The 110,414-nt window shown below is 46.3% G+C and carries 135 protein-coding genes and 1 tRNA gene (1 of these 136 running past the window's edge); 22 read left to right on the plus strand and 114 right to left on the minus strand.

Annotation, left to right across the window (positions count from 1 at the left end):
* Nucleotides 1–12 precede the first annotated feature (12 nt).
* A tRNA-Ala gene (locus tag AC3WQ3_RS21805) sits at nt 13–85 on the minus strand.
* Nucleotides 86–268: 183 nt separating this feature from the next.
* Nucleotides 269–736 carry a transcriptional regulator NrdR gene (gene nrdR, locus AC3WQ3_RS21810; protein ID WP_095288107.1) on the minus strand — a complete coding sequence of 156 codons (468 nt, stop codon included), beginning with the start codon at nt 734–736 and terminating at the stop codon, nt 269–271.
* A gap of 113 nt (nt 737–849) precedes the next feature.
* Here nrdR and AC3WQ3_RS21815 point away from each other — a divergent pair, with 113 nt between their 5' ends.
* On the plus strand, nt 850–1,074 hold the full coding sequence (locus AC3WQ3_RS21815) for an alpha/beta-type small acid-soluble spore protein (protein ID WP_095288108.1): 225 nt from the start codon (nt 850–852) through the stop codon (nt 1,072–1,074).
* Between the two features lie 156 nt (nt 1,075–1,230).
* On the opposite strand, the gene AC3WQ3_RS21820 is transcribed toward AC3WQ3_RS21815, so the two are convergent.
* The 12 genes from AC3WQ3_RS21820 to AC3WQ3_RS21875 all read right to left on the minus strand — a co-directional run bounded on the left by AC3WQ3_RS21820 (nt 1,231) and on the right by AC3WQ3_RS21875 (nt 14,415).
* Nucleotides 1,231–1,794 (minus strand): lytic transglycosylase domain-containing protein, encoded by a 564-nt coding sequence (locus AC3WQ3_RS21820; protein ID WP_095288109.1) that lies wholly within the window; start codon nt 1,792–1,794, stop codon nt 1,231–1,233.
* The gene (coaE, locus tag AC3WQ3_RS21825; protein ID WP_095288110.1) at nt 1,791–2,387 is read right to left on the minus strand and encodes a dephospho-CoA kinase; all 597 of its coding nucleotides are present in this window, start codon (nt 2,385–2,387) and stop codon (nt 1,791–1,793) included. Before coaE ends, AC3WQ3_RS21820 begins: the two co-directional genes overlap by 4 nt.
* 9 nt (nt 2,388–2,396) lie before the next feature.
* Nucleotides 2,397–3,152, minus strand: a complete 756-nt coding sequence (locus AC3WQ3_RS21830; RefSeq protein WP_095288111.1) for a manganese efflux pump — start codon at nt 3,150–3,152, stop codon at nt 2,397–2,399.
* A 193-nt stretch (nt 3,153–3,345) separates the two neighbouring features.
* Nucleotides 3,346–4,176: a DNA-formamidopyrimidine glycosylase gene (gene mutM, locus AC3WQ3_RS21835; protein WP_095288112.1), complete on the minus strand. Its 831-nt coding sequence runs from the start codon at nt 4,174–4,176 to the stop codon at nt 3,346–3,348.
* A 112-nt stretch (nt 4,177–4,288) separates the two neighbouring features.
* Nucleotides 4,289–6,943, minus strand: a complete 2,655-nt coding sequence (gene polA / locus AC3WQ3_RS21840) for a DNA polymerase I (protein WP_492473520.1) — start codon at nt 6,941–6,943, stop codon at nt 4,289–4,291.
* Nucleotides 6,944–7,165: 222 nt separating this feature from the next.
* Nucleotides 7,166–7,825 (minus strand): phosphate signaling complex protein PhoU, encoded by a 660-nt coding sequence (gene phoU / locus AC3WQ3_RS21845; protein ID WP_095288114.1) that lies wholly within the window; start codon nt 7,823–7,825, stop codon nt 7,166–7,168.
* A 64-nt stretch (nt 7,826–7,889) separates the two neighbouring features.
* On the minus strand, nt 7,890–8,645 hold the full coding sequence (gene pstB / locus AC3WQ3_RS21850) for a phosphate ABC transporter ATP-binding protein PstB (protein ID WP_095288115.1): 756 nt from the start codon (nt 8,643–8,645) through the stop codon (nt 7,890–7,892).
* 220 nt (nt 8,646–8,865) lie between these two features.
* Nucleotides 8,866–10,050, minus strand: coding sequence for a methyl-accepting chemotaxis protein (locus tag AC3WQ3_RS21855; protein ID WP_492473521.1), 1,185 nt, complete (start codon nt 10,048–10,050; stop codon nt 8,866–8,868).
* A 149-nt stretch (nt 10,051–10,199) separates the two neighbouring features.
* Nucleotides 10,200–10,931 (minus strand): response regulator transcription factor, encoded by a 732-nt coding sequence (locus AC3WQ3_RS21860; RefSeq protein ID WP_095288117.1) that lies wholly within the window; start codon nt 10,929–10,931, stop codon nt 10,200–10,202.
* Between the two features lie 117 nt (nt 10,932–11,048).
* Nucleotides 11,049–12,878: a two-component system histidine kinase PnpS gene (gene pnpS, locus AC3WQ3_RS21865; RefSeq protein ID WP_492473522.1), complete on the minus strand. Its 1,830-nt coding sequence runs from the start codon at nt 12,876–12,878 to the stop codon at nt 11,049–11,051.
* 28 nt (nt 12,879–12,906) lie between these two features.
* Nucleotides 12,907–13,254 carry a cupin domain-containing protein gene (locus AC3WQ3_RS21870; protein ID WP_492473523.1) on the minus strand — a complete coding sequence of 116 codons (348 nt, stop codon included), beginning with the start codon at nt 13,252–13,254 and terminating at the stop codon, nt 12,907–12,909.
* 291 nt (nt 13,255–13,545) lie between these two features.
* Complete coding sequence (locus AC3WQ3_RS21875; protein WP_186812088.1) at nt 13,546–14,415, minus strand: SDR family oxidoreductase; 870 nt, start codon at nt 14,413–14,415, stop codon at nt 13,546–13,548.
* Nucleotides 14,416–14,777: 362 nt separating this feature from the next.
* On the opposite strand from AC3WQ3_RS21875, the gene AC3WQ3_RS21880 reads away from it, so the two are divergent.
* Entirely contained in the window at nt 14,778–16,337 is a 1,560-nt protein-coding gene (locus AC3WQ3_RS21880) for a histidine kinase N-terminal 7TM domain-containing diguanylate cyclase (protein ID WP_492473524.1), read from the plus strand.
* Nucleotides 16,338–16,497: 160 nt separating this feature from the next.
* Here AC3WQ3_RS21880 and AC3WQ3_RS21885 read toward each other — a convergent pair whose 3' ends face one another.
* From AC3WQ3_RS21885 to AC3WQ3_RS21905, 5 genes are all read right to left on the minus strand, one after another.
* A complete protein-coding gene (locus AC3WQ3_RS21885) occupies nt 16,498–16,923 on the minus strand; it encodes a hypothetical protein (RefSeq protein ID WP_127536525.1) in 426 nt (141 codons plus the stop codon).
* A gap of 134 nt (nt 16,924–17,057) precedes the next feature.
* The gene (gene mdh / locus AC3WQ3_RS21890; protein WP_095288122.1) at nt 17,058–17,999 is read right to left on the minus strand and encodes a malate dehydrogenase; all 942 of its coding nucleotides are present in this window, start codon (nt 17,997–17,999) and stop codon (nt 17,058–17,060) included.
* Between the two features lie 15 nt (nt 18,000–18,014).
* Entirely contained in the window at nt 18,015–19,307 is a 1,293-nt protein-coding gene (icd, locus tag AC3WQ3_RS21895) for an NADP-dependent isocitrate dehydrogenase (RefSeq protein ID WP_095288123.1), read from the minus strand.
* A 150-nt stretch (nt 19,308–19,457) separates the two neighbouring features.
* A complete protein-coding gene (gene citZ / locus AC3WQ3_RS21900; RefSeq protein ID WP_127536526.1) occupies nt 19,458–20,570 on the minus strand; it encodes a citrate synthase in 1,113 nt (370 codons plus the stop codon).
* Between the two features lie 440 nt (nt 20,571–21,010).
* Nucleotides 21,011–21,232 carry a helix-turn-helix domain-containing protein gene (locus AC3WQ3_RS21905; RefSeq protein ID WP_492473525.1) on the minus strand — a complete coding sequence of 74 codons (222 nt, stop codon included), beginning with the start codon at nt 21,230–21,232 and terminating at the stop codon, nt 21,011–21,013.
* A gap of 181 nt (nt 21,233–21,413) precedes the next feature.
* On the opposite strand from AC3WQ3_RS21905, the gene AC3WQ3_RS21910 reads away from it, so the two are divergent.
* Nucleotides 21,414–21,620, plus strand: a complete 207-nt coding sequence (locus AC3WQ3_RS21910) for a helix-turn-helix domain-containing protein (RefSeq protein ID WP_492473526.1) — start codon at nt 21,414–21,416, stop codon at nt 21,618–21,620.
* 242 nt (nt 21,621–21,862) lie between these two features.
* Here the strand turns inward: AC3WQ3_RS21910 and AC3WQ3_RS21915 are convergent, their stop codons facing one another.
* The 66 genes from AC3WQ3_RS21915 to AC3WQ3_RS22240 form a co-directional block, all read right to left on the minus strand.
* Complete coding sequence (locus AC3WQ3_RS21915; RefSeq protein WP_492473527.1) at nt 21,863–22,279, minus strand: LytTR family transcriptional regulator DNA-binding domain-containing protein; 417 nt, start codon at nt 22,277–22,279, stop codon at nt 21,863–21,865.
* An 18-nt stretch (nt 22,280–22,297) separates the two neighbouring features.
* Nucleotides 22,298–22,423, minus strand: a complete 126-nt coding sequence (locus AC3WQ3_RS21920) for an AgrD family cyclic lactone autoinducer peptide (protein ID WP_079694709.1) — start codon at nt 22,421–22,423, stop codon at nt 22,298–22,300.
* The gene (locus tag AC3WQ3_RS21925; protein ID WP_492473528.1) at nt 22,420–22,944 is read right to left on the minus strand and encodes an accessory gene regulator ArgB-like protein; all 525 of its coding nucleotides are present in this window, start codon (nt 22,942–22,944) and stop codon (nt 22,420–22,422) included. The genes AC3WQ3_RS21920 and AC3WQ3_RS21925 overlap by 4 nt, the downstream gene beginning before the upstream one ends.
* Nucleotides 22,945–23,565, minus strand: coding sequence for a hypothetical protein (locus AC3WQ3_RS21930; RefSeq protein WP_492473529.1), 621 nt, complete (start codon nt 23,563–23,565; stop codon nt 22,945–22,947). It abuts the gene before it with no gap.
* Nucleotides 23,566–23,651: 86 nt separating this feature from the next.
* On the minus strand, nt 23,652–23,984 hold the full coding sequence (locus AC3WQ3_RS21935; RefSeq protein WP_492473530.1) for a YolD-like family protein: 333 nt from the start codon (nt 23,982–23,984) through the stop codon (nt 23,652–23,654).
* A gap of 13 nt (nt 23,985–23,997) precedes the next feature.
* Nucleotides 23,998–24,192 carry a hypothetical protein gene (locus AC3WQ3_RS21940; RefSeq protein WP_492473531.1) on the minus strand — a complete coding sequence of 65 codons (195 nt, stop codon included), beginning with the start codon at nt 24,190–24,192 and terminating at the stop codon, nt 23,998–24,000.
* 114 nt (nt 24,193–24,306) lie between these two features.
* Nucleotides 24,307–24,648 (minus strand): hypothetical protein, encoded by a 342-nt coding sequence (locus tag AC3WQ3_RS21945; protein WP_492473532.1) that lies wholly within the window; start codon nt 24,646–24,648, stop codon nt 24,307–24,309.
* Between the two features lie 119 nt (nt 24,649–24,767).
* Nucleotides 24,768–25,625 carry a peptidoglycan recognition protein family protein gene (locus AC3WQ3_RS21950; protein WP_492473533.1) on the minus strand — a complete coding sequence of 286 codons (858 nt, stop codon included), beginning with the start codon at nt 25,623–25,625 and terminating at the stop codon, nt 24,768–24,770.
* Entirely contained in the window at nt 25,609–25,995 is a 387-nt protein-coding gene (locus tag AC3WQ3_RS21955; protein WP_492473534.1) for a hypothetical protein, read from the minus strand. Before AC3WQ3_RS21955 ends, AC3WQ3_RS21950 begins: the two co-directional genes overlap by 17 nt.
* Nucleotides 25,982–26,185 (minus strand): hypothetical protein, encoded by a 204-nt coding sequence (locus AC3WQ3_RS21960; protein WP_492473535.1) that lies wholly within the window; start codon nt 26,183–26,185, stop codon nt 25,982–25,984. The genes AC3WQ3_RS21955 and AC3WQ3_RS21960 overlap by 14 nt, the downstream gene beginning before the upstream one ends.
* A gap of 5 nt (nt 26,186–26,190) precedes the next feature.
* Entirely contained in the window at nt 26,191–26,457 is a 267-nt protein-coding gene (locus AC3WQ3_RS21965; RefSeq protein WP_492473536.1) for a hypothetical protein, read from the minus strand.
* 125 nt (nt 26,458–26,582) lie between these two features.
* Nucleotides 26,583–26,759 carry a hypothetical protein gene (locus AC3WQ3_RS21970; RefSeq protein WP_492473537.1) on the minus strand — a complete coding sequence of 59 codons (177 nt, stop codon included), beginning with the start codon at nt 26,757–26,759 and terminating at the stop codon, nt 26,583–26,585.
* A 53-nt stretch (nt 26,760–26,812) separates the two neighbouring features.
* Nucleotides 26,813–27,355 carry a hypothetical protein gene (locus AC3WQ3_RS21975; protein WP_492473538.1) on the minus strand — a complete coding sequence of 181 codons (543 nt, stop codon included), beginning with the start codon at nt 27,353–27,355 and terminating at the stop codon, nt 26,813–26,815.
* 66 nt (nt 27,356–27,421) lie between these two features.
* On the minus strand, nt 27,422–28,939 hold the full coding sequence (locus tag AC3WQ3_RS21980; protein WP_492473540.1) for a phage tail spike protein: 1,518 nt from the start codon (nt 28,937–28,939) through the stop codon (nt 27,422–27,424).
* Nucleotides 28,940–28,951: 12 nt separating this feature from the next.
* A complete protein-coding gene (locus AC3WQ3_RS21985; RefSeq protein ID WP_492473541.1) occupies nt 28,952–31,309 on the minus strand; it encodes a sialidase family protein in 2,358 nt (785 codons plus the stop codon).
* Between the two features lie 14 nt (nt 31,310–31,323).
* Nucleotides 31,324–32,133 carry a distal tail protein Dit gene (locus tag AC3WQ3_RS21990; RefSeq protein WP_492473542.1) on the minus strand — a complete coding sequence of 270 codons (810 nt, stop codon included), beginning with the start codon at nt 32,131–32,133 and terminating at the stop codon, nt 31,324–31,326.
* Nucleotides 32,134–36,567, minus strand: coding sequence for a phage tail tape measure protein (locus tag AC3WQ3_RS21995; RefSeq protein ID WP_492473543.1), 4,434 nt, complete (start codon nt 36,565–36,567; stop codon nt 32,134–32,136).
* A 40-nt stretch (nt 36,568–36,607) separates the two neighbouring features.
* Nucleotides 36,608–36,751, minus strand: a complete 144-nt coding sequence (locus AC3WQ3_RS22000) for a Com family DNA-binding transcriptional regulator (RefSeq protein WP_095288177.1) — start codon at nt 36,749–36,751, stop codon at nt 36,608–36,610.
* Between the two features lie 28 nt (nt 36,752–36,779).
* Nucleotides 36,780–37,100, minus strand: a complete 321-nt coding sequence (locus tag AC3WQ3_RS22005) for a hypothetical protein (RefSeq protein WP_492473544.1) — start codon at nt 37,098–37,100, stop codon at nt 36,780–36,782.
* Between the two features lie 199 nt (nt 37,101–37,299).
* Entirely contained in the window at nt 37,300–37,758 is a 459-nt protein-coding gene (locus tag AC3WQ3_RS22010) for a hypothetical protein (RefSeq protein ID WP_492473545.1), read from the minus strand.
* Nucleotides 37,759–37,830: 72 nt separating this feature from the next.
* Nucleotides 37,831–38,415, minus strand: coding sequence for a major tail protein (locus tag AC3WQ3_RS22015; RefSeq protein ID WP_492473546.1), 585 nt, complete (start codon nt 38,413–38,415; stop codon nt 37,831–37,833).
* 5 nt (nt 38,416–38,420) lie between these two features.
* Nucleotides 38,421–38,744 carry a hypothetical protein gene (locus AC3WQ3_RS22020; protein ID WP_492473548.1) on the minus strand — a complete coding sequence of 108 codons (324 nt, stop codon included), beginning with the start codon at nt 38,742–38,744 and terminating at the stop codon, nt 38,421–38,423.
* A 3-nt stretch (nt 38,745–38,747) separates the two neighbouring features.
* Nucleotides 38,748–39,137, minus strand: coding sequence for an HK97 gp10 family phage protein (locus tag AC3WQ3_RS22025; RefSeq protein WP_492473549.1), 390 nt, complete (start codon nt 39,135–39,137; stop codon nt 38,748–38,750).
* A 1-nt stretch (nt 39,138) separates the two neighbouring features.
* On the minus strand, nt 39,139–39,519 hold the full coding sequence (locus AC3WQ3_RS22030; RefSeq protein WP_492473550.1) for a phage head closure protein: 381 nt from the start codon (nt 39,517–39,519) through the stop codon (nt 39,139–39,141).
* The gene (locus tag AC3WQ3_RS22035; protein WP_492473551.1) at nt 39,512–39,799 is read right to left on the minus strand and encodes a hypothetical protein; all 288 of its coding nucleotides are present in this window, start codon (nt 39,797–39,799) and stop codon (nt 39,512–39,514) included. The genes AC3WQ3_RS22030 and AC3WQ3_RS22035 overlap by 8 nt, the downstream gene beginning before the upstream one ends.
* Nucleotides 39,800–39,804: 5 nt before the next feature.
* Complete coding sequence (locus AC3WQ3_RS22040) at nt 39,805–40,167, minus strand: hypothetical protein (RefSeq protein ID WP_492473552.1); 363 nt, start codon at nt 40,165–40,167, stop codon at nt 39,805–39,807.
* Nucleotides 40,168–40,201: 34 nt separating this feature from the next.
* Nucleotides 40,202–41,362, minus strand: coding sequence for a phage major capsid family protein (locus AC3WQ3_RS22045; protein WP_492473553.1), 1,161 nt, complete (start codon nt 41,360–41,362; stop codon nt 40,202–40,204).
* A 27-nt stretch (nt 41,363–41,389) separates the two neighbouring features.
* Nucleotides 41,390–42,097, minus strand: a complete 708-nt coding sequence (locus AC3WQ3_RS22050) for a head maturation protease, ClpP-related (RefSeq protein WP_492473554.1) — start codon at nt 42,095–42,097, stop codon at nt 41,390–41,392.
* 2 nt (nt 42,098–42,099) lie between these two features.
* The gene (locus AC3WQ3_RS22055) at nt 42,100–43,242 is read right to left on the minus strand and encodes a phage portal protein (protein WP_492473555.1); all 1,143 of its coding nucleotides are present in this window, start codon (nt 43,240–43,242) and stop codon (nt 42,100–42,102) included.
* A 20-nt stretch (nt 43,243–43,262) separates the two neighbouring features.
* Complete coding sequence (locus tag AC3WQ3_RS22060; protein WP_492473556.1) at nt 43,263–44,939, minus strand: terminase TerL endonuclease subunit; 1,677 nt, start codon at nt 44,937–44,939, stop codon at nt 43,263–43,265.
* Nucleotides 44,936–45,220, minus strand: a complete 285-nt coding sequence (locus tag AC3WQ3_RS22065) for a hypothetical protein (RefSeq protein WP_492473628.1) — start codon at nt 45,218–45,220, stop codon at nt 44,936–44,938. Before AC3WQ3_RS22065 ends, AC3WQ3_RS22060 begins: the two co-directional genes overlap by 4 nt.
* A 186-nt stretch (nt 45,221–45,406) precedes the next feature.
* Entirely contained in the window at nt 45,407–45,703 is a 297-nt protein-coding gene (locus tag AC3WQ3_RS22070; RefSeq protein WP_492473557.1) for a hypothetical protein, read from the minus strand.
* A 33-nt stretch (nt 45,704–45,736) separates the two neighbouring features.
* Nucleotides 45,737–46,063, minus strand: coding sequence for a hypothetical protein (locus tag AC3WQ3_RS22075; protein ID WP_492473558.1), 327 nt, complete (start codon nt 46,061–46,063; stop codon nt 45,737–45,739).
* On the minus strand, nt 46,057–46,392 hold the full coding sequence (locus AC3WQ3_RS22080; protein WP_492473559.1) for an HNH endonuclease: 336 nt from the start codon (nt 46,390–46,392) through the stop codon (nt 46,057–46,059). Before AC3WQ3_RS22080 ends, AC3WQ3_RS22075 begins: the two co-directional genes overlap by 7 nt.
* Nucleotides 46,370–46,522, minus strand: coding sequence for a hypothetical protein (locus AC3WQ3_RS22085; RefSeq protein ID WP_492473560.1), 153 nt, complete (start codon nt 46,520–46,522; stop codon nt 46,370–46,372). The genes AC3WQ3_RS22080 and AC3WQ3_RS22085 overlap by 23 nt, the downstream gene beginning before the upstream one ends.
* Before the next feature lie 250 nt (nt 46,523–46,772).
* Nucleotides 46,773–47,315, minus strand: coding sequence for a site-specific integrase (locus tag AC3WQ3_RS22090; protein ID WP_492473561.1), 543 nt, complete (start codon nt 47,313–47,315; stop codon nt 46,773–46,775).
* A gap of 77 nt (nt 47,316–47,392) precedes the next feature.
* Complete coding sequence (locus AC3WQ3_RS22095; RefSeq protein ID WP_492473562.1) at nt 47,393–48,046, minus strand: hypothetical protein; 654 nt, start codon at nt 48,044–48,046, stop codon at nt 47,393–47,395.
* Nucleotides 48,043–48,558 (minus strand): hypothetical protein, encoded by a 516-nt coding sequence (locus tag AC3WQ3_RS22100; RefSeq protein ID WP_492473563.1) that lies wholly within the window; start codon nt 48,556–48,558, stop codon nt 48,043–48,045. Before AC3WQ3_RS22100 ends, AC3WQ3_RS22095 begins: the two co-directional genes overlap by 4 nt.
* Nucleotides 48,559–48,701: 143 nt before the next feature.
* Nucleotides 48,702–48,932 (minus strand): hypothetical protein, encoded by a 231-nt coding sequence (locus AC3WQ3_RS22105; RefSeq protein ID WP_492473564.1) that lies wholly within the window; start codon nt 48,930–48,932, stop codon nt 48,702–48,704.
* 373 nt (nt 48,933–49,305) lie between these two features.
* Nucleotides 49,306–49,707, minus strand: coding sequence for a hypothetical protein (locus AC3WQ3_RS22110; RefSeq protein ID WP_492473565.1), 402 nt, complete (start codon nt 49,705–49,707; stop codon nt 49,306–49,308).
* A gap of 14 nt (nt 49,708–49,721) precedes the next feature.
* Entirely contained in the window at nt 49,722–49,922 is a 201-nt protein-coding gene (locus AC3WQ3_RS22115; RefSeq protein WP_492473566.1) for a hypothetical protein, read from the minus strand.
* Complete coding sequence (locus AC3WQ3_RS22120) at nt 49,919–50,152, minus strand: hypothetical protein (protein ID WP_492473567.1); 234 nt, start codon at nt 50,150–50,152, stop codon at nt 49,919–49,921. Before AC3WQ3_RS22120 ends, AC3WQ3_RS22115 begins: the two co-directional genes overlap by 4 nt.
* Nucleotides 50,149–50,388 carry a hypothetical protein gene (locus AC3WQ3_RS22125; RefSeq protein WP_492473568.1) on the minus strand — a complete coding sequence of 80 codons (240 nt, stop codon included), beginning with the start codon at nt 50,386–50,388 and terminating at the stop codon, nt 50,149–50,151. The genes AC3WQ3_RS22120 and AC3WQ3_RS22125 overlap by 4 nt, the downstream gene beginning before the upstream one ends.
* Nucleotides 50,385–50,666, minus strand: coding sequence for a hypothetical protein (locus tag AC3WQ3_RS22130; protein ID WP_492473569.1), 282 nt, complete (start codon nt 50,664–50,666; stop codon nt 50,385–50,387). The genes AC3WQ3_RS22125 and AC3WQ3_RS22130 overlap by 4 nt, the downstream gene beginning before the upstream one ends.
* A 219-nt stretch (nt 50,667–50,885) precedes the next feature.
* A complete protein-coding gene (locus AC3WQ3_RS22135; protein WP_492473570.1) occupies nt 50,886–51,125 on the minus strand; it encodes a hypothetical protein in 240 nt (79 codons plus the stop codon).
* A complete protein-coding gene (locus AC3WQ3_RS22140; RefSeq protein ID WP_492473571.1) occupies nt 51,112–51,495 on the minus strand; it encodes a hypothetical protein in 384 nt (127 codons plus the stop codon). Before AC3WQ3_RS22140 ends, AC3WQ3_RS22135 begins: the two co-directional genes overlap by 14 nt.
* 115 nt (nt 51,496–51,610) lie before the next feature.
* Entirely contained in the window at nt 51,611–52,228 is a 618-nt protein-coding gene (locus tag AC3WQ3_RS22145; protein ID WP_492473572.1) for a phiTE_072 family protein, read from the minus strand.
* A gap of 42 nt (nt 52,229–52,270) precedes the next feature.
* Nucleotides 52,271–52,549 (minus strand): hypothetical protein, encoded by a 279-nt coding sequence (locus AC3WQ3_RS22150; protein WP_492473573.1) that lies wholly within the window; start codon nt 52,547–52,549, stop codon nt 52,271–52,273.
* Nucleotides 52,546–53,031 carry a hypothetical protein gene (locus AC3WQ3_RS22155; protein ID WP_492473574.1) on the minus strand — a complete coding sequence of 162 codons (486 nt, stop codon included), beginning with the start codon at nt 53,029–53,031 and terminating at the stop codon, nt 52,546–52,548. Before AC3WQ3_RS22155 ends, AC3WQ3_RS22150 begins: the two co-directional genes overlap by 4 nt.
* Nucleotides 53,028–53,441 (minus strand): hypothetical protein, encoded by a 414-nt coding sequence (locus AC3WQ3_RS22160; RefSeq protein WP_492473575.1) that lies wholly within the window; start codon nt 53,439–53,441, stop codon nt 53,028–53,030. The genes AC3WQ3_RS22155 and AC3WQ3_RS22160 overlap by 4 nt, the downstream gene beginning before the upstream one ends.
* Nucleotides 53,442–53,457: 16 nt before the next feature.
* The gene (locus AC3WQ3_RS22165) at nt 53,458–53,796 is read right to left on the minus strand and encodes a hypothetical protein (protein WP_492473576.1); all 339 of its coding nucleotides are present in this window, start codon (nt 53,794–53,796) and stop codon (nt 53,458–53,460) included.
* Nucleotides 53,797–53,956: 160 nt separating this feature from the next.
* Nucleotides 53,957–54,196 (minus strand): hypothetical protein, encoded by a 240-nt coding sequence (locus AC3WQ3_RS22170; protein WP_492473577.1) that lies wholly within the window; start codon nt 54,194–54,196, stop codon nt 53,957–53,959.
* Nucleotides 54,197–54,228: 32 nt separating this feature from the next.
* Entirely contained in the window at nt 54,229–54,969 is a 741-nt protein-coding gene (locus AC3WQ3_RS22175; protein WP_492473578.1) for a DNA-methyltransferase, read from the minus strand.
* 62 nt (nt 54,970–55,031) lie between these two features.
* Nucleotides 55,032–55,409: a nucleoside triphosphate pyrophosphohydrolase family protein gene (locus tag AC3WQ3_RS22180; RefSeq protein WP_492473579.1), complete on the minus strand. Its 378-nt coding sequence runs from the start codon at nt 55,407–55,409 to the stop codon at nt 55,032–55,034.
* A 41-nt stretch (nt 55,410–55,450) separates the two neighbouring features.
* Nucleotides 55,451–55,639: a zinc-finger domain-containing protein gene (locus AC3WQ3_RS22185; protein WP_492473580.1), complete on the minus strand. Its 189-nt coding sequence runs from the start codon at nt 55,637–55,639 to the stop codon at nt 55,451–55,453.
* A complete protein-coding gene (locus AC3WQ3_RS22190; RefSeq protein ID WP_492473581.1) occupies nt 55,636–56,046 on the minus strand; it encodes a hypothetical protein in 411 nt (136 codons plus the stop codon). Before AC3WQ3_RS22190 ends, AC3WQ3_RS22185 begins: the two co-directional genes overlap by 4 nt.
* Nucleotides 56,043–56,408 (minus strand): hypothetical protein, encoded by a 366-nt coding sequence (locus tag AC3WQ3_RS22195; RefSeq protein ID WP_492473582.1) that lies wholly within the window; start codon nt 56,406–56,408, stop codon nt 56,043–56,045. The genes AC3WQ3_RS22190 and AC3WQ3_RS22195 overlap by 4 nt, the downstream gene beginning before the upstream one ends.
* A 29-nt stretch (nt 56,409–56,437) precedes the next feature.
* On the minus strand, nt 56,438–56,965 hold the full coding sequence (locus tag AC3WQ3_RS22200) for a Holliday junction resolvase RecU (protein WP_492473583.1): 528 nt from the start codon (nt 56,963–56,965) through the stop codon (nt 56,438–56,440).
* On the minus strand, nt 56,962–57,894 hold the full coding sequence (locus AC3WQ3_RS22205; RefSeq protein ID WP_492473585.1) for a DnaD domain protein: 933 nt from the start codon (nt 57,892–57,894) through the stop codon (nt 56,962–56,964). The genes AC3WQ3_RS22200 and AC3WQ3_RS22205 overlap by 4 nt, the downstream gene beginning before the upstream one ends.
* A 95-nt stretch (nt 57,895–57,989) precedes the next feature.
* Nucleotides 57,990–58,310, minus strand: coding sequence for a hypothetical protein (locus tag AC3WQ3_RS22210; RefSeq protein WP_492473587.1), 321 nt, complete (start codon nt 58,308–58,310; stop codon nt 57,990–57,992).
* A 4-nt stretch (nt 58,311–58,314) separates the two neighbouring features.
* A complete protein-coding gene (locus AC3WQ3_RS22215) occupies nt 58,315–58,743 on the minus strand; it encodes a hypothetical protein (protein ID WP_492473589.1) in 429 nt (142 codons plus the stop codon).
* Complete coding sequence (locus AC3WQ3_RS22220) at nt 58,740–58,895, minus strand: hypothetical protein (RefSeq protein ID WP_492473590.1); 156 nt, start codon at nt 58,893–58,895, stop codon at nt 58,740–58,742. Before AC3WQ3_RS22220 ends, AC3WQ3_RS22215 begins: the two co-directional genes overlap by 4 nt.
* Nucleotides 58,892–59,149, minus strand: coding sequence for a hypothetical protein (locus AC3WQ3_RS22225; protein ID WP_492473591.1), 258 nt, complete (start codon nt 59,147–59,149; stop codon nt 58,892–58,894). The genes AC3WQ3_RS22220 and AC3WQ3_RS22225 overlap by 4 nt, the downstream gene beginning before the upstream one ends.
* Nucleotides 59,150–59,163: 14 nt before the next feature.
* Nucleotides 59,164–59,889, minus strand: a complete 726-nt coding sequence (locus AC3WQ3_RS22230) for an ORF6C domain-containing protein (protein WP_492473592.1) — start codon at nt 59,887–59,889, stop codon at nt 59,164–59,166.
* A 6-nt stretch (nt 59,890–59,895) separates the two neighbouring features.
* The gene (locus tag AC3WQ3_RS22235) at nt 59,896–60,054 is read right to left on the minus strand and encodes a helix-turn-helix domain-containing protein (RefSeq protein WP_492473593.1); all 159 of its coding nucleotides are present in this window, start codon (nt 60,052–60,054) and stop codon (nt 59,896–59,898) included.
* Nucleotides 60,055–60,097: 43 nt separating this feature from the next.
* Entirely contained in the window at nt 60,098–60,331 is a 234-nt protein-coding gene (locus tag AC3WQ3_RS22240) for a helix-turn-helix transcriptional regulator (RefSeq protein ID WP_492473594.1), read from the minus strand.
* A gap of 156 nt (nt 60,332–60,487) precedes the next feature.
* On the opposite strand from AC3WQ3_RS22240, the gene AC3WQ3_RS22245 reads away from it, so the two are divergent.
* The 3 genes from AC3WQ3_RS22245 to ytvI all read left to right on the plus strand — a co-directional run bounded on the left by AC3WQ3_RS22245 (nt 60,488) and on the right by ytvI (nt 63,482).
* A complete protein-coding gene (locus AC3WQ3_RS22245) occupies nt 60,488–60,838 on the plus strand; it encodes a helix-turn-helix domain-containing protein (protein WP_492473595.1) in 351 nt (116 codons plus the stop codon).
* 18 nt (nt 60,839–60,856) lie between these two features.
* Entirely contained in the window at nt 60,857–62,044 is a 1,188-nt protein-coding gene (locus tag AC3WQ3_RS22250) for a tyrosine-type recombinase/integrase (protein WP_492473596.1), read from the plus strand.
* 319 nt (nt 62,045–62,363) lie between these two features.
* Complete coding sequence (ytvI, locus tag AC3WQ3_RS22255) at nt 62,364–63,482, plus strand: sporulation integral membrane protein YtvI (RefSeq protein ID WP_336779421.1); 1,119 nt, start codon at nt 62,364–62,366, stop codon at nt 63,480–63,482.
* Between the two features lie 88 nt (nt 63,483–63,570).
* On the opposite strand, the gene AC3WQ3_RS22260 is transcribed toward ytvI, so the two are convergent.
* The 8 genes from AC3WQ3_RS22260 to AC3WQ3_RS22295 all read right to left on the minus strand — a co-directional run bounded on the left by AC3WQ3_RS22260 (nt 63,571) and on the right by AC3WQ3_RS22295 (nt 73,620).
* Nucleotides 63,571–63,972: an FxsA family protein gene (locus AC3WQ3_RS22260; protein ID WP_127536528.1), complete on the minus strand. Its 402-nt coding sequence runs from the start codon at nt 63,970–63,972 to the stop codon at nt 63,571–63,573.
* Nucleotides 63,973–64,479 carry an acyl-CoA thioesterase gene (locus AC3WQ3_RS22265; RefSeq protein ID WP_492473597.1) on the minus strand — a complete coding sequence of 169 codons (507 nt, stop codon included), beginning with the start codon at nt 64,477–64,479 and terminating at the stop codon, nt 63,973–63,975.
* A 135-nt stretch (nt 64,480–64,614) separates the two neighbouring features.
* Complete coding sequence (gene pyk, locus AC3WQ3_RS22270; RefSeq protein WP_095288128.1) at nt 64,615–66,042, minus strand: pyruvate kinase; 1,428 nt, start codon at nt 66,040–66,042, stop codon at nt 64,615–64,617.
* Between the two features lie 107 nt (nt 66,043–66,149).
* Entirely contained in the window at nt 66,150–67,190 is a 1,041-nt protein-coding gene (locus AC3WQ3_RS22275; protein WP_492473598.1) for an acetyl-CoA carboxylase carboxyltransferase subunit alpha, read from the minus strand.
* Nucleotides 67,191–68,084: an acetyl-CoA carboxylase, carboxyltransferase subunit beta gene (gene accD / locus AC3WQ3_RS22280; protein ID WP_336779419.1), complete on the minus strand. Its 894-nt coding sequence runs from the start codon at nt 68,082–68,084 to the stop codon at nt 67,191–67,193.
* Between the two features lie 408 nt (nt 68,085–68,492).
* Nucleotides 68,493–68,681 carry a hypothetical protein gene (locus AC3WQ3_RS22285; protein ID WP_017689496.1) on the minus strand — a complete coding sequence of 63 codons (189 nt, stop codon included), beginning with the start codon at nt 68,679–68,681 and terminating at the stop codon, nt 68,493–68,495.
* 251 nt (nt 68,682–68,932) lie between these two features.
* A complete protein-coding gene (locus AC3WQ3_RS22290) occupies nt 68,933–69,421 on the minus strand; it encodes a phosphatidylglycerophosphatase A family protein (protein WP_095288131.1) in 489 nt (162 codons plus the stop codon).
* A 224-nt stretch (nt 69,422–69,645) separates the two neighbouring features.
* Complete coding sequence (locus tag AC3WQ3_RS22295; protein ID WP_492473599.1) at nt 69,646–73,620, minus strand: DNA polymerase III subunit alpha; 3,975 nt, start codon at nt 73,618–73,620, stop codon at nt 69,646–69,648.
* Nucleotides 73,621–73,863: 243 nt separating this feature from the next.
* On the opposite strand from AC3WQ3_RS22295, the gene AC3WQ3_RS22300 reads away from it, so the two are divergent.
* The 3 genes from AC3WQ3_RS22300 (at nt 73,864) to AC3WQ3_RS22310 (ending at nt 75,140) form a co-directional block, all read left to right on the plus strand.
* The gene (locus AC3WQ3_RS22300; RefSeq protein ID WP_095288133.1) at nt 73,864–74,193 is read left to right on the plus strand and encodes a YtrH family sporulation protein; all 330 of its coding nucleotides are present in this window, start codon (nt 73,864–73,866) and stop codon (nt 74,191–74,193) included.
* Nucleotides 74,194–74,214: 21 nt separating this feature from the next.
* Complete coding sequence (locus AC3WQ3_RS22305) at nt 74,215–74,703, plus strand: sporulation membrane protein YtrI (protein WP_492473600.1); 489 nt, start codon at nt 74,215–74,217, stop codon at nt 74,701–74,703.
* A 95-nt stretch (nt 74,704–74,798) separates the two neighbouring features.
* Nucleotides 74,799–75,140 (plus strand): YtpI family protein, encoded by a 342-nt coding sequence (locus tag AC3WQ3_RS22310; protein WP_492473601.1) that lies wholly within the window; start codon nt 74,799–74,801, stop codon nt 75,138–75,140.
* A 143-nt stretch (nt 75,141–75,283) separates the two neighbouring features.
* Here the strand turns inward: AC3WQ3_RS22310 and AC3WQ3_RS22315 are convergent, their stop codons facing one another.
* From AC3WQ3_RS22315 to AC3WQ3_RS22325, 3 genes are all read right to left on the minus strand, one after another.
* Entirely contained in the window at nt 75,284–76,618 is a 1,335-nt protein-coding gene (locus AC3WQ3_RS22315) for a DRTGG domain-containing protein (RefSeq protein WP_127536532.1), read from the minus strand.
* A gap of 171 nt (nt 76,619–76,789) precedes the next feature.
* Nucleotides 76,790–77,077 carry a hypothetical protein gene (locus AC3WQ3_RS22320; RefSeq protein ID WP_076289792.1) on the minus strand — a complete coding sequence of 96 codons (288 nt, stop codon included), beginning with the start codon at nt 77,075–77,077 and terminating at the stop codon, nt 76,790–76,792.
* 96 nt (nt 77,078–77,173) lie between these two features.
* The gene (locus tag AC3WQ3_RS22325) at nt 77,174–77,521 is read right to left on the minus strand and encodes a YlbF/YmcA family competence regulator (RefSeq protein WP_095288137.1); all 348 of its coding nucleotides are present in this window, start codon (nt 77,519–77,521) and stop codon (nt 77,174–77,176) included.
* Between the two features lie 279 nt (nt 77,522–77,800).
* Here AC3WQ3_RS22325 and AC3WQ3_RS22330 point away from each other — a divergent pair, with 279 nt between their 5' ends.
* The 5 genes from AC3WQ3_RS22330 to AC3WQ3_RS22350 are packed head-to-tail and all read left to right on the plus strand — an operon-like array spanning nt 77,801 to nt 84,149.
* Complete coding sequence (locus tag AC3WQ3_RS22330; RefSeq protein ID WP_336779417.1) at nt 77,801–79,168, plus strand: YheC/YheD family endospore coat-associated protein; 1,368 nt, start codon at nt 77,801–77,803, stop codon at nt 79,166–79,168.
* Nucleotides 79,169–79,198: 30 nt separating this feature from the next.
* The gene (locus tag AC3WQ3_RS22335; RefSeq protein ID WP_492473602.1) at nt 79,199–80,389 is read left to right on the plus strand and encodes a YheC/YheD family endospore coat-associated protein; all 1,191 of its coding nucleotides are present in this window, start codon (nt 79,199–79,201) and stop codon (nt 80,387–80,389) included.
* 60 nt (nt 80,390–80,449) lie between these two features.
* Nucleotides 80,450–81,823, plus strand: coding sequence for a YheC/YheD family endospore coat-associated protein (locus AC3WQ3_RS22340; protein ID WP_095288141.1), 1,374 nt, complete (start codon nt 80,450–80,452; stop codon nt 81,821–81,823).
* Entirely contained in the window at nt 81,823–82,929 is a 1,107-nt protein-coding gene (locus AC3WQ3_RS22345) for a YheC/YheD family protein (RefSeq protein ID WP_154896045.1), read from the plus strand. The genes AC3WQ3_RS22340 and AC3WQ3_RS22345 overlap by 1 nt, the downstream gene beginning before the upstream one ends.
* A gap of 35 nt (nt 82,930–82,964) precedes the next feature.
* Nucleotides 82,965–84,149: a YheC/YheD family endospore coat-associated protein gene (locus AC3WQ3_RS22350; protein ID WP_336779415.1), complete on the plus strand. Its 1,185-nt coding sequence runs from the start codon at nt 82,965–82,967 to the stop codon at nt 84,147–84,149.
* 161 nt (nt 84,150–84,310) lie between these two features.
* Here the strand turns inward: AC3WQ3_RS22350 and AC3WQ3_RS22355 are convergent, their stop codons facing one another.
* Nucleotides 84,311–84,997, minus strand: a complete 687-nt coding sequence (locus tag AC3WQ3_RS22355; RefSeq protein WP_095359022.1) for an HAD hydrolase-like protein — start codon at nt 84,995–84,997, stop codon at nt 84,311–84,313.
* A gap of 293 nt (nt 84,998–85,290) precedes the next feature.
* Between AC3WQ3_RS22355 and AC3WQ3_RS22360 the strand changes: the two genes are divergently transcribed.
* Nucleotides 85,291–87,009, plus strand: coding sequence for a methyl-accepting chemotaxis protein (locus tag AC3WQ3_RS22360; protein WP_492473603.1), 1,719 nt, complete (start codon nt 85,291–85,293; stop codon nt 87,007–87,009).
* 145 nt (nt 87,010–87,154) lie between these two features.
* Here AC3WQ3_RS22360 and AC3WQ3_RS22365 read toward each other — a convergent pair whose 3' ends face one another.
* The gene (locus tag AC3WQ3_RS22365; protein ID WP_492473604.1) at nt 87,155–88,144 is read right to left on the minus strand and encodes a Gfo/Idh/MocA family protein; all 990 of its coding nucleotides are present in this window, start codon (nt 88,142–88,144) and stop codon (nt 87,155–87,157) included.
* Between the two features lie 415 nt (nt 88,145–88,559).
* Between AC3WQ3_RS22365 and AC3WQ3_RS22370 the strand changes: the two genes are divergently transcribed.
* From AC3WQ3_RS22370 to AC3WQ3_RS22385, 4 genes are all read left to right on the plus strand, one after another.
* Nucleotides 88,560–90,191 carry a thiamine pyrophosphate-binding protein gene (locus AC3WQ3_RS22370; protein ID WP_336779412.1) on the plus strand — a complete coding sequence of 544 codons (1,632 nt, stop codon included), beginning with the start codon at nt 88,560–88,562 and terminating at the stop codon, nt 90,189–90,191.
* Between the two features lie 11 nt (nt 90,192–90,202).
* On the plus strand, nt 90,203–90,571 hold the full coding sequence (locus AC3WQ3_RS22375) for a carboxymuconolactone decarboxylase family protein (RefSeq protein WP_492473605.1): 369 nt from the start codon (nt 90,203–90,205) through the stop codon (nt 90,569–90,571).
* A 183-nt stretch (nt 90,572–90,754) separates the two neighbouring features.
* A complete protein-coding gene (locus AC3WQ3_RS22380; RefSeq protein WP_095288149.1) occupies nt 90,755–91,105 on the plus strand; it encodes a hypothetical protein in 351 nt (116 codons plus the stop codon).
* Between the two features lie 54 nt (nt 91,106–91,159).
* The gene (locus AC3WQ3_RS22385; protein ID WP_390581773.1) at nt 91,160–92,152 is read left to right on the plus strand and encodes a 3-oxoacyl-[acyl-carrier-protein] synthase III C-terminal domain-containing protein; all 993 of its coding nucleotides are present in this window, start codon (nt 91,160–91,162) and stop codon (nt 92,150–92,152) included.
* 84 nt (nt 92,153–92,236) lie between these two features.
* Here the strand turns inward: AC3WQ3_RS22385 and AC3WQ3_RS22390 are convergent, their stop codons facing one another.
* The 7 genes from AC3WQ3_RS22390 to AC3WQ3_RS22420 all read right to left on the minus strand — a co-directional run bounded on the left by AC3WQ3_RS22390 (nt 92,237) and on the right by AC3WQ3_RS22420 (nt 99,101).
* On the minus strand, nt 92,237–92,806 hold the full coding sequence (locus AC3WQ3_RS22390; RefSeq protein WP_110821050.1) for a manganese catalase family protein: 570 nt from the start codon (nt 92,804–92,806) through the stop codon (nt 92,237–92,239).
* A 143-nt stretch (nt 92,807–92,949) separates the two neighbouring features.
* The gene (locus tag AC3WQ3_RS22395) at nt 92,950–93,225 is read right to left on the minus strand and encodes a spore coat protein CotJB (protein WP_127536541.1); all 276 of its coding nucleotides are present in this window, start codon (nt 93,223–93,225) and stop codon (nt 92,950–92,952) included.
* On the minus strand, nt 93,215–93,454 hold the full coding sequence (locus AC3WQ3_RS22400) for a spore coat associated protein CotJA (protein WP_095359029.1): 240 nt from the start codon (nt 93,452–93,454) through the stop codon (nt 93,215–93,217). The genes AC3WQ3_RS22395 and AC3WQ3_RS22400 overlap by 11 nt, the downstream gene beginning before the upstream one ends.
* 234 nt (nt 93,455–93,688) lie before the next feature.
* Complete coding sequence (locus tag AC3WQ3_RS22405) at nt 93,689–95,062, minus strand: hemolysin family protein (protein ID WP_492473606.1); 1,374 nt, start codon at nt 95,060–95,062, stop codon at nt 93,689–93,691.
* A 58-nt stretch (nt 95,063–95,120) separates the two neighbouring features.
* Nucleotides 95,121–96,257: a radical SAM/CxCxxxxC motif protein YfkAB gene (gene yfkAB / locus AC3WQ3_RS22410; protein ID WP_095359031.1), complete on the minus strand. Its 1,137-nt coding sequence runs from the start codon at nt 96,255–96,257 to the stop codon at nt 95,121–95,123.
* Nucleotides 96,258–96,479: 222 nt separating this feature from the next.
* Nucleotides 96,480–97,562, minus strand: a complete 1,083-nt coding sequence (locus AC3WQ3_RS22415; RefSeq protein ID WP_492473629.1) for an HD-GYP domain-containing protein — start codon at nt 97,560–97,562, stop codon at nt 96,480–96,482.
* Between the two features lie 105 nt (nt 97,563–97,667).
* Nucleotides 97,668–99,101, minus strand: coding sequence for a bifunctional metallophosphatase/5'-nucleotidase (locus AC3WQ3_RS22420; RefSeq protein ID WP_492473607.1), 1,434 nt, complete (start codon nt 99,099–99,101; stop codon nt 97,668–97,670).
* Between the two features lie 121 nt (nt 99,102–99,222).
* On the opposite strand from AC3WQ3_RS22420, the gene AC3WQ3_RS22425 reads away from it, so the two are divergent.
* Together AC3WQ3_RS22425 and AC3WQ3_RS22430 are read left to right on the plus strand one after the other, a co-directional pair.
* Complete coding sequence (locus tag AC3WQ3_RS22425) at nt 99,223–99,972, plus strand: molybdenum cofactor biosynthesis protein (protein WP_492473608.1); 750 nt, start codon at nt 99,223–99,225, stop codon at nt 99,970–99,972.
* 120 nt (nt 99,973–100,092) lie between these two features.
* Nucleotides 100,093–101,142, plus strand: a complete 1,050-nt coding sequence (locus tag AC3WQ3_RS22430; RefSeq protein WP_095359034.1) for an HD-GYP domain-containing protein — start codon at nt 100,093–100,095, stop codon at nt 101,140–101,142.
* Nucleotides 101,143–101,284: 142 nt separating this feature from the next.
* On the opposite strand, the gene AC3WQ3_RS22435 is transcribed toward AC3WQ3_RS22430, so the two are convergent.
* From AC3WQ3_RS22435 to AC3WQ3_RS22475, 9 genes are all read right to left on the minus strand, one after another.
* Nucleotides 101,285–101,416 (minus strand): YjcZ family sporulation protein, encoded by a 132-nt coding sequence (locus AC3WQ3_RS22435; protein ID WP_212676985.1) that lies wholly within the window; start codon nt 101,414–101,416, stop codon nt 101,285–101,287.
* Nucleotides 101,417–101,548: 132 nt separating this feature from the next.
* Nucleotides 101,549–102,271: a M23 family metallopeptidase gene (locus AC3WQ3_RS22440; protein ID WP_492473609.1), complete on the minus strand. Its 723-nt coding sequence runs from the start codon at nt 102,269–102,271 to the stop codon at nt 101,549–101,551.
* A 201-nt stretch (nt 102,272–102,472) separates the two neighbouring features.
* Nucleotides 102,473–103,870: a Fe-S cluster assembly protein SufB gene (gene sufB, locus AC3WQ3_RS22445; RefSeq protein WP_095288223.1), complete on the minus strand. Its 1,398-nt coding sequence runs from the start codon at nt 103,868–103,870 to the stop codon at nt 102,473–102,475.
* Between the two features lie 20 nt (nt 103,871–103,890).
* Nucleotides 103,891–104,322 (minus strand): Fe-S cluster assembly sulfur transfer protein SufU, encoded by a 432-nt coding sequence (sufU, locus tag AC3WQ3_RS22450; protein WP_127536547.1) that lies wholly within the window; start codon nt 104,320–104,322, stop codon nt 103,891–103,893.
* On the minus strand, nt 104,312–105,532 hold the full coding sequence (locus AC3WQ3_RS22455; RefSeq protein ID WP_336779404.1) for a cysteine desulfurase: 1,221 nt from the start codon (nt 105,530–105,532) through the stop codon (nt 104,312–104,314). Before AC3WQ3_RS22455 ends, sufU begins: the two co-directional genes overlap by 11 nt.
* Nucleotides 105,529–106,833, minus strand: coding sequence for a Fe-S cluster assembly protein SufD (sufD, locus tag AC3WQ3_RS22460; RefSeq protein ID WP_336779403.1), 1,305 nt, complete (start codon nt 106,831–106,833; stop codon nt 105,529–105,531). Before sufD ends, AC3WQ3_RS22455 begins: the two co-directional genes overlap by 4 nt.
* 24 nt (nt 106,834–106,857) lie before the next feature.
* Complete coding sequence (gene sufC, locus AC3WQ3_RS22465) at nt 106,858–107,640, minus strand: Fe-S cluster assembly ATPase SufC (protein ID WP_095288227.1); 783 nt, start codon at nt 107,638–107,640, stop codon at nt 106,858–106,860.
* 365 nt (nt 107,641–108,005) lie between these two features.
* On the minus strand, nt 108,006–108,581 hold the full coding sequence (locus AC3WQ3_RS22470; protein ID WP_127536549.1) for a DUF1802 family protein: 576 nt from the start codon (nt 108,579–108,581) through the stop codon (nt 108,006–108,008).
* A gap of 138 nt (nt 108,582–108,719) precedes the next feature.
* Nucleotides 108,720–109,181, minus strand: coding sequence for a Dps family protein (locus AC3WQ3_RS22475; protein ID WP_095288229.1), 462 nt, complete (start codon nt 109,179–109,181; stop codon nt 108,720–108,722).
* Between the two features lie 298 nt (nt 109,182–109,479).
* Here AC3WQ3_RS22475 and mtnK point away from each other — a divergent pair, with 298 nt between their 5' ends.
* Nucleotides 109,480–110,414: the 5' portion of an S-methyl-5-thioribose kinase gene (gene mtnK, locus AC3WQ3_RS22480; protein ID WP_492473611.1), read on the plus strand. The gene runs 283 nt beyond the window's last position; only the first 935 of its 1,218 coding nucleotides appear in the window; the start codon lies at nt 109,480–109,482; the stop codon falls past the right edge of the window.

Below are 110,414 nucleotides of genomic sequence, written 5' to 3' on the forward strand. Positions count from 1 at the left end.
GTTTTATTATTATGGAGCCTAGGGGGATCGAACCCCTGACCTCATCGCTGCCAGCGATGCGCTCTCCCAGCTGAGCTAAGGCCCCACATATATATGTACTTGTCCGCTTCAGCGAAGTTCCACAGGCGACTCCTATATCATATAAAATGCAGCTTTAGCTGTCAATAACTTTTTCAGACCGCAAAGTGTTTGGAGAAGAACAACCTCTGTACAGACAAGACACTCATAATTACAAGCCCAGACTGCTCTTCTCCCTTAATCCACTTCTTTAATCGTCGAGATCCTCTTTGGACAACAACGATTTCAGTTCTTTCATGAACATATTGATGTCTTTGAATTGGCGATACACCGATGCGAACCGCACATAGGCCACTTCATCAACGGGGAACAATTGCTCCATCAACAGCTCACCAATTTGGCGGCTTTCCACTTCAGCTTCAGCAGTGTTGCGCAGTGACTTCTCCACCTCGGAAACCATCATCTCCAGCGTTTCTACAGAGACAGGACGTTTCTCACAAGCCCGGATAAGGCCACGGAGAATTTTGTCGCGACTAAACTCTTCACGGCTGCCATCTTTCTTGATGACGATCAACGGGGTTTCTTCGACCATTTCAAACGTTGTAAAACGGCGACTGCACTGCTCGCACTCACGACGACGGCGGATGGATTTTGATTCATTAGCAGGCCTAGAATCCAGAACTTTTGTACCCAGATAGGCGCAATAAGGACATTTCAACTCAGATCACTTCCCATGTTTTTCTTTTACCATAAATTCCCTGTCACTTCTAGTTATGAAAATCGCATTGAAGACACATAATACTTTTACCAACCGCGAGGAGGTGAACAGCAATGGCCCAAAACAGCAACGGTAACTCCAACAACTTGGTAGTAACTCGCGCTTCCGCAGCACTGGAGCAATTGAAATATGAAGTTGCTCAAGAACTCGGAATCAGCATCCCACAAGACGGATACCAAGGTAACATGACTTCTTACGAGAACGGTTCGATCGGTGGATACATCACGAAACGTCTGGTAACAATTGCAGAACAGCAATTGGCAGGTCAATACCAATAATATCTGCATTGTAATACGTTTAGACAGAGGAGCATGGAGCGGCCGGTGAATAACCGGCCTGCTCTGTGCTTCTACTATTAAATAAGACATACGATATCAAAATTCAATTCAAACCGATTGTACTCTAGACTACCGCATAATCCAAGCAATCAGCTATTAGAACGTATGATAGATCTTTACATACTGATTATAATAATAAATGACTCGTTGTACATAGTGCCGGGTTTCTCCAAAAGGAATATCCTTGACTGTCTCGAATGAGCCGTCCCAGACACCATCTCTGATCCATCCACTTACTTTGCCTGGTCCGGCATTGTAAGCAGCAATCATGGCCGTCTCATTCCCGTCAAACTGTTCTGAGAGGTTACGCAGGTACCATGTCCCAAGCTGAATGTTCCTGCCCGGTTCATGCTTCAGCTCCTCTAACGAGGTCCCGGGAATTTTAGCCTGCTCCATGATCCAGTTGGCCGTATCCGGCATCAGCTGCATCAGCCCGATGGCACCTCTTCTGGATTCTTTGCTTGTCTTGAAATTGGTTTCCACCTTGATGATGGAAGCGATCAGGAAAGGGTCCACCTCATAGCTCTGAGACTGCGCACGAATCTCTTCCTTGTAATGAATTGGATAAAACCACGCCATCCAGTTTGTATTCAGGAACAGCACCAATACAAATGAAACAAACATCAACAGCAGTATCCGTTTCTTGCGCAGTAACCTCATATCAGACCCTTATGCTGCAAAAATGAAATAACCTGCTGCTCCGTCTCCGACCATAAGCCGCTGTTGTCAATGACCACGTCAGCACGCTGCTTCTTATGTTCAATATCCATCTGTGCATTAATACGGGCGTCAGCCTGTTCCTCTGTCATGCCATCCCGGCTCATCAGCCGCTCCCGCTGAACGGATCTTGGGACGTAAACAACGACAACCTCATCAAATCCTTTTTCCAGACCGGATTCAAACAATAAAGGAATATCCGATACCACAAGCTTGTCCGGATAGGCTTCTTCATATGCAGCAGCACGTTCCCGCATCTCCTGGCGAATAGCCGGATGTGTAATAGCCTCGAGGGCTTTACGCTCATCGGGATTTTGAAACACAATGCTGCCCAGCTTTTTCCGGTCCAGTGTCCCGTCTTCATTTAATATGGCTTGTCCAAACCGCTGAACAGCGGCAGCCAAAACAGGATGCCCGGGCATCATGACCTCCCGGGCAATCATATCTGCATCAATCAGCAGCGCTCCCTTACTGGCAAGAAGGGCGGAAACACTGCTCTTTCCCGTTGCGATCCCGCCGGTTAAGCCAATATTCATCGTTTCACCTCATAACAGCTTCATTATTCCCATAATCATCAGTAACAACGCAGGAAGTACGGACAGTCTTCTCATCCAGCGCAGCGCTGAAAAGCGCAATCCGACTTTCATGCCGATTAACAGAAATGCGCCACTGAACAGCGCGATGACAAGTGCAGTCCACAATGTGGGGAAACCGAGCAAAGCAGCTCCGAGCCCTGCACCGAAGGCATCCAGTGACAGAGCGATTCCAAGCCACATTGCCTCCTGGGCAGAAATGCTACCCGAATTGTCCATATCCGCTTTGGAAGGACTGCGTAATATTTGAATGACGACACCTAATTTCCGCAGTTCCAGTGTAAATACCATGCGTTCCAGCGATCCACCGGATGCAGATGGTTCAAGATCAAGTGCCAGCACTTGATTTCTGCCTTTGACCGGCGCTGAATTGATTGCTTGCTCTTTATCTCCGACTGCTTCCGTTCCCTCTTCCGATTCGAGGCGATCCTTCCCCTGCTTACGGATCAACTGAATTAATGACCACGCACCGATGGCAATCAGAATAACCGCACCAACGAACGAAGCCACATCAGGAGATACCACATGGGATAACAGTACTCCCACCTGCATGGACAACGCAATGACCAACCCCGAACAAATGGAGATAACAGCAATGGATAACAGCGGGATCTTCGTCCTGCGCAGCCCGTATGTAATCCCGACACCAAAACCATCTAAACTAAGCGCCAAAGCAAGCGCCAGCAATGAAATAAAATGATGCAGCACCCCGGATTCCTCCCCTGTGCGGGAACTCGTTTCCACCTACCGTTACAGGTAGGTATTCGCCCGCTTATTTCTGCCATATCAGTATATGGAGGGAGTAATCCATGGGTGCTACGTTTTAATCATTTCGTTCATTCCGGTACAAATTAAAACCGTTAGCGTGTAAACGACAATTTTAATTTGTATCTTCTTTGGGTTACTTTAGTGGTTGGCACTTCGGACAGTAATGCGTCCCCCGACCGCCAACAACGCTTTTCTCTATCAATGTACCACACGTTGTACAAGGCTCGGATTTGCGACCATAGATTTTCAGTTGATGCTGAAACATGCCCATCTCACCTTGTCCATTAACATACGATTTGATGGAGGATCCGCCTGCATTCACGGCATCCTGCAGGGTAGCTACAATAGCCTCGTGCAGCACCGTCAATTGGGCTTCTGTCAGCGTCTTGGCAATGGTTTCGGGATGAATGCCTGCGCGAAAAAGGGCTTCGTCCACATAAATATTCCCGATGCCAACGACGTATGCCTGATTTAACAATACAGCCTTGATTTTGGTTGTCCGTTTACCAACAGCTTCACGAAATGCAGCCACGGTAAATGCCGGATCCAGCGGCTCAAGGCCGAGCTTCAACAAAGGTTTGGATACGAGCTCTTCGCCCGCTGCAAACAAATGCATGGTTCCAAACTGACGTACGTCTTTGTATCTCAATTCCGTGCCATCTGTGAAGTGAAAGATAACATGGGTATGCTTCTCCACTTCTTCGTGCTGCTCATATACGCCGTATCGACCTTCCATCCGCAGATGGGAGACCAATACCAGCCCGTCCAACAAAATCCGTAAAAACTTCCCTCTACGCTCCACTCCGATGATGGTGTGTCCTGCGAGTTCCAGTGCAAATGCATCTATATCGTCCGGCCGCTGAATAATGCGCGGCAAGTTAACAGTTACGCGTTCAATAGTCTTACCTACAACAAGCTGATTCAATGTTCTTCTGACTGTTTCGACTTCCGGTAATTCCGGCATGATGTTCTCACCTCCCCTATATTATAACGGAAGTTGAGCTTCAGCGGGACCCCTTCTTATGTCGAATCCTTGTGAGGAAATGTTTGTAAAATAACGGAAATCAACCTATTGGTTATTTGGCTTCGTACCAGTTTTCCCCGAAACTGACTTCTGCCTTAAGCGGTACCGAGAGCTCCAATGCTTTTTCCATAACGGAAGGCACCAGTTCCTTCATTAGCTCCAGCTCATCCGCAGGTACTTCAAATACAAGTTCGTCATGTACCTGAAGCAGCATGCGGCTCTTCAATTGGCGTTCACGCAGCGCTTCATCCATCTGCACCATGGCAAGCTTGATAATATCTGCGGCTGTCCCCTGGATCGGGGTATTCATCGCTGTACGCTCAGCGAAGGAACGCAGATTAAAATTGCTTGCATTGATCTCCGGCAGGTAGCGGCGGCGTTCCAGCAGCGTTTTGACAAAGCCATCCTGGCGTGCTTCCTTCACAATCTCGTCCATGTATCGACGAACGCCCTGGAACACTTCAAAGTACTGATCGATAAACTGGGCTGCCTCTTTGCGGGTAATGTTCAGATTCTGGGACAGCCCGTAGTCGCTAATGCCATACACGATTCCGAAGTTAACAGCCTTGGCCGAACGACGCATGTCGCTGTCCACTTCTTCGGCTTTCACTCCGAATACATCAGAAGCTGTTTTGGTATGAATATCCATGTCATGAACAAAAGCTTCCTTGAGCCGTTCGTCATCCGAAATATGGGCCAGTACACGCAGTTCAATCTGGGAATAGTCTGCTGCCAGAATGGACCATCCTGGCTCGGAAGGAACAAATACCTTCCGGATTTTGCGTCCTTCTTCCATCCGAATCGGAATGTTCTGCAAGTTAGGGAATTGACTGCTAAGTCGTCCCGTTGCAGCAATGGTCTGACGATAATACGTATGCACCTTGCCATCCCGATCAGAAATCTCTTTAAGCAAGCCCTCCACATAAGTGGATTGCAGTTTGGCAAGCTGACGATATTGCAGAATATGCTTGACCACATCATGATAAGGAGCCAGCTTCTCCAGTACTTCTGCATCGGTGGAGTAACCTGTTTTGGTTTTCTTCACCACAGGAAGGCCGAGTTTATCGAATAAGATCTCACCTAATTGTCTTGGGGAATTCAGATTGAATTCTGTACCGGATAGTCGGTAAATCTCCGCCATCAGCCTGCTGATCTGTTCCTCGAACTCACGTCCCAAGGCCTGCAGATCTGCTGTATTCGCTTTAATCCCCTGTTTCTCCATGTCTGCCAGAATGCGTGATAACGGCATCTCCAATTCGTGAAAGAGCGCGTTCATCTCATCATTCTCAAGTGCCTGCTCCTGAAGAGGAATAATGGCAGCCACGGCAGCAGCCTTCCGGCACAGAAAATCGCCCAGTATTTCTACATCAGGTACCTTGTATTTTGCACCTTTACCCATAACCGTGTCGTCTTCAGCCAGGGAAGGCAAGCCATACTTCGAAGTCAAGCCGCTAATGGTCTGATTGGATTCCGTCGGGTCAAGCAAGTAGGCAGCAAGCTGCACATCGAAGGATGCTCCGGCGAATTCAAGACCATGCGCGTGCAGAGCCAGATCGACGCGGTGCAGATCATAACCACGTTTGGGCTTGTCCGGATTACCAAGCCATTCACGAACCGGGGTCGCTGCTTCAGCGTTTAATACTTCCGGTGACATGAAGATATACGTTTCACCAGATCCAATCGCTACCCCAATCAATTTCGCTTGATGTGGATTTTCACCATGGGTCTCCACGTGGAGAACATCAATGGATTCCAGGGAGCCAAACAGCTCACCAATCGTTTCTTCTGTAGCAACCGTGGATTCCACTTCGGCAGCCGGTACCGCTTCAGCTGCAGAGCCTGCACTCCCACTGAATGACAAGCGTTCAAGCAAGGATTTGAATTCAAGCTTGGCCAGTGCTGGCCCTGCCTGTTCTTCTTTTAACCCGGCGAACTGCATGTCATCCCAGGTTTGTTCCAGTGGCACTTCGCGGTGAATGGTCGCCAGCTGTTTGCTCATCCGGGCATCTTCGGCATGTGCCTCAATCTTCTCTTTCATTTTACCTTTCAATTCACCTGTGCCGTTCAATACTTCCTCGACAGAACCGAATTGATGCAGAAGTTTCAAGGCAGTCTTCTCTCCAACTCCCGGAATACCCGGAATATTATCCGACGCATCGCCCATTAGGCCTTTAAGATCGATGATTTGGAGTGGCGTCAGACCATACCGTTCCTTAATTTGAGCAGGGTCATACAGTTCAATTTCCGTTACCCCTTTGCGCGTGAGACCGATATGTACATGTTCGGAGGCAAGCTGCAGCATATCCTTGTCACCCGATACAACCAGTACCTGTCTTCCAGCCTCGTCTGCGCGTTTTGTTAACGTTCCGATGATATCATCCGCTTCAAACCCGGCCAGCTCAAACTGGGCAATACCCAATCCTTGCAGCAATTCTTTGAGTAATGGAAACTGTTCCGACAGCTCGGGTGGTGTTTTTTCGCGGCCACCCTTATACTCCTGATAACCCTCGTGACGGAAAGTGACCTTACCGGCATCAAATGCTACCATAACATGGGTCGGCTTATGCTCTTCCAGCAATCGGAGCAGCATGGTGGTGAAGCCATACACCGCATTGGTATGCAATCCTTTTGAATTCGTCAGAGGGGGCATTGCAAAAAACGCCCGGTAAATAATGCTATTTCCATCTATGAGAATAAACTTTTCCATTCCAGCACCTCACGTATCGTATGGTCAAACCCTCAAGTACATCTACTCTCATGATAACATACACACCTGTTACAACAAAAAAGATTGATCATCTTTTTACACATTCCATCCAGCAAAAAAAGAACTCTCTCCACAGACAGCCTGTCGCTTGCAGGCCGCCGGGAGAAAGTCCCTTGTTTTTGCAGCAAATCGTCCCCAATTCCAATGATTTGCCGTTACTGATTATTGGTTCAAATCCGGGCGCTTACCTGTTACCAGATAAACCGTGCTCTCCCCAATGTTGGTTGCATGATCGCCTATGCGTTCAATATACCGTCCTACCAACATGAGCAGCATGGCTTGAGAAGCCTGAGTTGGATGCGAGGTCATGAAACTGTATAGATCGCCAATCATATGACTGTACAGCTGATCAACCTGGTCATCCGTTTGTGCCATTTTGTAAGCCAGATCCGTATTTTCCTTCAGGAATGACTCGATGGATTCATCAATCATCTCTTTGACGATTTCCGCCATACGCGGGATATCCACAAGTGGCTTAATCAGCTCCTGGCCTTCCATACGAAGCGTAACTTTGGCAACGTCCAAGGCGAGATCGCCCATACGCTCGAGATCACTTGAGATTTTGAACGCCACAATAATACGGCGCAAATCCTTCGCGACTGGCTGCTGGGTAATAATCAGCTTGGAGCCCAGTTCCATGATTTTGTCTTCCAGCGCATTCAGATTCGCATCATTCTTGATGATGACCTGAGCTTTCTCGGCATCCAATGTCCGTAAACTCTCAATGGCACCATCCAATGCCGTTCCTACATGCTCACCCATTTGCCGAAGCAAAATGCGAAGCTCTTCAAGCTCCTGATCAAATTCTTTCCTGCGAATCATAGGTTTCCATGTCCCCCTTGTCCATCATCTCCGGATACGCCGGGTTCGTTCGAATTCAGCTTGCTTAACCGAACCGTCCGGATATATAATCCTCGGTTCGGGAATCCTGGGGCGTGGAGAACAGCGTTTCTGTATCAGCGGCCTCCACAACTTCACCATTCAGGAAAAATACAGTCTTACCCGATACGCGGGCAGCCTGATGCATGTTATGGGTTACCATGACGATGGTGTACTTGTTGTGCAGTTCCTTGACCAGTTCCTCGATCTTTAATGTCGAGATGGGGTCCAGGGCCGAAGTGGCTTCATCCATCAGCAGTACATCAGGCTGTACCGCGAGGGCTCGTGCAATACAGAGTCGCTGCTGTTGACCGCCGGACAGACTAAGCGCCGATTTTTTGAGTACATCCTTGACTTCATCCCACAATGCAGCGTGCACAAGACTTTGCTCAACCAACTGGTCCAGCTCCGCCTTCTGGGTAACACCGTGCAAACGTGGGCCGTATGCGACATTATCATAGATTGATTTTGGAAAAGGATTGGGCTGCTGAAACACCATGCCTACTCGTTTGCGCAGCGTTTCAACTTCGATTTCATTACTGTAGATATCCGATCCATCGAGCAGAACTTGTCCCTCGACACGTACTCCTGGAATCATGTCATTCATCCGGTTTAATGTACGGAGCAACGTGGATTTACCACAACCTGAGGGTCCAATGAATGCAGTTACGGTTCGTTCCGGCAGGTCCATTGATATATTTTTAAGCGCATGATGCGTATCATAGTACAAATTAAGTCCTTCAATGTGAATGAGTTCCTTCATGGATGTTCACTTCTCCTTCGCTGGAGGGACAAACCAAGCTCCCTTTACGTTGAGGCCGAGGTCAGATCAATATTTTCAGCATCTCGGTCATCCTTAATATCCTACCTTCTTATTGTAAAAAGAGTATCACTTTCATGTTAACGGAATGTAAAAAGACATCCTTCAACAAGCCATGACCTTCCCACTCCGATCATAGATGGTAAATGATGTCTATCTTTGTTTACAATTCTCCCCCAGAAATCATAGAATCCAGTTTTTTTCGGATATAATCCGCCACTTCTCCAGTCTGCTTGCCTTCCTCTGCGATGTTGGCAGAAATATGCAGCATACCTTCCACGGCGGAGTTTAAACGATTGAAAGCTGCACTTCCTTCAGTAACATGTACGGAGCTGTCGTCAATTTCAGCAGCACTGGCGCGAACCAGTTCAACGGTTTGTCTGGTTAATTCACCGATTCCTTCGAGTAATGAGGACATATCTCCCGCAACCTCACGAGTTTGTTTGGCTAAGGCCCGAATCTCGCTGGCAACAACCTGGAAGCCTCGCCCATACTCGCCAGCGTGAGCTGCCTCGATGGAAGCATTCATCGCAAGCAACGCACTCTGATCGGCCAGAGAACGAATGGAACGTGCCATGCCCGCTCCGGTTTCTATTGAGGTCAGCATATCATTCGCATGCTTGCGCTGTCCCCCCATATGCTGATGTACGCGGTTATACGAAGCCTCAACCTGCATGAGACTGCTTGCGCCCTGTTCAGACAATTGAATAATTTGCTTCGCATCTTCTCCCGCCTTTCCAGCGGATTGAACCAGTTTCGTAATCGACTCATGAATCCGGGATATTTCTTTCTGGCTCTCGGTAATGGTGTGAACACGTTCTTCTCCAGCCTGGTGCTGCATCCTTCTGGAAAGGGACATGAGATCCCGCATGGTTAATACACCAAGCAGCCTGTTCTCCTCCGTTACAATGATGCAATCATAGAAATGATCCTCACTTCGTGACAAGGCTACATCAATCACTTCTGGCGCATCAGCTAGTACATCCACGACTACCGGAGATGAATTAGCAACATGCGATATGGACTTGCGATAAAACAAGTCAGCGGCGAAACGCCCATTCAGTATTCGATACAAGGTTTCCCGCATCAATAACCCCAGCGGGCGATTCTGATCGTCACCCAATACAACACATGGATATTTCTGTTCCTGGCTCAGTATGCTGGCAGCCTCTCCACAGGTGGTATGCACCCCCACCATGGGAACCTGACGGCAGTATTCTCGGATGGACACCTGGTTGTTAAGGGTTAATTCTGTAAGATCATCCGGAGTTAAACGAATCGAATCATCCTCATGCTTATATGTATCTATTACGGATAGATCAGGCTTCTCTTCGAGCAACGTGGGCATAAATGCGCAATCTCCTTTACGTATGAGCTCCGTCCTGAGATGGGTTATGTAGGTCCTAAGAATCACTCGGACAAGTTCATGCTACTCCCTCTATGTAAAGGAAAATAAAGGTTTATGTAAATTGAACGTAAAATAAAACTCCCCGATCATTACGAACTTGAATGATGGGGAGTTTTTCTTTTTACAACCAGTTTATAACCTACACCTCGAATGGAATCAATGTGTACGGATTCCGGGTCCAGCTCCAGCTTTTTACGCAATGAACTTACATGAACGTCTACAGTGCGCTGGCCTCCAATATAGTCAAAGCCCCAGACAGCATTCATCAGGTCATCACGTGTAAGAACAACGCCTGGCTTCTTGGCCAAATAGAGCAGAACTTCAAATTCTTTGGGACGCAGACTTATGGATTGTCCACCCAGCGTCACTTCATACTTCAGTGGATAGATCTCAAGTTCGCCCAATACAATTCGTGAACCATCCTTGTCCTCTGGCTGCGGCAGGTCATCACCATTGGAATATCTTCTTAATACGGCGTCCACCCTGGCCAGCAGTTCCGACACGCCAAAGGGCTTCGTGATATAGTCGTCAGCTCCGGATTTCAGACCCTGTACCACCTCGGCTTCACCGTTCTTCGCCGTAAGGATGATGACGGGTGTAGTTACACCCTGAACTCTTAATTTGTTCAGAATATCAAGACCGTTCATTCCGGGCAGCATCAGATCCAGCAGAATCAAATCAAAGTCCTGCGAAACTGCACGGTCATATCCTGAAGATCCATGATCCTCAGCGGTAACGTCATAACCTTCCTGTGTCAGGTTGTACGTAAGCAATCTCGATAATGTAGGTTCATCTTCAATAACTAGCAAACGCTGTGCCATGATACCCCTTCTCTCCTTATAGGTTGTCTGTTGCCACAACACTTTTTATATCATAGCACTTATTTGTTAACGCTGTGTAAAGCAATTTATTCGATTTTACAATTCACTTCTTCAGGCCTAGATTTCTTCATCCTGTATCAGGGGAAGGATGACCTTGAACGTTGTACCCATGCCAAGTTCACTCTCAACCGATAACTTGCCGTGGTGCAGCTCAACCAGATGTTTTACAATGGACAATCCTAACCCGGTACCACCAGAGTTGCGTGATCTTCCTTTGTCTACCCGGTAGAAACGTTCAAAAATTCTCGGCAGGTCCTTCTTCGGAATACCAATTCCGGTGTCCGATACTGCAAATACCACCTGTTCCTCGGCTTCACCATGCTCGACCGACACCTGTAATTTGACACGTCCACCCTCAGGGGTGTAGTTAATCCCGTTCGAGAGCAGGTTAATGAAGATCTGTTTCATTTTATCCTCGTCGGCTTCGATATACAGCTCCTCAGGCACAAACATTTGCAGTCGAATCTGCTTCTTCTCTGCCACTTTGGATAGTGTACCCAGAACCATCTCGAAGAACGAATGCACATGTACAGGAGAACATTGCAGCGGTGCCCGCTTGGATTCGATCTTGGATAACTCCAGAATATCCCCGATTAACCGGTTCAATCGATCGCCTTCGTCATAGATGATCTGCAAGAATGACCGTTCCGTCTCTTTGTCCTGCACTCCCCCGCTGAGCAGCGTCTCAGCAAACCCTTTGACCGCGGCCACAGGAGTCTTCAATTCATGGGAAACATTCGCAACGAACTCACTGCGCATTGACTCCAGTCTGCGTATCGCCGTAACATCCTGCAAAAGGAACAGCATCCCGCGGTATCCGCCATCATCTTCGGTCATCGGAACACCGTCAATACGAATCAGGCGTTCCTCCGGGTTAAAAATACTTACCTCCTCATGCATCCGTCCCTGAACAGCTACACTTTCTTCTATCGTCCGCGTTAATTCATAATGTTTCTTCAATTCAATATAGGGTTTACCTGTCACGCGTTCCGATTGAATACCAAGCATACGCTCTGCTTCCCGGTTAACCAGTGCTATGGATTGGGACGCATCAATCATGACAATGCCGCCTGCCATGTTGGCGAGGACACTCTGGAGTAATGCCTCATTATCACGAATCGTTTTGAGCTGTGTCTGTAGGCTGTCAGCCATTCCATTAATCGCCAGCCCAAGCTGTCCAATTTCGTCTCTGCGTGTGACCTCTACCCTGGCATCATACTCCAGTTTGGTAATTCGGTGAGCTACCTTCGTGATGTGTTCAATCGGTGAGGTTAAACCCCGAGCAACCCGGTAACTGACCAGAGCCACAATCAGGAACAACAGTCCCAAGGCTACAAACATGATTAACCAGCCGCGCTGTAATCCCTGGTCCACAGCAGCCAAACTCATCGATAATCGGATGTAACCATCGAATTCTCCGCCTGGCACTTCGACCATGTCACTTTGATCCGAGTTCACGGGTAGAGCGACATATAACATATCTTCTCCCAGTGTCTCACTAAATCGGATGGACTGGCCATAACCATCGCCGACTGCACCCTTGATTTCTTCCCGGTCCAGGTGATTATCCATTGTAGCGGGATCACTCTCTGAATCTCCAATGACCGTTCCATCCCGATTAATAAACGTTACCCTTGAATCGGTGAGCTTTTCCAGCTCGCCTGCCCGATCCGAATAGTACTTTCTTGTTTCTGCCGAGGTTGGATCGGTCGCATCGTGGAAAGGAAACGTTGCTTTGAGCAAATTGATTTCGCGCACCATCGTTTGCTCCAGTGCGGTGGTGTGTGTTGTTTTAAATACTCTGCCCATCGTATATCCAGCCACAATGACGGATACACCAATCAATATCATCATGATGATGGAAAGGCGAACTCGAAACGGTCTCATTAATCTCTTCCTTTTTAGTTAATCTCAATTATAGGTTAGTTAACTCTATCCGATCGCCACGTGTACCTGGCAGTGAAACAACTAGAAACTCTACTTCATTTGCACTTGTATTTTGCATCTGATGAGGAACTCCCGGTGGAATCTCCAGTCCTTCGTGCGGCTCAAGTGTATACTCCACGCCATCAAGCTCCATGCACGCCACTCCACTAAGGATAAAAAAGAATTGGCGGCTTACGTTATGGTAATGTCGTATTTCAGCTGTTTCTGCAGGCATGCGCTCATGAATAATACTTAAACCCTCGTTCTGCACGAGATGCCATCCATCACATTGTGCACCCCATATGTAATGTGCTGCGTTTTGTTTGCTAATCTTCATGTTGTATCCTCCCGATAGGTATGTTCCGTCTATCATATCACAGTTGCCTAAGGGACAAATTGGTTTCTAATTGAAACAGATACGACATGAAGTACTTTTGCTGTACGAGGTCCAGGAGAACATGTATCAAGAATATCATGTAACTATCATTTCTGATCCTGACTTTTGTAAACATAGCACAGGAATTTGGGAACATTGTCAAAAAAACATAAAGACGTACCGCCCGCATTAGCTGAACGATACGTCCTTAGATATGTGAGTTGAAAGTATTAACTCGAACCGAGCATCATTTTATCCGTTAACGACTTCGCCACCGTTGATGTGAATGACTTGTCCACTCACATAGGATGAATCATCCGAAGCGAGATATACATATGCAGGAGCCAGCTCATCCGGTTGACCAGGACGTTTCATCGGCTGCGTAGCGCCGAACTCGCTCACCTTTTTCTCATCAAATGTCGATGGAATCAGTGGTGTCCAGATTGGGCCTGGAGCTACAGCATTTACACGAATGCCTTTTTCAACAACATTCATGGACAGGGAACGCGTGAACGACGTGATCGCTCCTTTGGTGGACGAATAGTCGAGCAGAGTTGGACTTCCTCGATAGGCTGTGATGGACGTCGTGTTGATGATTGTGCTGCCTTGCTTCAGATGTGGCATGGCTGCCTGCGTGATATAAAACATCCCGAAGATGTTGGTGCGGAACGTCCGCTCCAGCTGTTCAGGCGTAATATCCTCCAGCTGCTGCTGTGGGTGCTGCTCGGCTGCATTGTTAACCACAATATCCAGCTTGCCTAACTGCTCCACCGTCTGTTGAACAGCTTTCTTGGCAAATGAATCATCACCAATGTCTCCGGCAATCAGGATACACTTGCGTCCTTCCTGTTCCACTTGACGTTTGGTTTCTTCTGCATCCTGGTGCTCGCTCAGGTATACAATGGCTACATCCGCGCCCTCTTTGGCATACGTAACGGCAACGGCACGTCCGATTCCACTGTCACCTCCGGTAATAAGGGCCACTTTGTCCAATAATTTGTCAGCCGCCTTGTACTGCGGTTTTTCGAACTCCGGCTTAGGGTGCATCTCCGATTCAATTCCGGGACGCTGGTCCTGGTGTTGTGCTGGCATCGTTTTTTGCGATTGTGTATTGGTTGACATTTCACATTCTCCTCTCAAAATGAATGGCTGTAAACTTCTCATTCTGTAGGATGGCATGAACAGTGCAGATTATTCCTGCTGCAGCTGACATCATCCAAAACTCACTACGGCTGTCTCGATACTTACTTACCACTCTCTTTTGGAGGTCAAACAGAAAATAGGATGAATTATAGATTACACCAATTTCGATTAATTTTCGATAATGACCTGTTTCATGACACAAATTGTATTCCTATGCCGCTTGGGCTGATGTACAATGTACAGTATACAAATGTGATTTTAGTACCTTATACCCGGTATATATCCTGCGTTCGATCAAGCATCTCAAATAACAGATTCTCAATCTGACATGGAGCCAAACAATGGAATCGCACATTAACGCTTATATATCCCTTGTAACCACCTCAGCCGTCCTGAATGTTTTTTTGTGTGTATACACCTATTTTAGAAGAGCAGAAATTTCAAGAGCCAACGTATTTATGCTCTATACGGCTGCCTTATCCGTTTATACCTTTGGTTATGCCATCGAGCTCGCCAGCAATACACTGGAACAAATGAAATTCTGGACGGTATTGGAGTACATGGGCATGCCCTTCTCCGCCTCCCTCGGCTTGATCCTGATGATCCAGTACACGGGCAAGTCACTATCGAAAAAGGCAACTGCAGCGCTGTTCGTCATTCCGACGATTACGCTCTTTATGGTGGCAACCAATGACTATCACCATTTGTTCTATAAAAAAGTATGGCTTCGAACGGATAGTTCTGTTCCTCTGATGGATATTGCCGCTGGTCAATGGTATGTTGTTCACGGAGCATTTACGTTTTCATGTCTGTTATGTGCGTGTCTGATCCTCATTGCGCAATGGAAACACACCAAGAAAATGTATCGCCGTCAGCTGCTTACATTGATTACATCCCAACTGATACCGATGACGGGTGCCTTTCTTTATTTAATGGGACTGACGCCAGGAGGAATGGATCCTGTGCCGGTACTCATGTGTGTCACTTCATCCATGTACATCTGGGCAATCCTGTCTTCTCGTCTGTTGACCATCGTTCCTATAGCCAAAGACAGTATCTTTGAGAGCATGCGCGAGGGCGTTATTGTTCTGGATGGTTCGAATCGTCTGGTCGATTACAACAAAGCGCTGCGCGATATGCTTCCTGAACTGGAGACAAGCATGGTTGGACAGCCGCTGAATGATATCTGGCTTTCACTGGCCGGAGAGACTTTTCCCGTGGAATACGGAAGGGAAGGCCTGCAGACGGATCTCTATTGGCAGTTGCATGGGCAGACGGTCTGTTATCAGGTCAGAACATCTTATGTGTATAACAAAAACGGAGAGGCCGTTGGAAGCTTGATCATGCTAATCGATATTACGGAGCAGCGGTTTCTGCAAGAACAATTGAAGCAGCTCGCTTATTTCGACGGTTTGACTAAAATATATAATCGAACGCAGTTCCTGCATAAAGGCCGTGAAATACTGAACGAGGCACAGCTTAGCCATCAGCCTGCAACTTTTATTCTATTTGATATCGATCATTTCAAACGGATCAACGACACTTATGGACACGAAGTTGGAGATCAGGCCCTTGTTCATGTCGTCTCGGTATGTAATCGTTATTTGAACTCTGAAATGGTGTTCGCCCGGTATGGCGGAGAGGAATTTGTCATTGCCCTGCCGAATGCAGCTCTTCAGGATGGAAAGCAGCTAGCCGAGCAGTTACGTGTCGCTTTGCTGAATGACCCTCTTGATGTGGAGGGAAGTCTTGTTCCGATTACTTCAAGCTTTGGGGTTGCCCAGTATAGCAGTGAAACGGATTCACTTGAATCCTTGCTTCGGGATGCCGATAGTGCATTATACGAGTCCAAACGAAATGGACGCAATGCCGTATTTGCTCATTCAGTCAGCCTTACCTAATTCAAATATCTTAAGCAAATAAAAATAGACAGCCCCGTGGGTTGTCTATTTTTATTACTAACATGATTTACCCTGTCGGGCTTGTCTACCCGCATTTTATGCAAGCGTTTTAGATTCAGGTTAACAGACTGTATCGAACAACAATCTTGCAGATAACTAGTTAGATGATCGTCCGATCAACCATAAGATAAACCATAATGAGCAAGAGGACAGCCAGTATTGTACTGAACGTACGAATCTTGCCCTGCTCCGGGCTCACATCACGGTTGCTTTTCACACCTTCTGCTGCGAGACGCAGCGGTTTACCCATAATACCGCCAATGGCAGCAATGGCGAGCAATAAAACAACAACGACACCCATCCACAGGTAAGAATACTCACCCTTGGTCATCAGATATCCGCCTGTGAGAAGCTGGATAACCAATCCATACTGGGCGATACGGTTCAAGGAACGAACCGATGTGAATGCGCCTTCCTGTGCCGCAGCATTCAGCGTGCGGATCTTACCAACAACGAACGGCAAGATCAGATAGAACCCCATGGATAGCGCTCCAATGATATGGAGCAAATACATAATCATTGTCAAAATTTCCATCCTCCTCATTATTTTCAGTGTGCTATACATCACATCCCATTATACTGGGGAACTTATCCAAAGAAAAGAAAACCTCCGGGTTTCCGGAGGTTTTCTCACTTTTCATGTTCAAGAAGTTTTCAAACTTATATGGTCACGACTGAAATGACGTTGCGAACAGAATCCGCAGATTTGTCGAGTCCCGCCTTTTCTTCAGGTGTGAGCTCGAGTTCAAATACTTTCTCAATCCCGTTACCCCCCAGAATGGTTGGCACACCGAGGAATAAGTCGTTATAACCATACTCGCCTTCCAAGTAAGCAATCACTGGGATGATCCGTTTTTTGTCCTTCAAAATGGCTTCGGTCATCTGAACCAGTGAAGCGGCTGGGGCATAATAGGCACTGCCGTTACCCAGCAGATTGACAATTTCGCCGCCGCCAACACGTGTGCGTTGTACGATGGATTCAATGCGATCTGCCGGAATCAATGTGTCAATTGGAATACCACCAACGCTCGAATAACGAACAAGTGGTACCATGTCGTCCCCGTGGCCACCAAGAACGAAACCACGAACATCCTCAACGGATACATTTAGCTCTTGCGCAATGAATGTGCAATAACGCGCTGTATCCAGGACACCGGATTGGCCGATAACTCGGTTTTTAGGAAATCCTAGTGTTTTATATGCAGCATAAGTCATCGCATCTACCGGGTTACTCAGAATAATGACGATGGAATCAGGGCAATATTTTTTCACATTTTCACACACGGACTTCACGATTCCAGCGTTGGTATTGACCAGATCATCACGGCTCATTCCCGGCTTGCGGGCAATGCCTGCAGTAATAATCACAATGTCTGAACCTGCCGCATCTTCGTAGTTTGAAGTTCCGACGATATTGCTGTCAAAGCCTTGAACAGGGCTCGCTTCCAGCATATCGAGTGCTTTACCTTTAGTCGGGTTTTCCAATTGAGGAATATCAACCAGCACAACGTCTCCAAGCTCCTTTTGGGCAAGCATTAGAGCGGTTGTTGCTCCGGTAAATCCGGCACCGACTACTGTGATTTTTTTGCGCTGAATAGTCATGCCTCTCAACTCCCCTTACAGGTTTTTAATGATTTGATCAGCGAATTCAGAGCATTTAACTTCAGTAGCACCATCCATCAGACGTGCGAAGTCATACGTTACGGTTTTGTTGTTGATGGAAGTTTCCATACCTTTGTAGATCAGGTTTGCTGCTTCTTGCCATCCCAGGTGCTCAAGCAACATAACGCCAGACAGGATAACGGAACCCGGGTTCACGACGTCTTTGTCCGCATACTTAGGTGCAGTACCGTGTGTAGCTTCGAAGATCGCATGGCCTGTTACATAGTTGATGTTCGCTCCTGGAGCGATACCGATACCACCAACTTGTGCAGCAAGGGCGTCGGACAGGTAGTCACCGTTCAGGTTCAATGTAGCAATAACATCGAATTCGCCTGGACGAGTCAATACTTGTTGCAGAGCAATGTCGGCAATCGCATCTTTAACGATGATTTTACCTGCATCTTCAGCTGCTTTTTGAGCTGCATTCGCTGCATCTGTACCTTCTTTTTCCTTGATGATGTCGTATTGTGCCCAAGTGAACACTTTATCGCCGAACTCTTCCTCAGCGACTTCATAACCCCAGTTTTTGAAGGCACCTTCAGTAAATTTCATGATGTTGCCTTTGTGTACCAATGTCACGCTCTTACGGTTGTGATCGATGGCGTATTGAACTGCTGCACGTACCAGACGTTTGGAACCTTCGGAAGATACTGGCTTGATACCGATACCTGAAGTTTCAGGGAAACGGATTTTGTTAACGCCCATTTCCTGTTGCAGGAACTGAATCACTTTTTTCACTTCATCGGAACCTTCAGCATACTCGATACCTGCGTAGATATCTTCTGTATTCTCACGGAAAATGACCATGTCTACCAGTTCAGGACGTTTAACCGGGGAAGGTACTCCGTCGAAATAGCGTACAGGACGCAGGCAAGTGTACAGGTCAAGCTCTTGACGCAAAGCTACGTTCAGGGAACGAATTCCGCCACCGATTGGCGTCGTCAGAGGTCCTTTGATGGCTACGATATACTCACGAATGGCTTCAAGCGTATCATTCGGCAACCACTCACCGTATGTATTGAATGCTTTCTCACCAGCAAACACTTCATACCATGCAATTTTTTTGCTGCCATCATATGCTTTTTCTACAGCTGCATCCAATACACGCTTGGAAGCTTTCCAGATGTCGCGGCCTGTACCGTCACCTTCGATAAAAGGAATGATCGGGTTATTAGGCACTTGCAGTGTTCCGTTATCAATCTGAATTTTTTCCCCTTCAGTTGGATGAGCGAATTTTTCTAATTTCATAATCATAATTCCTCCTAGAGTGTTGGTATAATTCCGGTATCATGATACCGCTTGTCTTATCGAAGGAAGGGTCTTGATGTCTGACCAGGCTTGCTGCCAGTTTTCGGGACCCTTCACCCCATCCAGTTTATTATACTGGTTTTCCGTCTATTAGCGAAGCTCAACTGAAATGTAACGTTGATCCGTTGGACCTGTATATTCTGCACGCGGACGAATAATGCGGTTATCCGCAAGCTGCTCCAGAATATGAGCTGTCCATCCGGATACCCGGCTGATGGCAAAGATCGGCGTGAACAGTTCCTGTTCGATACCCAGCTGGGTATACACGGAAGCGGAATAGAAATCCACGTTCGGCTTCAACCCTTTTTGTCCGGTAACCAGTTCTTCAATCTTCACAGACATGTCATAAAGGCGGGTGTCATTGTTCATGCTGCCCAGCTCTTTGGACATCTTCTGCAGGTGTTTGGCACGTGGATCACCATTTTTGTATACACGGTGTCCGAAGCCCATGATTTTCTCACGATTGTTCAGCTTCTCCTGAATCGCTGCTTCCAGACGATCCGGCGTGCCGATCTCATTCAACATTTTCATGACGGCTTCGTTCGCACCACCATGCAGGGGTCCCTTCAGTGCGCCAATAGCGGAAGTTACGCCTGAATAAATGTCGGAGAGCGTAGCTACGGTTACCCGTGCTGCAAACGTCGAAGCATTCAGTTCATGATCGGCGTGCAGAACCAGAGCCTGATCCAGCGCTTTAACTGCCGTATCGGAAGGTTCTTCACCTGTCATCATGTACAGGAAATTCTCAGCGATGGAAGCGCCTTCTTTAGGAGCCACAGGCTCTTTTCCCTGACGGATGCGGGCGATGGCTGCCACGATGGTTGGCAATTGAGCTTGCAACTTGACCGCTTTATTTTCATTAGCTTCAGCTGTCATCTCGTCAGCCTGCTCATCATACAGTCCCAGAGCGGATACTGCAGAACGCAGTGCTGCCATGGTACTCATGTTTTTCGGATACAATCGGATTTGTGCAATCAACTCGCTCGGAATCGGCGCGTAATCGCTCAGGCTTTTACGAAGGGATTTCAATTCATCCGTATTGGGCAATTTGCCGAACCACAGCAAATAAGCAACTTCTTCAAAGCTTGCGTGTTCAGCCAAATCGTCAATATTGTAGCCACGGTATGTAAGTACACCGTCTACAATGGAACTGATCGAAGAGGTTGTTGCAACGATGCCTTCCAGACCTTTGGTAGCTGTCATATTACATCTCTCCTTTAATAAACGAAATCAAGAAACCACAAAGCATGATGAAGCTCTTAGAAAAGCATAATAATTGGTGTTGAAAACATTTACAATTCATTAAATAGTAAAACCGTCAAAATTCGGGTTTCTTATCTGTCAATCGGTATTTCCTTATAACATCATACTGGATTTTGTCGGTTATGTGAACATCACCAAAGGCCATTCGCACATCAAACTTCTTTATCACGCCTATAAAAATAACACTGTTGCAATCGGTTTCAATATGTGTCACATTGTCCCATTTTCGTTGATGTATCAGGTGTTTGGGCTATTTTTATGTTTCATTGTGTGTCATACTGTTTCAGGCTGTTTCACCTAGATCGTGGGTGATTTGTGGTTATTTTTCATAGACAAAAGCAGGGAGCTAATCCCTGCTTTTTTTGTGGTTGCTTAAGTATTTATGAAAAAATAAGTCCGTGTAAAGGAAGGCGGTACAGACCAGCCATTTTAGCTGCTGTTTCCATGTTGAGATCCGAAGGGTTATTTTCGTATGTAACAAGTTCATCTACTGTAATGTTCAACATTTCTGATGCTTCGGACAGCGACATACCAATTTGTTCGCGTGCATTGGTCAGAGTGACCTTTTCTTCACTAGTCCTCACTAAGCTCAATAAGTACATTTTCCGCACCCCTTCTCGATGTGTGTTCGCTCCCCCTAAGAACCTATGTTCTCATTTTAAGTCAAGATACCTATATTTACAATATGAGAACAGGATTTCCGTCTTGTAATCAACATTGTACATTCGTCAACTAACCGCCTATAATAACAAGTGGAATAATTTAGGCATGAGGTGTAGATGGATGTATCCCGTACCTGGGAGGAGCCGTTTGCCATACCTCTTGGCTAAAAACAGAATTAAAGCTGTCGACTTGGCGAGAGATGTGGATATTTCACAAGGTTTTCTCTCGGAAGTCATATCAGGGAAAAAGTACTTTTCTTATCCCCTCGCAGCTAAAGTCGCCCACCGACTTGGCTGCACTATGGAAGATTTGCACGAATGGGATTAGGCAAACGGCGGAGGCGAAAGCCCCTCCTCCGGGCGGAACTTCGCCAGCAGCGAAGTTTATCCATGCATCATACTGTTTCCCCAGATATTTCATACCTCACATCTCTATTAAATCCCAAAATAAGGCTCTTGTAAAAGGTTTTTCGCCCGGCGAATTTTATCATTTCGACAACATAATTCGACAGACATTTTGCGGTTTATATGCTTACATTAATATCGTAAAAAAAATAGCCGCATAAGCGACTATCTGCTGATTCCTAGCAGCCTTTTAAATATTGTGCTTGAACTACATTTATCAGCTATTTCGGGGAACTCATCTATAATAGAATCCAATCTGTCTTTAACTAACGTGCACCTTTTTGAGTGCTTGTTGATTTCGGATTCAAAATATGCCAGTTTAAAGTTCATGTCAATTGAAGAAATCTTGTCGACGTTTATTACACTGCTTCGATCCGCGTTCCGGAAGTTATAACCACTTGAATTCAATGTATTAACCCAGTAGACCATTGTCCCCGCTAGATAATACTGATCTTTTGTGGTATGCACGATCACCATGTATGAATCTGCCTCAAGATGTGTGATGCTTCTTATCGGTACGTTAGTACCTCCGGATTTGCCATCTCTCTCTTTGGTAACAGAAAGTTCTTTTAGATCATACACAAAACCACCCCGCAACTACTATTTTTCCAGCAATTCTTTAGGTGTGTCGCCTTGATATATAAAAAGCACACTCGCAGGTGTAACGATAAGTGCAGCAAGTGAAGCCAGTCCAGTAGCAAGTCCGTATAGGTATCCTTTTTTCATCTTTTCACCTCCTTCAACTTAATAAGAGTTAGACACTGTACGAAAAATGTTACTGCTAATATAGACGACATGAACAAAAAGTTTGTTGCTATAAATATTATCGACATGAATTTTAATTTTGGATAGTGTTTTGGGTCTATTTTAGATTGTTTTTCTATCCTGGAAGGCGCATATAAATATGCAAGCAATATGCTCAGGGAGTTAAGCGAGTATACAGCCCATTCTGAGATGTCAATTAACGAAATAGTGGTAAACAAAGCTGTCGTGACAACAACGCATTTATCACCTGACTTTAAATGAATACCACCCGACACAAGTCGAAGCAATGCGAACGAAATAAGAATAATGCAAACTTCTTTGAAATGTCCGGTCCAAAGTCCAATGAATAGCGTTAGAGTAATAATAGCAATTGTGTTTATTAGTACAGCAATTGTGAAACGGAAAACGGCTGCGGATGCCGGATGGTGTGGAACACGATTTTTGAGACCCGTTGCTAAGCGCCGAGATATATTTTCAATCATTCAAAAACCCCTATCCTTTTTAACCGAAAAGTAAAGCAAATATCCGAGCGTAACACCAAACAAAATGATAAGCAGCAATAAGTTATTTGCATATAGAACAAATGAAATGATACATAAGAACAATATCATTAAGACGCTTGTGATAATCTCTTCAAGCTTGAACTTTAATTTTTCGAAAGGTATTGCAATGCCGTATCCGAATTTGTAGGGCACCACCCCTAACAAAAACACTACGATAGCCGTTGCAGTTTGAAGCGCATATCCGTTCGATAAAGTAGATTGAGCTGCTTGGATAGATCCAAAAAGGATAAAGGTTAATGCGGCCTGGACCAATCCAAATCCCGCAAAGCCTGCCAGAGTGACGATAAGCGAGCCGATCAGCGGTATTTTAACAACGACAGCATAATAGAAAACAAAGATTAGAATATTTATTAAAGGAACGTAGTTGGCTAGTGATAACTCATTCCGCAGTATGAAACTGTCAAGGTTCATTAAAAGAATAACGATTAGCGCCGACCCAGCATATTTGAATGGTTTGTACCTAAAAAGATACATACTGAGTAAGAACCAGGAGAACGCTTCAAGTGTAGAAAAAAACATAAATCCAAATGCTTCTTGCATTGTTGCTACACCGCCCCAAGAGATAATAACTTATATAGTTATTATATAAGATCCGGTGGTTATTCCATAGCCAAATTCATACAAATTCAGAGATTTGCTGAGATTATTTTTGCAATCTCTATGGATCTTTCATCTTCTTCTAACATCAGGTTGACTTTATTTTGAGTGCGTTTTATCCCAACCACCACTCCGCTGATTGATTCGTTCTCGAATGGATCGAAAAGGACAAGTTCAACCTGAATTTTTTCGGCATATGATTCTGCCAACGCCCTGGCAATTTCCTCAATAGCTTGCTCATCGAGAACAGGCTTTTCCCTACGCTGCTGTTCCCTCTTGTACTCCAATAATCTCTCCCTGTGTTCGGGTAGAATTATCCTGGAGCTTTCAAACAAACCGTTTCCAAAGAGCTTGCCCGCCATAACTAACCGCCTCCTATGCTGATGTTTGGATTGGGTTACATGCCAGGATATTATCTGCCTTAAATGTTCGTGGCTGGCCGGATAGTAGATCATCTGCCCGGATCAGGCCGGAACGAACGCTTTTAACTTGGATACGGCGTTTAGTTATCTGGCCTGTTTTGTCCTGGTAAATGATTTCAACTAACCGGCCTATGTATTTCACTGGCATGCTCAACCCCCCCAATAAGAACATATGTTTGTTTGTATTATATGCGAACCTACGTTCTGATATCAACAAGAAAATAACTCCATCAGTTTTTCACCAATGGAGTTATCAGGTTGCTTATGGTTGAACAACTTTTTCAATCTCTGCCTTTACCACTTCACTTACCACATCAGAACTTACAGCTGATCCTGTTTGTTGTTTTGGTATCTTGTCCAGCTTAACCCAGGCTTCCTGAATCTTCGCCCGTATTTCATCAGCATTGACCACGATACCCAGCGCCCTAAGTCGCTTAACGGCATAGTTAAGAGCCAAGTCCATCTTTTCAGACCCAGCTAACTCACCCAGTGCCGCCTCAGCTTTGGCGTATGCCTCTTGTGCCACACTCCATAATGTGTTTTGGATGGACTCAGCAGATGTAGCTTCTGCAGCTGCTTTACGCGCCGCGATCCAAGCGCCCAACTGCCTCCACTCCTTCAGCAAAAACCAAAACAGTAAAGCAACCAATAGGCATGCAATAGAGACAAGAACCGTTGTTACAGTAGATTGGATAATTTCGTTCATGCTTACACCTCACCTTTTTATTTGGATTGAACTTTAATGCCAGCTTCTTTGCGGTAGTTGATTACAAGCTGCCGCCAAAAGTCGTAACTGCCTTTACTGTCAGAAATATACGGTTTGTAGTACTCGTAGGCCGTCTTAGCCCAGCTTGGACACTCCATATTAGTTTTCGCTTTCTCAGCCTCAATCCACTTGGCCTGAGCATCTACAGTTGCTTGCAAATCGTCCACACGTTTCTTTTCTGATTCTGTCATCGGATCATCGCCTCCCATTTGAATTCGCATTACTTCAGCTTGTACAGCTGGTATAAATCCTTGCGCTGCTGCCAATCGTGTATTACCGTCACCGAAAAAGTTAGTTCCCGGGCACGTTTTACTGGAATGACCCTGCACGTAGTCGCCTATCCATTGTCCAGAGGACGTGTACCAAGCGTGATAGACAATATTGTTTGTGTTGACGGGTATGTTAAGTTTAATCGCCAAACAAGCGTAGAGATGCAATACAGCCTGTTTCTGCATGTCTGTCATGCGGTCACCGCCAACATCAAAGTTACCGATGATCTCCACACAGAGAGCACCCGTGTTTGCACCACGTATACCTGCAGGTGTTTGATTTAAATCTCGATCCATACTAATCGCTATCTTGCCATCTTCAAATACAGTTATGTTTTGGCCTGTGCCAGTCCAACCGTTAGCCAGGTGAGTATTACGTATACCTTCTAGCGCCTTGAAATGGTCCTGATTACGACGTGTACTGTAATTAGGAAGCCATGTGTGATGAACCTGCAGTTTATTTATCAGTCTGGTTATCTTCTGTTGTTGGAGCCACCCTTTGAATTCGGATGACTCCATCAGCAAAAAGTTACCTTTCTTCAACATCGTCTGGCTCCCCCTTCTTATCGATCTTCCGCAAGTACACAAACAGGTCATATCGCTTGGTATAAGTTAAGATAGCCAAAATGACTAGTCCTGTTGTGGTCCCAAACATGGCGATGGTCCATGCATAAGTCTGTATCGCCTCTAAAACAGCCCCTCTGCCCGTCAGAGAAGTGCTAAGACGCATCCAGATAGCAATCACCATCTTGAAGGTGTAGGCGGCCAAAAAAAAGAGCATCGCCAGCATAAAAGCACTGACAACACCCGATTTAAATCTTTCTTTAAAATACTTCCTATGAGCAACAAGGTTATACACGCCGCTAATGGCCCCGATAAAGTACAACGTAAGTAAGATCATATCAATTGTGTGCATGCTCCGTGCTTCCCCCTTTTTCATAGACCAGGTATCGTGCAAAATGATTTTGCTCAATCTTCGCCTTGATCTCTGTAGAGCATTCGCTGTAACGCTGCATCGCTAATGATGCTTTATGCTTTACCGCTTGGAGCTCCCTCTCTTTCTCTTTATCTTGACGTGGGAGTAGCCGTTTAATCCACTTTATCACCGGTTTCAGCCTCCTCGATCCTCGCCAGAATCCTTTTTTAAGTTATTAACCATATTCAGCAACGGCTCCATGAATTTTTCTCGCTCTGCATTCATTTTCTCGGTTAGTTTTTGGAGTTGTTCCTGTGCTTCGTCTCTCTCTTTCCTAGCATCAGTTATAGCCGATCTGACTAAATAGATGCATACGCCAAAAAGCACGAACATCAGCACTAAAGCAAGTCCGTACTTTTCAGCCAGCGGCAGGACTTCCTTTAATGTATCCAACCAGTTCATCCCCTCGCTCCCCTTCTCTCTCTAAAGATTAGATACAAACAGCCCCCGACCACTCCGGGAGCAAACGATGAATATTAGATTAGATAAGCATAGGGACCACCACCTTGTTTTGATACTTTGTAAGCTTATTCTTTTCCGTTCTCGTCCTGAAGTGCCACCTCAATATTCTTCTGGACAGCTTTTAGGATTTCGATTTGCTGATCCTTTCTGAACGCTCCTATAACAACATTGATTACTGCTCCGATTTCACCAACAGGATCATTTAGGTCAATCGTGCATTCTACAAGTTTTCTTGCTATCATGGCATCCTCCCAAGAGAAAAAGCCGCCCATATGGACGACTTCTATTTTGCTTATTATTTTTCTAACACTTCATTCATCTGATCAACAGCAGTTTGATATTTGGAAAGGCTTTGTTTAGCTTCGCTTATTTTGGAATTCAGATAATCTTTATTGATTAATGAATCAGGATCAGAGAGTTCCTTTTCAAAATTTGCGATAGCTGCTTCTGTTTGCGGAATTACTGATTCTGTTAAGTAGTCCCGTTTTTTCTTCACTTCAGTTACAGACATGCTTGCATATTCATTTTCACTTGGAACTGTCGTTTCAGTAGATTGTTTCTGATCCGGTTCCACAGTAATATCTATAGTTTTTTCGGTATTGTCCACAATTATTTCACCTGTCCCCACCGCACTCACCAATGAGCGTACGGGCGCGTAAGATTTCCCTTCCGCAACAATTGCTGGATCGGATAGTTTTTGACCGTTCACTGACACAGTATATTGTCCTGTTATTTTTGTTCCAATCACATTTTTAATATCATCCGCAAAAACACCAACCGGCAAGGCTACACCAAGACCTAGAATGAAACTTCCGACAGCAAGCGTGATTTTCTTCAATGTAACAACCCCCGATAAAATTTTCCTATATTATACAACGTTTATCGGATAGAGTCGTTCCATTTTTTACATCCCTACGCGAATTTGAAGATTTCTAATTGCCTCTTCTACATTCGCAATCTCACCAATACTAACATTACCGTAAAAATATGCAGATCCTTGGAACCTGATCGGGCTTGCTGAGTTGTTACTACCCAAGAACAAATTCTCAGAAAATATAGACAAGCCGGAATTGGAATAAGAATTAATTTCACCTGCATATGCACCAGAAGAGTCATAATACAATATTCCAGCGACGCCATTGTTTGATGACGTGGTAATCCTGATTCGATTTACACTGTTGCCGTCATATGTTCGAAAACCAAGAAGACTACTTTGCTCGATCCGCGGACCGGCTACAGATGTCCTTATCAAGGAACCTGTAATTGTACCACCAAGAAATTCTGAGCCTGTTATTTTCCCTTCAAACTCACCGTCAATAGCGAGAAATTTACCATCTTCAGTAACCTCAAAATAAGTGTTTGATTCATCGCCTATCTTGATGCTACCACCAATAAACTGGCCAGCCCTAACAATCCCAGTAAACTCGTACTCCTGGTTGATCGCGTCAAAATAGAGCGAATCCGTATATCCGCCGTTACCATCACCTTTTTGCATCCGGAATTCATCGGCGTTCCACTTTGATTTGGCCAACTTGTCGTAACGCTCAATCACAATGCCTTCATCAGGACCGATTTTCGTCCCATACATCCATTTATCCTTACCGACCGTTGTCGTCTGGATCCGGTATATGGTGTCTTGGATGCCTTCAATGTAATTCGCAATGACCACCTTGGAATTGATCCTCTGCCGTGGAGAGTAAGCATACTCAATAATCCGCTGTTGTTCATCAATCTGTAATTCCTCGTCAATGATGTCAACGGTATCTCCCAGTTCGAAATATTCCAAACCTTCAAACTCGGGTAACGTGTTCAGTTCCACAACATCGATTTCGTATGATGTCAGAACCTCTCCAGATTGGCCGTTAACGTCTTTTACGATTCCTTGCAGATTTTTACCTAGACGGAACTGAACGCCCCTGTCTTGGCCTCTTCTGGCAAGTAAGGACACGGTATACTTGTCAAACTTCAACTCTCCTCCTGCAGAAGCCGCAATTTCAAAAAGAATCGATCGTGCAGTTGCGTTTTCTTTCAATTCCACGCTGACCACATTCGGGATCTCTACAGTGCCGATCGTAAATGCTGTTCCTTGCAGGGCCATGGACATCAGCTGCGCCGGTGGTCCGGAATGAATGAAACTATCCTCGAAAACGTGAAAGAGCAGATCATAAGAGACCTGCTCACATTCCACTGTAATCAGCACTTGTCCGTTTTCTGAACGGGTCCGGCGATGTTTGACGATGTTGAAGTATTGGCCTTCAACTTCCACAAGGTTAGCAGTGTCGATGTATTGGCTTTTTTCATCGTCCATGTAGACTGCAAATTTAAAGGTATATGAACCGTTTATTTGTTCGGTTATTTCGTCGTTTAAATAGTCATCTATCACGGCTAAAGGCTGGTATGACTGATTTAGAATGGTTATCAATACATATACCCCCTAAAATTCCGCATCTAAAATCAGAATACGGTTAGCTGTGCCATTTGCTATTAACCGATAAGGCCTGAACTGGATGAGTCCTGTTGAAAAACAACTAAGAGTAATGTTTTTTCTTGTGCTCCTCGTGGTGACAACTGACATAGATGTAACAACGGGCGCAGTTACACCATCATTTATCAAGAAGTCTGCTGCTGACGCCCTTAACGTAGGTACTCTTCTCATTTCAGTTGGCAAATGGATTACTCCTTGGAATTGCGTGTCAGATACAGCGAATCCGTTTGCGTACGTTGCTGATATGGCCTCGTCTGTGTAGGCTATGCAGTATCTCTCACATAACATTTTTTCCTCAGTTATAAGCCGCGGAGAATATGGCAACGGAATTTGTCCCAGGTTAAGTTGCATTTGTGATAGGTAGAGTTTGTTTACACCGCTACTTACAGGGATGGATATGGAGAATTCAAGGTAATTGTTTAAGCCAATTGTTTTCCCGTCTATGTTGGGAACTTTGATTGTGCCCTCGAATTTCACCCATTCGCCTCTCACCGTTACTGCACGTGCGACCGATGACACAGCTGCACTACCACCACTACCAAAATTTTGATATGCATAAACAGTAATAGGAAAAGTTCCAGCATCACATTTGGCGTAGAAACTAAACGAAATATATTCATCGCTAAAAGTTTTAACATCTTCAATGCGTTGCGAGAAGAACGTGCTCCCGGACCCTACATTCGATCGATTGATCACAGCAACATTAGCTGGATTGTTTGGTAAGTATCTTCTCTCGCTTGTGGCATCCATTCGTTCTAAGGTTGCAGTGTTACCGGTGCCCGGCGTAAAGTACCAACGATCCGCTGCATAACCTGCGCTATTAAACGAGTCTCCTCTTTGCCAGATATCAAAAGAACCATTAATTAAAGCCTGTCTATTCACTCCGTATTTCGGTTCTAATTGATTCGGATGATCAGCCTTATCAAAGAACGTTACGATAGATGTTTTTCTTGGTGCTGTATCATTGTCAGCGATTCCTGTTCTTGTGGTATACAACACACCGACAACATCCAAACTTCCCGGCTTCATGGGTACAGCTGTGACATACCCTGAATCAATAGCCGTTGACGGAGATGATGTATAGTCTATGATTGTTGGATTCGGCCAAGATGTTGGTTTGTTGAAAATAAAATCAGCATCAACCACTCTCTTTTTAAGCACGTTAGACCTTCTATCGGTATAATAAAGGGCAATCGTTCCGTTAGCGCTAAGATATACCGGGAAAGCATTATGAGCGATGCAATCCGAGATATTGGTGAGGCTGTACTTCCATGTTTGCCCGTAATCCGTAGATGTCAACTGATACGGATTTCCATTTTGGTGCCTCCCAATGGCTAAGATCCTGCCGACCCCAAGATAACAGGTCCTTACTTCCCAAGGGAAACTGTTAAAGTCCAATGTGCCCATTGGCACAATTGGTGCCGAGCTGTTCCAAGTGACGCCACCATCAGTAGAGAAAATAGCATATGTTCCAAACTGACTACTTATTTCACAATCTTTGATCAGCATTAACCTTCCATCTTCAAACTCGATAGGAACATTCGGAGACATTATAGAACTTACATACTGATCAGTTGAATTATCAAAATCAAATCCTTCGACAAAAGTGAGACCGTTATCCTCACTACGGTAGACAACATTGGTTTGGAATCCTGGTTGTCCTTTCGTGACTATACAAACGATATCACCTGTGCTTAGTACAATTGCCGAAAAAGCGAAGAAGTCATATTCAGGGTGTTGCGCTACAATTACCTCATCTGACCACTCCAGACCATTGTTGTCTGAATACTTACATTTTACGGATCGTCCAATACTATAACCCGCTTTGTGGAACTGTCCACTCCCATAAAATACAAATAGCCTATTGTTCGTACCCCTGACGATAGTAGGCCAGCAATTATAATTTTCGTCTTCTTGTACAGTCTTCATCCGACCTATAAGTGGCTGGTCTATTCGCTTTGATTTTTGATCACTGGCATCTAAGCGTTCCGATAGTACATTGAATCCCCCGCGTGCATCTACGATTTCAGTATTGTCGTCTCCTGATTGAGCAACAATCTCGCTAATACGCCCATTTACAATATCAATAGCTTCTTTGACATCATCACCAGGAACTGGTCCGCTATAAGTAATATCCTTTGCTGTATGTGCAGCAGTAGAATTTTTATGTTGCTCGATGTTATTTGCATTTGCGTTGGATTCCGCATTTAAGTTTTGGAAATTCCTATTAACTTTCGGGTACATCTGCCGTAAAGAATCAGGAGGGTTGCCATTATCTGCACCTTTGATTAATTCGATATCTGCCATTATCACCAACCTCCTTATGCATATTTCTGGCGGAATATAACCGCCATATTTATGTTAATTCCTGTACCGCTAACTAAAATATTTGAATTCCCTCTAGGGATCTTGCCAAAACGTGCATTGGAGTTCATAAGAACGTTTTGATCGCCAATCTTCGCAGTTTTTCTTTTAAAGTCCAAGATTAATGTTCCAGACATTGGTTGATTGTATATGAAGTCTATTCCACCAACGGTGACTATCAGCCTAGTAAATGAACCTGTTATTTCAATTACCGGCTCTACGTTTAATGTACCAATGTTTTGTATCTGTACTGATTGTGGGCCATTCAGTGTGAATGTGTATCCCGAATCCACAAGTAAATCACTGTCAACAGTAATGACTGTATTATCTACATTGATATCAATTGTGGTGTATAAACTATAGGCAAATGGATCAAAGGCTGTGAATGGTAATGTAAATGTCCCCAGTCCGGATATACGGTCAATGTTTAAACTCCCTACATATCTGACCGCGTATTTACGATCCGGCGAGTTAGCAAATACAATATCCATTGTTCTTGGCCTTCCGTCTCCATCCAATAAAAAAGCAGCTAGCGCAGATACGCGCTGCTGCAGTTCAAAATGATTGCGCGTTATGAAAGCACATTCCAATTCAAATTGCTTCGGTCCCATAGTAGCCCCAAAATCATAGGCCCCGTGCATGCCTGGGATCGTTACCGTATTATCCACTGTTGAAGACAGGATCGGACGTTGAGAGTTTCGAAAGACACCCAACCCTAATTCTCTTGGTGGGATCCCGTCTATAGTTAACACAGAATTGAATATCATTTAAACACCTCCCCGCCCTCTCGTTGTTTGAGTGGATACATTCCCTATTTCTTGAGCCAGTTTTCTGATATCATCATCGCTACGAATAATGATGTTTGCTCCGGCGAATACGCCTTCCATGCTGATTTGATACACAACACTTTCCTGTCCTGATGCAGCAGCTACACTTGGTTGACTAAAGGATGGTTGCACCGCTTCAGCCATTGCCCGAGCCTGGTTTTGTACATTGGACAGCATGTTGGCCATACCTTGGACAAGGCCTTGACCAGCCATCTCCCCGATCCATGCCATTTCACGGGATGGAGAATGGATATCCAACGCTTTTTGCATGGTCGTACGGACGGAATCCGCAATTGATTTGGCTTTAGCTTGCACCGCACCTTGCATGGAAGCCAAACCATCAAGAAGTCCCTGCATGGCTTGTTTACCGATGTTCGGTAGATCTGACTTCATAGCGTTAAACTGATTCGTTGTACCGTAACGGATTTCTTTTACCTTGGCGTCAAAGTCAGCCTTCAATCCATCCAACTGTATAGCCGCATCTTCTCGCAGCTGAGTGATTTGTTTGTCTGTATCCTCACGAAGTCCAGTCAATTCACGTGCTGCAATTGCTCTAGACTCAGCTGTTTTGGTTTTCCATAAGCCCGAATACTCAGCAAGCTGCTCATCCGTAAGCGAGTTTAACGCCGCCAGTTCAGGTGCGGCCTTCGGACCCATCTCACGCAATTCTTCAAGCAATCCCTGGTCAATGCCTCGTGCTGCTAATGTTTCAATGTTGTGTGCCCAGGTTGCCATGTATTCCACTTGACCGCGAAGGTTGTCCAACAGTTGTTGCCCGGATGTTTCGGATTTAGATACAACCTCGTCAAACAGTCCTGCAAAGTCATTGATAGCCTTGGCCCGCTGTTCTACCGCTTGTTCGTACACGCCATTAAGCCGCAACTCTTCAGCTGCGACATTTGCATTAACTTCTTTGGTTTTAGCAAGGAAGTCCTCGCTGGCTTGAGTAAGCTGGTTGTAAATCTCCAGTTTGACCTTGCCTGCTGCTTCCTCTGCTGCCTTCGCCTGCTCAGATCCTGCTTTGTACCTGGCCTGAACGCGTTCCCAAGCTGATAATTGTTGAGCAAGCGATAACTCGTTAGCAGCCGCACCCTTCTCGATGTATTCCTTGGATGACTCGAAACTAGCCTTAGCCAATTCCTGTTTGATCTTGTAGGCTTCCTTTTCAGCAGCGATGTACTGCGTTGTCCCTGCCTTATACTTTGCCTGCACCTTCTCCCACATAGCCAGTTCCTGTTGAAGTGACGCTTTGCCTGTAGAAGCCTTGGAATCAATGTACGCTTTGGATGCGGCAAAGGAATCCTTAGCCGCTTTCTCAGCCGATTTAACTTGCTGATCATGGGCTTTCTTGATTTCAAGGGTTACTTTCTGGATCTGTGCCGATGTTTTCGCATACGATGCCTTCACTTTTTCCAGAGAGGATATATAACCGGCAGTGTCTACATTGCCCATTTTGAAGTTGTACTGCGCTGTAGAAAATGCACTTTTAAATGCGTTGTTCACTTTGGTGGCAGTTTCTTTAGCTGCCTTGGCTGCAGTTTTGGACTTATTGCTGATACCATTGGCTAAACCTTGTCCGATGTTCTCCCCGTACCCGGTTGTTAGCTTTGAAGGAGAGTGAATGTCAAAAAATTTCTTAAAGAAACCACCGATCGCCTCTGAGATTTCCTTGGCCTTTCGAACCACGACATCTTTCATCGATGCAATACCGTTAACCAGACCTTCAATGATATTCTTACCGACATCCTTCATGGTGTTGAATGCCGAACTGAATATGCCCTTGATACCTTCCCAAATCGTCTTGGTTACACCCTTAGCGGCTTCCCATGCTCCGGCCCAATCTCCCTTGAAGATTGCGAGCCATCCCTTGATAATCCCGGATATGACACCGACAGCTGTTTCAACAATTATTTTGAGCGCGTCCCAAACACCCTTGAAAATGGTTTTAATCACATTCAAATAGGTTTTAAAACTATTTGTGATCACGCCGCCCCAGTCATCCCAAAATGCTTTAATCCCATTGAATACCGTTTTAATGACAGTGAAGACGACATTAAATGCTGCTCCGAACACGGTTTTAAGTATTTCTAAGGAACCTTTGAAGGCAGTAGTAATCGTGGTTCCCCATTTATCCCAAAATGCCTTGATTTCGTTGAAGACAAACTTGATAGCTTCAAGAATAGCTTTGAACACAGTATTAAAGAGTGTTGTTAGGACACTCCACGTGGATTTAAAGAAGTTGGTGATATCTGATCCCCATGTGGACCAAAATGATTTAATGCCACTGAAAATGGTTTTAATCACTTCTGAAATAGACTTTATAACAATATCGAAAACCGCTTTTAACCCATTCCAAAAGGTTGTGAATATGCCCGTTATTTCGCCGCCCCATGTGGCCCAGAACGTCTTCAGTCCATTGAATATAGTCTCGGCTGCCGTTTTAATTCCTTCCCAGGCCGCATTGAGTGCATTCCGTACTGTTTCATTTGTGTTATACAAATAGGTGAGTCCGGCGACCAACGCGGCTACCGAAGCAATAACAATTCCTATCGGCCCAGTTAACGCCGCAAATATAGGCGCTAATGAAGCTAATCCAGCTGCTATTTGAGGTATAAACCCGACTAGCAGTAATAACGGCCCTGCTATAAGCGCTAACGCTGCTGTAATCGCTCCGGCTATAGCAATGAATGTCTTTACGCCTTCAGGGAATCGATTGAATACATCCACAACGGATTGCATGACACTCGCTGCCACTCGCAATGCCGGGATCAGGGCAGCGCCAATTGTAATTTGCGCCGTTTCCATGGCACCGCTCAGTTCTTCGAGCGCACCTTTGAGAGTATCCAGTTTTTGAGCAGCTACCTGTTGGGCATCGATCTTACCCATAGCCTCAGCCATGGCGTTGATGCCTTCGGCGCCTTCTTTATACAAGATGTTACCGGCACGTATCGCATCGGAACCGAAGATCGTATTCAATGCTGCTTGACGCTGCATGTCATTTAATCCGGAAAGCTTATCATTCAGCAATCCCGCGATTTCGGACATATCTTTTAATGATCCGTTCGCATCATAGAAAGATGAATATACCCAACCATTCGCGTCAGCCATGTTCTTGGCTTCTTTGAAATACTTAGCCGTTACTGTCTTGGCTCCATCGGCCTGGGCCAGATATGTCGCTAATGCTTTTGTAATCCCGTCAACGCTCATCTCCGCAGGCTTGATCCCCTTTTTACTGAGGAATTCCATAGCCTTTGAAGTATCCAGTGTTAAGAGTTCCAAGTCTTTGAAAGTATTGTATGCGTCTGCTGTTGTAGGCTGTAACCGCATGAGCATCGTTTTGAGTGACGTACCCGCGTCCGAACCTTTCAGGCCGTTCTGAGCGAACGAAGCCAGAGCAACGGCTGTGTCTTTGAAGGACAACCCCACCGAAGCAGCAACCGAAGCAGATTGCGATAGACCATATTGCAGTTCGCTGACACTTGTCGCTGAAGCATTCGCAGCCCCAGCTAATATGTCCGCCGCATCCTGTACCGATAATGAATCTGCCTTGAAAGCATTGAGCGCTGTGGAAGCAATCTCTGCTGCGTCTGCCAGTTCCAATTCTCCTGCTGTTGCCAGAGAAAGAGCACCAGATAAACCGCCAGACATGACGTCTTTCACGCTTACCCCGGCCTTAATCAGTTCTTCTATCCCTTGTGCTGCTTCCGTGGCGCTGTACTTGGTGTCAGCACCCATAGTAATTGCCAGCTGTTCAAGCTCGTTTTTAAACTTGTTGACCTCGGCCGGATCCATGACAGAATAAGCATTAGCCATGCCCTGTTCAAAGTCGGCCGCACTTTTAACAGCTACCCCGAGTCCGCCAGCAAGTATACCTCCAAAGGCAGTAACCCCTGCGCCGAGCCTCTTCATTTGTTCAAATGAATTGCCCATGGACTCCTGTGCTTGGTCAAATGATTCCTTGTAATCCTGGCCAAGCTTGCTTACCTGTTTGCTCTGCTCCCCTAATACGTCCGTAGTTTGATCGATACGGTTATTTAGGCTTTGTAATTCCTGCTCCGTTTTGACCACTTCGCGCTGGAACGCCCGGTACTGGCCTTCGGTGATATCTCCTCGAGCAAATTGTTGATTGACTTGCTCCTGTACTAACTTCAGCCGGTTCAATTTTTCTTGTGTATTGCTTACAGAGTCAGCCAGTAACTTTTGTTTTTGAGCTAACAATTCAGTGCTGCCTGGATCGAACTTCAGAAGTTTTTCAACTTGCCTCAACTCTGTTTGGATATCTCTTGATTTCTTGTTGACATCAGTAAGCGCCTTGGATAATCCAGACGTCTCCGCACCGATGACAACGTTAATCCCTTTAATCGTTTCTGCCACACAGCCCACCTACCCTATGTTCCAGGCAGGCATTGGCTCGCTACTTAATGTGCGGCTCGCTCTGTTCCTTAATTTTAACAACAACAATTCGTTTACAGCGCAAGCATTTAATTTCAACGTCTGCTATCCGCGCATTAAAAAGAAGATGCCTGCAATGAGGGCACCTAACTTGTTGTAAATCCATATGATCACCACACAGTCACTTCAAATCGCTACGCTTTGTTTTTGGATTCGACCATGGTCTTCAGCCGTTTCATCTCTGCAGCCAGCTTCTTTTTGGTATTGGCAATCCGGACGTCAATGCCCTGAACTTGTCTTTTAGTTAAACCGCCTTTACCTGGCCGCTGCATCAGGACCGATAACAAAGCGTTAAATGTCCGAACTTTCTCATTCTCGTAATATGCAGTGTACACATGGCCACAATGAGGACAAGAAAAGCCCACCCGACTTACATTGGGCAGGACTTCTTCTTTGCCGTAACTGATTAGTACGAACTCTTCTCCGCAACCTTCATTACATTCCATTTTCATCATCCGGACGTCCTCCTATTTGCCATAAAAGGCGTCAATATCTGCTTGAGTAGCTTCTCGCGGACCTTTCTTTTTATCTTCTTGTCCTGTATAACTCCTTGCTAGATCAATCAAATCGGAACATGTGAGTTCGCACATTTCCTCCATACTCAGTCCAATTCGCTTCCCAATTGCCAGGAAATCAATTTCTAAACGTGATTCATTATTTTCGAGCCGCGAAGGCCCCGCGGATTCCCGCACTTTTACGAAAAAACCCTTTTGTCGCTTCCTCCACAACATCAAGAACGAGATCCTCATCCGAAAAATCGATGTCCTCTCCATATTCATGCAGCCAAGACGCGAATTTAGGGAATGGTTTCCCAAACTTATCGGCTTTCGCCATTGCCCAAGCCATTTGCAAGATGGACAGGAAATTGATATTCCCCAGAGCCTGAAAGTCTGCATGGGAAACCCCTTGTACTTCCTCGTCCCCTTCTTCTTTCTGTTCTTTCGGTTCGTAACCATTAATTATCTTTGTCATATCTCCGACCAGGTCCGATCCAAACTCTTGCTTATAGAACAGTAGAGCAGGCGCTACCGCTCTGATCTGTACCGTTTTTTCTCCGAATTTAATCTCTCGCAATTTCATCGTCTCCAATCTCAGTTTGGTTTTGAATATCATTGAGGTTTTCAGCCTCCGTTGCACCCGCCTGCACCTCATCGTCAGACGGGCTTAACATGGCATTAGAGGCGTTTACTCCCCCGAAGTGAATGTTGGTGTGTAAACTGTCGTAAAGAAGGAATTAAACTGCGTAGCGTTCGTTGCACTCAGTTCCAAATCGCCCTTTACGATGTTCACTCCATCCAATTCGATTGGAGATACAGTAACAGACAACGTTTCTCCCGTGATCTCGATTGATTCACCTTTGGTCGTTAACTCTTTTGCTGTCCGTGCTGCTTGGCAATCGTAATAAACGAACCGCCGATTCCTCTTATCGCCTAAAACCTGCCCCATCAGAGCGAATTTCTCAGGCATTCCATCAGATGTCTCGACCAACAGACCATTGTCATCAATCTTCCAACCAAACATCCGAACTTTAATCTCATCCGGAATCAACGCCATCTCCAGTTCTGCTGTATAACCGTTATTGCTCGTAGCCACAAAGTAAGCATTATTGTCAGCGTAAAAGGTGGAAGACTCTCCTTGTGCCTCTGGCGCCCACCGCACAGCACCAGGAATAGGAATAGGAGCTTCCCAGGCAGGTTGAGTTGTTGCTGCGTCATCTAAAAATGCAATGTGTACCTTGTCCAATCCAAACGTTACTTTATTTTCTGACATATATGTCACCCTCCGATTAATTGAATTGTGAATACCATTTGGAACATATTTTCGCTTTCCAGATATGTTTCGACTGTGCTATATGGCAGTTGCATTTCTTTGAGTTTGCCTTTAACTTTTTTCTCGGCTGCCAAGTCTTTCTTTTCGGTGTATAACTCCACCTGAAAGTTAGCGACTTCAAGAAAGTTTATATTGTCGGCCATAAAGTCACCATCGTAGGCAAACAGATATACCAGATACGGTGCTTTTGGTTCTGTAGTGAAATGCGAATAAGCGACTGGAAAACCAATCGCTTCAAGACCTTGATAAAGTTCGATCTGTGTCAACATGCATCATCCTCCATTACGGATGATAGATTTTATTCTATTTACTAATTCAGGCTCCGTTCGGTCGTAAGCTGGCAAGATATGCGGTTTACCTGGCACACGGCCACCACCCCGCTTCGCATGTCCGAACTCGAGTAAGTGAGCGAAGCTTCCTCGTTTTTTATTGTGTATGATGTATTTCACAGTACCATCTTCGTTCATCTTCTTTCGTGTCCAACCCGTAGCATATCTACCTCCATTTGCGCCTTTGCTCTTTGGAGAATTAGATGCTATTTCCTTTGTTAGCTGTTTTGAAGCCTTGTCCAGTTCCTTTTCTATGCCTTTTGTGACATCATCGGTATAAGCCTTCACCGCAGAGGTAATTTCATTAGCTAAATCATCAAGCGATCCTGCCAATCTATAACCTCCCCTCAGCAATAATAGTGAAAGTGGTATTTAACTCATCGTCATTAATGATACTCTTCACATCGTACGACACGTTTTTGTACAAGATTTCAATCCGTGTTTTGTTTTCCACAAACAGTTTATCCAGTGTTTTTGAATATCGGACCACAAATCTTGTCACATGCTCCGTATTCGTTTGAGCAGCCGCCGCGTATTCGGATCCCTTGGTTGTTTTGACCATGGACCACAACTGGCACAACTCCCCAAAAGTTTCCGTTTCGTTACCAATATCATCTTTGGTGACTGTTGGTCCATGAACGGATATCCGCTTATTGAATCGACCGCTGTGACTATTTCCGTTGTATCGGTTTACATTGTATCTTTTCTCATTCATACACTTCGCCTTCCAATGCTTTTGCTAGATTCAGATTGTTGATCTGAGTTAAAAAATTGGTGTAAAAGTACTCCAGCGCATCATTGTAAGCATAGCGTGAACGCTCGAAAACGAGTTCTTTGAAAACTTCGTCTGTAAGAATGTCATAATCCCCACATATGCGAATCAGATCCGCATGTGAAGCTTTGAGCATTCTCAGTAGATTTCCGTCCTCATCATCATCCAAATGCATTCGGTCTTTAAATTCTTGAAGGACCTCTGGCGTAATTACTTCTGCCATCTAGATCACTCCTTTAGAGCTTCTTCTGCCTCAATCGCTTCATCCTTACCCTTTACTTTCTCCCCATTGGAGAGTTCGTAAGTGCCGCCGCCAACATGTTTTGGATATTCAGACTTTTCCTTAGCATCTTCTTTAACTGCCTCGGAATCATCGCCTGTCTGAATGGCATCATTATCCTGGGCACTTTCAATTTCTTCAACTTCAGCCAAATAGATCTTGTTATACTCCGGATGGATTTCGGATAGATAATGAACACGCTCCTCATCTGCAGAGTATCCTTCAGCTGGATAGGTATCACCCGGTTGATAAATCCGATTGTCATGGCCTTTATCTCGAAACCGATTAACTACCTTCGCTTTTAAAGACATATAAATCCCTCCTAAAAGAAATTAGAGACCCCGATTAAGGAGTCTCTACAGGTTCAGCACCGAATTGAATATCCAGGTCATAAATCAGTGCCGTTTTATTGTCTTTCGGCTTACCATTTGCAAATTGTTTGATGGTGTACAACATTGCATCTTCCATAGCCAATGTTTGATCAAACTTGTTCAGTTTGTACCCGCCTGCAATTACAGCAAGATATTCGCCTTGAACAAAGAACAGCGCCTTACCGACTGGAATCTCCTCGGACTCAACAATTTTGATGTTATAAGGTAGGGCTGTAACCCACTGGCCGTTAGAAGTTTGGATTGTGTTACGGAATTGAACGCTGATTGCATCTACTGGGTTCACAACCATAACGACTTTGTTCAACACTTTTCGTGTATCGCCTTTTTCGTCTGTGGATAGGGCTTTTACAACATCATGCAGTTCGCCAGCCACAACTTCACCCATCAACGATGGTGCAAATGTCAATGTACCGGATGATGTTTTAGCTGTAACAGCGCCAGTGCTGCTATCTACGTTTTTAGTCAATCCAATAGGTTCGTTTTGTGATGGTCCTCGACCATTTACCAAACCGTATTCAAGTCCGACAGAGTAGCTTTCAACCAGGAGTGTTCTAACATACCGCTCAACCCATTCCGGACCTAGTTCAAGCATGTCTTTCGGAATGACCGCAAAAGCAGTGAGTTTCAATTGAGTGATTTGTTCTTCTCGGAACGCAGCTGCTACTTGGCCTTTGATTCCACCAAATAGTTGCCCCCATGCATAAGCTTTTGTCGGGTCAGCATAAATGTAACGTGTCACCGCCCCAAGATCCTGAAGACCGATTGCATCCAATAGCGGGTGAGCCTTAACCAAATCCTCAAAAACGCGTTCTTGAGTAGTTACGGGCAAAATTGAGTCATCAGTGAATCCACCGCTGATAATGACCTCGTTAAAGAATTGACGTTCTGTTGCTGTAAGTACATTTTGTCCACGAGCGGCCAAGATTTGACTATCGTTATTATCATTACGGACTTGAGCCGTAATTTTCTCCGTCAGATCAGCTGCAAGCGCATCTTGCATATCATTCCAAGCAACCGCCTGCTTTTCTGCATCAGCGCCTTCTTTGATCATGTTCATGTAAGCTGCCTTTTTGGCCTCGAAGTTTTCCATACTACCTTTTAGTACCATTGTCATTTTGTCATGACCTCCAATTTATTCGAATTAAAAAAAGATCCTTGTCTCCGTTGCTGCTGGAGCAGGAACAGGATCCGGATCTTTACTTTGATTTTTTAGTTGAGCTACTTCGTTTTGCAGATTATGAATCTGTGCTTGTAACGATTTGGATTGTTCATTGTCTATGCCAGGATCATTATTACTAAACGGTGTGATCTGGTTGTTGAAACTCTCCGCCTGATCCTTAAAGATTTCAGACTCGACTTTTTCCGCACTGCCATCGACTATTTCGTCAGCCAATCCCAGTTTTAAAGCCTTGCTTGCAGACAGATACGTTTCATCTTCAAGCAGTTTTTTTGCAGTGCTCTCGTCTAACCTATGAGTGTAAGAAGCTAGAACCGATTCTCCAATACTGTCCAGATCATCTGCAGTCTTTCTTAGCTTCTTAGCATTCCCGGCTACAACGGTCCACGCATTGTGAAGCATGATTTGAGTGTTGGAATACATACGAACAACGTCAGCTCCCATACAAATCAACCCAGCAGCACTTGCAGCTATTCCTGTAACCGTAATTGTCACGCGACCCTTGTGACCTCGCAGTGTATTCATCATATCAATACCCACGAACACGTCACCGCCATATGAATTTATCTCCAAATCAATGTCTTCGTTCTCTTCAATGGACCTCATCATGTAGTTAAAATCCCAAACGCTCGAGTTCCAACTTGAAATGTCGCCTTTGATCTTATGCTTCATCTTTACCCCTCACCTCCTTCCCGATTATTAGCAGAAGCCGATTGATAGTTTTTGGTCAACACGTACTCATCAAGCGCTGGATTATCCACCGGCTCACCGCCTACCATTTTTCTAATTTCATTTCCGTTGTACGTACCGCTAGCACGCAATTTATCAATTGCATCAGCAAGTTCAAGTGGGTTCATATCCGCTATACCATGGACATTGATTCTCTTTCCACCCATGTATTCTTGCTTTGTGACCAACTTAGCGTTCAGCTCATCCTTAAACTTTTTGCTTAATGGACTTGTGCAAAACCTGGTATAAGCTTTAATTGCTGTTTCATAATCCGACATATCACCATGGACCAATGAATTCGGAATTCCGAGTATGTTTGCTACGTCATTTGTTAGGTCCCGTTTAATTTTATCCAACTCTTCAACCGATTTACCGTTATTCGATCCGTTATTGACCTCTGTGTACTCAAAACCTTTTAATTTCGGTACAAGCGCCACGACATTCGTCTTGAAGGATGTAAACAGCTTATCGATAAACTCTTGAAGTCGATTCCTTGTTTTATCATCAAGAGATTGAGTTGAATCAACGCCTACGGTACCCCTTATTTGGTTGCTCATTTTCTGGGTTTCTAGCATCCTGCCAAATAGATCAGCGTAATCCTCAAAAATTCCATCCATGAACTTGGTCAACTTTTCATTGTTGTACGTCAGGTAAATGACTTCATCCATTCGGAATGTTCGTTTAAATGTGTAATCTTTTACCGTGACATCCTTGAAGACATCTGGATAAACCGCATACTCTTCTCTTGAAAAGCTATCAGCGATCAAAAGATCATTATTGTCCGTCAGGAAAACCAATACCTCATTTTCATAAATCAATCTGTACGTAAACTGCTGCCAAAAATCTGCTGCAGATTGGTCTGTATTTGGACGAACATTGAGTAAATAATTCCAATCATCAAGGATCCTTTTATCATCCTTCATAATCCTGAACTCGCTTAGACTCATGGTCCTAGCTATGAAATTAATGCACGTCTCAAGTGCAATCCTTTTCAGATATGACCTCTTGGCAGAATCGTGTAGAATCTCAAAATCAAACAAGGTTTCTAGCTCGCTGTTGCGCTTGAACACACCATCCAGAAATCCCATCCCTTCTCACACCCCCTCTCCTAGAAGTTCAAGGCTTCGAGTGCATCCAATGCATCATCAATACCTTCCTCGCTGAGTTCTTCAAAGCGATACAAGCCGCAAACAAGAGCTTGAAAACCGTCTGTTTTTCTTCTGATCGGTTCTTTTTTGCCGTATATCTTGTTACCGTCTTTTTTGATCGTCACAAGCACGTTATTGGTGTACCAGCGCATCAACGGATTGTCACCCCAGATAAACATACCTTTGGCGAAATACATCTCTACACGCGGCGCTAAGAGGCCGTGAATTGCTTCCGGCCTGCGAATGACTTCAACTTCAAACCCTACTGCTTCGAGCAAAGGTTTCAGCATTTCCATTCGGTAGTTGTCACCAATGACTTTCTTGACACTGTATTTCATCCTCATTGTGACGAACCAATTCACGATATGTTCCAGGTTAATCATTTCCTCGTCCAAAACAGTGAGCAGCCCCTTGGACTCCCATTCTTTGATTGGAGCAAACTTCTCTTTGGTGTCCACCTGGCGCATGGAGTAGCCGTAATACTTATCTACAAACTCTTTTCTCGTCCAGGAGTGCGTGATAAACGGCACCTTTCCATCGTGTTTGAAAACTAAGCCAACAGAAGCAAAGTCCCGAATCTGCGCAAAGTCGATGCAACCAATCGCCTCCTTGCCCTCCAGATCTGGCAACGGTTGATTCGTAGCTTTAATCTCTTCCCACTTCGCTACGCTCCGTTCCAGATCGGTAACCGGCAGATTCATACGTTTGGTCATGAACTCTTCTCGGTTTGAAGGGTCGTCCGCCAAGTCTTCGTATTCCTCGTAGATCCTGTCATACAACCCTTGAGCATATTCATTCCTTGGCTCGCTGAGCATCGGGTTTGCCAGCTCCCACAATTCCGGACTATCAACCTCTTTTTCGTCGTTCAACTTACAGAGAAAAGGAAACACTGAGTTTACCCTGGCCTCGCCGCTTAATACTTTCTTGGCCTTCTCTTTGAACTTGTCCAAGAATCCATCACGCACATATCCGTCTGTACCAATGTAGAACTCGCGCGGATTTTTCTTTTTACCCAAACCGGATATGTGAACCCGGACGTCAGAGTTATCTTCAAAGTAATGGATCTCGTCAAAAACTACCGCACCGTCTCGAAGACCGTCCTTCGTGTTTCCGTTGGATGTTCTGAACTTGAAAATACTATCCGTCTTCTTGGAAAGTACCTGCATCGCTGTAGGCTTGAAGTGTTTCAACAATGTCTTTTCTCGCTTAATTGCCTTGGCTGCTTCCTCCACTGACGTTTTGGCTTGTTCCTCCGAGTTGGCAATAACAGATATGTTGTACTCTCGTATACCATGTAGCTCACTTATTAAAAAATGGCATACGACCGTGATAAGTCCGTTTTTTCCGCCACCCCTACCCATCATCCAAAGGAATTTCTGGTAGAACACCTGGTCAGTGTCTTTGAAAAACAAAAAAACGAAAGCAATCAAGAACTTCTGAAACGGCTGCAAAGGATAATACCACTTCGCCGCAAACCGGATACAGTTCTCAATCATTTCGTCTTGAAAATACAAATCGTCACGGGAAAGAACATCCCGCTCCAGGTATTCAATTAATTGCTCGCGTTCCCTGTTAAATTTTACTTTCCCCGTATGGTAAAGCTGAATATATGCATCAACGTATTTCTGTCGAATCATATCAATTCACTTTTCATTCCGCCCTTGGTTGATGAGCCCGTTTGTTCGGACTTCGGCACGTTCAAATTCAGAGCATCCAGGATCTTTATCATACGGTCGTTTGTTTTGTGTAAGTCAGCAATGGATGGGTTTGATTTCGGACCATGCATCCCGTTGATCTGGATTCCAGTTGTTTCGATATCAAGAATCAATTCATTCTTCAGATCCCATAATGACAGATAGTCTTTGACCAAATCTTTGTGATAAGAAGGAGGAGGACCATTCGCTTTTAATTGTTTCATCAGATCGCGCTCAATTTGCTTTCTTAACTTTTCGGCTGCATCAGTCAACAAAATCACCCCCTTTATTAATTTTCCATATATGACCATTATGCAGGCTTTATATATTTCCCCTAAAAAACCCGACAGAACACTCCCCCCACCGGTGCCCAAGGCTGAGCAAACCGCAAAACTTTTTGACCGGGGGGCCTATACCCATCTTTTTTCATTTAATTTTCGTATCAAAGGAACCTTTCCTTTGTCTTGCTCGATCACATGTTCGATCATGTACTCATGATCACCAACTACTTCAGTCCGTGTTCCCCATGAATACTCGATAGCAATCATTCCGGTTATCAACTCTCCATTGTGTTTCACAACCGGAAGACTGTTTAAGTCCTTCACTTCAATGACTAACAATGGTACATCTTCACCGCTACATGATGCGCATGTCAATCCATCGGTTCTTACCCCGACTGTTTCTGCTTTTCTTTGTCCGCATTTCACACAAGGTACCTTCATAAGTCATCACCTCTCGTACTATCGTTCGATCTTGATTACTGGAACTCCAGCGCTCTTTAATCGCCCATGGATGTCTTGAAAGAAGTTCTCGAAGAACGCTCTGTATTGAACGCCATGTAACCCATCCTGCAGTTTGTGAATATCCCTCGCCTTTATCGACTCACCACTTAAAGATACAATCTGCTTTATGATGTAAGCTAAAGTGAAGCCGTTGCGCCTACCGCTCGCAGTCCAGGAACCAGTCTTAATGAAAACCTTCTGCCACTCATACAAAGTAAATCCAAGCGCCTTTTCGATTGCAGGGAATAACTTGTCCCATTGTTGGTCACTGATCGTTCCTACCATCTTTCATCACACTCCCACTTGTTGGCGTTCCGTTCAAACACACGGTCATGCTCCCTGTTATGACAGTTAACACAGACCGTCTCCAGGTTGTCTATGTCAAGTGCCAGGTCTGGATGATCCTCAAGCTCCTTGATGTGATGGACCACAAGCTGTATTTTCTTGCGACCAGCAGACTCGCTGTATTCGTTTGTATCGATACTGACTAATCCATTTCGTTTACATGGCTGGCATTCGTAGTTGTCACGTTGCTTAACCTTTGCCCTCAGCTGCTTCCACTCTCCGCTGTCGTAGAACTTCCGCTTCTGCTCAATTGTCTTGTAGACGTTCATGTTGCACCTCAACTTGTAGCACCTTGGCTCGTTCCAATAAGGCGACGAGATGCTCTGCTTTGACTATAGCTTCATCTAATTCATGAGTATCAACGTTGACTTCAACCTTGACGCCATCAACCTTAGCCACAATTATTCCTCCTTCACTGTTTTGTATAAATATTCATGCCATTTAGCGCACAAATAACCCTTTTAAAATAAGGGTTTATCGGGTTTTTTTCGCTATGTTTACCTTCCCTTTTCCTTGATTTCTGCATAAATATTGAGTTATTCATATCTTATTAGAGAGCATAACTCCGCTCGTTTAAATTTTTCCTTATCCCATAAGGCTTTAGAGCTGTTATTAATTTTGAGTTATACACTCGCTAAATATGAATAGCTTATAATCCAAAGCTGGTCATTGCCGCATCCATCATGTCTTGGTCCATTCCGATGTAACGCATCGTGATGGATTTGTCCGAATGGTTCAGCAGCGTCTGCACGAGCGTTATGTCCTTTGTCTTTTGGTACATGTGGTAACCAAATGTCTTGCGCATAGTGTGCGTGCCGATATCGGCCAATCCGAAACGCTTGGCAGCCTTGCGCATGATCTTGTATGCCATGTCACGCTTGATTGGCTTGTTCTCTCCTTGACGGGATTGGAACAGGTATTCATCCCTTCCCATTCCTTCTGTAAACCTCTTCAGGTCCCGGCGTAACGCTGCGTTTATCTTGATCCACTTCTTTTTGTTCGTTTTCATTTCAATCAAGATGAGGTGTTCACCCTGCACGTCCCTTACTCGAAGCTTAAGCATGTCCTGTATTCGCAGTCCCGTATTGATGCCAAATACGAACATCATGTAATTGCGTTCGCTTTCCGACTTCAGGAACTCTTTTATATCATCAATGATAGCCGGGTCCCTGATCGGCTGTACGAAGTTCACCGGCCATCACCTCCCAATAAAAAGAGCCACTCAGTAATAACTGAATGACTCCGTTGATTTAATGTAATACAGGTTATCTAAACGCTTCGCACTCCCACCGGCGCCTCGATAAACGGTTGAGACACGAATCGGAACGAGAACTCAATTTCATCACCTGGCTGAAACGTGTTCACACCCTCCATACGCCAGTAATAAAACGGCGAATGCTTCGGCATGAAAGACTGCGCATCAGCTTGTTTCTTGATGTGGTCGGCCGGAAGTTGGCGAACAAATCTCTGTGTTCCGGCTTTTAGGTTAATCGGTTCCTTGAACACATCCCATGCAAGAGTTTGATTGTTGCCATATACCGGATCACCGTTCTCATTAGCTTGAATTAAAAAGCCGCAAATTAATTCAAGACCATTAATCGCACGACTTGATTTGAGGTCTACCACGATATGTGTCACGCTGTCTCTTTCCGCGCTCTTTGGTGAATAATTCAAATAGAATTTAAGTTGTGACATTTTTGTGCGGTCCTGAGTTGTGATCTCTGCCGGGAAAATAGCTTTACCAACCAAGGTATCTCCAACCAATGCTGGTCTGTGCCACTTCTGTTCTACTCCCGCAGCAGTCATGAAGCGATATTCGATTTGCTTTGAATCTGTTTTTGCAGATGTTGTATTGTCCGATGATGCAACGTGCATACAAAGTAAGTCGTTAGTATTGCGATATTGCCATCTGTTTACACTCACCACAAAAACCCCCAAACGTCTACGGATTGAATGTTTCCAGCTTTATTGTTTATCCCGACACTCAGCAAAGGCGCTCCAATTGTCTCAATAGGCAGCACCATTGTTTTAACTGTACTCATGTCGCCCAAAGTCAACGTATTAGCTACGTGGAAAGTGAATCCGCCGTCAAGGGAAATGCGTATCAACACTTCCAGGTTGCCCGCCCCACTCGTTTTAACTACCAGCCTAAGTTTGTCGTAATTCCTTACGTCGTAACTGGATGGCGTCAAAACTGGGGACGTGTTTCCGGCCGAAACGGCCATGGCTTTAAAAAATTGCGGATTCCATGTTTTCCGCGCATAAGGCATAATGCGGATAGTTCCCGTTTCCGGGTCATACCCGTGCGTGGTCGATGGCCCAACGATAGCCACATCTTCACCGTTTACGCCTTCATCTGCAGACATAGGTACATCTGTTGATACCGCCAGGGAAGAAACCCTTCTCCCTTTTATAATACGTTGTATTAATGACACCCTTGTCACCCTCCCATGTCTCTATAAAATTAAAAAAACATCCAATCATGTGTTATAGACTGGATGTACCGTTTGGATGCTTTTGCAGTTTTATAGATTAACAAATATAAAAGAGCACCCACTAAGGTGCCCTGAGTTTTCTTTCAAGTTATTGAGCGGCTGTCGCAAATTTGCTTCAAAAATTCATACGCTTCTTCGACATCTAATTTCCCTGTAGACACCCAAGCGTATTGAGTTGAAAGCGTACCGCCTTTAATAGTTCCGTGATAATAGCCATCATTTCCACGAGCGAATAAAATTTCCCAATTGACTATATTTTCACGGCCATACGCTCTCCCTACTGCTTGATAAAAGTAATGTTTGACCTCATTCATGAATTCTCACCTCCTGAGGGTAAGAATTCTACAAAAATTTTCAATTACCTTCACAATTCAAAGGCCTTACTGGGAATCGAACCCAGTTGCTCCAGTAGGCCATAATGCACGCTCATACGAGCATGCAAAAATCCGTATTTGTAAAGTTCGCCCGGATGGAGCGAACTTGCGGTGATCTTACCCGCTTTCCCCGCGCCACACCGCCCTTCGCCAGTTATGAAGCTTGACTGGGTCACCTAGCATGGTCGAGTCGCCTAGGGATAACGGAACTAGGCACACCGGAAGGAATAATTCCCTTCTTATGTGCCTAGTGTATAACTCATTAGCCGCCATTTTGGCGCCATATCACCGTCATTCTAGCGCCACTTTACCGTCACTTTTTACCGATGATTCCACATAACTTCAAGTGCTCTGCAATTGTGTCCAGTCCCACGCCTATTCGACGGTCAATGGTCCGTTCACTACGTCCGTTCTTTTGCCAGAACGTATCAAGTGTGCCTGAGTACTTTACGCCCTTGATGTATCTATGTTCAAATATCTTCTTAACGTCTTCATCTATAATCAAGCCGACAGCAACATTAATTTCGTCTACTTTCGGTCCATCTTCGCTCAATTTTTTCAGTTGGTTAGGAGTGAGTGTTGCCGGATCTCTGCGCCGTAAGTCTTTGACTTGCAGGGCCATTTTCGGATAACCCGTCAAAAGCTGCTTTACTTCGTTCCGTTCAACTTTTGTCACCCGTTCGAAAATCTCCATTTGTACCACCGCAAGCCCCATATATGGCCCCTTTCCTAAAAATCAAATGTAGCTTGTCCCACTGGAATCAATGGCTTCTTTGCTTCACGAATCAATCCTTCATCTACCCAGCGTTCCGGTGCTTTCTTTATATAATTATCCCAAACTGGTGTTCCCGCCACAATATCTTGGAACTTATTTTCCTCAACTGCTTTTTCCGTCCATTCCCAATGATATTTTGCTTCACGTTGGGTCATTTGATTTCACCGCCTGCCCGCTTCCGCCGCATCTCATCAACTTTATATTTAACGCATATCGCTTTGTAATCTTCAGCTTCACGCCGGGCCATATCCCGTTCAAATGTTAGCTGCCAATTAGTTTCAGTAACCTCCTGAAGCGCCTGGTCACGTTCCCTGATCATTTCAATCAGATCCACAGCAGCTGCCCCTTCCAACCCATCCAGATAATTCGCTACACGGTTGTTCATTCCACCACCAACCTCCCTATCTCCCGTAATTCCGCTTTACTTTTGGCCTTGGTGAAGCTGTTGAGATATGCGATTTTCTTCATGGAACGTCTCATCTCTTCCTTGGCGTTCCGCTTTTCCGTAGATGATAAGCCATGGCTAGAAAATTTATAAACCATATTCTGAGCGCTCAGTCCATCTAATAGTGATGCCTGAATAGCCACCGCATCATCATAGTTCAACCCGAATCGTCTCATGCTTGTTCCTCCTTGTATTTTCTAATGTCCTCTTTAACTTGCGCTACTGTGATCCATCCATGCCTCAATTGATCGTATCGGCTATAGTAAGTTTGGAATGTTCTCACGGCTTTAGCTTCTTCACCGTCAATTTCTTCTAAGATGTTCATTTCCTCAGTACTGAACCCTTTTTCTGCAAGGTACATTTCCCTTTTAGCAATATAATCCACTACAAGCTTCCGCGACCTTTCAATTTCTTCTTGGGTTGGCTTAAATGCTTTACGGAAGCTACTGAACATTTGAATCATCCTTAGGGAGATTTATAAGTGCGTAGTGGGTTACAACCGGCATATCTACGAGTTGGTCATAACCTGTATCGCTCGTCCACTTATACCAGGTGTATCCGAGATTTGGGTTGCTTGCATGAAACGCCAGCTCTGCATACACTCCATTTGTGATAAGATGCGGAACGTGACTTTGGATGCTTCGATCGTTTTTTTGGTATTTACGCCACTCTATCATTCTGTATCCGCTCCTTCCTCAACCAATTCGAAACATTCATCCAATACCAGTGATCCGCTTATATCCAGGCATCCTACGTATATTTCTCTTCCGTGGCTGTCTAAAGCAAAGTATTCTTCTGTTTCCTCATAAAGCTCCGCTACCAATTCCTCGGAATCTTTGACTTCCCCTACCAATTCCATTGATTGGTTGAATACTCGGAATGGATTCTGAGAAATAACCTTAATTTGTTTCATCGTTATCGGCTCCTTCCTTGGGAGCCAACAGAACTGACAACGCCACTCCGTATGCATCTCCCATTACCAAGTCTTGGGGAATCTCGCCCCAATACTTCTTTGCTATTCCTGGTACAGCGAAATGAAGCGATCTAAAAATATCACTAGATCCAGTCAGGTGTTTTCCGAACAACGTTTCGCTGTATTCTTGCTTGAAGCTTGGATGTTTTGCACTCATTGACCAAATTTTCATGATATGTGATCTGTGCTTGCTGGCTTCATAAGTGACAGCACAAAGCATTGCCAAAGCTCTATTCGTCTTCATTTCTTCCCGGAGTACATTGCGAAATTCGCTTCTTATCTTGCGATACTTGTTTTTTTTCCGGCTCATATCTTGTATATCCTCCTATTTGGGGAGACCGACCAAAACATGATACAGCCTCCACTATCGTTAAGTATTGCGGTCGAATCGGTGGCCTATCGGCCTTATTCATCATTTTGGCGGTCTACGCAGTAACAGCTTTTTCTTTTTCAAGTTCTGCTTTAAGTATTTCAGCGAATACAGGAGCGACCACTTCACAGAATGCTTGTGCTCTTCTGTCGGGCGTAGTGACAAGTAGATCGTCATACCAAAATTCATCCGAAAATACTTTTCTACGCTCATCGCTCGGCAGTTCGTGATAGAAAATAGAAGCAAAAGCATCATTAGATATCTCGGTATGGTCAATCATGTCCAAAGCGTCCCATAAATCTCTCGCTTGCTCTGGCGCCAGTTCATCACGCAAGTACGGTTTTCGATTTCCATCTTCTCTGCGTTTCTGGAGTATTCGACTTTTCATGTTGTCGATGGTTTTCTCCATATCAATTCTTCCGTCCCGTTCGGAATCATGGATTTTCCTGTAAAGGTAACTGGTATCCTTGGAGCAAATTTCGAGAAGGAACGATTTAAAACAGTCTCCAAATGATCCCCAGCGATATGAAAAGTCACCGCAATCGGTTTGAGCATTAAAGACGCCGTCATCGCTTATGGAGATAATTGCCCACGCACACCGCCAGTGATTTCCACCCTTTAATCGAATGTTATAACGTTCCATGGTTGATTTTCCGAGATTATATTCTTGCATCTTATATCCTCCTTAGTAGGGAGAGGCCCAGCCTCAACCCGATTATTTAGCCCATTCAGGTGCATCATTTGGTGTGTAAGCAAGGAATCCGCCTCTACTCTCCTGAAACCACTTGGCACCAGCATCAAAGCCGATAACCGAAATATCAATGTACTCACCATCATCCGATGTCCATTCGTCAATATCTGCATTGGTTAGTCCAATCTGTTCCAGCACCGCGATTGTCTCAGGAGAGTTTGCAACCATTACGTATTCCAGTTCTCCTAATGATGATTCCGCTTCGATAACTGGCAAGCTATTCAGCAGCTCAAGTTTGTTCATTGGTTCCCCTCTCCTTCCTGACCCAAAACCTTCTCCAGAAAAAGAAGAACTTGCTCTATGTCTTCTAAGTCCATTGAAAAATCCGACTCTTTCAGAATCCTAATATCTAATCGCTCCAAGAATTTGTAGTCAATTGTCCATCCGCCTTCACCATCAGCCTGTCGTGGGAATCTGATTTTTCGCTCCTCTTCAAGCTCCTTGCGGAGCCGCACAATTTCAACGTTGTAATTAGCATCTTTCACTGCTTGGCTTGTGAGAGATCGGCGAAGAGATTGGTTCTCTTCTCTTGCCTCTTCCAGATCTATGCGGAGCCTATCAGCCTCTGCTCGAGCATCCAACATTTCACCAAGGTTCTCACCGCGTTCCGCCTTATAATCACGTAGCTCCTGAATGGCTTGGTCCCGTTCAGCCTCCAGGCTGCATATATGGCATGTATCGTTTTTCATGAGCGGTACCATGTGTTTGCAATAGTCTGTATTCATGACTCTTCTCCCTCCCCTTCAATCGTGAGGTTGTAACGAATGCCATGATGCTTGTTAACGTTGTTGCAGTAATATCTGCTTGCCAGACGTTTAAAGCCGGGTTTGAGATAACTCGTTCCGCAGACCGGGCAAGTGACCTTATCTTCTTTCATAACGTGGGACATACCACGTTTTTTATTTTTTACGTAATGCTCACCGTTATCTAGATTGATAATTCGATAATCACCAAACGAATCCACATACCACCACAGGACGTACGAGACGTGTTCAAGTGTCTGCCAAATAGTTGCATCCTCTGTGGAACGGACATCGTTGTATGGGTGATCCTGCCCCGTTCCATCGTGTTGCAAATACTTCCCTGTCCTTCTGTCCTGTATGACGAAACTTCCTTTAGTTTCAGTTATTAACATGAATGTTCTTCCTCCCCTATAACACTTCGATTTTCAATTTCTTGCGGCGCTCACTGAACAACTTCGCTTTCGCTTCTTTGCGATTTATCGGGTATACAGGACGGGCAATCATGTCAATTGCCAAGTCCGTGCTTTTAAGTGATATGCTCGTATATTCGATTATTTTGAAAACCTCTCCGTGGATGACGTGTGTGGATCCTAACCGGATGGTTGGTATAATCTCATTCCATTGGTTGTGCGGAATTTCAATATCCAATTCCACTGTGAAAGGCTCTCTATAAGCCTTTGCCTTGCTGACAAAATCCGTCTGGTTAAGTCGTTGGCAGGTGTAACGGACAAGAATCATCGAACTCAACATTTCGAAATTCTCAATCCCTAGAACAAGCATTGGTTCGCCACGTACTTCTATTGTTTCCCCGACCTTGTACGGCTGCTTGAACAGTTTGAATCTGCCAATGACAGTTGTGATTAACTTATCCGTGTATATCCCTCCCTGGGAAAGAGGCCCTAAGACCTCAACCCCAATGTCCATTTCTTTTAAGGATTTCCGCTACTTCTTCTGCATAAGGTTCATCTACGTTAATTATCAGATATGCGTTAACAGGCTGTTTGCCATCGTTTCTGCGGCCGCATTCGATCAAGTGGCACAAGTAATTGAAATCAGCTTTGTTCTTATCGCTGAGATATTTAACAGCATCGTCATGCTTTATAACACCGCAGTATTTGTTTTGCATGCCTTCCATCCACTCTTCCATGTGTGTATCTCTCCTTTGGTGGGCCTATACCCTCAAAATAGTGTCAGTTGCATATTCTCAATCCGGCGTTGTCCTCCAGCTGCATATTCTGCGTCCTGCTCGATCACAATGTAATTCCGTCCGGTTCGTGCTGCAGCTACTGCTGTCGTGCAGCTTCCACCGCAGTTATCAAGCACCGTTTCGCCAGGAGCGGTATAAGTCTTAATCAGGTATTCGCAGAGCTCCACGGGCTTCTGATTCGGGTGTATGCGCTCAGGGTCGTCATTGTTCACTACCGGGTAGTAAAGTACGCTGCGCGGGTACCTTTCCGTTGCTCCTGCATTATTCGGAGTTGCTTTTCCTTTTCCGTATACAGGTGAATTATGGTTACCAAGGGCAGCATTCATCGGCTTGTGACCCTGTGACATCTGCGGATTGTATACAGGAGGCCGTTTGTAAAATACCAGGATGTTTTCATGCGCCTGCATTGGCATAAGTCCTTTGTTTAGGTGTCCGGTCGCTTTGTTCTTCTCCCAGATCCATTCGTACCGGAACAACTTCATGTTGCTTGCTGCCAGCGCCTTATCAAACGGTGCTTTAGCGAACAGGACGATTGCTCCGTTGTCTTTGATCATCCGTTCGTATTCCGTCCAAAGTCTTTCAAACGGAAGCACAGAGTCCCATGGGCTTTGCGTGGTTCCATAAGGCAGATCACAGAGGATCATGTCGATGCTCCCGTCTGGGATGTACGGGAAGACATCGAAGCAATCCGCGTTAATAATCTGGTTGATCATGTTGCCTATCCCCTCCCTATCCCCTAACCTCTGTGGGTTATACGTTGTATTGGTGATAACTCCTACAATGTTTTACCGCCGTGTCTCTGAGGTCTTGTAGCGTTGTATTCCATCTTTTCAAGGATTGCTTGTTCCAGATCGATTCCGTACCGTCCGCAGGCATCAAATACCCGGATAACGATGTCAGCAAGCTCTGAAGGGATGCCACAAGGCTTATCCTCAACGCTGTTACGCTTGTCCGATTTCAATACGAGCCCAGCAGCTTTACGCTCATACCACATATGATCCGGTGCTTCACCAACTCGATAGTCTTCCAAGGCTTCCGACGCTTCACTATGGATAAGAGCAATAATTTCACCGAAACTCCGCTCTTCGTCCCACCAGCCTTTGTTTACTGCATTCGTATGTGCTGCTTTTACCAGATCGTTAATTGATTTCATATTTATTCTCTCCTTTGAATGGGCCAGAGGCCTTTTTGTGATTATGAACGTGTTAAATGCTTTCCTAATTCCTGCAGTTGCTTTCCAACAGGGCATTCACGATTACAATGGTTGTCTATCTTTGAAAACGATCCGCCGTGAAGCCGGTTATATTCCTTCCGTATCGGGCAGCTGCCGCACTTGGATTCCAAAATATCACCGATCTGGAATGTAGCTTCTGTCCTGTTCATGCTTTAATCGCTCCTTCTACTCGACCAGATCGGGATTTCCGTTCTCTTTTCAGATGCATGCCCAATTCTTGAAGCTGTTTACCGATAGGACATTCCAGTAAGCACTGACTAACTAACATGTTCCCGTATAAACACGACTTGCAGTGCTTGTTTACAACCTTATCGATTTTTTCTAAGGCAGCCTGCCTGCCGATAAGGTATTCTGGTTCTTGCGGTCTCTCGGCTACACGTCTAACAAGACTGGGAGTCTTTTTCGGCTTCTCTTTAGCAATTCGGACAAGAGGTGGTTTACTCGCTGCCTCAATCGGAGACATCCCTTCATGCCTTCTTCGCATAAAAGTGCTGTAAGACACGTTGTTAGCTGCTGCAATCCCATTAACTTCGTTCCATCCTGATTTCATGTTCATGTTGTAACACCCCTCTTCCGATACATTTTAGGTGTTTTAGATCGATCCACAGGTTCCGTTGCGGCCCGTTCATAACTCCATCCGCTTTTAACCCGGGCATAGTAAGTCTTTCTCGGTATTTTGTTACCCTCTGCCATGTCTGGCCATCTCCCGTGGAAATCATGGAAGCGTACCGGCTCTGTAGTCGCTCGTTCAATATCCCAATCGTATTTCTTAACTCGCTCAATCAATATCGCTTTGCTGATATCGTTCTTAGCTGCTGTCTCAATATCTTTTTGAGTGATTTCCCGCGTAATGGACATCTGCTCTGCCTGATATCCGCAGAACGGACATTGAAAAACATCCGTTCTTAACTCCTTCATGTCCGACGAACATACATAACATGTGATAATCATGACCCAGACGCCTGCCAGTGCTTGTCTACTGCCGCCAGATAGTCTACGGGTACCCTTTCACTTAAAACCTCGTAGGCGTGAACGTCGAAGTCCGAGATATGAATACTAGACCCTTGTTTCCGTTTATAAGCGTCCCAAAAGTATCTGAGGACCGTATAAGGCAGCAGATATGTCTTGTCTTGCTTCCGAAACTCTACCAGCAGAAAAGAGATACCATTCATTTTGTGAGCCTTGAGCAGATATTCGACTTGATGGTCTTTCAAGTTCTTGAGCTGGAACCGATCCAGACTCGTTATCGACTTGGCTTCAAAAGCGATTCCCCGGCCCGTTTTGATTATTCCGTCATAATCAACCGTTGAAGGTTCTTCATAATACCCTGCAAGTACGTTAGCGCCGGCTGCCTTTGTTACTTTGACCGGAGTAGGCCGCTTGTTTACCACGGCCAGACCTAATTTGTCATAGCGTTCATTGGAGAAAGTAATGATTGCTTCAAATCCCATTCCTCTATTGCCTCGATATGTCATGAGACACCTCCTGCTGCTTTCTTAGCCATTTGTTCAGCCGCAAAGCGCATCATTTTTTCATGCTCTTCATCCGAAATATCTGACTCATTTGGATCAGTAACAGGTTGTACTACTTGAATGTTTGGTTTCCCGCCTCGTCCATAAGACTTGCCTCCGTTGTTACTTGGTGGTGGTTCTTTTGTCCAAGGTTCATCTATTCCGTCAGCTTTCCAATTCTTCAGAATCCCTTCAACGTAGTTCACTCGGCGTTTTCCAGAAACGACAGCCTTTTTCATGGCTTCGCATACCCATCTCGATCCATATGTGACGATCATGTCTTCCATTTGATCTTTTATAACTGGGCTTATAGTTCCGAATCCTTCTTGTTCAAAAACTCTATAAGGATTCAATTCAATAATCTCACCACTACTACCAGACATGTTTTCGTTCTCAGGTTGTGTTGGTTGTGGTTCGGTATGGTTAGGTTGGTTAGGTTCGGTTTGGTTGTGTTGGTTGTGTTGGTTAGGTAGCCCCGTGTCCGGCGCGTCAGTCACACCACCGTCACGCGTGACAGGTGCGTGACCTTCATTTTCCTTTTGTTTTAGGCGAGATTTGCGTTTCCGTTCATTGTTTTTCTCGCGTTTTTCAACCAGCCTTCCAGCATAGTCGAACCAATCATGTATACAAATCATTCCGTCTATTTCGTCAATAAAACCCACATCTATCAATGATTTAAGCAGCAAATCTGCTTCCCCTTGCCACTCTACTGCATCTGCGATATCCTCCGGATCAAACCGCGTTATATCTCCTTCAGGCGCGTAGTCCATCGCCCACCACCAAAGCAAGTGCAAGTGTCCAATTACTGTCGGAACTGAAACACCAAGCTTCCTTGCACACTTTTTGGTCTTAGGGTGCCTGGCTAATCCCTGATGGCTCTCTATCCATGCCAATGCGGCCAGCCTCCTTAAAATTACACTTTCAATTCATATGTTGTGACGTCACGTACCTGTCACGCGTGACGGGCGTGTGACGTCACAACAATGTATTAATTATTTAATTCGTATTCAATGATGTTGGCAGCCAAGCGCCGAAATCTTCGCCCAGATTCTGTTCCGTCTAACATCCCATGGCATTCTAAGCATAGATGTGCGAGATCGTATGATTGCGTTTTATGGTCAATCTGTGTTCTGCCAGTCAAGTGAGCGCGTTGGGCAGCTCCAGCTCGTCCGCATGCTTCACAAATCCCTTGGGAACGATCCTTAACCCGTTCATCTACTGCATTTGAAATATCGCCCATTTGTTTCTGGGTCAGTTTTACGCGTTTGCCACGCAATTGTACTGATTTGGGATACGGTCTGTGTTCCACGGAATCACCCCAGCTTGCCTTGCGGCTCATTATTTGATAAAATGACGTTAATTGAATTTTCAAATGTTGTTGAAAGACGGTTGCGTTCGCGAGACGCAGCCGCTTTTTTATGCCCGCAGAACTCATCATAGTGAACACGGCAACCATCACAGCAGAACATTGAACCGTTATCTTCGACTTTCAAAATGTTGTACCTGGAGATCGGAACCTCACAGTTCATGCAGTGTCCCACCAGGCTTCCTCTCGTGACATACTCGCGACTGTCGACCGGATTATCCACTTGCTTGAGTTGCTTTTGGATCCGGAATGTTTTCAAACGGTAGTCGGCAAGCTTTTCCACGTCATCCGCAGGTGTTTCGGCCATTTGAGTATATGTTTGCAGCAGTAGTGCGCGCAGTGCGCGGCGCTGACGATCCTTTGTAATCTGATTCATGCTTGTCCCTCTTTCTGGCGAAGTCCCGCCTCTAATTCTTCGATTTGTCCATCAAACCAACTTGCTGCAGCCGGATCGGTATTTTTCATCCGAACCAACTTGTCCAACCGACGTTTCATTTCGATGCGTTCTTCCAATCGAGCTGCTGTCATAAGCGTCCCGCCTTATCCATAAAATTTATATATACATCATCCAGAACTTGAAGGTATTGAAACTTGTTTTCGTTTGGCCAGTCAGTACACATGATCGTATGAGCTTGCGCACCGTAGAATCCTAAACAATCTCCTTCGGCATCGGCGTAAGTAAAGCTGGCTTCCAATCCTTCGCGGAATCTTTGCAGTTCTTGGAGCGAAACCGCCCCTGGGAATATCCATGAGAGTGCGTTTTGCTCGATCACTTCATTCATTCCGTTCACCCTCCTTAAAACGCCATCTGGCGATTCGTATTTTCAATTTCCCGGAGCAGTCCGCCAGTAGGATTCCAAGCTTTGATGTGACTCAGGGCCTTATCAAAATCCTTTTTAAGCGTGTTGTGGTAAGAGTTGATGTTGAAATAATCTTTGTAATCGCGCCATAGTTCCTGGTACGCCCTACTTCGAAGACCTTTGTCGTGAAAGGATTCAGAGTCCCTTCCGCCTAATGCCGATGTCACGGTTTTGCTTGCAGCAATTTTGATACTTAACATTTGACTATGTTCAACAGTCGTGTTGTTTTCGACCCGCTCCAGACGACTTTCGATTTCAGGGAACTTCATCATCATGTCAGCAGTCTTATGAAGTGCAACAGCAAGTGCTGCATCTTTATCTAATACTTGAACTGAATATTGTCCAGTCTTACGGATAGACGGTAAGATTTCGCCAGCGACTTTTTCTTGGAACTCTTCAGCAGCTGTATTCTTTGCCTTCATTGCTAAGCGGTAAAAAACAGTTTCTGGAATAAATGAATCCTTCGACACTACTGTCGAAAACTTAAGATCATTCAAATACTGCCGGACACGATCCCACTTCACATACTCAGTTCCTTTAGAACTATCTGTGAAACCAAGCCCTCTAGCTGCGTCTTCAAGATTGATTTGAGCTGTCCCATTTTCATCAATGAATCCACGAACACCGTGAACTGTCATTAGACCGCTGTTAATTTGATTCATTTGTATTCACCCCGCTGTTTGATTTTTTTCGTAATGATCCACCCATTCACGCCGAATTAGGCGCTTACCACCGAATTTGAAGCTTTGCAATTCTCCACTTGAGAGTCGACGCATTATAGTTGAACGACTCGCCTTGAAGTAATCCATGCAATCTTTGATTGTCATAAGCTCCGAAGACACCAGAATCACCTCCTTCCTTTCCACAGTGTTAGACTGGAACAACTTCACCTAACATAAAGTTAGGATTTTTCTCAAAAAAAATGATTTCGTTCAATCTACATTCAAGAGCTTCGGAAATTTTAATGGCTTCCTCAAAGGTGATTTTCTCAGGATAATCTTCCATTCGTTTGTAAGTACTGTTATGAATGCCTAATTTCGAAGCCATTGCTGACTTAGTATACTTTTTGTAGGCCCTCCATTCCCTGAGTGTACGCCTCACCATAGATGTTCACCCCCTCTGGTGTACTCAATATATCAAACTTAAAGTTAGACTTCAAGCATATTTTTAGAATTTTTAAGTCTAAGTTAGAATTTTTGTGGAAATAATAGAATTTTAGTGGTAGGATGTAAACATAATTTTAAAAGAGGAGAATCAAATGTGAAGAAAATATATTTCGCTGAAAACCTTAGGAAATTCCGTGAAAAAAGAAACCTTACAAAAGAAGAATTAGGGGAACGAATTGGAGTATCAGGAGTTACTATAGGTTATTGGGAATCAGGTCGGAATGAACCGAGAATGGGTAAAGTTGATCTTATTGCAAACGTGCTTGATGTAACAATAGATGATTTATTGTTTGATAATCCGATGGTTGATTTCGGATCCGTTATACATAATCGTGAAATTACAGAAGATCAAAAGAAAGCCATTGAACTAATATTATCGCTTCCTCCAGAAGAAGTTAAAATGTTCAACCTATTAATGGAAAGGTCGCTTAACAATGAAAATTAAGGCTTGAGGTGATTTAAAATGGCTAACAAGAAAAAAGCCAACATAAGGAAAACTAAATCAGGCAAGTTTACTTATAGATACGATATGAAAGACCCGATATCCGGGAAAAGAATTCAAAAAGAAACGCCTGCTTTTGACTCTTATGATGAGGCATTAAATGAATCAATCAGAATTGACGCTGAATTAATGTATGGATTATATATCGACAGATCTAAAATAACCTTTAAAACTTGGGCTGAGGAATGGATAAATGAATATTCCAAATCCGGAATATCACGAAGTACCCTTGCTTCTAGAAAAAGTACAATAAATTCAGTTAATGAGATATTTGGATCAATATATATTCAAGATTTCACAGCATTTTATCTGCAAGATGTATTTGATGATCTAAAACAGAAGGATTATTCGAGAAGTTACCTTAACAGTCTTCACACGATTCTAAAAATGATTTTCGAGAAAGCTTTAAAGCATGATTTAGTTAGAAAAAATGTGGTCTTGCATGTTAAAGTCCCTAAATATAAAAAAACTGTTGAAGAAGTTGAACAATTTAACGAGATTCCTCGTTATTTAGAAAAAGATGAATTGGTTGGATTTCTTAAAACATCAAAAACAGCTTCAACGGAGCAGGCCTTCCGTATATTTTTTGTATTAGCCTACACCGGGTTAAGGATCGGCGAGCTGTGCGCATTGATGGAAACAGATTTTAATGAACTGCACAAATCATTGTCTATAACAAAAACTCTGTACATCCCCAATTCTCTTGCAAATTATGAAATTAATCCACCTAAAACACCATCTTCAGTTCGAAAAATTACAATAAGCAAAAGTGTAGTCGAGATAATAAAAGAGCAGTTAGCGTACAAAGCTAAAATTAAGGCTATGCACGGTAAGTGGTTTGAGGATCATAAGTTTATATTTTTCAATGAACATCAGTATCTTGGGTATCCGATGCCTATGAGCTCGATCAGAGTACTGATGTCAGACATTTTGGATAAAGCCGGTTTGCCAGATACCATAACCCCGCACCTTCTGCGACACACATTTACATCACTAATGGCCGAGGCAAAGGTTGAGATTGAAACTATACAGGACATGCTGGGTCATGAAGATGATGATGTTACTAGGAGAGTTTATCTGCACGTTACTCAAACGAGGAAAGTGGAGGCTGCCGATAAATTAGACGCGCTAATCGGAGACATATTTTAGATTTCGTGGGTGAATCGTGGGAGGACCCTTCGTCAACCCCTTGATACACAAGGGTTTTTCCCGTAAACTTCTTTATCACGCCTATAAATCATTTTTGAAAGCCTTTACAAAAACAAGGTTGACATTTTATCCTATTTATATAATTCTGTGCGCCTGCTCCATGAATATTGCTATATATCCATGTGTTCTGGCATACTCTAGGCAAAAGAAAATAAATGCTCCTTGGCAGGCCAAACCAACGTTTCAAAACGCTGCAATTGCTCTATATTAACTAGATAGCTTCTATGCTGATCGAAATTGTTAGAAGGAGACGTGACGTTTGGACAGAATTATTATGAAACGCCTGCTGCGCGGCTTGTGGGTCATTATTGCGACCGTTCTGATCGCCTTTGCCATATACTTGCTGTTTCCGCTTCTATACCCATTTGTCATCGCATGGATTATCGCTTATGCGATGAATCCACTGGTGAAGCTGCTTCAGGACAAAGCCCGCTTTCCACGCTGGTTAGCTGTGACCCTTTCATTGATCGTCTATTTCGGGGCAATCGTTGTGATACTTTCCGCAGCAGTAACCCGGATGGTAAAAGAAGTGATATCACTCACCACGAGTTTTGACCTGCATGTGGACGAGATTAAGGAAACCTTTGTCCGCTGGACCCAAAACGATACGATTCAGAACCTGATCGGACAGATTAACGAATTTTATAAGGAAAATCCTAACTATCAGGAAACGATCAACAGCAATATCAGCAAAACAACCGAAACGGTAGGTACCGCTGTCAGCGATCTGGTTACCGGATTTTTCAATATGATTTTGGGTCTGCTTACCTCGCTTCCCAACATGGGAGCCGTATTAATTGTCGTTCTGCTCTCCACGTTCTTTATTAGCAAAAGCTGGACCCGCCACGGCATTACAGTCTCGGGATGGGTGCCTTCTTCAATCCGCAAACCGATTACGGACATATGGAACGACCTAAAGAAAGCATTGTTCGGCTATGCCCGTGCTCAGCTGATCATGATTTCCATAACTGCGGTATTTGTCATGATTGGATTGCTCATCTTACAGGTGAAGTCTGCTTTTACTATTGCATTGCTTATCGGGCTGGTTGATCTTCTGCCTTATCTTGGCGTTGGACTGGTCATGGTTCCATGGGCAGCATACCTGTTTATGAACGGAGACATCTATCTTGGGATTGGTATTTCGGTCGTTTATCTCATCGTACTGATTGCGAGACAGATCATTGAGCCAAAGGTGCTGGCAAGCAGTGTGGGTCTGGATCCACTTGCGACACTGGTAGGCATGTTTGTTGGATTGAAGCTCTTTGGCGTACTCGGCCTGATCATCGGTCCTGTCAGCTTGGTCATTCTTGATGCCTTCAATCGTGCGAATGTGCTGCGCGATCTGAGAACGTACATCATCAATGGCCGGGTCCGATAGCTTTTGTACATTTTTTAATACATCAAAAAGGCTCCTTCTGCAGGAAAGATCTGCACGAAGGAGCCTTTAATAATGAATCAACACCATATTACGGACGGCGGTAGAACGTGATGCTGCCGTTTTTCATTTTTTTCTCAAGCCAACCCAGGAAAAATAAGCGGTACACTGCACGTGTTAACGGAAATACCAGGGTAAATCCGATGATATCCGTAACAAACCCCGGAATCAACAGCAAGAAACCACCCACAAAAATAAAAAGTCCGTCTACCATTTTCCGTCCAGGCACTTTACCTCGTTCCATCTCGGTTTTGGCATCGACGAGTACTTTTCGCCCTTCAAATTGCAGCATCGCTATACCAATCAAGGACGTGAGAATCATGAGAAGCAAGGTCTTCCCGGCTCCGATCCAGTCACTCATCAGAATGAATCCAAACAATTCAATAACCGGAACGAATAATAATATAGCCCACATCCATTTTCGCATTACCAATTACTCCTTTCCTGAGAGCCACACTTTCTCCAGTGCGCTATAGAGCTCAGGGGCGGCTTTATCCAGTCTTACCGGCTTCCAATCTCCATTCACCCACACATGCTGGGTAGAGCCTGTAACCAGTCGTTCTCCCGGAAGCGATTCATCAGAAGCCCATACCTGCTCTCCAATGCCGAATTGTACAGCAAGGTCTTCGGTCATGCGTCTTACGTCGTACTCATAATTTAATCGAAGACCACTAAATGCAACAATTCGGGTGAATATCATAATCTCATCATCATACTTTGCAGGCTTATGATACTTCACATCCAGTCCAGTTACGGGAAGCAGTAGCCCCTGTTCCTCCATTTTACGATATGTATACCCCATTTGGCGAATCATCTCGGTTCGACCGATTTCAAACCAATTCAAATAGTTGGCGTGATAGACCACACCCATCTGATCACTCTCTTGATAGCGTACACGCAGACGTGCCGCATACCAGTTTCCATGGTGCTGTTCTTGCATGTTACCCGCCTCCTTGGGTCTACCCTTTATACGTATTTATTCCGTGAAAAGTCTCATAAAGATGGAAAAAAGCAACGGGACAAATGCCCCATTGCTTCATTCCTGTTTTGATCCATCTAAAACTTAATTGTTCAATTAAGCGTTGTTTGGAATTTGGCTTACTTTGATCAGGTTGGTAGAACCGGAGCGACCCAGAGGTACACCCGCAGTGATGACAACCAGATCACCTTCTTTGACGATTCCCGATTTCAAACCGCCTTCGATTGCATTCTCAAACAAGGAATCCGTCGAGTCACAACGTCTGCCTTTCACCGGTGTAACACCCCAAGCCAGTGCAAGACGACGGGAAGTTCTATCTTCCGTAGTCACAGCAATGATTGGAGCTTCCGGACGGTATTTGGAAACCATACGAGCCGTATGGCCAGATTCAGTCGAAGTGATGATCGCTTTTGCGTTCAGATCTTGAGCGGACAGCGCAACGGATTGGCTGATTGCCTCTGTAACAGTTGTTTGTTGTGCAACACGTTGTTTCAGATACAGCTCTTGATAAGGCAGAGCGGACTCTGCTTTTTCAGCGATACGGGACATTGTCAGAACGGATTCAACTGGGTATTTACCCGCAGCTGTCTCACCAGACAACATGATTGCATCTGTTCCATCGAAAATTGCATTCGCAACGTCACTTGCTTCCGCACGAGTTGGACGCGGGTTGCGTTGCATGGAATCCAGCATTTGTGTAGCTGTAATAACCGGTTTGCCTGCAACATTACATTTTTCGATCATGCGTTTTTGTACCAATGGTACTTCTTCCGCAGGAATTTCCACACCAAGGTCACCACGAGCTACCATCAAGCCATCAGACACTTCAAGGATCTCATCCAGGTTGTCTACGCCTTGTTGGTTCTCAATTTTGGAGATGATTTGGATATGTCCAGCATTGTGTTTCTCAAGCAGTTCACGAATCTCAAGCACGTCACTTGCTTTACGAACAAAAGAAGCCGCGATGAAATCGATACCTTGCTCGATACCAAATACGATATCGTTCGCATCTTTTTCAGTGATACCCGGCAGAGAAATGGCAACGCCTGGAACGTTAACACCTTTTTTGCTTTTGATCGTTCCGCCGTTCACGATACGGCATTTGATCTCGGTGCCTTGCACTTCCACCACAGTCAGTCCGATCAGACCGTCGTCGATCAGAATTGTAGATCCCGGCTCAACATCATTTGGAAGATCTGCATACGTAATGGAAAGACGTTCTTTGGTTCCCAGAATTTCTTCTGTTGTCAAAGTGATGTACTCGTCCTGAACCAGTTCAATCGGTTCAACTTCGAGTTTACCTGTCCGAATTTCCGGTCCTTTGGTGTCCAGCAGGATTGCTACGGTTTTGTTCAACTCTTCGCATGCTTGGCGAATCGCTTTGATCCGTCCGCCGTGCTCATCGAAATCACCGTGGGAGAAGTTCAGACGGGCCACGTTCATACCGGCCATAATCAGTTTTTTGGTGTTCTCCAGTGATTCACTGGATGGACCGATTGTACATACAATTTTCGTTTTGCGCATTTTGGGTTTCCTCCGATTTTAAAAGGTCTCTCTGTATATGTCTTTTTTCTTTTTCCAACTATTAAATTTACTATACTTTCGTTCTTTTGTATAGGAAATTCGTCACATCATTCTGCATTTCCCGACAAATTATTCACTGCATCCACTCGAATGGGCTCCTCCGGAGCTTCAACTGGGGCCGGTGGCGTTGGAGATTCGAACGTAACAGATCCGATTTTGCGGAATTTCTCGTACCGATCCTGCTTCAGCTGATCCCCGCTCCAGCCTTTCATCTCTTCCAGATGACGAACCAGAGCTTCGCTGATGGCTGCTGCAGCACCTTCATAATCCCGATGCGCACCACCACGTGGTTCAGGAACAATTTCTTCGATAACTTCCATCTCCAGCAGATCCTTGGCTGTTATCTTCATCGCTTCTGCTGCCTGATCTGCCTTGGACGCATCTTTCCACAGGATGGACGCTGCACCATTCGGAGAGATCGCTGAATAAATGGCATGCTCCAGCATGAGTACACGATTGCCTACAGCCAAGGCGAGTGCGCCGCCGCTTCCACCCTCACCGATAACCACAACAATTACAGGCACCGTGAGCTTCGCCATTTCAATCAGGTTACGGGCGATGGCTTCCGATTGACCTCTCTCTTCTGCAGTATTACCCGGATAGGCTCCTTTAGTATCAACAAATGTAATAATTGGACGACCAAATTTGTTCGCCTGCTTCATCAGCCGCAGTCCTTTGCGGAAACCTTCCGGATGCGCGCTCCCGAAAAAGCGGGCGATATTATCCTTCGTATCTTTCCCCCGCTGTTGTCCGATGACGGTTACCGTTCTTCCATTCAGTTTCGCAAGGCCGCCAACGACGGCCAAATCGTCGCCAAACATCCGATCACCATGAAGTTCGATAAAATCGGTAAAAATCAGCTGGATCAGGTCAAGTGCAGTTGGACGCTGTTGATGACGCGCCAGATGCATTTTCTGAGCTGCCGTTATGCCGGAATAAATCTCTTCTTCAAGTCTATGATAACGTTCCTCCAGGCGGGCGATTTCATCAGTGAAATCAATACCCTTCTCCTGTCCAAACTGTACAAGCTCCTCAATCTTTTTGCGCATCTCAACCAGAGGCGCTTCATATGGCAACTCACCCGCCATTTAGACCCCTCCCTTTTCGCTGTGCATATCCAGAAGCTTGGCAAGGGTCGTACGAAGTTCCTTCCGGTGAATCACCAAGTCCAACTGACCATGCTGCATATTAAATTCTGCCGTCTGGAAATCATCAGGCAGCTTCTGACGAATGGTTTGCTCAATAACAATTCGGCCGGCAAAGCCAAATACAGCACCTGGTTCAGCGATGTTAATATCGCCCAGACTGGCGAAACTCGCTGATACCCCACCGGTGGTCGGGTCCGTGATGACCGAAATATAAAGGCCTCCTTGTTCATCCAAACGAGCCAGTGCCGCACTTGTTTTGGCCATCTGCATCAAGCTGAGGATACTCTCCTGCATCCGCGCTCCACCAGAGGTTGAGAAAATAATCAGGGGCAATTTTTTCTCCGTCGCGTGCTCTACAGCACGAGTAATTTTCTCCCCTACAACAGAGCCCATGCTGCCTGTGAAGAAATCAAAGCTCATGACAGCAACAACTACAGGTAAACCTTCAATCGTTCCTTCTCCTGTAATTACAGCTTCCTTCAAGCCTGACTTCAGGCGCTGCTGCTCCAGCTTGCTGCTGTATCCCGGAAAACCAAGCGGATCAACCGAAACCATGTCGGCATCCAGCTCAACAAAGCCTTGCTCGTCCAAAACCATGGCAATACGCTCCATGGCATTCAAGCGCATGTGATAGCCGCAAGCAGGACATACTTTCAGATTTTTCTCCAATTCCTTACTATATTGAATCGTGCCGCATTTGCTGCACTTGTTCATAAGTCCTTCAGGGATTTCACGCTTTGGACGTTCTACGACTTCCTGGCCTTCGCCACGAACCGCACGCTCGGAAGGTATGGTAGCGTACTTCCGTTTTTTCTGGAATATATCTTTGAACACAACTACACCTCTCCAGCCGTTGATTTGATAGCCGCACCCTGCATACATCGCGAAAAGCGACTTCTACAGAGGTACTGCGGTGAACCGTTTACGACCCACACGCTGCAATGGGCCTTGTCCAGGCATTCACAACAAAAAAATCCGCCGGCATAAGGCAAGAATCAGTGGCTTCTATCAGCACGATTGATGTTACCTGTATTACCGAAAGATTGTTGCGCGAAATACTTGAACTTGTCTCGGTAGGGTCTCCGGGAGCAGCCTGGTCAGTCCATAGCCTAACAAAAAAAGAAGGAAGGACAGCAGCATACAATACATGCAAGTCGATTCCTCTCTCCGCTTGCGCGGTCAGCCCCTTATGTACCGATGGTACTTTCTTCTTCGCCAAGGCACCTCTGATGTTGAATCAAATCAGGAATGCAGAATCGAATTCAGCACTTCCTGGACTTCTTCCAATTCCCCAGAAGGGACGCGAATCTCAAATTGCTGCTTGGATAAACTGATGGGACGGGTCTGTACCAGAAAACCTTCTTCCGAAAGCTTGGTCTTAATCTTGTCCGCAACCTTTGCTGTCGGTGCAATGTAAATCACCGTCCACATGCCATGTCCGCCCCCTAAGCTAATGTTCAGAGCCCGTATATTGGACTAATGATACCATACCTCCGTTTTTTTCTGCAAGGAAGGGTTCAGGACCTTAGGGGAGAAAACGGGATCTTGGGGGACATTTGTCCCACTAGGATAACCGATACGCTTAACACTCCGTCTGATATTTTGGCAAGGGAGATAAGACGTTCAGATTTTCCAGGGCAGCACCTGCCGCCCTGAATGTCCTGCAGCTAGGGAGGAAATTATTAATCGGTAGGGTATTTTTTAGCATTGAGATTTTTGTGGGCAATACGTGCGGAAGCCGCAGCAGCCAGACCGGCGACCAGATCATCCAGGAAGACATGAATGCCTGATCCATCTTCATTCAGATCGTGAATGACGCCTATTTTTTCTTTATCCAGGTAACCAAAACTGGTTAAACCAATCATGCCATACACATGGGTAATGCCAAGGGCCAGAGTCTCGTCCACTCCATACAGGGATTCATCCGCTTCCATAATGGCCTGCAGCGGCTGGGGCAAGAGACGTTTTTCAGCCAGCTCATCCAGAGCAATGCCAGTATACAGCGTATACTGAACCTCTCTTTTTTGTAGTACCGACTTCACACTTGTTACACAATCATCCATAGTCAGTTCCGGGTGGTACCCTTTTTGCAGACGATATACAATTTCAGCGATTGCATCAATCTGTACACCCCGCCGGGCCAGCATAGCTTCTACGATTTCATATGACATATCTCGACCTCCCGCATCGCTCCCCCGAGGACCGCGAGGTCCTTCGGTGTTCTCAAGTGTATGCGGCTACCCAGCAAAACGTTCATAAAAAAACACAAATGGACTTCTGTCCGGGGTTAAACGGGGCTCCCAGGCAGCTGTCTCACTTGGTTTGACCAAACAAAAGAACCCGTCCGGCATAACCGGACAGGTTCCTCCTTTGGCAATGGGCGCTGCCAAGGCCATTACTTGATTTTAACTGTACCCTCGCCCAGCATCTGCTCCATCTCGGAGAACAGTGTAGGAGACGGTTTAATCCGGTAAGCATCGCTTAACGCAAGCAGCTTCTGCTGCTGCTCATAGAAAAGTACCGTTGCAACCGGACCCGGATGCTGCTGGAGCAGCTGCTTCAAACGTGTCAGCAGTTCCGGTTTCTCGGACTGTGGAGTGATCTTCACGAACACCCGCTGTTGTGCGGGCTGAGACCGGCGAATCTGGTCAGATCCACTGGCAGAAACGGTGCTGCCTGGCCGCGATGCAGGCGTTGCCTCAGCCTTGCCTGCGCCTTCCTCTCGGTGCGTTGCTGGCCCTCCGCCTGCGCTGCTGCGTACAGCTCCAGCACCCGCACCGGCTGGCTGCCGTGCCGGTGCCGCCGGCCGGGAAGGACTGCCGCTGCCGGGCTTCCCGCGCCGTTCGCGGCTGCGCAGCTGCTGTTCCAGTGCCGCCTGTGTGAGCGGCGCCACCTCCTCAGCCAGCAGCTTAAACCCTTCGTCCTGCTGCTGCACTTTGGCACGCACGACGAGCAGTTCGCCTTTCCCGACATGCTGCTGGCTCCGCCGCCATACTTCGGGAAAGAGAACCACTTCGCATCGTTCAATCTGGTCTTCCAGCTCCATGAACGCCATGGCCTTGCCCTGTTTCGTCGTGATGGACTTCACGGACACCACCATCCCGGCAGCGACGGCCATCGTATCGTCGGCTGCTTCGGTCAGCTCCATAATCCGGTCCGCCCCGCTCGATTCGAGCACATCTTCATAATCATCAAGCGGATGACCGGATAGATATAGACCCAACAATTCCCGCTCGAGCTCCAGCTGCTGAGTGGCCGAATACGCAGGGATCTGTGGATATTCAATCTCCCAGTTGGGTGTCTCCACAAAATCAAACAGCTGAATCTGCAGATCCTCGCGCTCCTTGCGCCACTTCAGAGCCGCTTCCACCGTCTCGTCCAGCATTGCGAGCAGCTGCGCCCGGTGTCCAGGCAACGTGTCAAAAGCTCCCGCCTGAATCAATGATTCAATGACACGTTTATTGCAGACACGCAGATCAACACGGCGACAAAAATCGAGCAAACTGTCGAATGGGCGCTCCTTGCGGACGAGCATGATACTCTCCATAGCTTGGGTGCCGACATTCTTCACAGCAGCCAGTCCAAAACGGATAGAACCGGATGCAAATACCTCAGCTTGCTTCTGGTCCACTCCGCCGGATAAACCCGTTTCATCCTGATCTACATGTTTTATCGCCGACGCTTCACTACCGTTCCCAGATAATCCCTCTTGTTTCAGGTCTTCAGGAATTACGGTCGAAGCTTGCCAGCCATATGAATCATCATCTTCTTCGGGCATTGGGCCTGGGTCATCCGGCAATGGTGCATCACCATATTCTTCCTGGCCGGGATGATCATACAAATGATTTACGGTGTTGCTCCCATTGTCCATGTCGGACCTGTCAGTCAGATTGTTCTCCGGTTTACCGGTTACTGCAAAGACTGGAGTAAACAGAATGCCGCTCTCGTTGACGTCAGGCGGCAGGACTTCAATTCCCATACGTCGACATTCCACGACGTATTCCGCAACCTTGCGGTGACTGCCCATAACAGCGGTCAGCATGGAAGCCATAAAATGAACCGGGTAATGAGCCTTCAGATATGCGGTCTGGAACGCCAGTACACCATATGCCGCGGCGTGGGCACGCGGGAAACCGTAGTTGGCAAACTTCACGATCATGTCATAGACCAGGTCCGCTTCTTCCTCGCTATAGCCTTGTTTGAGACTGCCCTGAACGAAATGTCCACGTTCCAGATCGAGCACTTCCCGTTTCTTCTTGGACACGGCTCGGCGCAGCAAGTCTGCTTCCCCCAGTGAGAAACCGGCCATGCGTGAAGCAATCTGCATGATCTGTTCCTGATAGACGATGATGCCATACGTATCCTTAAGAATGGATTCGAGATCGGCATGGGGATAATCGACCTCAATCTGTCCATGCTTGCCCTGAATATACTTGGAGATGAACTCCATTGGACCCGGACGATACAAAGCGAGAACGGAGATGATGTCTTCAAATACCGTCGGCTTCAGATCCTTCAGCACACGACGCATGCCCGCTGATTCCAGCTGGAATATGCCCATCGTGTCGCCACGGCCAAGCATCTCATACGTCTTTGCATCATCATCCGCGATATAGCGAAAATCCGGAACTTGGCCTTCTTCCCCGATCCAACGCAGGCAGCGTTCAATAATGGAAAGGGTTCGCAGTCCGAGAAAGTCCATCTTGAGCAGCCCAATTGACTCCAGATTTTCCATCGAGTATTGGGTTAGTGCAGTGCCCTCGCTTCCTTCCTGAAGCGGAACGGCATCGGTCAGAGGATCGCGAGATATCACGACCCCGGCAGCATGCGTGGACGCATGGCGCGGCATGCCTTCCACCTTCATGGCCATATCCAGAAGCTCACGAGTTTTCGGCTTTGTTTCATATAATACCTTGAGTTCAGGTGTCGCTTCCATGGCACGCCGGATGTTAATCCCGAGCTGTGCAGGAATCAGCTTCGCCGCCTTATCCACCTCGCCATAAGGTACATTTAACGCTCGCCCAACGTCCCTGACTGCTGCGCGTGCAGCCATTGTACCAAAGGTAATAATCTGTGCCACATGTGCTTTTCCGTATTTGGCTGCGACATAATCAATAACCTCATCCCGCCGCTCATCGCTGAAATCGATATCGATATCGGGCATGGAAATACGTTCAGGATTCAGGAAACGTTCAAAGAGCAGGTTATATTTCATCGGATCAACATCGGTAATATGCAGTGTATAGGCAACAAGACTTCCCGCCGAGGAACCCCGGCCTGGGCCGGTAACGATTCCTTGTCTGTGGGCATAAGCGATAAAATCCCATACGATCAGGAAATAATCCGAGAATCCCATATTCTCGATGACCTGAAGTTCGTAGTTCAATCGCTGCTCCAGCTCGGAACGAAGGGCCGAATCCGTCCAGCGTTCTGAGCCCGAATATCGTTCCTCCATGCCTTTTTCACAGAGCTCTCTAAGGTACTGAGAAGGACTCTGTCCCTCAGGCAGCGGTCTGTATTCAGGCAGGATGGACTTGCCAAATTCCAGCTGCAGTTCACAGGATTCGGCAATACGAACCGTATTCTTCAGCGCTTCTTCCACATGAGGGAACAAGCGGGCCATCTCCTGCTCACTTTTCAAATACAGCTGATTGGTACCAATCCGAAGACGACTCTCATCATCAACGGTTTTCCCGGTTCCGATACAAATGAGCACATCCTGAAGTTCAGCGTCCGCTTCGGACAGGTAATGCACATCATTGGTCGCTACAAGCGGAATATCCAGTTCCTCGGCTAGACGGATCAATTGGGGATTGACCCTTTTCTGCTCGGCGAGGCCGTGATCCTGAAGCTCCAGATAGAAATCAGGACCAAAAATATGTTTATAACGAAGCGCAGCCCGCCGGGCCTCTTCTTCCCGTCCATGCAGCAAATGCTGAGGCACTTCTCCTCCCAGACAAGCACTCAGACAGATAATTCCCTCATGATGGGCAGCCAAACTCTCCATGTCAATACGTGGCTTGTAATGGAAACCTTCCAAATGCCCAATAGAGCATAATTTCATCAGGTTGCGGTAACCCGTCATATTCTTCGCCAGCAAGATCAAGTGGTGAATGGGCTGATCCTTGCGGCTGCCCCGCTCCTTGCGGGACCCTGCGGTCATGTATGCCTCACAACCGATAATCGGCTTGATGCCTCGTTCGATACAGGCTTTATAAAAGGGAACAGCGCCGTACATGACGCCGTGATCGGTCAATGCGAGTGTGGTCATCCCAAGATCTGCGGCCTGGTTCACGAGATCCGGAATACGCGCAGCGCCGTCCAGCAAACTATATTCACTATGAACGTGCAAATGCACAAAAGAACTCATGTTCGTTACTTCCTTTCGCCGCGGATAGCTGCAGCATCTGTCTTCAGAGCCCAGCTGCTGCCTATCTTTCTTCTATATGAATACAATAACTGAATACAATTTCAGCACGTACAACCGTACTTTATTATTCTATTTTATCATATCGTCCGGGGGCACGCCCATACAATAAGAGTACAAGCCGCTCCCCCTGTTTCGGGCCACTGACAGGAGGTGCGCTGCTGGGTCTGAAAGGGGTGTTAGCGGGTGAGCACATTTTTATCCAAAGCCATTCTTGATTTCTTTATTGCGTTTGGCATTGTGCTGGGCGGTGCGATGATCGGAGGAATTGGTGCTGTTATCTCTCTCCAGCCTCCGACTCAGACGATGCTTGATATTTCCGGCAAAATCAAGATATGGGCGCTTGCAGCCGCAGTTGGGGGCACCATCGATCCGATGCGTGTCATTGAGAGCAACGTTCTCGACGGCAATCTGTCTCCAGCGGTCAAGCAAATTTTGTATCTGATCTCGGCCTTTATGGGCGCTCATATGGGAACCGAACTCGTAAAATGGGTATGCGGCGGAGGGCGGGGTTAATATGGCACCGGGATTGAGCACATGAGGATTCCACCTTTTTCACGCTACCGCCCGCTTATACGCATGACAGCCGTGTTTGTCCTGGGAATGATCGCGGGAAGCGCTGTATACAACGGTGTATTTCACCTGAGTTATAACAAACTCTGGCTAACCAATCAGGAGTTGCAGCTCCAGCTGCATCAGAATGAGGAGGATATCAAAACGCTGAAAAAATACAGTAAACGGCAAACCGTCATTAAGGAAATTAAGGTGCGCGCTGAAGAGTCTGACAAAGGTCCGGACGAAGCATCTCTCAAAATCATGCTGCAGAAGCTGGGGGACGAGCTTGAGGTTCTTCGTGGTCGTGATGTGTTTAATATCGATGAGTACAGCAAAATGACACGCATCATGCTGAATCAGAAAGTATACACGGTAAGGGAAAAACAATATACGGTCCAAGTCAAAACCATGCTCGTTATGGAAGGCGTACTTCAGGTTTGGGTACAAATTCGGATGCACGTTCCGGCTTAACTACTGGGAAGCAGGTAGAAAAAACTGCCCTTGTCCCTGGCTCGCGTGGTACAATAAGGGTAGTAAATGCTTTCCAGAAAAGGAGCTGCTCATTCGTGTTGATTGATGTTCTCAAGTACGTCCTGATCGCCATATTCGCTCTAGCCATGGTCTGCTCGGCGCTGAACAGCATTCGTTCGTACCGGGCCGCGAATGCCGCTGACGCTGGCCTTTACCGTTCATGGACCAATATTTGGATGGGTGGCATGCTGATTGTATTGTCCGTAATCCTCATGTTTGTCTTCACCGGATCGAGCCTCTCTATTGTTGTGGAAGCGCTCTTTCTGATTATTGGGGCCTACAATCTGTTCGCTGGTTTGCGCAACCGCAGCTACTTTGCCCGTCTACGGGAGCACAGCGGAAATCAGTCAGGCAGCGCGTCCAGGCAATCTGTTTAATGCACGCAGTTAAAAACGAAAAGAGGATATTCCACTCATCGATACATGTCTGAATGCCGGCGTGAACAGCAGTTCGACATGACAATAGTGGGGATATCCTCTTTGTTATATATTTGAAAGCAGTGATTCACTGATCACCTGAACTAGGCGTGGTCAATGGATTGCAGCGTCATGACCGCTTTGCATACGACATTTCCTTCACGGGTAATGACAATGTCCATTTTGCAGGTTCGGCGGCTCGTCTCCAGAATGACGGGTCGAACCAAAATCTGATCCTCAATCTGCACCGGATGGACAAAATATGTCGTCACATTATCCACGACATAATCGTTGCCCGTAACATCCCAGGCAGCCCGCCGTCCCGCCTGCGTCATGACGTTCAGCAGTACCCCTTCAGAGATCGTGCCCAGGTCTGTCGCCATCTGCGGAATAATGAATCCATGAAACATCAATTCATTCTGTTCTCCGCGTTCCTCCGCAAACCCGTTCCAGATCAGATGATCAAAGGTCTCGCCGAGCTGAGGCTGCTTCTGCGCGTCGCGCATGGCCTGCAGTACTTCCTTCCGCGTAATCGAGGCAATTAGCTTCCGATTGCGATCCACAATGGGCAGAAAGTCAATGCCTTCCCAAGTCATAATTTGCGCGGCAGAAGCCAGTGAGGTTTGCAGCGAGGCTGTAACCGGGCGGCGCACGACGCATTTCTCAATGCTCTGATCTTCCAGAAGTTCGCTCACATCCTTCAGGCTGACAATGCCGATAACACGATTCCATTCGTCTACTACCGGGAAGCGATGATCTCCCGTTTCGGCAACCAGCTTGTGAAAATCAGCGGCAGAGCTGGTGACCTTGAGCACTTGAAGACGGGGCTTCTGACCGATAATATCCTCCACAAGCATGATTTTTTTCTTGATCAATCGGTCAAAGATTGCTCGGTTAATCATGGAAGCCACGGTGAATGTATCATGTCTGGAAGAAATAATCGGCAGTCCCAGCTCGTCAGCCAGCAATCGGACTTCACGACTTGTGCCGAATCCGCCGGTGATGAGTACACCCGCTCCCTGCTCAAGCGCAAGTGAATGGGCATTATCCCGGTTACCTACAATAAGCAGACTTCCGGCATCTATATAGCGGGCCATGGCCTGCTCTTTCATCGCACCAATCACATACTTGTGGAGCGGTTTGGCCAAGCCATCACTGCCTCCGAGCACATGACCTTCCACAATGGTGACCACATCGGCAAAGGTCAGCTGTTCTGACATGCCGCGCGGTCTCTTTTCGATCCGTACCGTTCCAATCCGTTCCTTGGTTACCACCAGCCCGAAGTTTTCTGCTTCCTTGACTGCCCGATATGCTGTCCCTTCACTTACGCCAAGCTCTCTTGCCAGGCCACGGACCGATATTTTACTGCCGACTTTTAATTGCTCGATATGCTGCAGCAGCTGTTCGTGCTTCGTTACATTCTCTTCCTGTCCGTCCATCTGTACCACCCCCGAAGATGAATCTGTACTATTCTGTATCTATTATAACACGCTCCGAGGAAAATAACCCCATCCCCCCGCTCTTCGTTTATCAACGCAAAAAGACCGATTACCCTTCGGATTGAAGGATCATCGGTCTTCGGATTCTGTCCTGACGCCTTGATGCAAGGCTTATACAGACTTGCTCTGCTCCTGCTTGTCCACCAGCTTCATCTCCCACTGCCGCAGCTTGGCCCGGCGAACAGCTTCCAGTGCACGCTTCTTCTCTTCATCTACACCGAGAATGAAATGAAGGTGCGCACCAATGATTAATAGGGAGAACAGCACCCATACGATGCCAAAAATATTAACCCAGTCCATTCCACCAGCGAAGGAAATTCGCGGCAGCGCGATAACCAGCATTGACAGAGCGATAAGCAGATAGATCACATGTTTTGCCTTTTTCAACCTTTTCACCATACACAGCTCCTTCGTTCTTGATCGACTCTATATGTCTAGTCTATGAACGGGAACTGTGCAATATGAAAGATTCAGACAAATAACCTGTTTAACGTCTTACGCCTCAGCACCGCCATACAGATGGCCCAGGCTGTCAGCAATAATTTTGTTCACATCTTCAATAATCACGCTCAGACGACGCTCCGCATCGAATAGGCGACGAATGTTGAGATTCAGGCTCAGTACCTCAAACAGCTTCTCCATTTTCTCCATCTCATCCGGTGCCGGCATGTCGCCGCTCATCATGCGCTGCTGTAATTCCATTTGTTGATCACGGAAGCTGTCCAGCATGCGTTTCGCCTCCGGATCAGCTTCGATCAGCTTCATCGCGGAAGTAATCTCTTCCACCTCGCTGCTTTCTCTCAGTGCTTTGGCCAGATCATTGGCTTTGTCATAAATATTCACTATTATTCCTCCTCAATTTGGATTGTTCTGCTGCTATTCAATCATTCCCTCATTTTTCTCGTCGCAACGTTCACCCGTGTTTATACACGCATTTCTCTTCTCTCAAACAATGGCTGACCCAGACAGGTCATCGATTCCGATGTCAAATCAATTGCATTTAATCCAAATGGGTCAATCACCAAGGGGTATATGTCCTCATATGATGAAGCACATGCCATGTTCAGATGCCGTTCAACTTCGAGATCAGACATCAAGTTGCCGCCCGGAAGGAGATCCGTGATGTCCACTAAAAAAGTAACGATTCAGGTTACCGGCTCGGGCATCCTGCAGGACGACGTCATCATGCTGGGCGAAGGGGTGCTCAAGGCCCTTAAAATCCCTTCGGGAAGGCCGCTTCAGCTTCAATTCGGCTCTTACCGCCGTGAAGTCACCGTTATTCCGGTTCCTAGATATGACGGCCTTCGCATCAATCAGACGGTAGCCAGCAAGACCGGCCTGGTTCCCCGTTCGGTCCTGAGTGTATCCTATCGTTCAGCCAGCCGTACGCTGCGCCTTGGACCCTTCATCAGTGTGCTGGTAAGCCAGGATTATCCCGATCAGCCCGATCGGCCCTTTGGCTCCATCACGATGTTCTGTCATGAGCTGGTGAACGCCTGCCGTAAGCAGGGCGCCTATGTATCCTTTTTCACGCCAGAGGATATCGGAGCGGTAACGGGTCATATTCAGGGCTGGGTGTATGATGACGGCTGGAAAAAGACGGTTCTGCCCATTGCAGACGTCGTCAATAACAGGCTGACATCCCGTAAGCTTGAGAACAAACCTAGCGTACAGCATTTCATGAAAGAAGTAAAATCTCTCTACGGCACACAAACCTTTAATGAAAAGTTCCTGGATAAAAATGAAGTGTTTGATGCCTTGAAGTCCATTACAACACTCAAAAGGGTCCTGCCGGAGTCTCATCTGCTGAAGTCCTCTGCCACGCTCAAAACGATGTGCACCCGGTATCCGGTTGTATTTCTCAAGCCTGTGCGAGGTTCGCTTGGCAAAGGAATCATCCGGGTCTCCCGTCAAATTGACGGCAGTTTCCTTACACTCGCAACCAGTGTTGGGGGCACCCGCAAACAAACGTATACTTCCCTGGATAAACTCTATGCCAGTCTGTCCGGAAAAATGAAAACGACGCGATACCAGATCCAGCAAGGCCTATCTCTCATTGATAATAGCGGCCGGCCTGTAGACTTCCGTGCCCTCGTACAAAAAAACAGATCAGGCAAATGGAGTGTAACATCCATCGTAGCCCGCATTGCTGGAGGCAGCCATTATGTATCGAATCTAGCCCGCGGTGGAAGCCTCAGTACCGTTAAGGAGGCCGTGGCCAAAACCCAGCTTCCCGCATCGGCCAAAGCTTCGGCTTATGCCAATCTTCATACGGCAGCGCTCGACATTGCCAAAGGAATTGAGCATGCGATTCCGGCCCATTTCGGTGAACTTGGTATTGATCTTGCGATGGATACCACTGGTCGTGTCTGGCTGCTCGAGGTTAATTCGAAACCGTCCAAGAATGACAATACGCCACTGAGCGAGAGTAAAATCCGGCCCTCTGTCAAAGCCATGCTGGAATACTCCACGTATCTGGCCGGATTCTGAAGAGTGATCCATTACAGGAGGTGCATTTCGATGCCATCATCGCCGCAAACATCAACCATAGCCATTCTGGTCCGTGGTGCTGAGGGATCACCGCCGTTCTCGGATGAACTCTTTTGCCGTCGTCTCAGTTTGGAGAGTCATCGCTATAACTTGAATATCATCGTGCTGCCCATATCCGCTGATCGAGATAACCCTCTACCAGAAAAAGGATACATTTACCGTAAAGGACAATGGAAAACAGCTCCTGTTCACGGGGTGCAGATGCTGATGGATCGCTGCCTGCTGCCACTTCCAAGGCGATGGAGACAGCAGCTTCATGAACTTGCTTTATCGGGCAGCGGGCACATCAGACCCTACTGGTCTGTTTCCCTGCCGGGTAAATGGAAAGTCCACCGGGCACTGTCTCGGGAAAAACAGCTGAGCAGACTCCTCGTCCCTACCGTACTCCTTCAACCTCATGCTCCATGGGAGCAGTGGCTGAAACGATGGCCCAAGGGACTTTTCTTCAAGCCTGTTTCAGGAACCCATGGCAAGGAAACATTTCGTCTCATCCAAGAAAATGATACCCCCACATGGGTTATTGAAGGCAGAGATCAGGACAATGAACGTTTTCGGCGTAGATTTTATACACCTCATGCGCTCTCAACCTGGCTTGAATCCAAGTTTTCCAGTCGCCGGATGATCATGCAGCCATATCTGGACCTGAGTCATAATGGGCATCCATTCGACATCCGTGCCCTGGTGCAAAAAAACAAACACGGGCGCTGGACCCTGACGGGATGCATGGTTCGCGAGGGTGCCGAGGGCTCCCTTACCTCCAATTTGCACGGCGGAGGAAAGGCCTATCCAGCTCACTCTTATCTTATCGATCGATACGGAAGTATGCGTGCCAACACCATTCTAGAAGGGATCCATCATGCTGCTGCTCTAATCCCTCCCTTGCTGGAGAGTCAATTCGGCAGACTTGCTGAATTGGGACTGGACTTTGGAGCAGATTCGACAGGTCGTCTCTGGCTGCTTGAGGTCAATTCGAAGCCAGGACGCTCTTCATTCGCAGAGGCAGGCGACCGACACATGCAGACACTGACATACACCCAGCCGCTTGCCTATGCTCGTTATTTGCTGCAACAACATGTTCTCACGGACGTCGTTCGTCCAATGAAAATGCCGAATACATCCAGCACAGCTGGCCTGAAACCCATCCCGATTCAAGGCGGCTAGGCCCGCAGCGCCCGCTTGCCATGGAGCCGAAGGATTTTTTTCAGGATAGGAGGATAAATCATGAGTTTGACCTTTTGCAATCTGCATTTTACGCAGCAACCGGATAAAGTGGTTTATGTATCCAACGCATTAATGAAAAGTCTGAATCTATCCGGCAAAAAAACGATACATCTGCGGTTTGGGCGAGACCGGGTGCCTGCAACCATCAAACCGATCAAGAAGGCAGGAAAACATCTCTATCTCGCCTCGGGCATACGCAATCTGATGAACGTTCCCAAGCGGGGCAGCATCTATCTGCGCAACCTGCAAAATGATGAAGTCCAGCTCGGTCCACTAATTGGAGTATTGTCCGATGGACCTGCAACGAGCTCGAATCCGTTTGGCTCCCGTACCGGGTTCATCAAGCAATTGCTCCGGGAAGGCAGCCGTAAATCCTATATCTATGCGTTCACTCCAAGGGATATTAACTGGCAGAATGAAACGGTATCCGGTTTTTTTCTGAACGAAAATGGAAGCTTTGTTCGGAAAACGGTCCCTTTGCCAGACGTCGTGTACAACAGGTTGCCTAGCCGCCGTTCCGATTTCTCGCCTGCCATCAATCAACTGAGGGAACGGTTTGTCCGTCGTAAAATCCCATTTTTCAACTGGAGCTTTTTCAATAAATCGGACATCTACAAGCTGCTGGAGAATGATCCTGAAGCAGGTAGATATATTCCAGAATCGATCACCAATCCGACTGTCGAACAAATGAGAGAAATGCTGGAACGACACCAGTTTGTATATTACAAGCCGACGGCGGGAAGTCTCGGTAACGGAATTTATCGGTTGACCTATTCGCCCAAACGCGGATATTTCGCACGCTACCGGAAGAAAGGCGGCAATGCCCTTCTACGCTTCGGTTCATTCAACGGCCTAATGCGCATGCTTCAGGGCAGGCACGGAAAACAGCTGCGAGGCTACGTCGTACAGCAGGGGATCCGGCTCATTGAGATCGATGAGTGTCCGATTGATTTTCGCTTCCATATGCACAAAAATGGGAGCAATCAATGGGTCGTCGTCGGTATCGGAGCCAAGAAAGCTGGTCGGGGCAGCGTGACTACCCACATCAAAAATGGCGGCTCCCTGATGACCCCTGAACAGGCGCTCAGCCGTAACTTCGGCGAACGTGCGGGAGAAGTGCTGCAGCAGGCCAAATCCGTCGCTATTACACTGGCCCAGGCGATTGAAACCCAGCACCAGCATCTGATTGGTGAGATTGGCTTTGATCTGGGCATTGATCAGGAGGAACATGTATGGATGTTCGAAGCGAACGCCAAACCCGGGCGCTCCATCTTCCGTCACCCTTCACTCCGGGTGGAGGGAAAATCATCGGTGGAGCACATTTTGGAACACTGCCTGTATTTGAGCAAATTCCGGAAGAGGGACGGCATTTGATGAGCCTTCATGATGATTTCAAACCTGTCATTGCCGTGTTGACCATGCACGACGACCACCGGGGATTCAGGGGAAACCATCAAAATTTTCTGGACATTATACAGACAGGCGAAAACATGGGTTATCAGGTGTATATCGTAACTGTAAGAGATCTGAACGTGAGTGGTCCTACGGTTAAGGGCTATACGTATAACAAAGGGAGCGGAAAGTGGACTTCACAGTCCTTCCCTCTCCCTCATGTGCTGTACAATCGCATTCCCTATCGGGAAGATGAGCGAAAGCCCTCCGTTCAGCGGAAAATTGAGGAATGCATGCAAGCGGGGATCGAGCTGTATAATCCGTTTTTCTTCAATAAATGGGATCTGTTCGAATGGCTGAAGAAGTCCAAATCCACCCAGCATCTAATCCCTCATACACGCCGGATGCGAAGTGCTACTACGCTGGGTACGGTGCTGCGGGCATTTCCCTATCTATATCTGAAGCCGGAGAGCGGAAAAGCGGGAAAAGGCATCATGATGCTGAAGTTTCAGGAAAAGGAACGTCTGCCGTTCCGGCTCAGAATACAAAGCTCCCGAAAGAGCACCACGTATAAGACAGCAACGCTTGCGAAGTTATGGTCTCGCATTCGCCGGGAAACCGGGCATACACCTTATATCATGCAGCAAGGAATCGAACTTGCCTCATCCCGCAAACGCCCCTTCGATCTGCGCGTTCTGGTACAGAAGAATGGCAAAGGACAGTGGAGTGTAACAGGGGTGGGTGCAAGACTGGCGGGTTCACGAAGCATTACAACCCACGTTCCACGCGGAGGCAGCGTCGAAGATCCCGAGAAGCTTCTTACCGAACTGTTCGGGGAAGAAACAACAACTGCACTAATGAAAAAGGTCAGATCGACATCATTAACCATTGCCCGTCAGGTTGAACGAGGCTCTGGCCATACGCTTGGGGAGATGTCTATGGACCTTGGCATCGATGATCTCGGAGAAATCTGGTTCTTCGAAGCCAATGCGAAACCGATGAAATTCGATGAACCCCAGATTCGTAAAAAGTCATTGGAACGCATTTTCCAATATAGCGCCTATCTGGCCCGCCAGTCCAAACGATAATGGAAAGGAATAACAGCTAAAGAAGGTGATTGTTTGTGTCCTCACCTGTTCTAGGCATTATGACGTTGTACTTAAACGAACATCGCGCCTTGGAAGAACGGAGCATCTACCGCAGAATGATCCTTGAAGGACGCAAGCGGGGACTCGACATTTACGTGTTCACACCTGCGGATGTACATCCCGGTGGCAAACAGATCGAGGCGATGGTCTTCCATTCGGAAAAGGGATGGTCCAGGGAATGGCGCCCATTTCCGGACATGATCTTCGACCGCTGTCGCATACAGCGAAATCGCAGATTCCAGCAGCTGCTCGCCTTTCGCGAGAAATACGGGCACATGCTTTTCCTAAACCGGCCGCTTCGCAATAAATGGACCATACATCAGACGCTCTCGGCAAGATCCGCCTTTCGTGAACATTTGCCGGAGACCGTTCTGTTCCAGGATATGTCTGATGTCAATCGAATGCTTAAAGCTTCTTCGCTGATCTATTTGAAGCCCATAAACGGAACAGGCGGACGTGGAATCCTGCGGATTGAACGCAACAGTAGCGACGCCAACATGGTCCTTGTTCAGGGACGTGATCAGAAACGGCGTATCATTACCCCGCGCAAGGTCCATTTATCAAGGCTTGGTTCTCTGCTCCAGCATTGGAACATGAAAGATAAATATTTGGTTCAGGAAGGTATTCAGCTCCAGCTCCCAAATGGCCGTGTGCACGATTATCGCATGCTTGTACAGAAGAATGGCGAGGGAGAATGGGAGCTGACCGGCTGTGCTGGGCGCATGGGAGCTGAGAAGAGTGTAACATCGAATCTGCATGGCGGCGGTCAGGCTGTTCCCATGCACCGATTGATGAAACAATGGATCACCGATGAGGAACTGAGGGATGAGATTAATGCCACAGCCGAGAAACTCGGCATTTCAGTGGCCTCATTCCTGGAAGATACGTACGGTGATCTGTGTGAGCTTGCTCTGGACTTGGCGATTGACAAGGATGGCCGCATCTTCCTGCTTGAAGTGAATCCCAAACCGGCACGAGAGGTATTTGCACGGATTGGTGAGCGGAATATCTATTACAAAGCAATTACTCAGCCGCTGGAGTATGCTCTCTGGGTGTACCGCAACCGGACGGTTAGTACTCCGAACAAGGTGAAAGTAACCAAACCTGTAACCGGTAAGACCACCGCAGCCCGGAGGTCCCGGAAATCAAGATTAAAGTAGCCGTTTCACTTTGGATTCGGCCTCCATGCAATCTTAAATCGATACTCATTGCATATCAAAGAGCCTTTATCTCCTCCTCGCCCGTTTGACAGGCTTCGGAGATAAAGGCTCTTCAGGTTTTGAACGCTGATTCAGATCAGTTCTAGATGTAGTGCTGCTTGCTATTCAGCTTCTCTGTATAGACGAGTAAGCTCGGTAAAGTCAGAGATTAATACATCTGATCCAGCAAGTTCTTCATCACGACCGAAGCCGGCATATGCACAGCCAATGACAGTTTGCCCATTCATTTTTCCTGCTTCAACGTCGGACGAGCGGTCTCCTACCATCCAGGCATCCTGAATCCGGTGTTTTTCGAGGAGTATTTGTACCAGGTTTACCTTGGAAGGTGTCTTGTATTGTCCTGCACTGTATACGCCTTCGAATAAAGGCATAATCTCGTGTGCAAACGCAACTCCTTTGACATAGTCCTCCAGTCCATTACTCGCAACAAACAAACGAACACCTTGTTCCTTGAGGGCTTGAAGCGTCTCTTTTACATGCGGGTAAAGCTGGGAACTTCCCTGGTCAAGTCCCTCGATTTCCAATTGAAGCAGCAATTCATCTGCACGACGATGTGCCGCTTCAGAAGCTTCCGGCATGACCACTTTCCATATATCTTCGAGCAGCATACCCAAACTTCCCAGCATCCGTTCCTCGGGAGGTGTCTCCCCTTCGAAATGTCCTTCGGCACGCAGTGTATCAAAAAGCTTTTGATAAGCAGGCAACAGCAGGGTCTCTGTCTGGAACAACGTTCCGTCCATATCAAAAATCATCGCTTCCGGTTTTCGCAATACAGTCTCTTTACTCATTTCCAGGATTCGTTCCTTTCGGATTGAAATATGTAATCAGCATCATACCCTTTCCATGATAAACAAAAACGTTTGGCAGTGTAAACCGAACACTGTAAAAGGTTTATTCGTCACGTCTTACTTATCCGATACAAACCATATACAAAATATAAACGAACTATGTACAAACTTACTTTCATAACGTATAATACTGAAAAATAGTTCTTAAGACTCCCAATCCATAAGTCCTGCAAGTTGCCTTTTTTCAAGTTTTTTCGACAAATACATATAACCAAAAGAAAGGAAAAGGAATCATGAAGAAACGGAGAACATTCAAAATTTTTTATAAAATCGGGCTGGGTTACCTGCTTGTATTGGCGGTACTGGCTGGAAGCATTTTACTGATTCAGAACAGTATTGGCCAGCTGCAGGAAGAACTAGATTATCTCGTCGATCACGATATGAAAGTGCATGCCTTGACGTATGAATTGGAGAAAAACATGGTGGATATGGAGACAGGACAGCGTGGTTACGTGATCACTGGACAGGAAAATTACCTGGAGCCCTATACAGCGGGAAAAGAGCAGCTTGTCGAGCTCAAGGAGCAGTTAGCGGGCCTTATCTCCAATAACCGGGCTCAATTGACATTATTGCAAGATATACATAGCTCCATGAATGACTGGATTCAAGTAGCCGGGGAGCCAGTTGTCTCCCTGCGTCAGGCTAATGATCTCGATGCCATCCGTCAGTTTTTTGCAACAGATCCAGGCAAAGCAGATATGGACGAGATCCGCAGTTCCCTGATTACTTTCCGGAACAACGAGCTGGCTTTGACAGAAACACGTACAGAAGCATTAAAACAGAAAAATATGATTCTGAACTGGGAACTATACGGAGCTCTTATTCTTGTTGCCCTGATATCGATCTTTGCAGCACTAATTTTGTCCCGTGCCATTGTCAAAAACATTCGTACCGTTACCCATGCGCTGAATGACATCGGTTCCTCCAACGGTGACCTGACCCTGCGCATCGCTACCCCGATGAGGGATGAAACGAGAGAACTCGCCGAGTCTGCGAATACGATGCTGTTTGGTTTGCAGCAAATGATGCTGGACATCCAGCGCAATGCCAATGTTCTCAGCACCGCATCGGATCGTATGGATAAAGGCGTAGCGGACAGCCACCTGGCCAGTAAAGAAGTAGCCACAGCCATGGAACGAGTCGCTGAAGGGGCAGATGAGCAGGTTGCTCTTACCCAAACGATGGTCGCTGCAATGCAACAATCCCAAACCGGACTCAGCCGGGTGGCCGCATCTGCTGCAGACGTGGCTGAACGGGCGGTACGTACCGAATCCATAGCCATCGATGGGCAGCAGCGCATTGACAATGCGGTCGGCAAAATGGGAGTTATTGAACAATCCTTCCTCTCTGTACAGGAAGCCATTAATGATATTTCCAAGATGTCCGATCAAGTCATTAACATTGCAGATGCCATGTCAGGGATCGCCAGACAAACCAATCTGCTAGCATTGAATGCCGGAATTGAGGCAGCACGTGCAGGAGAAAACGGACGCGGTTTCGCAGTTGTCGCAGCAGAGATTCGCAATCTTGCGGATCAAAGCGCCACATCAGCCAAGGAAATTACGAGCATATTGGAAACGGTGGTCGCAGGTGTTCATAGCACAGTGGATGTTGTAGATGAGAGCACGGTTCATGTTAACGAAGGTCTGCGGACCATCGAGGACGCAGGTCATGCCTTTGCAAATATTACACAGCATATACATGACCTCAGCGGTCAAATGATGGATGTATCCGCGGTGGTTGAAGAACTCACATCGGGCAGCGAGGCCGTCATGAATTCCATTAACGAAGTATCCATCGTTGTGGAAGAAACCGCATCTGCTACGGAGGAAGTATCTGCCATGACCGAAGAACAGCTTGCCTCCTTACAGGAAATGAGCGACACTTCCAAACAGCTGAATCAAATGTCCGATGCACTCGACGAACTGGTAAAACGATTCAAGCTGGCTTAACCGTGTGCTTACAACAGCTAAAACAAAAAGAGCAGCTTCCACTTAAGGCAGCTGCTCTTTTTGTATAATTTATTTCTGCAAGAGTATAAATTAGTTAAGCTTATTGTTGCTTTCAGCATCTAATCCAAGACGGCAACACTACCGACTAGCGGCGGATCTGGATCGTGTTCCCCTCCGGATTACGCAGAGCTTCCAACACCAATTGGGCACGGTATCCGTCGTTAAAATCATACGTTTTCGCCGGCTGCCCCTGAATACGAGCGATTACATGCTTGAGAACTGGCAGCTCTCCCATCGATTCATCTACCTCTACGGGTGCAAGCGGCTGGCCAACTGGCCCCATCATCAGTTCTTCCCAGTTTTCCAGAGCGATCGTGCCTTCAGTTCCGTAAACGACCATGGATACTCGTTCCTTACCTGCAAAATGAGCCATTCCATTAAGCTGAATACGAGTTCCGTCCTCCAGCTTCATTACAGCCTGTACCTCATGTTCACATTCCTCCGCATTATCGGGGTACTGGACTTCGCTGCTTACCTCTGTAATTGGGCCAAACACATGCTGTATCATATGGATCCAGTGGATGCCCACTTCAAGGATAAAGCCCCCCTGCTCACGGCTTGAAATCCATGAATTCTGCTGCCATGCACGCGGCCACTGAGGGAATTGCAGAATCAGCTCTATTTTGCGAATCGCACCTATGCTGCGCTGCTCCACCAGTTTCTGCAGCTTCATTACAGAAGGTTCATGAGGCATGGAGAAATGAATGGCATGAATTACCCCTGCCTGCTCCGCGGCCTCAAGCATCTCTCTCGCCTCTTCTGTACTGTTCGCCAGCGGTTTCTCGCAAAACACATGGATCTTCCGCTTTAAAGCCTCCATGACGACAGGATAATGAAATTTAGGCGGTACAGCAATGTACAATAGATCAATTTCATGTTCATTCAGCAGCTGCATGTAATCGCTATATGCGCTAATTTCTGCATGGGCATCAGCAAAGTTGCTAAGCGATTCATCGTGTGCTTCACATACGGCTACAAGCTTAATACTTCCATTCAGCTCTGCTTGCTCCGCCTGTTGAACCATATGTAAACCCATCTTTCCTAACCCGATCACAGCCATTTTTAATCGTGTCACTATGTCTCCTCCAATCTGATTTCCATTATAACAGAAGTTAAATGGGGTCCGTTTTCTTACGTTAACATGCAAAGAGAAGCATATAGCTCAATGCTTATGATCAATTAAAGGTTACGTCTATATCTGATGTCTTTATTTTACATATAATGTAAATCATTCTCGTTAGGTCATTGGTTGCAGGAATATATAACCATTCTATTTTCCTATATCTATTAAGCAGTTAAGCGTTACCAACTTAAGAATCAGGTACTTTTGCTTATAAAAATAAGTTGACAAAAAACCACATAAAAAGATAACCTTCGTAATAACAAGGATATATTTCCTTTTACAACCTTAGACAAGCACTTGCATTCGAAAAAAATTGGATTATACCCTATGGGTCTTAAAACCTATTTTATGAAGCGAGGTGTCCCGCATGAAAACCGTTGCGGACTATTTGGCAGAAACGCTGCACAAGCTTGGTGTTACTCACGTCTTCGGTATTATTGGAAAATCGATATGCCCTGCTGTTCTGAAGATGGTGGACCACGGCCTAGAGTTCATACCAGGTCGCCACGAATCCAGTTCAGGATTTGCAGCAGCTGGTTACGCTCTCCAAACCGGAAGGCTGGGTGTTGCATTCGCGACTTCAGGTCCGGGTGGAACCAATCTTTTAACCGCTGCAGCTCATGCCAAAGCCAATAACCTTCCGGTGTTGTTTATTACCGGGCATCAATCCATTCAGGAATTAGGCATTCCACAGTGCCAGGACTCTTCCTCCTATCTGGCCGATCTCGCAGAGATGTTCAAACCCGCTACGTTATTCAGCAAACTGGTGGAGCGTGGGGACCACTTCGGCACATTGCTCAATCATGCTCTCTCCATTGCACTTGGCCCGAACAAAGGTCCGGTTCATCTGTGTCTACCCTTTGACGTTCAGACCGAACTGCTTGCTGAATGCCGAATTGTCATGCCTGAACCCGAGCCTCTAGTTAGCATCTCTAACCTTAATCGAATTCTTCCCCTGCTTCACAAGTCCAGTCACCCATTAATTATCGCAGGCAAAGGTGTCAATCGAGCCAGAGCTCATGACGAGCTATTGCAGCTTGCAGAACAATTCCAAATTCCTGTCATCACGACGCCCGGTGGGAAAGGAGCTATCGCCTGGAACCACCCGTTATACCATGGACCATGTGGTGTCGGGGGCTTCCCCCATGCCGATGAATTGCTCAACCAAAGTGACCTCTATATCGTGCTTGGGTCGCGGCTGAGTGACATGACGATCTGCAATCTCAAACCGGAGAATCATCCTGAACATCTCATTCAGTTCGATTCGGATCCTGCCTTTGTCGGTAAAATACTCCACTCACAAACCTTACATATTACTGGCGATCTAAAAGACAATCTGCAGTTTCTGCTGGGTACCCTGGCCGAATATGAAGCTCCAGAGAGAGAGTCGACGGCAGTAGACTATACGGTCCCTCTGCCAATGCTGCCTAAACTCTCCCTTGCATCGATTTTGGATGAACTGAGCGATATGCTCCCGTATGATCATACCTTATTTGTTGATGACGGAAGTCACGGCTTCCATGCTGTTCAGCGTTATAAAGTGAAAAAACCTGGCAGTTTTGTATTTGACGCATACTTCGCCTGTATGGGGAATGCCATTGGTATGGCGATCGGCGCCAAGGCAGCAGCACCAGACGAGACGATCGTCTGTATAACAGGCGACGGATGCTTCATGATGCTCGGAGCCGAAATCAATACCGCTGTATGCCACAATCTGCCGGTCATCTTCATCGTAGTGAATAATAAACAGCTGGATATGGCGCTCAAAGGCATGCAAAAAACAACAGGCCGGATCGACGGGACCTTGTTTGAAGTGCCTTTGGATGCGTCGAAGTTTGCTGAAGCTCTCGGCGCAGCTGCATTTCGGGCAGAAACACATGGCGAGTTCACCGCTGCACTCAAGGCAGCACAAGAACTGAAACAAGTCGCTGTAATCGAGCTGTTGACGGATCGCGATGAGATTCCGCCTACGGCCCATCGTACCGTGAATTTGAACTAGGAGGAACAAAAATGAGTGAGCAGATTGTTCAGGGGCTGGAGCGTTTCGCGAATCTTTCTGGAGAGTACGGAGCCAAAGCCTTGGCCCCCATTAAGGAACACTTTCCCGAGCTGGCAGAATTCATTATGGGTACAGCTTACGGAGACATTTTCGAGCGCACCAGCATTTCGGATCAATGGAAAGAAGTTGCCGTTATCTCCTCACTAATTACACAAGGGCAGTTTGAACAACTGGGTGTTCATTATGTTATGGCACTTCGTGTTGGAGTAACTGTGGAGGAGCTAAAAGGAATTCTGCTGCATTTGGCACCTTGTGTAGGGGCGCCGCGTATTATTAGTGCATTTAACGTCCTACTTGCGACGCTAAACGAAATCCAATAATTAACTATTCTACATTTTTATACACGATTCGACTTTATTCTTGATCTCATTACATCTACGCCTTTATAATATGGGTAAATTATCCTCAATCTCAGCTTACATCGTAGAAGCCAGTAACGGTGGCGATAACACCTTGTCCCTGGTAGCAGGATAGCCTAACTCATTTAAAGGAGAGAGACAATTATGGGAAGCTTTATACTCAAGACTGACGTTCCAAACAAGGTGCTTAACATTGAACTGGAGGGATCTTTCTCTCAAGAAGATGGATTGCGTTCCATCTCGGCTTATCAGGATACGATTGCTCCTATTGACCCAACGGAATATGAACTGCGTATCGACTGCAAAAAGCTGAATGTCACCGCTCCGGAAATTGTACCTCTGCTCGAAGGCTGCCTGGCTCTATTCAAAAAGGACGGCTTCAAAAAGGTTGTACTCACACTCGAAAATAATGCCATTTTGAAAATGCAGTTGTCCAGGCTTGGACGGGCTGTTGGACTGGACAACCTCGAAATTATATCTACCGTTACCACCTAATAAATCAGGCGGACAAGTTGTGGGTCCACCCATCCGCTCAAGAGGAGAATGAAGATGGCCGGAATTCGTATTGTGGATATGGATATTTATCATCCAGCGCACCAGGTGGACAATGACTTTTACATTGAACATTTTGATGCGAGAGGGGTAGATATTCGGGGATTGTTAAAAGCGCTTGGGCGTGATAAGCGTTACAAAATTAACAACGATGACGAGAACTCACTAAGCATGGCTTATGAGGCAGCCAGTAACCTTTTGGAAAAGACCGGACTGACCGGTGCGGATATCGACCTGATTGCCTATGCAAGTCAAACGCCGGAATACATTTTTCCTACGAATTCCTTGATGATTCATCGTTTAATTAATGGAGCATCCCATACCATCTGTATCGACAGCAACGCCAACTGTGCCGGAATGACGGCAGCCTTTGAACAGGTGAGCCGGCAGATGCTGGGGAATCCCCGAATTCGAAGAGCACTGATTATCGGTTCGGATTATGTAGCCCCACACGCGAGTCCAGATGATCCTGTCTACTATGCCAATTTTGGCGATGCGGCAGCGGCTGTCATCATAGAACGTGACGAACAGGCTACCGGATTCATTGATTCCATCTATCAAACGGATACCTGTGTGTACGGTAATTCCCTCTTTCCTGCAGAAGGTCTGGCGAAACTGGGTCAGACCGGGGTGGATGCAGGAGCCTTTCATGTCAAATTCACACCGTTCGATGATTCGATCTGCGTCGATGCCGCTTCTGAATCTATTCGTACACTGTTAGGACGCAACGAGATTGCAGCAGATCAGATCAAAGCAGCATGCTTCTCCCAGTTATCCATCGGTAATATTCGTGCGGTATCGGAGAACATTGGGATCGCTAATGATGTTGCCGTCTACATTGGAGACGAATTCGGCTATACCTCAACCAGCAGTCCCTTCATTGCTCTGCATCGGGCCATAACCTCAGGTCAGGTCGAGCGTGGTGATAAAGTGTTGTTCTGGACAGTTGGAGCCGGGTGGCAAAATGTTGCCATGGTGGTCGAATACTAAGCAGGTCCTCAAACAAAACGAAGGATGTCCCTTTTTACTTCAAGGGACATCCTTCGTTTAATATGTGCAAGGAAGGTTGCATGATTAGAAGATCTTCTTGGTTTCCCGATCATCCTTCAGGATCTCGACTGCCTCACGGAAACGAAGCGAGTGCACAATCTCCCGTTCCCGCAGAAACTTCAGGCTATCCTGCAGATCCACATCATCCGTCAGATCAATTAACCATTGATATGTAGCCCTAGCCTTCTCTTCCGCAGCAATATCTTCATACAGATCTGCAATAGGGTCACCCTTTGCTTGGATGTAGGTTGCAGTGAAAGGTACACCTGCGGCATTACTGTAAAAGAGTGCCTTGTCATGGTTCACATAGTGAGCATCCAGGCCTGCCTTCTCCAGCTGTTCAATGGTTGCATCCTTGGTTAGTTTATAGATCATTGTTGCGATCATCTCAAGATGGGCAAATTCCTCTGTAGCGATGTCATTCAACAGACCGATAATTTTGTCCGGAATGGTATATCGCTGATTCATATACCGAAGGGCTGCAGCTAGTTCCCCGTCTGCTCCACCATACTGTTCCATCAGCAATTTGGCCATATGAGGATCACATTTACTTACCCTAACGGGATATTGCAGCTTTTTTTCGTATACCCACATGTTGGACGATCCCTCCTTCAACGATTTAATCTGAGATGTGATCCAAATTCGAATAGTTTTTTCTTCCACTTCCCGGGTATCCGGATTCTGCACTTCCAGAAAACCCGGGTATAGTATGCTTTCGATATCAACTCAAACGTTCATTAAACCTGCCAAGGCCAGGGTGCCTCTGACCACTGCCAAGGATACTTGGAGAAGGCATGCCCAAAGTTCATGAGCGGTCCATACAGCTGCTGAAATTCATGGGCTACCCTCATCCGCTCCTGGCTAAACTTGTTATACTGTTCAATACTCTGATAGTCCCCCGGGTGAGTATCCAGATACAGATTCAGCTCCACCAGTACAAAATCCAAGGCTTGCAGTTCCTCCAGCAACTCATAATATCTGGCGTCACACGCTTTTGCTGTTTCAGGCTCCATCTGCTCCTACCTCCCTCCCCTTTGTTTTTTTGGATGTATAAGGACTGTATAGCGCAGGCCACAATGTTCCGAGTCTCAGCGCTTCTGCCGGACTATATTGGGGCCAGCCCATCGGCTGGAAAGGGATGAATAACTGTGGAGGAACAAGGTAGGTTTTAATTTCAATCGGTTTACACGGATCAAACGGCCCCACGAAAGGGGCATATGCGCGAAGCTGTGGATCGATCATCTCCAAACGCCTCCCTTCACTGATATGTGGTCACTCGTCGGTAGGCGACCAAAACCCTTGCTTTTCCCGTCTATTATCCATATGTCATCGTTCTTAAGTTAATCCCAAATCAGCTGAAAAAGCTTTCGGGATTTCTCAGGTTTTGTTCATTAACAAAAAAAAGACCCTTGGTACTCCCCACGGGAAGTGTTCCAAAGGTCACATTCATTTCATTATGGTAGTCCATGCACATCACTACTTGTCCGATTCGGGAACGTCCTGAGCCTCCTCCAAAGCAGCAGCTTCTTCTTCAGAGACCGGGCTCTTATACACCTTGACTCGGGTAATTCGCAGCCGGGTGGATTCCTCCACTTCAAAAACATAGCCGTTCTGCACCCGTGTTTTACCTTTGGCTGGACTGCCTTCAAGCTCTTTGAACAACCAACCGCCAATGGTATCCACTTCTTCGTCATCAATGATGGCCCCGGTCCATTCATGAACTTCTTCAATGAGGGATCGTCCATCTATGGAGAAGGAATCACCGCTGCGTTCCATATGAGGTCGCTCATCCTCGAACTCATCGTATAGATCCCCTACGATCTCCTCCAGAATTTCCTCCGCCGTCAATAATCCGGCGGTGCCGCCATATTCGTCAACAACAAGGGTCATCTGGGAATGCTTTTTCTGCATCAGTTGAAGGACGTGGCTGATTTCCATGGATTCCGGAACGTTCAAGATGGGCCGCACAAGTGAAGCCAGGTCCTGCTGCTGTTCCGGGGCTGCCAAAAGCAGATCCGTAATATGGATAAATCCGATAATTTCGTCTTTATCCTCAACGGCAACAGGATAACGGGAATGCTTCGTTGCATTAATAATCTTCAGGTTCTCTTCCAAGGACAGATGGGTATACAGACAATCCATATCTGTACGTGGCAGCATGACTTCACGAGCAAGCATATCGGAGAAATCAAAGATGTTATCCATCAGTTTGATTTCATCCTTGTCAATGACGCCACTCTTCGCACTCTGCTTCATCAAGATTCGAAGTTCATCTTCAGAATGGGCTTCTCCTTCACTCGCAGGCTCTATCCCTGCTAATCGCAGCAGCGCATTTGCCGATGCATTGAGAATCCAGATGAATGGAAAAAAGATTTTGTAGAACAGCAGAAGTGGTGCCGACAATAGCAGAGCCACGCCATCTGTTTTTTGAATAGCAAGCGACTTCGGTGCAAGTTCTCCAAGTACAATATGCAGAAACGTAATAATACAGAATCCGACGATAACGGAAACGGTAGAGATCAGTCCTGTATCCGCCACGCCCAGTTTGAACATAAGCGGCTCTACCAGTAATTCGGAAATGGCGGGTTCACCGAGCCAGCCAAGTCCCAGGGAGGTCAGGGTAATGCCGAACTGGGTTGCCGACAAGTAAGCATCCAGTTTTCCATTTACCTTCAGTGCATACCCAGCCAGCCGATTCCCCTCGCTCTGCAATTGAGTCAACCGGGTCTGTCTGACTTTAACCAGAGAAAATTCCGCTGCGACAAATACGCCATTCAAGAAGACGAGCAGAAAAACGCAAACCAAATTGAACACCAATTGCCCAAGATGAAATTCGGTATGAATATCCAAGTCAACACTCCCCTTTTTCTATCTATTTCAGGAATATACCTGGAATATCAGCGCCTAATTAGCGCGTAATTGCTTTTCTGGATTTGAAATCCACACCTTTATAATACATGTCCGCCACCAACAGGTTCGGGCCGCAGCAGGACGCAGCATCACAGTGACAGTTAACGGTCTGATTAAGCGGATGCTCCGCTGACCATTCATGGAACACATCATCCAGCTTCCGATCCCGAATGTTGCCAAAGGCAGGGATGTCAGCAAAATCCGTAACGTACACATTGCCTGTAAACATGTTGACGTTAACGCGATTTCGACCATCTGGATCATTGCGTACGGTCACATTAGGCTCACTGTACAGGCGATTGATCAATTCCCGATCCTGGTCGGCCGCACTGCAAGCAAAGAATGGAAGTGTTCCGAACAACATCCACATGTCTTTGTCGCGCACATCCAGCAACCGATGAATGGCTGCACGCATATGGTCCAGAGACAGGACAGGTAATGTGGAAGCAAAATTCGAGTTATACATCGGATGTACTTCATGACGTACACACCCCATCTCCCGAATCAGTTGATGGATGCCCTCCAACTTATCATGAGTACGGAAATTAATCATGGATTCAGCAGAGATAAACATGCCTGCTTCACTCAGTTTGCGCGAATTTTCTATCATTTTCTCATACATTTTCACCGCTACTTCACGCTTGACAGGTCTGCCGCTGTTGGCAAAGCCGACTTGATGGAAATCATCGGCATTCAGGTAGTTAAATGAGATGTGCATCACATCAAGGTATGGCAGCAGTTTCTCGTAACGACTGAGATCAAGCGTCAGGTTGGAATTGATCTGTGATCTTATGCCTCGCTCCTTGGCATATTTCAGCAGCGGGATGATCATTTCATCAACTGTCTTTTGACTGAAACTTGGCTCACCACCTGTCAAACTGATGGTCTGCAGATGCTCCACTTCGTCCAGCCGCTTCAGCATTAGAGGCAGTGGCAGTGCGGGAGCTTCACGCATCGTGAGCATATCCCCCACAGCACAGTGCTCGCATCGCATATTGCACAGATGAGTCACGGTCATTTCAACACTGGTTAACACGTGGCGTCCATATGTACGCAAAGAGCCGATCGGATCCCATGGATCATTAGTCGGCGATAAAGGCATCGGTTCAACCGATCCTGAGTTTAGCATGGTCATTGTTCTTCACCTTATTCCTTTTATTAACCTAAAAAGTTTTATTTACATCATACTTCGGCATGATCTTTTTGGAGCTATCTTTTATCATAGCACAATTTCGAACGCTTCGGCATGAAGTGCTCTGTCCGTTACATGACAAAAACGCCCATACAACTCCAGGGCCAACCCGGCCCGGATATTGCTATGAGCGCAGTCTCCTTGCTGGCAATAACTTAACAGCGATCAAGAAAATTCATCACAGGAAGGTGTCGGAGGCACGCCCTCATCGCCTTCAACACCAGTAATCATAACCGATAGGGCTGTGGACAGATCTATTTCGTAAGGAGCCTTTAACATCTGTCCATCAGCATTCTTCAACACCCGAATCCGGGGCCGCTGCGGGATACGTGAATCGATGGATGCAACGACGCCGACTTCCCCCGTACTCAGCGTCACAGATAGACCTACGGGATAAATTGCCACACAGTCACGGAATTTCTCCAGCATACGCTGTTCATACAACGAGCCAGATCCAGTATATAATACCTCCACCGCCTGATGAGGAAGCAATGACTTACGGTATATGCGATTACTCGTCATCGCGTCATACGAGTCAGCCAGTGCAATCCACTTGGCATACTCATGAATTTGAGGACCCTTGAGGCCAAACGGATAGCCACTACCGTCGATTCGCTCATGGTGCTGCAGGGCACAATGTGCTGCCAGCAGCGGTATGCCAGGTTCATCTTTTAAAATACGATGTCCATATGTAGTATGCTGCTGAATGATTTTAAATTCCTCATCCGTCAATTTCGCAGGTTTATGCAAAACAACTGGATCAATCTGTGTCTTTCCTATATCATGCAGCAAGGCACCCAGTCCAATTTCCATCAACTGCTGTCTGGAATACCCTGATGCGACGCCCAAAACCAGTGTGTACACACATACGTTCAAGGAGTGGTTGTACAGATCAAGATCACTGGAATTCATATCCATCAGCATGATCATTGCTTCCTTTTGACCACCGATGTCCTCCAAAATCGTACTCATCAGACCACTCAGTGCTTTGCCAAAATGCGGAATCCGGCTTTTGGTCTTCAATCCTGACATACTCTGAAACTGCTGCTTGATTTCTACCAGTGCCCTGCGTCTGGTTTCCTCCTGAAGCATATCGGGAACGATGATATCCTCTGTCGCTGCTTCCTTAATATATACGTAACCTACGCCGAGGTCTTTTAGACGTCTTATCAACCGCTCGGTCAGTTCCACATCTTCACTAAGCAGAACCAAACCCTCTTCGCTATAAATTCGTTTCCCCAGCTTCATGCCAGGCTGCAATAGGTTTATATGTACCAAACGCACAGCCTATCCTCTCCCGCTCCGTAGATGTAATTTCCACTAGCCGCCGCTTCAGCAGAAGGCAAGTACTCGTTAATTTCTTTCATGCCAGCGGGATCGCAGGCTATCATCCAACGCCCCTGGTCTTTTTAATTCGATCTCCAGCAGATCCCGTATAAATTCAGGAAGTCGGTATGCAATTTCGGTTCCCCGGGCTAACGAAGGGTATCCCACATTAAATGTAAACATGTCTAGTGTTCCGACCACGTATTCCTGTTCATCACCCATAGGCTTACCACCGACATATAATGCATTGATCTTTTGATATGGGGGACCCGCTGGATCATACTCCACCTCAATCCCATCCACACACAGCGTACCAAGTATTTTCCCGCGAAATCCAAATCCGATGATGGGCTTGTCCGTATACTCCTGAAGCAAAGACTGCTCCAGCGCTTCACGAATCTCTCTGCCTTTCAGCCTTATTGTACAAGCATTGATCGGAGAAGGACATAGGGAATGCAGCATTCCCTTGCTGATGTCCCCTTGCGGAAGTTCACCAAGGAGTTGACCCGCGTTAACCAGTGACAGCTCCGCTCTCGTGAAATGCCTTACTGCCTGCGCAAGCAGCGAAGCAAATGGTGATTCCTTCTCATATTTTATCGGAAGAGTTCGGTTAATTATTACAGCTGTCTGTCCAAGAGCTCGCTCTGCCTCCGTACGATGTGCGGCGATAGCCAGTGCAACCTTCTCATCCAGCATCTGATCCTTCAATGGAAAACAGCCACTACTAACCAGTCTAGGCTTGTTCGCACTGCTATCCCGCTCTAGCACGACTTTACCAAGCCACTGACCGAATTTTCCGGCTGCTCCCAGCACCGCATTCCCAATGACCAGAGGTTCCTCAAGCACATGGTGTGTGTGTCCGCCAAGAATAACGTCAATGCCCTCAATCTGCTCCGCGAGTTTCCGGTCCGTTGATAGACCCAGATGGGAGAGTATTATGACAATATCCACATTAGGGCGCAGCGCTTCAACTTGCTCACGCAGTGTTTCCACAGGGTCAAGCAGCTTCCATCCCAGCAAGTCGTAAAAAGCAGTAAACGGTGCAGTTGCTCCGAGCAAACCTATCCGAAAGGGTCCTTTATCCACAATAAGAGATGAGTTCATCCATATTGGAGGCAGACCAGTGGCCTCTTCCACAACATTTCCGCACACGACAGGACACAATAGCCCCGAATAGGACTGTGCCAGCTGTTCCGGTGTAAATGTCAGTCCCTCGTTATTGCCAATCGTTATGGCATCATACCCCGTCAAATTAATCACATCAACGTTGGCTCCCCCAAGTGTCCCCTCTGTCTCTACGGCCATACGATCCATATGATCTCCGATATCCAGAACTAGAACGTTTTCGCTCCGTTCTCTCTCTTGTGCAATCATGGCGGCGATAGAGCTCATGGAACCAAAATGACTGTGGATGTCATTGGTGTGCAGAATGGTTAACGTTTGTTTTTCCTTGGTGCTCATCACACCGCCTCCTCTCAGTCCTTGCCTAACGTACATTCCTCTAATAGATAAGCATAACATTTTCCGCGTCGTTATGATATATTGAAAGGGTTTAGAGATAAAAAAGAGGTGACGCATAAGCATGATATTAACCATACAACTGTTTGCAGGTATTGCTGAACGTCTCGGCACGTCCCTGCTTGAATATGAATATACGGAAAGTCCTTTGACCGCAGCTCTTCTCAAAGAAAGCCTGGCACTCGCCTATCCAGAGGCTGCATCACAGATTCGAACGTCCTTTCTGGCGGTAAACCAGCAGTATGCTCCGGCCGATACCTTGATTAAGCCCGAAGATGAACTTGCTTTAATTCCCCCCGTTTCAGGAGGTGACGGTACTGAAGGGTCCGAGGATGAGCATAGGTCTTCACTCTCCGAACATCGTACTCCGGACGGTATGTTTATGATTACGAAGTCCCCCTTGTCTGTCGAAGCAACAACAGCTCTGGTCATAACCGCAAACCACGGGGCAGCACTGACTTTTGTAGGTACTACTCGTGAAATGACCGGGGAACAGCGAACGGTCCATCTGGAATATGAAGCTTATGTACCGATGGCACTTTCTCAGATGGCTAACATCGGAAGTGAAATCTCCGAGCGCTGGCCAGGTGTCAGATGTGCAATCAGCCACCGGATTGGTCAGGTTGACGTTGCAGAGATTAGTGTTATTATTGCCGTCTCCTCGCCTCACCGCAGTGATTGTTATGATGCCAGCCGCTTCGCTATTGAAAGACTGAAACAAACGGTCCCGATCTGGAAAAAGGAAATATGGGACGATGGTTCTGAGTGGAAGGGACATCAACTGGGACCCTGGAACCCCTTGGACAATTTATAAATAGTCATTCCACCTCTTGCAAGGCTAATTAAATTAGTAAATAAGTCGTTGTCAACCCATTTTTTTCTTGTTATTATAAGCATATATGTCGATATAAGTCGAGGAAAAGGTGGTTTATACGTGAGAGTGCATGTTACTGATCTTAAACCTGGTGATCTGTTAAAAAATGATGTATACAACAGTTCAGGTCTCCACATGCTGATGAAAGGTTCCTTACTCAGCGAAGATGATATTACCAAATTGCTGCAACATGGAATCGATTACGCAGATGTAGAACATACAACATCCAACCTACACTCTGATACGCAAACCATGCCTTCCGATCAGACCCGTCTGTTAACTACCTTGTTTGACGATACGATCAAAGGTACCGAATCTCTGTTTCAGCAAGCGATGGAGAAAGGGTTTATTGACGAAGCTCAGGTCGATGAAATTTTGATTAACCTGACAACTCAACTGGAGAAACAGAAGGATGTCGTTTCCCTTCTACTTATGCTTGACGGCGATAATGATTATACCTACAACCATTCATTGCAAGTGGGAATGCTCGCATTTTATATTGCTGGCTGGATGGGCTACAATCCTGAAGAATGCCTGACAGTAGCAAAAGCAGGTTATCTGCACGATATTGGAAAATCCAAAATTTCTCCTGAAATGCTACATAAACCGGGAAAACTAACCCCGGAAGAATTCGAAGAAATGAAGAAACATACGTTATATGGATATGAGATTGTTAAAGAGTCCACGCAGGATGAGATTCTGGCAACAGTCGCCCTTCAGCATCATGAGCGGGAAGACGGAAGCGGCTATCCTCATGGACTGAAAGGGAACGATATTCATCCGTATGCCCGTATTACGGCCGTAGCTGACGTGTACAGCGCCATGACGACCAACCGGGTATATCAGACCAAGCAGGAGTTAATCTCCGTGCTGTGCGAGCTGTACAGCCTGAGCTTTGGTCAACTAAATGGAGAAGCTACCCAGGAGCTTATCAAACATATGCTGCCCAATTTTATAGGAAAAAGGGTACTGCTCACCTCGGGGGAAACTGGCATCATCGTCATGAATAACCCTGCAGACTATTTCCGTCCGCTTGTTCAGACATCCACAGCCTTTATTGATTTAGCGAAAGAAAGAGATATCGCCATCGTTGAAATTTATATTCAATAGTTCCATGGTTTCGTAGCAGCACGTAGAAAATAGAAAATGAATGATGATGAAGAATTACACTACAAGAGCTTATCCTATGAAAGTAAAAAGGGAAGCCGATTTTTCGGCTTCCCTTTTGCTTTAATCAGGTTTGATGCGCGTATTAAACGCAGAATGCTTTAGTGATGATAACCAACAGAATGAACAATACCAATATTGCGCCTACCGATGTGAATGGGTTGTATCCACCTACGCCGCCAACATTGCCACCACAACCATATCCTACCTCGCTCATGTGATTGCCTCCTCTTCATCAGGTATACCCTAACATATGATCTTGCAGGGTAAGCGAACCGGGCGAAATGGCAATATTCGATAAATGTTTTTTTGCCTGCTTCAATACGAATCGCAATCAGCACGCTGGCCCTTATTGTTTTCCCGAATCGGACGAGACCTGAATTCCTTTTTCCTTGCGATACATAATAACCAGCATTCTCCAGAAGTCGTAACTGCCTGTATCCGTCATGATATAAGGACGATAGTAATGATATGCTTCAGCTGCCCAAGGCGGACAGGGCATACTGGATAGATTCTTCTGCTGCGCGATCCAAGACGCCTGAGCTTCCAGCGTCTTCTCCATCGCTTCAAAAGCTTTCTTCTCTTCACTTGTCATCGGCAGAGCCTCCTGCTCTTCAGATGTGGAACCGAATTCCGCTTGCAAATATGCTCCAGGCTCAACCACTCCATCCACACTGGCTGTATACCCGTAAGACGGGGTACTCGCTTTGCGAATCTCATAATGGACATGGGGTCCGGTGCTCTGTCCTGTACTCCCTTGATTACCTAAGAGCTGACCTCGTTTCACTTGCTGACCTACCCTTACCGCAATTCGCGATAGATGGGCGTAACAATGCAGATACCCACGATGATCCTGGACAGCCACTGTAAGCCCATAACCGCCGAATCCGGAGCCCGTAGCTCCTTCAGCGGCAAATCGTACGGTCCCTTCCATAAAGGCGTATACAGGGCCATTCCAGGGTTCTGTGACGAGGTCAATTCCCCGATGGAACGTTTGTCCACCATGAATGGGATGAATGCGATAACCAAACGAACTTGTAATGCGATATCCTACAAAAGGATTAAAGCTCATAGATTCACCATCCTTTTCTATCAATAGATGCAGCAATCTATGAAATCGCTTGTGCTGTTAAACCTATTTTATGCGAAAAACAGCGATTCAACCATCCGGTTCTCTGCCATACAAGTCCGCTTTTTCATATAAATTGGATTATTATTGTGCACAAAAAAACAAGGACCGGAGGAAATCCCCCGATCCTTGTGCATGCAGCAATTAACCAATGCTGCCTTCCATTTCGAATTTGATCAATCTGTTCATTTCTACCGCATATTCCATTGGCAATTCCTTAGTGAACGGCTCAATGAAGCCCATGATGATCATTTGTGTTGCTTCAGCTTCGGTCAGACCACGGCTCATCAGATAGAAGAGTTGGTCCTCAGATACTTTCGATACCGTAGCTTCATGCTCCAGCATTATGTTGTCATTCATGATTTCATTGTAAGGAATTGTATCCGATGTGGACTCATTATCCAGGATGAGCGTATCACATTTGATATTGGACTTGGCACCTTCTGCTTGACGACCAAAGGAAGCCAGACCACGGTAGGTTACTTTACCACCATGCTTACTGATGGATTTGGATACAATTGTTGAAGTCGTGTCTGGAGCCAAGTGGATCATTTTCGCACCTGCATCCTGATGCTGATTTTTACCAGCTACAGCGATGGAAAGTACGGAACCTTTTGCTCCACGGCCTTTCAGAACAACGGCTGGATATTTCATCGTCAGTTTGGAACCGATGTTACCATCGACCCATTCCATGGTAGCATTTTCTTCAGCAACTGCACGTTTGGTAACCAGGTTGTAGATGTTTGGTGCCCAGTTTTGGATCGTTGTGTAACGGACACGGGCATTTTTCTTACAGATGATCTCAACCACGGCACTGTGAAGTGAGTTCGTGCTGTAAATTGGAGCTGTACAGCCCTCAACATAGTGAACGAAGCTGTCTTCGTCTGCAATGATCAGTGTACGCTCGAATTGTCCCATATTCTCGGAGTTAATCCGGAAATAGGCTTGCAGAGGCACTTCACATTTAACGCCCTTAGGCACGTAGATGAAGCTTCCTCCGGACCATACGGCACTGTTCAGTGCTGCAAATTTGTTGTCCGCTGGCGGAATTACAGTAGCGAAGTATTCACGCAGGATTTCCGGGTGCTCTCTAAGAGCCGTATCGGTATCCATGAAGATTACGCCTTGATCTTCAAGTTCCTTTTGCATGTTGTGGTATACAACCTCAGATTCATACTGAGCCGATACCCCTGCAAGGAACTTTTGCTCTGCTTCAGGAATACCCAGTTTATCAAAGGTTTCCTTGATTTCGGAAGGTACCTCTTCCCATGTTTTTCCTTGTTTTTCAGAAGGACGAACATAGTACTGGATATCGTTGAAATCCAGCTCGTCGAGATCTCCGCCCCATTTTGGCATTGGCATTTTCTCGAATTGTTTCAATGCTTTCAATCGGAACTCGAGCATCCACTCCGGTTCGTTTTTAATCCGGGAAATTTCGGTAACGACTTCTGCAGTCAGACCTTTACCGGTTTGAAAGATGGATTTGTGCTCGTCGCGAAAACCATATTTATACTCTTCCATTTCTGGTGCTTTTTTAGCCATCTTGCTCTACCTCCCTATCGTTATTGTACATTGTCCTCTTCGTCAATTCCTTTGCGTAAAGCATTCCAGGCCAGAGTGGCACATTTGATGCGTGCAGGGAACTTGTTCACACCGGATAGGGCTTCGAGATCTTCATAATCGTCGAAATCGACTTCTTCCCCTTTCATCAGTGAGGAAAAACGGTCAGCCATATCGAGCGCCTGTTCCATCGATTTGCCTTTCACAGCATCGGTCATCATGGACGCCGACGACATGCTGATGGAACAGCCTTCACCCGTATACTTGGCTTCCTGGACGATTCCGTCTTTCAGTAAAAGCTGCAATGAAATCCGGTCGCCGCACGTAGGATTGTTCAAATTCACCGTGACAGCGTCATTATCAAACGTTCCGCGATTACGCGGATTTTTGTAGTGGTCCATTATAACACGCCGGTACAGATCATCAAGTTGCATCGCCAAAATACTCCTTTGTCTGAATTAAGGCGCTGACAAGCCGGTCCACATCTTGTTCATTATTATATAGATAGAAGCTGGCACGAGCTGTTGAGCTGACTTGCAGCCAGCGCATAAGCGGCTGGCAGCAGTGGTGTCCGGCACGAATGGCTACCCCACTCGCATCCAGTACAGTTGCCACATCATGTGGATGTACATCCCCCAGGTTGAAGGTGACCACACCAACATGACGTTTCGCTGGACCATAGATGGTCAGCCCGTCAATCTCTGCCATACGTTCTGTTGCATAAGCTGCCAATACACTTTCATGATGGGCAATCTCATCCATGCCAATCTGCTCCAGAAAATCGATGGCTGCACCCAGACCTACCGCACCTGCGATAATAGGGGTTCCGCCTTCGAATTTCCACGGAAGCTCTTTCCAATTGGATTCATAGAGACCAACCTCATCAATCATTTCACCGCCGAACTCAACCGGTTCCATGGACTCCAGCAGCGCCTTTTTGCCGTAAAGTGCACCGATTCCGGTTGGTCCGCACATTTTGTGACCAGACAATGCATAGAAATCACAGTCGAGATCCTGTACGTCCACCTTCATATGCGGAGTGCTCTGTGCGCCATCTACAACAATGACAGCGCCATTGCGGTGTGCAATTTCAGCAATTTGTTTTACCGGATGAATGACACCCATGACATTGGATACATATGCGATTGCTACAATTTTTGTTTTGTTCGTAATCGTCTTCTCCACATCTGCCAAATCGATATTGCCATCGGGCTGAAGGGGAATGTATTTCAATGTTGCACCTGTCTCCTTGGCTACCTGCTGCCAAGGAATTAGGTTGCTGTGATGTTCCATCGGTGTGATAACGATCTCGTCGCCTTCTTTGCAGACAGACCGGCCGTAGGACGAAGCCACCAAATTGAGGGCTGTTGTTGTCCCACGGGTGAAAATGATCTCCTGTGTACGACGTGCGTTGATAAACTTGGCAACCTTTTCGCGTGCACCTTCATAGGCATCCGTAGCCCGGCTTCCAAGTGTATGCACACCGCGATGCACATTGGAGTTCTCAAATTCATAATAATGCTTAATCGCATTGATAACGGCCAGCGGCTTCTGGGAAGTCGCTGCGTTATCTAAATATACGAGCGGGTGTCCGTTAATTTCCTGGTGGAGGATCGGGAACTGCTCGCGGATGGACGGGTTCATTGTCCCAGTTTCCGTTCAATAAGGGACTGCAATTGGGTACGCAGTGCTTCCAGAGGAATATCCGCCACCACCGGAGCCAGGAAGCCGTAAATAATCAGACGTTCAGCATCCGTACGGTTAATCCCGCGAGACATCAAGTAATGGATCTGTTCAGCATTGACTTGACCTACGGAAGCCGCGTGACCTGCTGTAACATCGTCCTCGTCGATCAGAAGGATTGGGTTGGCATCTCCGCGTGCTTTCGGGCTCAGCATCAGTACTTTCTCTGTTTGCTGACCGTCCGCTTTGGTTGCACCTTTCTCAATTTTCGTGATTCCGTTGATGATGGCAGAAGCTTCTTCACGCATAACTGCGCGAGTAATCATCTGGCTCGGCGTGTTTTTGCCGAAGTGACGAGCTTCTGTAGTGTAGTTGATTTTTTGGGATCCGGAACCAACAGCGATGACTTTCGAATCCGAGCTGGAGCCATTGCCTTTCAGCACGGACATCGTGTTGCTGGCTGTATCGCCGTTGTTCATTTCACCAACGATCCACTCGATTGTTCCATCGTTCTCAACCACTGCACGGCGGAAGGAAACATCAGTAACATTCGTAGATAGCTGATGAACAGACGCGAAACGTACTTTTGCACCGGATTTTACGAAGACTTCCACGACACCGTTATGGAAAACAGGTGCGGACAGTTCGCCGGAAACATAGTTGTCAACGTAAGTTACAGAGCTGTTCGCTTCAGCAACAACGAGGACATGAGGTGCAAATGTTGCAGTTGCATCATCTGTGAGCAAAACAGCTTGAAGCGGAACTTCAATTTCCACATTTTTAGGAACATACAGGAATACTCCACCGTTCCAGAGAGCCGCATGCAGAGCGGCAAGGGAATGCTCCTCTGCCTTCACAGCTGTGTTCAGGTAAGGTTTTACCAGATCGCCATGCTCGCGAACCGCAGTAGCCAGATCCGTGAAAATAACGCCTTTGGCTGCCAAATCAGCAGATACCTTGGAGTATACTGTGCCAGAATTGCGCTGGATAACCAGACTGCCTTCAGCTTGATCCTGAACGAGATCTTTAATCGAAGCAGGTACTTCTTCCAGAGAAGAAATAGCCTCACTTGCTTTATATGTGCCATATTCGCTGACATTCCAGCGTTCTATTTTTTGTTTTTCCAGTTTAGGAAGCGCAAGACCACTTGCAAGCTTAAGGGCTTCAAGCCGCTGCTCGGTCAACCAGCCGGGTTCGTTGTTACTTTCCGACAAGGCGCGAAGCGCTTCAGATTCAACCGGAAGAATTGTTTGTGTAGTCATCGATTATCCTCCTCCGTTTTGTCTTTACGCTTCTTGGCCTACAGTTTCATCCGTGATTCCCAGCTCTTCCTTAACCCAGTCATATCCCTCTGCTTCCAGACGGTGAGCCAGTTCAGGTCCGCCGGATTTCACGATACGACCTTGCATCATAACGTGCACATAATCAGGTGTGATGTAGTTCAACAAACGCTGATAGTGAGTGATGATGAGGAATCCACGATCTTCGCTCTTCATTGCGTTTACACCATTTGCTACAATTTTCAGAGCGTCGATATCCAGACCGGAGTCAATCTCATCAAGAACTACGATTTTTGGATCAAGCAGCATCATTTGCAGAATCTCGTTACGTTTTTTCTCACCACCGGAGAAACCTTCGTTCAGGTAACGGTGTGCAAACTCTGGGTTCATGTCGAGTTCTTTCATTTTGCCTTCCATTTGACGAATGAACTTGATCAGGGAGATCTCGTTACCTTCACCGCGGCGTGCGTTAATTGCACTGCGCAGGAAGTCGGAGTTCGTTACGCCTGCGATTTCGCTTGGATATTGCATAGCCAGGAATAGACCTGCACGCGCACGCTCATCTACTGCCATGTCCAGTACATCTTCACCATCAAGGGTTACTGTACCGTCTGTAACTTCATATTTAGGGTGACCCATCAGAGCCGATGCCAATGTGGATTTACCTGTTCCGTTCGGACCCATGATTGCGTGGATTTCTCCACCTTTCATTTCCAGGTTAATGCCTTTCAGGATTTCTTTACCTTCGATCGTCGCTTTCAGACCTTCAATGACGAAATTCGTAGCCATGTGTATTGTTTCCCTCCATTGATTAAATTGATGTTTGCTGTCGAAAACGAAAAAGCGCCTATTAAATATCTGAACAGGGCTTCCCCTGAATTTCTACAAGTACCGCAATTTCCAAAGCAATAATCACTTTAGAATAATTCTAAACTGATTCTCATTGATTATCAAGTCATTTCCGAGAACACTTGTCCTCTCAGGAAATATGATTCTACCTGATTCTATAATAAAAGCGGGTTTGAATCAAATGAGAAACCGTTATTTCTTCCAACTCACAGTGAGAAAAATCACTGTTATTCATTATTTCATTCCATATTAATCTGCCAAAAAGGGCTTATCCATAATCTGGACAAGCCCTTCCTTATTTCATTTTATATTTTGAGCATATCGTTAATCTTCTGTACCTGTTCGTCAAAATCCGCAACATCCACCACCGGCGTCATTTCGCGCGGCACCGGACCATTCGGAATGGAAATCCAGGAACGGCACCCATTATATTCGGGCAGCACCGGTATTTCCATCGGTTCATTCAAACGGTACACACGGAGTATCAATACATGTAACGGATCTTTCCGTTTCCACTTCAAGCGGTCTTCGGCAAAATCCGATGTCCACATATGAAAGTCATGAAGTCGGTCCAGCATCTCCTGATCTCTGATCTCCAAATCCTGAATCACTTCGGCATATGCAGTGATGCGGATTGTCGAAGCTTCGGGCACCCATTCGGCCAGTGATTCTTCAACATATGAATGATCTGAGGACTTAATCAGTTCTTTACGCTGATGTTCATAAGTCGGATACAGATAAAATGCCGGACTTTTCAGCTCAAAATGTCTGGTTTCCTCCACAATACCGCCTTTGCGCATCACCAGAATCTGGCGACCGTTTTCCAGCGCTTTAATTGCGGAAGCCCACTCTTTTAATGCCGGTATCGTTGTGCCTAACATGCGGATCTCCTCCCGTAATCTGTCTTGTCAGCAGTATAGACGCTTTGTCTATTCCTGACAACAGCATAAGATCAAGGGTTTGAGAAGTGCTCCTTTATAGAAGACATTAACTTTATTACACGGCTCTATAACTGTGGCTTAACCCAAGAATGAACGCAGCATCCACATGTGTTTCTCCAGATCGGCTTTGAAACCGGTCAGCATGTCGGATGTCGGCTGGTCTTCTGCAGCTTCCGCTACTTCGATACCTTCCTGGTACTCATTGGACAGCGTAGCAAAGTCCTCGATCAGGTTTTGCACCATTGTTTTTGCATCTTCGCCACCTGCAGCTTCCTGGATGGAAGCGAGCTCCAGATACTCTTTCATGGTAGCAGCAGGGCTGCCTTTAAGCGTAAGAATACGCTCAGCGATTTCATCCATTTGTACAGTAACTTCATTATAGAACTCTTCAAATTTCACATGCAGCGTGAAAAAGTTTGGTCCTTTTACATACCAGTGATAGTTATGGATTTTGACGTACAGGACGTTCAGGTTAGCTACCTGACGATTAAGTACTTGTTCTACTGATTTCGCTTGATCTGTTTTGTTTTTTGTAGCCATGTGAATCCCATCCTTTATTATAAAATTAGTCTATTATGTAGTGTTGACAGATGAATCTGCCTTACATAACAGAGAGTTAAACAGTTCGTCACCGCTGCATAGCGGCTGGCCTTGTAGGCGGTAAATTGTGAACCGTCCGGCCTATTTGTTTTTACCCTGGCACACCAGCTTCGAAACAAGTCGCACAGGGCTCGCCTTAAAAAAAGGGTACAAAAAACGGGTTAATTCCGATATACTGACTTATACCAAGCAAAGAAGTGGGTTTTCCTGTTTCTTCATATATATGGAGGTGGCATCCTTGTCTCAATATCACCCGTTAACCCCCCAAGAAGCAATCGAGCTGGCCAAAACCTTACCGGGTCCATTTACGGCAGATGCAAATCTGGAATGCCGTGAGATCGGAGACGGTAATCTGAATTTGGTTTTCCATATCACGGATCAGAACTCCGATAAAAGTATCATTATCAAACAGGCCCTTCCTTATGCGAAAGTGGTTGGTGAATCTTGGCCTCTGTCTCTGGTTCGTGCCCGCATTGAACGTGAAATTCTGCAGGAAGAGTATCGTCTCTGCCCGGGGATGGTGCCAGAAGTGTACCACTATGATGATGATCTCGCGTTGACGGTTATGGAAGATCTCAGTGATCATGTGATTATGCGCAAAGGCCTCATTGAAGGTGTCACATACCCTCTCTTCGCACAGCATATTGGAGAATTCATGGCAAGAACGCTTTTCTTCACATCCGATCTCGGCATGAATCAACAGTTGAAGAAGGAAAAGCAGGGTCGATTCGTGAATCCGGATCAGTGTAAAATCACGGAAGATCTGATCTTTGACGAACCATACCGGATCGCTGAGAAAAACAATTATGAAGCTTCCATTGAGGACGAGGCTGAAGCCCTTCGCACAGACGGACCATTGCATCTGGAAGTGGCCCTGCTTCGGGAAAAATTCCTCACACATGGACAAGCTCTGCTTCATGGTGACCTTCATACGGGAAGTATTTTTGTCACACCAGAATCGACCAAAGTTATTGATCCCGAGTTTGCCTACTATGGTCCAATGGGATTCGACGTGGGTGCTGTACTCGCCAACCTGCTTTTGAACTATGCTTCTCTGCCAGGTTGGATTCAGGATGAAAACGCACTGCGTGACCGTGAAACGCTGTTGCTTGATATGGTTCGTGATGTATGGAATGAATTTGAGACCCGCTTCCGTGCATTATGGGAATCTGA

The sequence above is a fragment of the Paenibacillus sp. FW104-T2 genome (assembly GCF_058789975.1).

What these genes read in the sequence shown, in the direction of transcription:
- AC3WQ3_RS21815 (WP_095288108.1), top strand. Translation starts at nt 850, where the DNA reads ATGGCCCAAAACAGCAACGGTAACTCCAACAACTTGGTAGTAACTCGC.
- AC3WQ3_RS21820 (WP_095288109.1), bottom strand. Translation starts at nt 1,794, where the DNA reads ATGAGGTTACTGCGCAAGAAACGGATACTGCTGTTGATGTTTGTTTCA.
- coaE (WP_095288110.1), bottom strand. Translation starts at nt 2,387, where the DNA reads ATGAATATTGGCTTAACCGGCGGGATCGCAACGGGAAAGAGCAGTGTT.
- mutM (WP_095288112.1), bottom strand. Translation starts at nt 4,176, where the DNA reads ATGCCGGAATTACCGGAAGTCGAAACAGTCAGAAGAACATTGAATCAG.
- polA (WP_492473520.1), bottom strand. Translation starts at nt 6,943, where the DNA reads ATGGAAAAGTTTATTCTCATAGATGGAAATAGCATTATTTACCGGGCG.
- phoU (WP_095288114.1), bottom strand. Translation starts at nt 7,825, where the DNA reads ATGATTCGCAGGAAAGAATTTGATCAGGAGCTTGAAGAGCTTCGCATT.
- pstB (WP_095288115.1), bottom strand. Translation starts at nt 8,645, where the DNA reads ATGAAGGAACTCATTCACATTGAAGGACTTAATTTGTACTATGATACG.
- AC3WQ3_RS21855 (WP_492473521.1), bottom strand. Translation starts at nt 10,050, where the DNA reads ATGCCCACGTTGCTCGAAGAGAAGCCTGATCTATCCGTAATAGATACA.
- AC3WQ3_RS21860 (WP_095288117.1), bottom strand. Translation starts at nt 10,931, where the DNA reads ATGGCACAGCGTTTGCTAGTTATTGAAGATGAACCTACATTATCGAGA.
- pnpS (WP_492473522.1), bottom strand. Translation starts at nt 12,878, where the DNA reads ATGAGACCGTTTCGAGTTCGCCTTTCCATCATCATGATGATATTGATT.
- AC3WQ3_RS21870 (WP_492473523.1), bottom strand. Translation starts at nt 13,254, where the DNA reads ATGAAGATTAGCAAACAAAACGCAGCACATTACATATGGGGTGCACAA.
- AC3WQ3_RS21875 (WP_186812088.1), bottom strand. Translation starts at nt 14,415, where the DNA reads ATGTCAACCAATACACAATCGCAAAAAACGATGCCAGCACAACACCAG.
- AC3WQ3_RS21880 (WP_492473524.1), top strand. Translation starts at nt 14,778, where the DNA reads ATGGAATCGCACATTAACGCTTATATATCCCTTGTAACCACCTCAGCC.
- mdh (WP_095288122.1), bottom strand. Translation starts at nt 17,999, where the DNA reads ATGACTATTCAGCGCAAAAAAATCACAGTAGTCGGTGCCGGATTTACC.
- icd (WP_095288123.1), bottom strand. Translation starts at nt 19,307, where the DNA reads ATGAAATTAGAAAAATTCGCTCATCCAACTGAAGGGGAAAAAATTCAG.
- citZ (WP_127536526.1), bottom strand. Translation starts at nt 20,570, where the DNA reads ATGACAGCTACCAAAGGTCTGGAAGGCATCGTTGCAACAACCTCTTCG.
- AC3WQ3_RS21905 (WP_492473525.1), bottom strand. Translation starts at nt 21,232, where the DNA reads ATGTACTTATTGAGCTTAGTGAGGACTAGTGAAGAAAAGGTCACTCTG.
- AC3WQ3_RS21910 (WP_492473526.1), top strand. Translation starts at nt 21,414, where the DNA reads ATGTATCCCGTACCTGGGAGGAGCCGTTTGCCATACCTCTTGGCTAAA.
- AC3WQ3_RS21920 (WP_079694709.1), bottom strand. Translation starts at nt 22,423, where the DNA reads ATGAAAAAAGGATACCTATACGGACTTGCTACTGGACTGGCTTCACTT.
- AC3WQ3_RS21925 (WP_492473528.1), bottom strand. Translation starts at nt 22,944, where the DNA reads ATGATTGAAAATATATCTCGGCGCTTAGCAACGGGTCTCAAAAATCGT.
- AC3WQ3_RS21930 (WP_492473529.1), bottom strand. Translation starts at nt 23,565, where the DNA reads ATGCAAGAAGCATTTGGATTTATGTTTTTTTCTACACTTGAAGCGTTC.
- AC3WQ3_RS21935 (WP_492473530.1), bottom strand. Translation starts at nt 23,984, where the DNA reads ATGGCGGGCAAGCTCTTTGGAAACGGTTTGTTTGAAAGCTCCAGGATA.
- AC3WQ3_RS21940 (WP_492473531.1), bottom strand. Translation starts at nt 24,192, where the DNA reads ATGCCAGTGAAATACATAGGCCGGTTAGTTGAAATCATTTACCAGGAC.
- AC3WQ3_RS21950 (WP_492473533.1), bottom strand. Translation starts at nt 25,625, where the DNA reads ATGTTGAAGAAAGGTAACTTTTTGCTGATGGAGTCATCCGAATTCAAA.
- AC3WQ3_RS21955 (WP_492473534.1), bottom strand. Translation starts at nt 25,995, where the DNA reads ATGCACACAATTGATATGATCTTACTTACGTTGTACTTTATCGGGGCC.
- AC3WQ3_RS21965 (WP_492473536.1), bottom strand. Translation starts at nt 26,457, where the DNA reads ATGAACTGGTTGGATACATTAAAGGAAGTCCTGCCGCTGGCTGAAAAG.
- AC3WQ3_RS21970 (WP_492473537.1), bottom strand. Translation starts at nt 26,759, where the DNA reads ATGATAGCAAGAAAACTTGTAGAATGCACGATTGACCTAAATGATCCT.
- AC3WQ3_RS21985 (WP_492473541.1), bottom strand. Translation starts at nt 31,309, where the DNA reads ATGGCAGATATCGAATTAATCAAAGGTGCAGATAATGGCAACCCTCCT.
- AC3WQ3_RS21990 (WP_492473542.1), bottom strand. Translation starts at nt 32,133, where the DNA reads ATGATATTCAATTCTGTGTTAACTATAGACGGGATCCCACCAAGAGAA.
- AC3WQ3_RS22000 (WP_095288177.1), bottom strand. Translation starts at nt 36,751, where the DNA reads ATGGATTTACAACAAGTTAGGTGCCCTCATTGCAGGCATCTTCTTTTT.
- AC3WQ3_RS22005 (WP_492473544.1), bottom strand. Translation starts at nt 37,100, where the DNA reads ATGATGAAAATGGAATGTAATGAAGGTTGCGGAGAAGAGTTCGTACTA.
- AC3WQ3_RS22010 (WP_492473545.1), bottom strand. Translation starts at nt 37,758, where the DNA reads ATGATATTCAAAACCAAACTGAGATTGGAGACGATGAAATTGCGAGAG.
- AC3WQ3_RS22015 (WP_492473546.1), bottom strand. Translation starts at nt 38,415, where the DNA reads ATGTCAGAAAATAAAGTAACGTTTGGATTGGACAAGGTACACATTGCA.
- AC3WQ3_RS22020 (WP_492473548.1), bottom strand. Translation starts at nt 38,744, where the DNA reads ATGTTGACACAGATCGAACTTTATCAAGGTCTTGAAGCGATTGGTTTT.
- AC3WQ3_RS22030 (WP_492473550.1), bottom strand. Translation starts at nt 39,519, where the DNA reads ATGAATGAGAAAAGATACAATGTAAACCGATACAACGGAAATAGTCAC.
- AC3WQ3_RS22035 (WP_492473551.1), bottom strand. Translation starts at nt 39,799, where the DNA reads ATGGCAGAAGTAATTACGCCAGAGGTCCTTCAAGAATTTAAAGACCGA.
- AC3WQ3_RS22040 (WP_492473552.1), bottom strand. Translation starts at nt 40,167, where the DNA reads ATGTCTTTAAAAGCGAAGGTAGTTAATCGGTTTCGAGATAAAGGCCAT.
- AC3WQ3_RS22045 (WP_492473553.1), bottom strand. Translation starts at nt 41,362, where the DNA reads ATGACAATGGTACTAAAAGGTAGTATGGAAAACTTCGAGGCCAAAAAG.
- AC3WQ3_RS22050 (WP_492473554.1), bottom strand. Translation starts at nt 42,097, where the DNA reads ATGAAGCATAAGATCAAAGGCGACATTTCAAGTTGGAACTCGAGCGTT.
- AC3WQ3_RS22055 (WP_492473555.1), bottom strand. Translation starts at nt 43,242, where the DNA reads ATGGGATTTCTGGATGGTGTGTTCAAGCGCAACAGCGAGCTAGAAACC.
- AC3WQ3_RS22060 (WP_492473556.1), bottom strand. Translation starts at nt 44,939, where the DNA reads ATGATTCGACAGAAATACGTTGATGCATATATTCAGCTTTACCATACG.
- AC3WQ3_RS22065 (WP_492473628.1), bottom strand. Translation starts at nt 45,220, where the DNA reads ATGAAACAATTAAAAGCGAATGGTCCTCCTCCTTCTTATCACAAAGAT.
- AC3WQ3_RS22075 (WP_492473558.1), bottom strand. Translation starts at nt 46,063, where the DNA reads ATGGTAGGAACGATCAGTGACCAACAATGGGACAAGTTATTCCCTGCA.
- AC3WQ3_RS22080 (WP_492473559.1), bottom strand. Translation starts at nt 46,392, where the DNA reads ATGAACGTCTACAAGACAATTGAGCAGAAGCGGAAGTTCTACGACAGC.
- AC3WQ3_RS22105 (WP_492473564.1), bottom strand. Translation starts at nt 48,932, where the DNA reads ATGAATGAGGTCAAACATTACTTTTATCAAGCAGTAGGGAGAGCGTAT.
- AC3WQ3_RS22110 (WP_492473565.1), bottom strand. Translation starts at nt 49,707, where the DNA reads ATGGGGCTTGCGGTGGTACAAATGGAGATTTTCGAACGGGTGACAAAA.
- AC3WQ3_RS22115 (WP_492473566.1), bottom strand. Translation starts at nt 49,922, where the DNA reads ATGACCCAACGTGAAGCAAAATATCATTGGGAATGGACGGAAAAAGCA.
- AC3WQ3_RS22120 (WP_492473567.1), bottom strand. Translation starts at nt 50,152, where the DNA reads ATGAACAACCGTGTAGCGAATTATCTGGATGGGTTGGAAGGGGCAGCT.
- AC3WQ3_RS22125 (WP_492473568.1), bottom strand. Translation starts at nt 50,388, where the DNA reads ATGAGACGATTCGGGTTGAACTATGATGATGCGGTGGCTATTCAGGCA.
- AC3WQ3_RS22130 (WP_492473569.1), bottom strand. Translation starts at nt 50,666, where the DNA reads ATGTTCAGTAGCTTCCGTAAAGCATTTAAGCCAACCCAAGAAGAAATT.
- AC3WQ3_RS22135 (WP_492473570.1), bottom strand. Translation starts at nt 51,125, where the DNA reads ATGAAACAAATTAAGGTTATTTCTCAGAATCCATTCCGAGTATTCAAC.
- AC3WQ3_RS22140 (WP_492473571.1), bottom strand. Translation starts at nt 51,495, where the DNA reads ATGAGCCGGAAAAAAAACAAGTATCGCAAGATAAGAAGCGAATTTCGC.
- AC3WQ3_RS22145 (WP_492473572.1), bottom strand. Translation starts at nt 52,228, where the DNA reads ATGCAAGAATATAATCTCGGAAAATCAACCATGGAACGTTATAACATT.
- AC3WQ3_RS22150 (WP_492473573.1), bottom strand. Translation starts at nt 52,549, where the DNA reads ATGAACAAACTTGAGCTGCTGAATAGCTTGCCAGTTATCGAAGCGGAA.
- AC3WQ3_RS22155 (WP_492473574.1), bottom strand. Translation starts at nt 53,031, where the DNA reads ATGAATACAGACTATTGCAAACACATGGTACCGCTCATGAAAAACGAT.
- AC3WQ3_RS22160 (WP_492473575.1), bottom strand. Translation starts at nt 53,441, where the DNA reads ATGTTAATAACTGAAACTAAAGGAAGTTTCGTCATACAGGACAGAAGG.
- AC3WQ3_RS22170 (WP_492473577.1), bottom strand. Translation starts at nt 54,196, where the DNA reads ATGGAAGAGTGGATGGAAGGCATGCAAAACAAATACTGCGGTGTTATA.
- AC3WQ3_RS22175 (WP_492473578.1), bottom strand. Translation starts at nt 54,969, where the DNA reads ATGATCAACCAGATTATTAACGCGGATTGCTTCGATGTCTTCCCGTAC.
- AC3WQ3_RS22180 (WP_492473579.1), bottom strand. Translation starts at nt 55,409, where the DNA reads ATGAAATCAATTAACGATCTGGTAAAAGCAGCACATACGAATGCAGTA.
- AC3WQ3_RS22185 (WP_492473580.1), bottom strand. Translation starts at nt 55,639, where the DNA reads ATGAACAGGACAGAAGCTACATTCCAGATCGGTGATATTTTGGAATCC.
- AC3WQ3_RS22190 (WP_492473581.1), bottom strand. Translation starts at nt 56,046, where the DNA reads ATGAACATGAAATCAGGATGGAACGAAGTTAATGGGATTGCAGCAGCT.
- AC3WQ3_RS22195 (WP_492473582.1), bottom strand. Translation starts at nt 56,408, where the DNA reads ATGAAGGAGTTAAGAACGGATGTTTTTCAATGTCCGTTCTGCGGATAT.
- AC3WQ3_RS22200 (WP_492473583.1), bottom strand. Translation starts at nt 56,965, where the DNA reads ATGACATATCGAGGCAATAGAGGAATGGGATTTGAAGCAATCATTACT.
- AC3WQ3_RS22215 (WP_492473589.1), bottom strand. Translation starts at nt 58,743, where the DNA reads ATGAATCAGATTACAAAGGATCGTCAGCGCCGCGCACTGCGCGCACTA.
- AC3WQ3_RS22220 (WP_492473590.1), bottom strand. Translation starts at nt 58,895, where the DNA reads ATGACAGCAGCTCGATTGGAAGAACGCATCGAAATGAAACGTCGGTTG.
- AC3WQ3_RS22225 (WP_492473591.1), bottom strand. Translation starts at nt 59,149, where the DNA reads ATGAATGAAGTGATCGAGCAAAACGCACTCTCATGGATATTCCCAGGG.
- AC3WQ3_RS22230 (WP_492473592.1), bottom strand. Translation starts at nt 59,889, where the DNA reads ATGAATCAAATTAACAGCGGTCTAATGACAGTTCACGGTGTTCGTGGA.
- AC3WQ3_RS22235 (WP_492473593.1), bottom strand. Translation starts at nt 60,054, where the DNA reads ATGACAATCAAAGATTGCATGGATTACTTCAAGGCGAGTCGTTCAACT.
- AC3WQ3_RS22240 (WP_492473594.1), bottom strand. Translation starts at nt 60,331, where the DNA reads ATGGTGAGGCGTACACTCAGGGAATGGAGGGCCTACAAAAAGTATACT.
- AC3WQ3_RS22250 (WP_492473596.1), top strand. Translation starts at nt 60,857, where the DNA reads ATGGCTAACAAGAAAAAAGCCAACATAAGGAAAACTAAATCAGGCAAG.
- AC3WQ3_RS22265 (WP_492473597.1), bottom strand. Translation starts at nt 64,479, where the DNA reads ATGCAAGAACAGCACCATGGAAACTGGTATGCGGCACGTCTGCGTGTA.
- pyk (WP_095288128.1), bottom strand. Translation starts at nt 66,042, where the DNA reads ATGCGCAAAACGAAAATTGTATGTACAATCGGTCCATCCAGTGAATCA.
- AC3WQ3_RS22275 (WP_492473598.1), bottom strand. Translation starts at nt 67,190, where the DNA reads ATGGCGGGTGAGTTGCCATATGAAGCGCCTCTGGTTGAGATGCGCAAA.
- AC3WQ3_RS22285 (WP_017689496.1), bottom strand. Translation starts at nt 68,681, where the DNA reads ATGTGGACGGTGATTTACATTGCACCGACAGCAAAGGTTGCGGACAAG.
- AC3WQ3_RS22290 (WP_095288131.1), bottom strand. Translation starts at nt 69,421, where the DNA reads ATGTCATATGAAATCGTAGAAGCTATGCTGGCCCGGCGGGGTGTACAG.
- AC3WQ3_RS22295 (WP_492473599.1), bottom strand. Translation starts at nt 73,620, where the DNA reads ATGAGTTCTTTTGTGCATTTGCACGTTCATAGTGAATATAGTTTGCTG.
- AC3WQ3_RS22305 (WP_492473600.1), top strand. Translation starts at nt 74,215, where the DNA reads ATGAGGATTCCACCTTTTTCACGCTACCGCCCGCTTATACGCATGACA.
- AC3WQ3_RS22315 (WP_127536532.1), bottom strand. Translation starts at nt 76,618, where the DNA reads ATGGACGGACAGGAAGAGAATGTAACGAAGCACGAACAGCTGCTGCAG.
- AC3WQ3_RS22320 (WP_076289792.1), bottom strand. Translation starts at nt 77,077, where the DNA reads ATGGTGAAAAGGTTGAAAAAGGCAAAACATGTGATCTATCTGCTTATC.
- AC3WQ3_RS22330 (WP_336779417.1), top strand. Translation starts at nt 77,801, where the DNA reads ATGTCCACTAAAAAAGTAACGATTCAGGTTACCGGCTCGGGCATCCTG.
- AC3WQ3_RS22335 (WP_492473602.1), top strand. Translation starts at nt 79,199, where the DNA reads ATGCCATCATCGCCGCAAACATCAACCATAGCCATTCTGGTCCGTGGT.
- AC3WQ3_RS22340 (WP_095288141.1), top strand. Translation starts at nt 80,450, where the DNA reads ATGAGTTTGACCTTTTGCAATCTGCATTTTACGCAGCAACCGGATAAA.
- AC3WQ3_RS22345 (WP_154896045.1), top strand. Translation starts at nt 81,823, where the DNA reads ATGAGCCTTCATGATGATTTCAAACCTGTCATTGCCGTGTTGACCATG.
- AC3WQ3_RS22355 (WP_095359022.1), bottom strand. Translation starts at nt 84,997, where the DNA reads ATGAGTAAAGAGACTGTATTGCGAAAACCGGAAGCGATGATTTTTGAT.
- AC3WQ3_RS22360 (WP_492473603.1), top strand. Translation starts at nt 85,291, where the DNA reads ATGAAGAAACGGAGAACATTCAAAATTTTTTATAAAATCGGGCTGGGT.
- AC3WQ3_RS22370 (WP_336779412.1), top strand. Translation starts at nt 88,560, where the DNA reads ATGAAAACCGTTGCGGACTATTTGGCAGAAACGCTGCACAAGCTTGGT.
- AC3WQ3_RS22375 (WP_492473605.1), top strand. Translation starts at nt 90,203, where the DNA reads ATGAGTGAGCAGATTGTTCAGGGGCTGGAGCGTTTCGCGAATCTTTCT.
- AC3WQ3_RS22380 (WP_095288149.1), top strand. Translation starts at nt 90,755, where the DNA reads ATGGGAAGCTTTATACTCAAGACTGACGTTCCAAACAAGGTGCTTAAC.
- AC3WQ3_RS22385 (WP_390581773.1), top strand. Translation starts at nt 91,160, where the DNA reads ATGGCCGGAATTCGTATTGTGGATATGGATATTTATCATCCAGCGCAC.
- AC3WQ3_RS22390 (WP_110821050.1), bottom strand. Translation starts at nt 92,806, where the DNA reads ATGTGGGTATACGAAAAAAAGCTGCAATATCCCGTTAGGGTAAGTAAA.
- AC3WQ3_RS22395 (WP_127536541.1), bottom strand. Translation starts at nt 93,225, where the DNA reads ATGGAGCCTGAAACAGCAAAAGCGTGTGACGCCAGATATTATGAGTTG.
- AC3WQ3_RS22400 (WP_095359029.1), bottom strand. Translation starts at nt 93,454, where the DNA reads ATGATCGATCCACAGCTTCGCGCATATGCCCCTTTCGTGGGGCCGTTT.
- yfkAB (WP_095359031.1), bottom strand. Translation starts at nt 96,257, where the DNA reads ATGACCATGCTAAACTCAGGATCGGTTGAACCGATGCCTTTATCGCCG.
- AC3WQ3_RS22415 (WP_492473629.1), bottom strand. Translation starts at nt 97,562, where the DNA reads ATGAAGCTGGGGAAACGAATTTATAGCGAAGAGGGTTTGGTTCTGCTT.
- AC3WQ3_RS22420 (WP_492473607.1), bottom strand. Translation starts at nt 99,101, where the DNA reads ATGAGCACCAAGGAAAAACAAACGTTAACCATTCTGCACACCAATGAC.
- AC3WQ3_RS22425 (WP_492473608.1), top strand. Translation starts at nt 99,223, where the DNA reads ATGATATTAACCATACAACTGTTTGCAGGTATTGCTGAACGTCTCGGC.
- AC3WQ3_RS22435 (WP_212676985.1), bottom strand. Translation starts at nt 101,416, where the DNA reads ATGAGCGAGGTAGGATATGGTTGTGGTGGCAATGTTGGCGGCGTAGGT.
- AC3WQ3_RS22440 (WP_492473609.1), bottom strand. Translation starts at nt 102,271, where the DNA reads ATGAGCTTTAATCCTTTTGTAGGATATCGCATTACAAGTTCGTTTGGT.
- sufB (WP_095288223.1), bottom strand. Translation starts at nt 103,870, where the DNA reads ATGGCTAAAAAAGCACCAGAAATGGAAGAGTATAAATATGGTTTTCGC.
- sufU (WP_127536547.1), bottom strand. Translation starts at nt 104,322, where the DNA reads ATGCAACTTGATGATCTGTACCGGCGTGTTATAATGGACCACTACAAA.
- AC3WQ3_RS22455 (WP_336779404.1), bottom strand. Translation starts at nt 105,532, where the DNA reads ATGAACCCGTCCATCCGCGAGCAGTTCCCGATCCTCCACCAGGAAATT.
- sufD (WP_336779403.1), bottom strand. Translation starts at nt 106,833, where the DNA reads ATGACTACACAAACAATTCTTCCGGTTGAATCTGAAGCGCTTCGCGCC.
- sufC (WP_095288227.1), bottom strand. Translation starts at nt 107,640, where the DNA reads ATGGCTACGAATTTCGTCATTGAAGGTCTGAAAGCGACGATCGAAGGT.
- AC3WQ3_RS22470 (WP_127536549.1), bottom strand. Translation starts at nt 108,581, where the DNA reads ATGTTAGGCACAACGATACCGGCATTAAAAGAGTGGGCTTCCGCAATT.
- AC3WQ3_RS22475 (WP_095288229.1), bottom strand. Translation starts at nt 109,181, where the DNA reads ATGGCTACAAAAAACAAAACAGATCAAGCGAAATCAGTAGAACAAGTA.